This window comes from Janthinobacterium rivuli, assembly GCF_009208735.1.
In the GTDB taxonomy this organism is placed as follows: domain Bacteria; phylum Pseudomonadota; class Gammaproteobacteria; order Burkholderiales; family Burkholderiaceae_D; genus Janthinobacterium.
On the sequence record NZ_WFLJ01000007.1, the window covers coordinates 1 to 115,343 of the forward strand.

The 115,343-nt window shown below is 61.7% G+C and carries 96 protein-coding genes, 1 tRNA gene and 1 rRNA gene (1 of these 98 running past the window's edge); 24 read left to right on the plus strand and 74 right to left on the minus strand.

Annotation, left to right across the window (positions count from 1 at the left end; genetic code table 11):
• Positions 1-109, minus strand: a 16S ribosomal RNA gene (locus tag GCN78_RS10500); the annotation flags it as partial.
• Positions 110-679: 570 nt separating this feature from the next.
• Between GCN78_RS10500 and GCN78_RS10505 the strand changes: the two genes are divergently transcribed.
• The 3 genes from GCN78_RS10505 (at position 680) to GCN78_RS10515 (ending at position 4,151) form a co-directional block, all read left to right on the plus strand.
• A complete protein-coding gene (locus GCN78_RS10505; RefSeq protein ID WP_152251667.1) occupies positions 680-1,972 on the plus strand; it encodes a sensor histidine kinase in 1,293 nt (430 codons plus the stop codon).
• Positions 1,973-2,040: 68 nt separating this feature from the next.
• Positions 2,041-2,799: a LytR/AlgR family response regulator transcription factor gene (locus GCN78_RS10510; protein WP_034782231.1), complete on the plus strand. Its 759-nt coding sequence runs from the start codon at positions 2,041-2,043 to the stop codon at positions 2,797-2,799.
• Positions 2,800-2,960: 161 nt separating this feature from the next.
• Positions 2,961-4,151, plus strand: coding sequence for a PAS domain-containing sensor histidine kinase (locus tag GCN78_RS10515; protein ID WP_152251668.1), 1,191 nt, complete (start codon positions 2,961-2,963; stop codon positions 4,149-4,151).
• Between the two features lie 46 nt (positions 4,152-4,197).
• Here GCN78_RS10515 and GCN78_RS10520 read toward each other — a convergent pair whose 3' ends face one another.
• The 3 genes from GCN78_RS10520 to GCN78_RS10530 form a co-directional block, all read right to left on the minus strand.
• Positions 4,198-5,145, minus strand: coding sequence for a porin (locus tag GCN78_RS10520; protein ID WP_152251669.1), 948 nt, complete (start codon positions 5,143-5,145; stop codon positions 4,198-4,200).
• A 185-nt stretch (positions 5,146-5,330) separates the two neighbouring features.
• Positions 5,331-5,981: a class I SAM-dependent methyltransferase gene (locus GCN78_RS10525; protein WP_152251670.1), complete on the minus strand. Its 651-nt coding sequence runs from the start codon at positions 5,979-5,981 to the stop codon at positions 5,331-5,333.
• Between the two features lie 61 nt (positions 5,982-6,042).
• Positions 6,043-6,984: a CysB family HTH-type transcriptional regulator gene (locus tag GCN78_RS10530; protein ID WP_152251671.1), complete on the minus strand. Its 942-nt coding sequence runs from the start codon at positions 6,982-6,984 to the stop codon at positions 6,043-6,045.
• Positions 6,985-7,145: 161 nt separating this feature from the next.
• Here GCN78_RS10530 and GCN78_RS10535 point away from each other — a divergent pair, with 161 nt between their 5' ends.
• The 8 genes from GCN78_RS10535 (at position 7,146) to GCN78_RS10570 (ending at position 14,910) form a co-directional block, all read left to right on the plus strand.
• Positions 7,146-7,919, plus strand: a complete 774-nt coding sequence (locus GCN78_RS10535) for a sulfite exporter TauE/SafE family protein (RefSeq protein ID WP_152251672.1) — start codon at positions 7,146-7,148, stop codon at positions 7,917-7,919.
• 70 nt (positions 7,920-7,989) lie between these two features.
• Positions 7,990-9,678: a nitrite/sulfite reductase gene (locus tag GCN78_RS10540; protein ID WP_152251673.1), complete on the plus strand. Its 1,689-nt coding sequence runs from the start codon at positions 7,990-7,992 to the stop codon at positions 9,676-9,678.
• The gene (locus GCN78_RS10545) at positions 9,671-10,231 is read left to right on the plus strand and encodes a DUF934 domain-containing protein (protein ID WP_152251674.1); all 561 of its coding nucleotides are present in this window, start codon (positions 9,671-9,673) and stop codon (positions 10,229-10,231) included. The genes GCN78_RS10540 and GCN78_RS10545 overlap by 8 nt, the downstream gene beginning before the upstream one ends.
• Before the next feature lie 9 nt (positions 10,232-10,240).
• Complete coding sequence (locus GCN78_RS10550) at positions 10,241-10,957, plus strand: phosphoadenylyl-sulfate reductase (protein ID WP_152251675.1); 717 nt, start codon at positions 10,241-10,243, stop codon at positions 10,955-10,957.
• 40 nt (positions 10,958-10,997) lie between these two features.
• Positions 10,998-11,909: a sulfate adenylyltransferase subunit CysD gene (gene cysD, locus GCN78_RS10555; protein ID WP_152251676.1), complete on the plus strand. Its 912-nt coding sequence runs from the start codon at positions 10,998-11,000 to the stop codon at positions 11,907-11,909.
• Positions 11,909-13,225: a sulfate adenylyltransferase subunit 1 gene (locus GCN78_RS10560; RefSeq protein ID WP_152251677.1), complete on the plus strand. Its 1,317-nt coding sequence runs from the start codon at positions 11,909-11,911 to the stop codon at positions 13,223-13,225. Before cysD ends, GCN78_RS10560 begins: the two co-directional genes overlap by 1 nt.
• A 28-nt stretch (positions 13,226-13,253) precedes the next feature.
• Positions 13,254-14,018: a uroporphyrinogen-III C-methyltransferase gene (cobA, locus tag GCN78_RS10565; protein ID WP_152251678.1), complete on the plus strand. Its 765-nt coding sequence runs from the start codon at positions 13,254-13,256 to the stop codon at positions 14,016-14,018.
• Between the two features lie 247 nt (positions 14,019-14,265).
• Positions 14,266-14,910 (plus strand): hypothetical protein, encoded by a 645-nt coding sequence (locus GCN78_RS10570; RefSeq protein ID WP_152251679.1) that lies wholly within the window; start codon positions 14,266-14,268, stop codon positions 14,908-14,910.
• On the opposite strand, the gene GCN78_RS10575 is transcribed toward GCN78_RS10570, so the two are convergent.
• From GCN78_RS10575 to lptF, 4 genes are read right to left on the minus strand one after another with little or no spacing between them, the layout of a single operon-like run.
• Positions 14,907-15,881 carry a Stealth CR1 domain-containing protein gene (locus GCN78_RS10575; protein ID WP_226939568.1) on the minus strand — a complete coding sequence of 325 codons (975 nt, stop codon included), beginning with the start codon at positions 15,879-15,881 and terminating at the stop codon, positions 14,907-14,909. The genes GCN78_RS10570 and GCN78_RS10575 overlap by 4 nt on opposite strands.
• Positions 15,878-16,285 (minus strand): sirohydrochlorin chelatase, encoded by a 408-nt coding sequence (locus GCN78_RS10580; RefSeq protein WP_152251891.1) that lies wholly within the window; start codon positions 16,283-16,285, stop codon positions 15,878-15,880. Before GCN78_RS10580 ends, GCN78_RS10575 begins: the two co-directional genes overlap by 4 nt.
• On the minus strand, positions 16,285-17,454 hold the full coding sequence (gene lptG, locus GCN78_RS10585; RefSeq protein ID WP_152251680.1) for an LPS export ABC transporter permease LptG: 1,170 nt from the start codon (positions 17,452-17,454) through the stop codon (positions 16,285-16,287). Before lptG ends, GCN78_RS10580 begins: the two co-directional genes overlap by 1 nt.
• Complete coding sequence (gene lptF, locus GCN78_RS10590) at positions 17,451-18,596, minus strand: LPS export ABC transporter permease LptF (protein WP_152251681.1); 1,146 nt, start codon at positions 18,594-18,596, stop codon at positions 17,451-17,453. The genes lptG and lptF overlap by 4 nt, the downstream gene beginning before the upstream one ends.
• A gap of 67 nt (positions 18,597-18,663) precedes the next feature.
• Here lptF and GCN78_RS10595 point away from each other — a divergent pair, with 67 nt between their 5' ends.
• The gene (locus tag GCN78_RS10595; RefSeq protein ID WP_152251682.1) at positions 18,664-20,157 is read left to right on the plus strand and encodes a leucyl aminopeptidase; all 1,494 of its coding nucleotides are present in this window, start codon (positions 18,664-18,666) and stop codon (positions 20,155-20,157) included.
• A 190-nt stretch (positions 20,158-20,347) separates the two neighbouring features.
• On the opposite strand, the gene GCN78_RS10600 is transcribed toward GCN78_RS10595, so the two are convergent.
• From GCN78_RS10600 to GCN78_RS10615, 4 genes are read right to left on the minus strand one after another with little or no spacing between them, the layout of a single operon-like run.
• Positions 20,348-20,881 (minus strand): hypothetical protein, encoded by a 534-nt coding sequence (locus tag GCN78_RS10600; protein WP_226939569.1) that lies wholly within the window; start codon positions 20,879-20,881, stop codon positions 20,348-20,350.
• Positions 20,882-20,892: 11 nt separating this feature from the next.
• A complete protein-coding gene (locus GCN78_RS10605) occupies positions 20,893-21,363 on the minus strand; it encodes a CreA family protein (RefSeq protein WP_152251683.1) in 471 nt (156 codons plus the stop codon).
• A gap of 32 nt (positions 21,364-21,395) precedes the next feature.
• Positions 21,396-21,584 (minus strand): DUF1653 domain-containing protein, encoded by a 189-nt coding sequence (locus GCN78_RS10610; protein WP_034782199.1) that lies wholly within the window; start codon positions 21,582-21,584, stop codon positions 21,396-21,398.
• 10 nt (positions 21,585-21,594) lie between these two features.
• The gene (locus GCN78_RS10615) at positions 21,595-21,966 is read right to left on the minus strand and encodes a hypothetical protein (protein ID WP_096234395.1); all 372 of its coding nucleotides are present in this window, start codon (positions 21,964-21,966) and stop codon (positions 21,595-21,597) included.
• Between the two features lie 568 nt (positions 21,967-22,534).
• Between GCN78_RS10615 and xth the strand changes: the two genes are divergently transcribed.
• Positions 22,535-23,299 (plus strand): exodeoxyribonuclease III, encoded by a 765-nt coding sequence (gene xth / locus GCN78_RS10620; RefSeq protein WP_152251684.1) that lies wholly within the window; start codon positions 22,535-22,537, stop codon positions 23,297-23,299.
• Here the strand turns inward: xth and GCN78_RS10625 are convergent.
• Positions 23,296-26,955 carry a sensor domain-containing protein gene (locus GCN78_RS10625; RefSeq protein WP_152251685.1) on the minus strand — a complete coding sequence of 1,220 codons (3,660 nt, stop codon included), beginning with the start codon at positions 26,953-26,955 and terminating at the stop codon, positions 23,296-23,298. The genes xth and GCN78_RS10625 overlap by 4 nt on opposite strands.
• 211 nt (positions 26,956-27,166) lie before the next feature.
• Between GCN78_RS10625 and prpR the strand changes: the two genes are divergently transcribed.
• Positions 27,167-28,792, plus strand: coding sequence for a propionate catabolism operon regulatory protein PrpR (prpR, locus tag GCN78_RS10630; protein ID WP_152251686.1), 1,626 nt, complete (start codon positions 27,167-27,169; stop codon positions 28,790-28,792).
• Positions 28,793-28,971: 179 nt separating this feature from the next.
• Here the strand turns inward: prpR and GCN78_RS10635 are convergent, their stop codons facing one another.
• The 3 genes from GCN78_RS10635 to clpS form a co-directional block, all read right to left on the minus strand.
• Positions 28,972-32,328 (minus strand): S41 family peptidase, encoded by a 3,357-nt coding sequence (locus tag GCN78_RS10635; protein WP_226939570.1) that lies wholly within the window; start codon positions 32,326-32,328, stop codon positions 28,972-28,974.
• 160 nt (positions 32,329-32,488) lie between these two features.
• Positions 32,489-34,789 (minus strand): ATP-dependent Clp protease ATP-binding subunit ClpA, encoded by a 2,301-nt coding sequence (gene clpA / locus GCN78_RS10640; protein ID WP_034751575.1) that lies wholly within the window; start codon positions 34,787-34,789, stop codon positions 32,489-32,491.
• Positions 34,786-35,088, minus strand: a complete 303-nt coding sequence (clpS, locus tag GCN78_RS10645; protein WP_070221390.1) for an ATP-dependent Clp protease adapter ClpS — start codon at positions 35,086-35,088, stop codon at positions 34,786-34,788. Before clpS ends, clpA begins: the two co-directional genes overlap by 4 nt.
• Positions 35,089-35,410: 322 nt before the next feature.
• Here clpS and cspE point away from each other — a divergent pair, with 322 nt between their 5' ends.
• Complete coding sequence (gene cspE, locus GCN78_RS10650; RefSeq protein ID WP_010395943.1) at positions 35,411-35,614, plus strand: transcription antiterminator/RNA stability regulator CspE; 204 nt, start codon at positions 35,411-35,413, stop codon at positions 35,612-35,614.
• Positions 35,615-35,706: 92 nt separating this feature from the next.
• Here the strand turns inward: cspE and icd are convergent, their stop codons facing one another.
• On the minus strand, positions 35,707-36,960 hold the full coding sequence (gene icd / locus GCN78_RS10655) for an NADP-dependent isocitrate dehydrogenase (RefSeq protein ID WP_152251688.1): 1,254 nt from the start codon (positions 36,958-36,960) through the stop codon (positions 35,707-35,709).
• A gap of 287 nt (positions 36,961-37,247) precedes the next feature.
• Here icd and GCN78_RS10660 point away from each other — a divergent pair, with 287 nt between their 5' ends.
• The 3 genes from GCN78_RS10660 (at position 37,248) to GCN78_RS10670 (ending at position 38,820) form a co-directional block, all read left to right on the plus strand.
• Positions 37,248-37,811: a pseudouridine synthase gene (locus GCN78_RS10660; RefSeq protein ID WP_152251689.1), complete on the plus strand. Its 564-nt coding sequence runs from the start codon at positions 37,248-37,250 to the stop codon at positions 37,809-37,811.
• Between the two features lie 110 nt (positions 37,812-37,921).
• Positions 37,922-38,245, plus strand: a complete 324-nt coding sequence (locus tag GCN78_RS10665; RefSeq protein ID WP_152251690.1) for a hypothetical protein — start codon at positions 37,922-37,924, stop codon at positions 38,243-38,245.
• Between the two features lie 131 nt (positions 38,246-38,376).
• Positions 38,377-38,820 (plus strand): DUF192 domain-containing protein, encoded by a 444-nt coding sequence (locus GCN78_RS10670; protein WP_152251691.1) that lies wholly within the window; start codon positions 38,377-38,379, stop codon positions 38,818-38,820.
• 155 nt (positions 38,821-38,975) lie between these two features.
• Here the strand turns inward: GCN78_RS10670 and rpsT are convergent, their stop codons facing one another.
• Entirely contained in the window at positions 38,976-39,242 is a 267-nt protein-coding gene (gene rpsT, locus GCN78_RS10675) for a 30S ribosomal protein S20 (RefSeq protein ID WP_010395935.1), read from the minus strand.
• 308 nt (positions 39,243-39,550) lie between these two features.
• On the opposite strand from rpsT, the gene murJ reads away from it, so the two are divergent.
• A complete protein-coding gene (gene murJ, locus GCN78_RS10680; protein WP_152251692.1) occupies positions 39,551-41,098 on the plus strand; it encodes a murein biosynthesis integral membrane protein MurJ in 1,548 nt (515 codons plus the stop codon).
• A gap of 187 nt (positions 41,099-41,285) precedes the next feature.
• On the opposite strand, the gene GCN78_RS10685 is transcribed toward murJ, so the two are convergent.
• The 12 genes from GCN78_RS10685 to gspG all read right to left on the minus strand — a co-directional run bounded on the left by GCN78_RS10685 (position 41,286) and on the right by gspG (position 51,399).
• Positions 41,286-41,783 (minus strand): FxDxF family PEP-CTERM protein, encoded by a 498-nt coding sequence (locus GCN78_RS10685; RefSeq protein WP_152251693.1) that lies wholly within the window; start codon positions 41,781-41,783, stop codon positions 41,286-41,288.
• A 218-nt stretch (positions 41,784-42,001) separates the two neighbouring features.
• Positions 42,002-42,658 (minus strand): type II secretion system protein, encoded by a 657-nt coding sequence (locus GCN78_RS10690; RefSeq protein WP_152251694.1) that lies wholly within the window; start codon positions 42,656-42,658, stop codon positions 42,002-42,004.
• 5 nt (positions 42,659-42,663) lie between these two features.
• On the minus strand, positions 42,664-43,056 hold the full coding sequence (locus tag GCN78_RS10695; protein ID WP_152251695.1) for a type II secretion system protein: 393 nt from the start codon (positions 43,054-43,056) through the stop codon (positions 42,664-42,666).
• Positions 43,057-43,059: 3 nt separating this feature from the next.
• The gene (locus tag GCN78_RS10700) at positions 43,060-43,554 is read right to left on the minus strand and encodes a type II secretion system protein (RefSeq protein ID WP_152251696.1); all 495 of its coding nucleotides are present in this window, start codon (positions 43,552-43,554) and stop codon (positions 43,060-43,062) included.
• Complete coding sequence (locus GCN78_RS10705) at positions 43,551-45,581, minus strand: secretin N-terminal domain-containing protein (RefSeq protein WP_152251697.1); 2,031 nt, start codon at positions 45,579-45,581, stop codon at positions 43,551-43,553. The genes GCN78_RS10700 and GCN78_RS10705 overlap by 4 nt, the downstream gene beginning before the upstream one ends.
• A complete protein-coding gene (locus tag GCN78_RS10710; protein WP_152251698.1) occupies positions 45,581-46,102 on the minus strand; it encodes a hypothetical protein in 522 nt (173 codons plus the stop codon). Before GCN78_RS10710 ends, GCN78_RS10705 begins: the two co-directional genes overlap by 1 nt.
• Entirely contained in the window at positions 46,099-46,662 is a 564-nt protein-coding gene (locus tag GCN78_RS10715; RefSeq protein ID WP_152251699.1) for a hypothetical protein, read from the minus strand. The genes GCN78_RS10710 and GCN78_RS10715 overlap by 4 nt, the downstream gene beginning before the upstream one ends.
• Positions 46,659-47,207, minus strand: coding sequence for a ubiquitin family protein (locus GCN78_RS10720; protein ID WP_152251700.1), 549 nt, complete (start codon positions 47,205-47,207; stop codon positions 46,659-46,661). Before GCN78_RS10720 ends, GCN78_RS10715 begins: the two co-directional genes overlap by 4 nt.
• Complete coding sequence (locus GCN78_RS10725) at positions 47,204-48,022, minus strand: hypothetical protein (protein WP_152251701.1); 819 nt, start codon at positions 48,020-48,022, stop codon at positions 47,204-47,206. Before GCN78_RS10725 ends, GCN78_RS10720 begins: the two co-directional genes overlap by 4 nt.
• Positions 48,015-49,715 carry a GspE/PulE family protein gene (locus GCN78_RS10730; protein WP_413465203.1) on the minus strand — a complete coding sequence of 567 codons (1,701 nt, stop codon included), beginning with the start codon at positions 49,713-49,715 and terminating at the stop codon, positions 48,015-48,017. Before GCN78_RS10730 ends, GCN78_RS10725 begins: the two co-directional genes overlap by 8 nt.
• Positions 49,712-50,917, minus strand: a complete 1,206-nt coding sequence (locus GCN78_RS10735; protein WP_152251702.1) for a type II secretion system F family protein — start codon at positions 50,915-50,917, stop codon at positions 49,712-49,714. The genes GCN78_RS10730 and GCN78_RS10735 overlap by 4 nt, the downstream gene beginning before the upstream one ends.
• 38 nt (positions 50,918-50,955) lie before the next feature.
• On the minus strand, positions 50,956-51,399 hold the full coding sequence (gspG, locus tag GCN78_RS10740) for a type II secretion system major pseudopilin GspG (protein WP_152251703.1): 444 nt from the start codon (positions 51,397-51,399) through the stop codon (positions 50,956-50,958).
• Positions 51,400-51,861: 462 nt separating this feature from the next.
• On the opposite strand from gspG, the gene GCN78_RS10745 reads away from it, so the two are divergent.
• The 3 genes from GCN78_RS10745 (at position 51,862) to GCN78_RS10755 (ending at position 56,340) form a co-directional block, all read left to right on the plus strand.
• Positions 51,862-52,620: an NF038120 family PEP-CTERM protein gene (locus tag GCN78_RS10745; protein WP_152251704.1), complete on the plus strand. Its 759-nt coding sequence runs from the start codon at positions 51,862-51,864 to the stop codon at positions 52,618-52,620.
• A gap of 43 nt (positions 52,621-52,663) precedes the next feature.
• On the plus strand, positions 52,664-55,816 hold the full coding sequence (locus GCN78_RS10750; protein ID WP_152251705.1) for a S8 family peptidase: 3,153 nt from the start codon (positions 52,664-52,666) through the stop codon (positions 55,814-55,816).
• 116 nt (positions 55,817-55,932) lie between these two features.
• Positions 55,933-56,340 (plus strand): protease inhibitor I9 family protein, encoded by a 408-nt coding sequence (locus GCN78_RS10755; RefSeq protein ID WP_152251706.1) that lies wholly within the window; start codon positions 55,933-55,935, stop codon positions 56,338-56,340.
• Here GCN78_RS10755 and GCN78_RS10760 read toward each other — a convergent pair.
• From GCN78_RS10760 to GCN78_RS10775, 4 genes are all read right to left on the minus strand, one after another.
• Positions 56,337-57,005 carry a LuxR C-terminal-related transcriptional regulator gene (locus GCN78_RS10760; RefSeq protein WP_152251894.1) on the minus strand — a complete coding sequence of 223 codons (669 nt, stop codon included), beginning with the start codon at positions 57,003-57,005 and terminating at the stop codon, positions 56,337-56,339. The two genes, GCN78_RS10755 and GCN78_RS10760, sit on opposite strands and share 4 nt — an antisense overlap.
• Positions 57,005-57,727: a winged helix-turn-helix domain-containing protein gene (locus GCN78_RS10765; protein WP_152251707.1), complete on the minus strand. Its 723-nt coding sequence runs from the start codon at positions 57,725-57,727 to the stop codon at positions 57,005-57,007. The genes GCN78_RS10760 and GCN78_RS10765 overlap by 1 nt, the downstream gene beginning before the upstream one ends.
• Before the next feature lie 186 nt (positions 57,728-57,913).
• A complete protein-coding gene (locus GCN78_RS10770) occupies positions 57,914-58,552 on the minus strand; it encodes an NF038129 family PEP-CTERM protein (RefSeq protein WP_152251708.1) in 639 nt (212 codons plus the stop codon).
• 10 nt (positions 58,553-58,562) lie between these two features.
• Positions 58,563-61,556, minus strand: coding sequence for an ExeM/NucH family extracellular endonuclease (locus tag GCN78_RS10775; protein WP_152251709.1), 2,994 nt, complete (start codon positions 61,554-61,556; stop codon positions 58,563-58,565).
• 454 nt (positions 61,557-62,010) lie between these two features.
• On the opposite strand from GCN78_RS10775, the gene GCN78_RS10780 reads away from it, so the two are divergent.
• The gene (locus GCN78_RS10780; protein WP_152251710.1) at positions 62,011-62,754 is read left to right on the plus strand and encodes a PEP-CTERM sorting domain-containing protein; all 744 of its coding nucleotides are present in this window, start codon (positions 62,011-62,013) and stop codon (positions 62,752-62,754) included.
• A 45-nt stretch (positions 62,755-62,799) separates the two neighbouring features.
• On the opposite strand, the gene GCN78_RS10785 is transcribed toward GCN78_RS10780, so the two are convergent.
• From GCN78_RS10785 to GCN78_RS10835, 11 genes are all read right to left on the minus strand, one after another.
• Positions 62,800-63,828: a TIGR03790 family protein gene (locus GCN78_RS10785; protein ID WP_152251711.1), complete on the minus strand. Its 1,029-nt coding sequence runs from the start codon at positions 63,826-63,828 to the stop codon at positions 62,800-62,802.
• 133 nt (positions 63,829-63,961) lie between these two features.
• Complete coding sequence (locus GCN78_RS10790; protein ID WP_152251712.1) at positions 63,962-64,540, minus strand: FxDxF family PEP-CTERM protein; 579 nt, start codon at positions 64,538-64,540, stop codon at positions 63,962-63,964.
• An 84-nt stretch (positions 64,541-64,624) separates the two neighbouring features.
• A complete protein-coding gene (locus GCN78_RS10795; protein ID WP_152251713.1) occupies positions 64,625-65,182 on the minus strand; it encodes an FxDxF family PEP-CTERM protein in 558 nt (185 codons plus the stop codon).
• Between the two features lie 182 nt (positions 65,183-65,364).
• A complete protein-coding gene (locus tag GCN78_RS10800; RefSeq protein WP_152251714.1) occupies positions 65,365-66,819 on the minus strand; it encodes a mannose-1-phosphate guanylyltransferase/mannose-6-phosphate isomerase in 1,455 nt (484 codons plus the stop codon).
• A 21-nt stretch (positions 66,820-66,840) separates the two neighbouring features.
• Positions 66,841-67,995, minus strand: a complete 1,155-nt coding sequence (locus tag GCN78_RS10805) for a sugar phosphate nucleotidyltransferase (protein WP_152251715.1) — start codon at positions 67,993-67,995, stop codon at positions 66,841-66,843.
• Between the two features lie 50 nt (positions 67,996-68,045).
• Complete coding sequence (locus GCN78_RS10810) at positions 68,046-69,308, minus strand: glycosyltransferase family 4 protein (RefSeq protein ID WP_152251716.1); 1,263 nt, start codon at positions 69,306-69,308, stop codon at positions 68,046-68,048.
• Entirely contained in the window at positions 69,289-70,599 is a 1,311-nt protein-coding gene (locus GCN78_RS10815; protein ID WP_152251717.1) for a nucleotide sugar dehydrogenase, read from the minus strand. The genes GCN78_RS10810 and GCN78_RS10815 overlap by 20 nt, the downstream gene beginning before the upstream one ends.
• An 11-nt stretch (positions 70,600-70,610) precedes the next feature.
• Complete coding sequence (locus GCN78_RS10820) at positions 70,611-72,605, minus strand: heparinase II/III family protein (protein WP_226939571.1); 1,995 nt, start codon at positions 72,603-72,605, stop codon at positions 70,611-70,613.
• On the minus strand, positions 72,602-73,681 hold the full coding sequence (locus GCN78_RS10825; protein ID WP_152251718.1) for a glycosyltransferase family 4 protein: 1,080 nt from the start codon (positions 73,679-73,681) through the stop codon (positions 72,602-72,604). The genes GCN78_RS10820 and GCN78_RS10825 overlap by 4 nt, the downstream gene beginning before the upstream one ends.
• A 49-nt stretch (positions 73,682-73,730) precedes the next feature.
• Entirely contained in the window at positions 73,731-74,789 is a 1,059-nt protein-coding gene (locus GCN78_RS10830) for an acyltransferase family protein (RefSeq protein WP_152251719.1), read from the minus strand.
• 72 nt (positions 74,790-74,861) lie between these two features.
• Positions 74,862-75,290 (minus strand): serine O-acetyltransferase, encoded by a 429-nt coding sequence (locus GCN78_RS10835; protein ID WP_193316689.1) that lies wholly within the window; start codon positions 75,288-75,290, stop codon positions 74,862-74,864.
• 256 nt (positions 75,291-75,546) lie between these two features.
• Here GCN78_RS10835 and GCN78_RS10840 point away from each other — a divergent pair, with 256 nt between their 5' ends.
• On the plus strand, positions 75,547-76,773 hold the full coding sequence (locus GCN78_RS10840; protein WP_152251720.1) for a glycosyltransferase: 1,227 nt from the start codon (positions 75,547-75,549) through the stop codon (positions 76,771-76,773).
• Between the two features lie 16 nt (positions 76,774-76,789).
• On the opposite strand, the gene GCN78_RS10845 is transcribed toward GCN78_RS10840, so the two are convergent.
• From GCN78_RS10845 to ggt, 29 genes are all read right to left on the minus strand, one after another.
• Positions 76,790-79,024 carry a heparinase II/III domain-containing protein gene (locus tag GCN78_RS10845; protein ID WP_226939572.1) on the minus strand — a complete coding sequence of 745 codons (2,235 nt, stop codon included), beginning with the start codon at positions 79,022-79,024 and terminating at the stop codon, positions 76,790-76,792.
• A 419-nt stretch (positions 79,025-79,443) separates the two neighbouring features.
• Positions 79,444-80,382 carry a beta-1,6-N-acetylglucosaminyltransferase gene (locus GCN78_RS10850; RefSeq protein WP_152251721.1) on the minus strand — a complete coding sequence of 313 codons (939 nt, stop codon included), beginning with the start codon at positions 80,380-80,382 and terminating at the stop codon, positions 79,444-79,446.
• Positions 80,383-80,432: 50 nt separating this feature from the next.
• Complete coding sequence (locus GCN78_RS10855) at positions 80,433-81,992, minus strand: hypothetical protein (RefSeq protein WP_152251722.1); 1,560 nt, start codon at positions 81,990-81,992, stop codon at positions 80,433-80,435.
• The gene (locus GCN78_RS10860; protein WP_152251723.1) at positions 81,985-83,616 is read right to left on the minus strand and encodes a hypothetical protein; all 1,632 of its coding nucleotides are present in this window, start codon (positions 83,614-83,616) and stop codon (positions 81,985-81,987) included. Before GCN78_RS10860 ends, GCN78_RS10855 begins: the two co-directional genes overlap by 8 nt.
• Before the next feature lie 15 nt (positions 83,617-83,631).
• A complete protein-coding gene (gene epsI / locus GCN78_RS10865) occupies positions 83,632-84,321 on the minus strand; it encodes an exosortase-associated protein EpsI, B-type (protein WP_152251724.1) in 690 nt (229 codons plus the stop codon).
• On the minus strand, positions 84,318-85,226 hold the full coding sequence (gene xrtB / locus GCN78_RS10870; RefSeq protein ID WP_152251725.1) for an exosortase B: 909 nt from the start codon (positions 85,224-85,226) through the stop codon (positions 84,318-84,320). Before xrtB ends, epsI begins: the two co-directional genes overlap by 4 nt.
• Entirely contained in the window at positions 85,226-86,116 is an 891-nt protein-coding gene (gene epsG, locus GCN78_RS10875) for a chain length determinant protein tyrosine kinase EpsG (RefSeq protein ID WP_152251726.1), read from the minus strand. The genes xrtB and epsG overlap by 1 nt, the downstream gene beginning before the upstream one ends.
• An 8-nt stretch (positions 86,117-86,124) precedes the next feature.
• Entirely contained in the window at positions 86,125-87,534 is a 1,410-nt protein-coding gene (epsF, locus tag GCN78_RS10880; RefSeq protein ID WP_152251727.1) for a chain length determinant protein EpsF, read from the minus strand.
• A 64-nt stretch (positions 87,535-87,598) separates the two neighbouring features.
• Positions 87,599-88,387, minus strand: a complete 789-nt coding sequence (gene epsE / locus GCN78_RS10885; RefSeq protein WP_193316690.1) for a polysaccharide export protein EpsE — start codon at positions 88,385-88,387, stop codon at positions 87,599-87,601.
• A gap of 46 nt (positions 88,388-88,433) precedes the next feature.
• A complete protein-coding gene (locus tag GCN78_RS10890) occupies positions 88,434-89,435 on the minus strand; it encodes an EpsD family peptidyl-prolyl cis-trans isomerase (protein ID WP_152251899.1) in 1,002 nt (333 codons plus the stop codon).
• A 656-nt stretch (positions 89,436-90,091) separates the two neighbouring features.
• Positions 90,092-91,474, minus strand: coding sequence for an undecaprenyl-phosphate glucose phosphotransferase (locus tag GCN78_RS10895; RefSeq protein WP_152251728.1), 1,383 nt, complete (start codon positions 91,472-91,474; stop codon positions 90,092-90,094).
• Positions 91,475-91,482: 8 nt separating this feature from the next.
• Positions 91,483-92,739 carry an XrtB/PEP-CTERM-associated polysaccharide biosynthesis outer membrane protein EpsL gene (gene epsL, locus GCN78_RS10900; protein WP_226939573.1) on the minus strand — a complete coding sequence of 419 codons (1,257 nt, stop codon included), beginning with the start codon at positions 92,737-92,739 and terminating at the stop codon, positions 91,483-91,485.
• Between the two features lie 40 nt (positions 92,740-92,779).
• The gene (locus GCN78_RS10905; protein ID WP_226939574.1) at positions 92,780-93,469 is read right to left on the minus strand and encodes a CAAX prenyl protease-related protein; all 690 of its coding nucleotides are present in this window, start codon (positions 93,467-93,469) and stop codon (positions 92,780-92,782) included.
• A 149-nt stretch (positions 93,470-93,618) separates the two neighbouring features.
• Positions 93,619-95,511 (minus strand): ATP-binding cassette domain-containing protein, encoded by a 1,893-nt coding sequence (locus tag GCN78_RS10910; protein ID WP_152251729.1) that lies wholly within the window; start codon positions 95,509-95,511, stop codon positions 93,619-93,621.
• A 172-nt stretch (positions 95,512-95,683) separates the two neighbouring features.
• Positions 95,684-95,758 (minus strand) — tRNA-Arg (locus GCN78_RS10915).
• Positions 95,759-95,834: 76 nt separating this feature from the next.
• The gene (locus tag GCN78_RS10920; protein ID WP_152251730.1) at positions 95,835-96,887 is read right to left on the minus strand and encodes a hypothetical protein; all 1,053 of its coding nucleotides are present in this window, start codon (positions 96,885-96,887) and stop codon (positions 95,835-95,837) included.
• Positions 96,888-96,895: 8 nt separating this feature from the next.
• A complete protein-coding gene (locus GCN78_RS10925; RefSeq protein ID WP_152251731.1) occupies positions 96,896-98,368 on the minus strand; it encodes an MBOAT family O-acyltransferase in 1,473 nt (490 codons plus the stop codon).
• Between the two features lie 248 nt (positions 98,369-98,616).
• Positions 98,617-99,363, minus strand: a complete 747-nt coding sequence (locus tag GCN78_RS10930) for a PEP_CTERM-anchored TLD domain-containing protein (RefSeq protein WP_226939575.1) — start codon at positions 99,361-99,363, stop codon at positions 98,617-98,619.
• A 119-nt stretch (positions 99,364-99,482) separates the two neighbouring features.
• A complete protein-coding gene (locus GCN78_RS10935; protein WP_152251903.1) occupies positions 99,483-99,875 on the minus strand; it encodes a RidA family protein in 393 nt (130 codons plus the stop codon).
• Between the two features lie 23 nt (positions 99,876-99,898).
• Positions 99,899-101,059: an acyl-CoA dehydrogenase family protein gene (locus tag GCN78_RS10940; protein ID WP_152251732.1), complete on the minus strand. Its 1,161-nt coding sequence runs from the start codon at positions 101,057-101,059 to the stop codon at positions 99,899-99,901.
• Positions 101,060-101,063: 4 nt separating this feature from the next.
• Complete coding sequence (locus tag GCN78_RS10945) at positions 101,064-101,918, minus strand: enoyl-CoA hydratase family protein (protein WP_152251733.1); 855 nt, start codon at positions 101,916-101,918, stop codon at positions 101,064-101,066.
• A 2-nt stretch (positions 101,919-101,920) separates the two neighbouring features.
• A complete protein-coding gene (locus GCN78_RS10950) occupies positions 101,921-102,433 on the minus strand; it encodes a MarR family winged helix-turn-helix transcriptional regulator (RefSeq protein WP_152251734.1) in 513 nt (170 codons plus the stop codon).
• A 13-nt stretch (positions 102,434-102,446) separates the two neighbouring features.
• Positions 102,447-103,247 carry an SDR family NAD(P)-dependent oxidoreductase gene (locus tag GCN78_RS10955; protein WP_152251735.1) on the minus strand — a complete coding sequence of 267 codons (801 nt, stop codon included), beginning with the start codon at positions 103,245-103,247 and terminating at the stop codon, positions 102,447-102,449.
• A 1-nt stretch (position 103,248) separates the two neighbouring features.
• Positions 103,249-105,642: a bifunctional salicylyl-CoA 5-hydroxylase/oxidoreductase gene (locus GCN78_RS10960; protein ID WP_152251736.1), complete on the minus strand. Its 2,394-nt coding sequence runs from the start codon at positions 105,640-105,642 to the stop codon at positions 103,249-103,251.
• Positions 105,639-107,258 carry an AMP-binding protein gene (locus GCN78_RS10965; RefSeq protein WP_152251737.1) on the minus strand — a complete coding sequence of 540 codons (1,620 nt, stop codon included), beginning with the start codon at positions 107,256-107,258 and terminating at the stop codon, positions 105,639-105,641. Before GCN78_RS10965 ends, GCN78_RS10960 begins: the two co-directional genes overlap by 4 nt.
• A gap of 93 nt (positions 107,259-107,351) precedes the next feature.
• Positions 107,352-108,062, minus strand: a complete 711-nt coding sequence (locus tag GCN78_RS10970) for a response regulator (protein WP_152251738.1) — start codon at positions 108,060-108,062, stop codon at positions 107,352-107,354.
• A gap of 85 nt (positions 108,063-108,147) precedes the next feature.
• Positions 108,148-112,377, minus strand: a complete 4,230-nt coding sequence (locus tag GCN78_RS10975; RefSeq protein WP_226939576.1) for a hybrid sensor histidine kinase/response regulator — start codon at positions 112,375-112,377, stop codon at positions 108,148-108,150.
• Between the two features lie 54 nt (positions 112,378-112,431).
• Positions 112,432-113,601 carry a patatin-like phospholipase family protein gene (locus GCN78_RS10980; protein ID WP_152251739.1) on the minus strand — a complete coding sequence of 390 codons (1,170 nt, stop codon included), beginning with the start codon at positions 113,599-113,601 and terminating at the stop codon, positions 112,432-112,434.
• A gap of 41 nt (positions 113,602-113,642) precedes the next feature.
• Positions 113,643-115,343, minus strand: the 3' portion of a protein-coding gene (gene ggt / locus GCN78_RS10985) for a gamma-glutamyltransferase (protein ID WP_152251740.1). The gene runs 75 nt beyond the window's last position; only the last 1,701 of its 1,776 coding nucleotides appear in the window; the start codon falls outside the window, past its right edge; the stop codon is at positions 113,643-113,645.

The window sequence follows — 115,343 nt, forward strand, 5'->3', positions numbered from 1 at the left end:
CACCCGTTCGCCACTCGCCACCAGAGCAAGCTCCGTGCTGCCGTTCGACTTGCATGTGTAAGGCATGCCGCCAGCGTTCAATCTGAGCCAGGATCAAACTCTTCAGTTTAATCTCTGTTACTTTGCCATTTTATTGGCACCGTCTTGCGACGGGTCGCTCACTCAAAAAACTGACAGGCCACTACTTTCGTAGCGCCTATTTCATTATTTCTTGTGAACATTTGATATTTTAAGTTTTACACTGCTTACGCAGCGCTGCACCCACATCAAATGCCCACACTTATCGACTGTTAATTGTTAAAGAACTGTATTCGGTTACTGCTTTCGCGCTACCGACAAAGCGTTGTGTTTGTCAGCCGCGAAGAAGGAGGAGTATGAAGCATTTCGCTACGTCCGTCAACTCCTTCTTTTTTCTCACTTCACGCTGCATTTGCATGCGTCGTTCAGCGAGGGGGCGAATTATAGCCCTGCTCCGTTCGCGCCGCAAGCGCTATTTTGCCGCTCCCGCCGCCCAGCAAGCCCTGTCTTCACTTCAAGCGCCTTTTTGTGCAGCCTGTCGCAATCGGCTGGCGTAGTGCGTGGTCTTTAGGCACAGTGGCAACATCAGACTCTGACGCTACTCAACAAGGGTTAAACTTGCCCGCTGCGTCGATTAACTCTTGTACTTGAAAGTGCCCCCATGCTTCCGATTTCCAACCTGCCCCAATTGCTGAAAACCATCCTCGCTTGGTTACAACGGGCATTCGACGCGACGACGACCTGGGTCACCCAACTGTCCTGGTGGAAATTTTTCCTGTTCGCTGCACTGGCCCTGATCGCCGGCTCCATTTTGCAAGATGAACTGTTCTCGTCCAGCCCGGACGAGGAAGTTGTCATCAAGTCGCATAAACGCAGCAGCAAGGGTTCGGGTGAAACCAATATCCTGATCGACGATACGGGTATCCATTTCAATCCCCGCAACAGCAAGAACCGGCGCAGCAGCGCCGCCGACGCGGCCAGCGAGCCGGCCGACGCCGCCGAGGCGGACGCCCAAGCCAGTGCCGTGCCTCCAGCGCCCCCCGAGCCGCCCGCCGCCCCCGCCAAGCCCAGCTATCCGGTGACCACCAATGCGTCAGGGGAAGAAGTCCATATCGAATTGCCGCCGCAAATCGGTGAAGAGCTGTCGAATGCCATCGAGGAAGCGGTCGATGATGCGGCGGAACAGAAAGTGTCGCGCTACCACCAGCAAGCCTCGACCTGGTTCAAGAGCTTCGTCTCCTTGCTGGTATTGGCCCTGTTCGCCATGAAAGCGCTGGTGGGCGGCAAGAAACGCGCGGAAGCGGAAACCGTCACGGCGAATGAGGCAGCCGAACGGGAATCCATGCAGCGCCAGCTCAGCGAAGCGAAGATGCAGATGATGCAGGCGCAAGTCGAGCCGCACTTCCTGTTCAACACGCTGGCCTCCGTCGAACACCTGATCCAGGTCGATCCGCCGCGCGCCGCCAAGATGCAGCGCAGCCTGATCCAGTATCTGCGCGCCGTGCTGCCGCAAATGCGCGACAACGCCCTGATCACCAACCTGGGCCGTGAGGCGGACATGGTGCAAGCGTACTTGAACCTGCTGAAAATGCGCATGGAAGAACGCCTGACCGTCGACTTCCAGATTCCCGACGGCCTGCGCAGCGCCGCCTTCCCGCCCATGATGTTGCAATCGATGGTGGAAAATGCCATCAAGCACGGCCTGGAAGTCAAGCCGGAAGGCGGCACCCTGCGCATCGTTGCCGAAGTGGCGCACAGCAAGCTGCGCGTGATCGTCACCGATGACGGCCTGGGCTTTGGCGTGGTGCCCAGCGATGGCACGGGACTGGGCTTGCCCACCATCCGTGAGCGCCTGAAGCTGCTGCATGGCGACCAGGGCAGCCTGACCATTACGCCAAATCAACCGTCCGGTGTGTGCGCCGTGATCGAAGTGCCATATCAATTGTCCAAATAAGACAGAGTAGTTGATAAAAACGCTAAATCATTGAATAATCAATCTTCACCTGTTCACACTTGAGACCTATGCCTACCGCTATTATTGCCGACGACGAAAGACTGATGCGCGACCAGCTGCGCCTGCGCCTGGGCCAGGCCTGGCCGGAACTGGAAATCATCGGCGAAGCCAAGAATGGCGACGAAGCGATCGAACTGGTGGAACAACTCAAACCGGACTTTGCCTTCCTCGATATCCGCATGCCGGGCAAGACGGGCATGGAAGCGGCGCAAGTGATTGGCGGCAAGACGCATATCGTCTTCGTCACGGCCTATGATACGCACGCCGTCGAAGCCTTCGAACGGGGCGCCGTCGACTACGTGCTCAAACCGCCCGAGCATGAGCGCTTGCTGGTCACGGTGGAGCGCCTGAAAACGCACTTGAACAAGCCGGCCCTCGATGTCAACAGCAGCGTCACTGCCATGCTTTCGCAACTGGCGGAGAAAATCACGGCCAAGCCCACCTACCTGCAATGGATACAGGCCAGCATCGGCCAGGACTTGCGCATGATTCCCGTGGAAGAGATTTTATTTTTTCGCTCCGACGAGAAATACACTTGCGTGCAGACCGCCAAGTATGAGGCGCTGATCCGCAAACCCGTGCGCGACCTGGCAGAAGAGCTCGATCCATCGCTGTTCTGGCAAATCCATCGCGCCACCCTCGTAAATGTGAATGCCATCGAAGGCGTGACGCGCGACATCCGCGGCCGCCACCTGGTACTCATCAAAGGCAAATCCGACAAGCTCGAAGTGAGCCGCAGCTTCCTGCACCTGTTCAAGCAAATGTAAGTCCCCCGCCGCCCGGCCCCGGCCGGCGCGGCGCATGGATCTCTTCCATCCCCTTCCTGCGCCACATCAAGCCATGCCGCGCCAACAGGCATAGGCTATGACAAGTCCTGTCCGCCATTGCTGTCTTGCCTGCCTTCGTCCATGTTCGCAAGGAGAGCCCCATGCCTGACCGAGGCAGTTCGACACTGCTGCGCATCCTGCCGCTGGGCATGGCGGCGGCGCTTTTGCTGTGCTTGTTTCCCCCACTGAAAGCCCGCCGGCAACGACAGGCGCGCGGCCAGGCCATCATCGACAGCGCCAGCGACGCCATCATCAGCATCGACAGCGGGCAAATCATCCTGCATGCGAACGCGGCGGCAGCCAGATTGTTCGACGATACGCCGGCCGGTATGCGTGGCATGCGCCTGGGCCACTACATCCTGCGCGACTTGCGCACCCTGGGCGGCCTGGGTCAACACGATGGCGATCCGCCGTTTGGCGACATCAGCCAGGAGCTGCGCCTGACGGGCCGGCGCGCCACCGATTACACCTTGACGGGACGGCGCAACGATGGCGCCATGTTTCCACTCGAAGGTTCGCTCTCGGCCATGCAGGAAGACGGCCATAGCGTGTTTACCATCATCGTGCGCGACATCAGTGCGCGCCAGCAGATGCATGAGCAGCTGGCCCGCTCCTTCTCGCAACTGCGCGAATTGTCGAGTGCGCTGCAATCCATCCGCGAAGAAGAGCGCAAGCACATCGCGCGCGAACTGCATGATGACTTGGGGCAATTGCTGGCCACCCTGCGCGTCGACCTGACCCTGGTGCGCCAGCACACGGACACCACCGCGCCCCTGCATGCGCTGCTGCACAGCATGGACGGCTTGCTGGTGACGGCCATCACCTCGCTGCGGCGCATCGCCAGCAACCTGCGCCCGCGCGCGCTCGATGAAGGGGGCTTGTATTTTGCCCTACAAAAACTGCGCCATGACTTCCTGCTGCGCCGCGCCATCCATTTCGACTTGCTGGCCGACGAAGCCGACCTCGTGCTCGACGATGCGCGCAGCACGGCCATCTACCGCATCGTGCAGGAAGCGCTGACGAATATCGCGCGCCATGCCGAGGCCAGCCACATCACCATCGCCCTGCACCGCATCGATTCCTCGCTGGCGATCACCATCCAGGATGACGGCCGCGGCATCGCCGAACAGGACCTGGAAAAAGCCACAGCCCTGGGCTTGCTGGGCATGCGCGAGCGGGTCTGGGGCTTGAATGGCAGCATCCATATTGGCGCCGATAGCGAGCTGGGTGGCACGCGCATCGACATTTCGCTGCCCATGCATGCCGAGAAGGCGGCAGCGGCGATGCCATAAAAAAGGCGCCCGCAGGCGCCTTCCACTTCGTCACATCCAATGATGCTTAGAATTTGTGTGCCAGGCCGATCTGATACGAGGTCAGCGACTTGACGCGCTCGCGGCCAGCGTAAGCGTACACATCGGTGCGCTTCGACAGGTGGTAGTCGTAACCGACGCCAAATTCCTTGATGGTGTCCTGATCCTTGAACTTGTTGTTGCTTTGCTCTTGCTTGCCATACGACACTTTGGCATCGCCGCCGCCAACCGTGTAGTTCAGGCCGATCAGGTAGGATTTGTATTCACCGGTGGTTGCCACCTTGGTGTCGCCTTTCGAGTAGGCGGCCGTGATCTTGGCCGGGCCGAATTTATAGCCGCCACCGATGGACCACAGGTCAGGCTTGGCGGCCGTTGCTGTTGCTTGCACGGCTTTTTCGTAGCCGGCGTGCAAGCTGATCGGGCCGTTGTCGTAGGTTGCCAGGCCAATCACGCCCGCATCAGCGCTGTTGACTTCGCTCAGCACGTATTGCAGGCTGCCCACGAAACCTTCAAAGCTTGGGCTGTTGTAGGTCACGGCATTGTTGACGCGCGACGTGCCGACGCCCGAACGCAGCAGGGTTTCATTGTTCTTGCCGACCACGCCGTAGGTGTTGAAAGGATCGACGCGGGCGATGGTGCCATCGACCAGATTCTTGGTGCGACCCAGGATGGCGGTACCAAACGCGCCTTTCAAGCCCACGTAAGCTTGACGGTCGAACAACACGCCTTTTTGCGCACCGGTGTCAGCCAGGAATTCACTTTCCAGGTTGAAAATTGCGGACAGGCCGCCACCCAGATCTTCCGTACCCTTGAAACCGAGGCGCGACGCATTGTTTTCGCGTTGTACCGTCGGCTGGCCAGTGGTCTTGGCGATACCAAGGTCAACCAGGCCATACACGGTGACGTTCGATTGTGCTTGCGCCGTGGCTGCTGCGAAGGTACCGATGATCAATGCTGCCAGAGTAATTTTTTTCACTTGAGATTCTCTACATTAGGTTGGACAAGATGTGGTGCTGCTTAGCTGCTGAACCGAATCATGCCCACCAAATACTTCAACAATATGACATCGACAAGATGTTGTTTTTTAGCACAACATCTTGTCAGATAAAAACAACAGACGAAAAAAAACCGCCCGCAGGCGGTTCTTGCAGCAACAGCCGCTTATTTCAGGCGGCAGCTCAGCAGCCAGTAGTATTCCAGGCGCTTCATGCGGATTTCTCGGGCCGAGTGGGCAAACTTCTTGCGCAGGTGACTATCCGATGGGAAATTTTTCAGCACTTCATAGCGCTCGCCCCCCTCCGTCGTGCGGAATTGGTGGGTATTGCCTTCCAGGTCGGTGCGCGCGATAACCGTGCTGCTGCCATCGACATAGGAATTGTCGATCAGCACCAGCAGGATGTCCTTGCCCAACTTGCTGCGCAATTGCTTCAGGTATTTGTCCTGGTCTTCGCGCTTGACGTGCGACCACCAGAAGCCGGCGAACACGGCCGTGAACTTGCCCAGCAAATCATCGGGCAAATTGAACGCATCGAGCTTGGCGAAGCTGACATTGTCGGGCAAGCCGCGTGCCTGGGCCAGCGCCAGCATTTCATCGTTGATGTCGGTGGCCAGCACGGACTCGGCCGACTCGGCGACCACTTCCGTCCAATAGCCGGTGCCGCAAGCCAGTTCCAGCACGGTATGGCCTTCCAGCACGTCGGCGACCTTGTCGCGCAACACTTCCAGGTCTTCCTGGCGTTCGGGCTTGTCATAGACGCGCTCGTACTGCTGCGCGATGGTGGCGTAATATTTGGCAAGCTGATCGGTAATCATTGTTTCTTCTCTTCTTAAATAATCTTGGCCAGGCACCTCGCCCGGCCGACTTCATGCATTGTTATAGTTCGTAGTGCTCTTTATCACCACTCATCGCCTGCTCGATGAGCTTGCGGTTCAGGGTTGGTGTCAGCAACTCGATAAAGGTATAGATATAGCTGCGCAAATACGCGCCTTGCTTGACGGCCACGCGCGACACATTCATGCCGAACAGATGGCCGACAGGGATGGCGCGCAAGCCTTTGTCGCGCTCGGCATCGAAGGCCATACCCGCTATGATACCAATCCCCATGCCCAACTCGACATAAGTCTTGATGACGTCCGCATCGATGGCTTCCAGCAAGATGTCCGGCTTCAAGCTGCGCAGCACGAAAGCGTGGTCGATCTTGTTGCGTCCGGCGAACGCGCTGTCATAGGTAATCAGGGGGAAAGCGGCGATCTCTTCCAGGGTCACGGACTTCGACTTGAGCAGCGGATGGTCGACCGGCACCACCACCACATGCTCCCATTGATAACATGGCAAGGTGATCAAGCCATCGATGGCGGCGATCGATTCGGTGGCGATGGCCAGATCGGCCTGGTCACGCTGCACCATCTCGGCGATCTGGCGCGGATTACCTTGCAGTAAAGATAAGCGCACCTTCGGGAACTTCAGCATGAACGCCTGCACCACCTTGGGCAAGGTGTAGCGCGCCTGCGTATGTGTGGTGGCAATGGTGAAGCTGCCGCTGTCCTGCGCCGCGAATTCCTTGCCGATGCGCTTCATGCTGTCGATTTCCTGCATGATCAGCTCGACGGACTCCAGCACCAGGCGGCCCGGCTCCGTCAAGCCACGGATGCGCTTGCCGTGGCGTGTAAAAATATCCACGCCCAGCTCTTCCTCCAGCTCGATGATGGCTTTCGATACGCCCGGTTGCGACGTAAACAAGGCCTTGGCGGCGTCCGTCAGGTTGTAATTCTGCCGGACCGCTTCGCGCACGAAGCGCAGTTGATGAAGATTCATTGCTGGTTTGCCCTAGATTGCCGTGATTTGCCGAGTTTCCGCCCCACCCATGATTTTGCGTTCATGCATATACGTATATCGCATATAAGCAAATGCGTACTAAGTAGTTTGGAATAAACACAAAGTTTATTACTATTGCGGGTACTTTGGGGGATGCAAGCATGACTTTGTCTTATATAGTCTCAGGATTTGCCGTAGGATTACTCGTAGGAATGACCGGCGTGGGCGGCGGCTCGCTGATGACGCCGCTGTTAACCTTGCTGTTTGGCGTGCCGCCCTCCGTGGCCGTGGGCACCGACCTGGCCTTCGCCTCGATCACCAAGAGCGCCGGCACCCTGACGCACCGCCTGCGCGGCACCATCCGCTGGGATATCGTCAAGCGCCTGTGCATCGGCGCCCTGCCCGCCGCCGTCATCGCGACCCTGGCGCTCAAATCGTTCGGCACCCTGTCGCCGGAAATCGGCCAGATCATCCGTTACTCGATCGCCGGCTCCGTACTGCTGACCGTCGTGGCACTGATCTTCAAGGGCCGCATGCTGGCTTGGATCAATGCACACCCTGAGAAACAATTACAAGGCAACAAGCTTGCCGCCGCGACCATCATCGCCGGCGCCGTGCTGGGCGTGCTGGTGACGGTGTCGTCGATCGGCGCCGGCGCCATCGGCGCGACCCTGCTGGTGATGCTGTATCCACGCATGAGCTCGGCCGAAGTGGCGGGCACCGATATCGCCTACGCCGTGCCCCTGACGGCCATCGCCGCCCTGGGCCACTGGTGGCTCGGCTCCATCCACTGGGAATTGCTGGCCTCCTTGCTGGTCGGCTCACTGCCCGGCATCACGCTCGGTTCCTGGATTGCCCGCTCCGTGCCGGAAAAGTTTTTAAGAGTACTGCTGGCGATGACCTTGACCGGCGTGGCAGTAAAGCTAATCTATTAAATAACACGAGCAGTATCAAGAACATAATCCCAGGCAATCTTCCAGCACCCCGGCTTTTTTAGGAATTGATATGTACCATTACGATCAGTACGACCACCTCATCATCAAAGAACGCATCGCCCAGTACCGAGACCAGGTTGCGCGCCGTATCGCCAATGAACTGACGGAAGAGGAATTCATTCCGCTGCGCCTGCAAAACGGCCTGTACATGCAACGCCACGCCTACATGCTGCGCATCGCCGTGCCCTACGGCTTGCTGTCGTCCAAGCAGATGCGCATGTTCGCGCACATCGCGCGCAAGTATGACCGCGGCTATGGCCACTTCACGACGCGCCAGAACATCCAGTTCAACTGGATCGAACTGGAGCAGACACCCGACATCCTGACGGACCTGGCTTCCGTGGAAATGCACGCGATCCAGACTTCCGGCAACTGTATCCGTAATACCACATCGGACCCGTACGCCGGCGTCGCGGCAGATGAAATCATCGATCCGCGCCCGTACGCGGAAGTGCTGCGCCAGTGGAGCACCTTCCACCCCGAGTTCATCGCCCTGCCGCGCAAGTTCAAGGTCGCCATCAATGGCGCCGAGGAAGACCGCGCCGCCATCGCCGTGCACGATATCGGCTTGACGGCCGTGCGCAATGCCGCCGGCGAAGTAGGCTTCAAGGTGATGGCCGGTGGCGGCATGGGCCGCACGCCGATCCTGGGCAGCGTTGTGCGCGACTTCCTGCCGTGGCAGCATTTGCTGACCTACATCCAGGCGATCATGCGCGTGTACAACCTGCACGGCCGCCGCGACAACAAATACAAGGCGCGCATCAAGATCTTGCTGAAAGCCATCGGCGTGGAAGAATTCACGCGCCAGGTGGAAGCGGAGTGGGTCGATTTGAAGGATGGCCCGGAAACCTTGACGACCGAGGAAATGCAGCGCGTGGCGGACTTCTTCAATCCGCCCGCCTACCTGGCCCTGCCGGAACTCGACTACAAGGCCGAACACGCGGACAACAAGGCGTATGTGAACTGGCTGGCGCGCAACGTCAAGCCACACCAGCGCCCCGGCTATGTGGCCGTGGTGCTGTCGCTGAAGAAAACGGGCGTGCCGCCGGGCGACGCGACGGCCGAGCAGATCGACTTCGCGGCCGATCTAGCCGACCGCTACAGCTTTGGCGAACTGCGCGTGACGCATGAGCAAAACCTGGTGCTGGCCGACGTGGAACAGTCAAAACTGTTCAAACTGTGGCAGGAAGCCAAGGCGCACGGCCTGGCCACGCCGAACATCGGTTTGCTGACGGACATGATCTGCTGCCCGGGCGGCGATTTCTGCTCGCTGGCCAACGCCAAGTCGCTGCCGATCGCGGCCGCCATCGCGGAACGCTTCGACAGCATCGACTTCCAGCACGACATCGGCGAGATCGAACTGAATATTTCCGGTTGCATCAACGCCTGCGGCCACCATCACGTAGGTAGCATCGGTATCCTCGGCGTCGACAAGGATGGCAGCGAATGGTATCAAGTGTCGATCGGCGGCGCGCAAGGCAACAACGCGGCCATCGGCAAGATCATCGGACCATCGTTCTCTTCCCTGCAAATGCCTGAAGTCATCGGCCGCCTGCTGCACGTCTACGTGCGCGACCGCCATGAAGGCGAGCGCTTCGTCGACACGGCCCAGCGCCTGGGTCTGGCGCCGTTCAAGGAACACGTATATGCAACGCCGATCACGGTCGGCAACCTGGTGGGAGAAGACGAATATGTTTGAAGTACGCGAAGAAATCATCAAGAACGCCGCCGTGGTGCCGAATACCTGGGGCTTGCTGCGCCTCGATGACAACGACACGCCGGAAACGGTGGTCGTGCCCGCCGGCAAGGTCATCGTCCCCCTGCCCGTATGGCAAGCCCAGCGCGAAACGCTGCTGGCGCGCCTGCCCGACATCGGCGTCTGGCTGGCCAGCGACGAGCGCCCGGAAGAACTGGCGGCCGACGTGGCGCAACTGCCCGTCATCGGCGTGGATTTCCCGAAATTCACGGATGGCCGCGGCTATTCCATCGCCTTCAACCTGCGCGCCCGCCTGGGTTTCCAGGGTGAATTGCGCGCCATCGGCGACGTGCTGCGCGACCAGCTGTTTTCCATGCACAGGGTCGGCTTCGACGCGTATGCGACGCGTCCGGACCGCAGCATCCATGACGCCCTGAAAGGCTTGTCCGTCTTTTCGGAAACCTACCAGGCGTCGTGGGATCAGAAGTCGCCGCTGTTCCGCCGCCACCACCGCGAAGGCCAGAATCCCGACCTCGACAACGCGGCCGGCATCTGAGGACCCATCATGAGCGATCTGACTTCTTTGATACACGCCACCGAGCAAACGCTGACACGCATCGCCGCCGATTTTTCGCCGGCCGTGTTCGCGTCCAGCCTGGCAGCCGAAGACATGGTGCTGACCGACATGATTCTCAAGGCGAAGCTGTCCATCGGCATCTTTTCCCTGGAAACAGGCCGGCTGCACCAGGAAACCCTGGCCGTGCTCGACAAGGTCAAGGCCCGCTACGACCACGACATCACCCTGTACCGCCCGCAACCGGAAGCCGTGGCTGCCTACGTGGAACAGAACGGTCTGAACGCGTTCTACAATAGTGTCGAGATGCGCCGCGAATGCTGCCGCATCCGCAAGGTCGAGCCATTGGGCCGCGCCCTGGCCGGCAACAAGGCCTGGGTCACGGGACAACGCCGCGCCCAATCCACCACGCGCGCCGAACTGCACGTGCAGGAAGAGGACGCCGCGCATGGCATGACAAAATTCAATCCGCTGGCCGACTGGTCGGAAGAAGACGTGTGGGCGTACATCCGCGCCAACGACGTGCCCTACAATGCACTGCACGACCAGGGCTACCCGTCGATCGGTTGCGAACCGTGTACGCGGGCCGTCCAGCCGGGCGAAGACGTGCGGGCCGGGCGATGGTGGTGGGAAAATCCCGATTCCAAGGAATGCGGCCTGCACATGGTGGACGGCAAACTCATACGCATCAAATCCGTGGCAGCCTGAACAGAAACAATAGACTCAGCAGAACAAGAAAGCACCCTATATGAGCAATATTTTGAACCAGCGTCACCTCGACAGCCTTGAATCGGAAGCCATCCACATCATGCGCGAAGTGGCGGCCGAATCGGCCAACCCCGCGCTGCTGTTTTCCGGCGGCAAGGATTCCGTCGTCCTGCTGCGTTTGGCCGAGAAAGCCTTCCGTCCAGGCAAGTTCCCCTTTCCCCTCGTGCACATCGACACGGGCCACAACTTCCCGGAAGTCATCACTTTCCGCGACAAGAAAGTGGCCGAACTGGGCGAGCGCCTGATCGTCGGCTCCGTGGAAGATTCCATCAAGCGCGGCACCGTGCGCCTGCGCAACCCGGCCACGGATTCGCGCAATGCGGCGCAAGCCGTGACTTTGCTGGAAACCATCGCCGAACATCAATTTGACGCCTGCATCGGCGGCGCGCGCCGCGATGAAGAAAAAGCCCGCGCCAAGGAACGCATCTTTTCGTTCCGCGACGAATTCGGCGCCTGGGACCCGAAAGCCCAGCGTCCCGAGCTGTGGGACCTGTATAACACGCGCGTGCATCCCGGTGAAAACATGCGCGTCTTCCCCATATCGAACTGGACGGAGCTGGACGTGTGGCAATACATCGCCCGCGAAAAGCTCGAACTGCCGCCGATCTACTTCGCGCATGAGCGCCAGGTGATCCCGCGCAACGGGCTGCTGGTGCCGCTGACGGATCTGACGCCGCCGCGCGAAGGCGAAACGGTGGAAACGCAAGTCGTGCGCTTCCGCACGGTGGGCGATATCTCCTGCACCTGCCCCGTGTCGTCCGATGCGGCGACGGTCGACGCCATCATCGCCGAAACGGCAATCACGCAAATCACGGAACGGGGCGCCACCCGCATGGATGACCAGACTTCCGAAGCCTCGATGGAAAAACGCAAGAAAGCAGGGTATTTCTAATGAACGCAGCAATCCAGAACACCAATCTCACCGACAGCGTCGAACGCGGCATGTTGCGCTTCATCACGGCCGGTTCCGTCGATGACGGCAAGAGCACGCTGATCGGCCGTTTGCTGTTCGACAGCAAGGGCATCTTCGCCGACCAGCTCGACGCCATGTCGCGCTCCAAGCACAAGCGTACGGTGGGTGACACGGTCGACCTGTCCTTGCTGACGGACGGCCTGGAAGCGGAACGCGAGCAAGGCATCACCATCGACGTGGCCTACCGATATTTCGCCACGCCAAAACGCAAATTCATCATCGCCGACACGCCGGGCCACGAGCAATACACGCGCAACATGGTCACCGGCGCGTCCACCGCCGACGCCGTCATCATCCTGATCGACGTGTCGAAAGTCAAACTCGGTGACGATGGCAGCGTGGAATTGCTGATCCAGACCAAGCGCCACTCCACCATCGCGCACTTGCTGCAGATCGAACACGTGGTCGTGGCCGTCAACAAGATGGACCTGGTCGACTACGATGAAACGGTCTACAACCGCATCGTCGCCGCCTACCGCGAATTCGCCCAGTCGCTGGGCTTGAAGGACATCACGCCGATCCCCCTGTCGGCCCTCACCGGCGACAACGTCGTCGAGCGCGGCGACAAGCTGGGCTGGTACACGGGCCCGACCCTGATCGAGCTGCTCGAATCGCTGTCCGTCTACGATGAATCGCACGACACGCCCTTCCGCTTCCCGGTGCAGCTGGTGGCGCGCCACAACGGCCACGAAGCAAACGACTTCCGCGGCTACATGGGCCGCATCGAGGCGGGCAAGGTCAGCATCGGCGACACCCTCGTGGTGCAGCCGTCGGGCCAGACGGCCACCGTCAAGGACATCGTCACCCTGGACGGTTCGCTGCCGACGGCCGTGGTGGGCCAGTCCGTCACCTTGCTGCTCAATGAATACCTCGACATTTCGCGCGGCGACTTGCTGGCCAGTGCCGAACGCCCGGCCACCCTGCTGAAACAGGTGGTGGCGGACGTGTGCTGGCTGTCGGAAGACGCGCTGGACCTGCGCCGCAAGTACTGGATCAAGCATGGCACCAAGCAGACGGCGGCCAAGGTGACGGCGATCGACTCCATCCTCGACATCAATACGCAGCAGCGCCATCCGGCAGAAGGCTTGAAGCTGAACGACATCGCCCGCATCAGCCTGAACGTGCAGCAGGCGCTGGCGGCCGACGCGTATGCCGATATCCGCGCCACGGGGGCGTTTATCCTGATCGATGAAGTGACCCACCAGACCGTCGCGGCGGGCATGGTTCGGCTCTAACCCCGTCTCGCCCAGGAAAGGCAGCCCTATGAACAACTCCGCATCCCTCCCCGGCAAGGTCTACCTGATCGGCGCCGGCCCCGGCGCGCAAGACCTGATGACCTTGCGCGGCGCGCGCCTGCTGGCGCAAGCGGACGTCGTGCTGCACGACGCGCTGGTGACAAGCGAGATGCTGGAGCTGTGCCCCCAGGCGCACAAGATTCTGGTCGGCAAGCGCTGCGGCCAGTTGTCGACGGCGCAGGCCTTCATCAACAAGCAACTGGTCGACAACGCCCGCAAGCACGCCGTCGTCGTGCGCCTGAAAGGGGGCGATCCCATGCTGTTTGGCCGCGCCGACGAGGAATTGCGGGCGCTGGAAGAGGCCGGCATCGCCGTCGAAGTGGTGCCCGGCATTACCACGGCCCTGGCGGCGGCCGCCGCCACGCAGCAGCCGCTGACCAAGCGGGGCGTGTCGCGCAGCGTGGCCTTTTTCACGTCCAGCACGGCGCCGGGTGAACCGGATCAGACGCGCATTCCCGACTGCGACACCCTGGTGCAATACATGGGTGGGCGCGAAGCCATCGTCACGGCCCAGCGCCTGCTGGCGCAAGGCCGCCGTGCCGACACGCCCGTGGTGGTGATTGAGAACTGCAGCCGCCCGGATCAGCGCATCGTGCGCCTGCCGCTGAGCGCCCTGGCGCATGGTCTGGGCGACACCCACGGCCCCGTGCTGGTGATGCTGGGCGACGCCATGGCCGTGCGCGCGCACCAGGCCAGCGAAGCAGCGGCCACCGTTCTGGCGCGCCATGCTTGAATAAACACACCGTATTTTACCGACTTTAAAGTCAGTAACCGACGTCTTCCGAGGAAACATGATACGATGCACCCGCATCTTTTCTCGAGAAGTTATTGTGTGATAGCAATGAAATTGACGCTAGGCCCCGCCATCGAGCGTGCTGTGCGGCCTCCCTGCTGACGGACACCGCGCACAACATCCCCGAAAAAAGCTGCGCCGCAGGCTGCAATACCGCGCCGCGCAACTTGATCCGCTACACCCATACATGAATTTCACTTCCATGCGCGAAGCCCTGACTTCGCTCAGCCGCAGCAATGCCGGCATCGCCAGTGCCGTGCTCCTGAGCATGCTCGCCTCCATCGCCCTGTGGACGGTCTTCCCGAATATCGACGATGAAAACCATTTGCTCGAATGGCTGCAGGCGCTGTTCCTGGCCCTGGCGTGCAGCGTGCACGGCGTGCGCGCCTGGCAAGAGACGGACCGCCAGTCCTTGCGCTTCCTGATGCATGCCGGCTTGTCGGCCCTGCTGTTCGGCTTCCTGCTGCGCGAACTCGATATAGACCAGTTCGGCACGGCGCCCGCCTGGGCGCAGCTGGAAAAAGCCCTGCGCGTGGTGGAATTGCTGATCCTGATACGTGTGCTGATCTTTTTCGCGCCGCGTTCCCGCAAGGTGTTTGCCCATGCGCCGCAGATTTTCAGCATGCGCATCACCATCCTGACGGCCATCGGCGGCTTGCTGATGGTCGCTGGCTGGCCGTTCGACAAGAAGGTATTTCACGGCATGCCGGACGCCTACGCGCTGCTGGGCGAGGAAGTCTTCGAACTGGGTGCCTATCTGCTGCTGTTCCTCGCGTCGCTGTCCGACAGTTCGGCCGCCGCGCGCATCAGCCTGGCGCCGAAGAAGGCCTAGGCATCTTCAAATGAAGACGGCAACGGCAGCAGCCGCTGCAAGGTAGCGGCCACGCGCAGCAGGCGCAGGTCGTCGTCCTCGGCCTCGTCGCAGGTATCGTTGATACAGAAAAACGGCAAGCTGCCGAAACGCGCCGCCAGCTCCTCGAGCTGCCGCGGCGCCTGCGCATCGCCGCTGGCGATATGCAGCGGATCGAGTACCTGCGAACGCGCCAGTCCCTGGTACACCATCCAGCGCGGCACCAGGTCGGGCAGCAATGCCGGTACCTGCCAGGAACGGAACACCGTCGCGCGCACCTCGGCAAACAAGGCCGGCGCCAGCGTCTCGAGCGCATGCAGTGCGCTTTTCAGCATGGGCCGCGGCGCATGCGCATACAGGCGCGGTTCATGCCGGTAATCGGCGTACTGCGCCGTCAGCCATTGCCGCGACAACGTCGCGCAATTGACGGGCGCCGCCACGTCGGCGCGCAACTCCCGCACCTCGTCGTGCAGCGCGCTCTCCGTAAACACGCTCAAACGCCGGTCGCCCTCCCCGCCAAACCAGAATGCGGGCTCGAACGGCGCGCCAAAAAATACGTCGTCGTTCAGATACAGGAAGCGCTCGGACAAGCCCGGAATATGGTGCAGATACGATTCGATATGGCCGGAGTCGAACACCGGCAGCGATGCATCGGGGATCAGGCTCGCATGGTCGATCACCGTCAGACGCGGTGAGGCGCGCAGCCAGCGCGGCACTTGCCGGTCCGTCAGCAGGTAGACGTGGCCGTGGCCAGGGAAGAAGCGCTCCAATGCGCGCAGGTTGTAGCGCAGTTCGCCGTTGTCGCGATAACGCCCCGCCACGTTGCCGTGCAAGGCCAGCTGGCCAGGATGCGCCTGCGCCCAGGCGGCATACGCCTGCTGCCGGCGCGTGCGCCAAACAGGATCGGCGCCGTCAACCCACAGGTAGACGATGTCGATGTCGCTACCGCTCAAGGGAGAGTGCTGGCACCTGGCGCCGCCACGCAGTAATCGGCGATGGCGGCGAGCACGCTGGCATTCTCGCCCACCGCCTCGACCACCTTCAGGCGCAGTGCCGGATGCTGCTGGCGCAGTTCTTCCAGCAACAGCGGCAAGTCGCGCAGCACATGTCCGCCCTGCCCCAGGAACACGGGCACCACGGTGACATCCAGCGTCGCGCCGGCGGGCAGCTCGGCCAGCAGCGTCGCCACCAGTTCGGGCAGGCGTGGCGTCATCAGTTCCAGGAAGGCCAGGTACACGCTGGCGCCGGGCATGCGCGCCTGGGTCAGGTCGCGCAGGCGTTCGAAGGGCGCGGCCCACGATGCGGCGCGCGCGCCATGGGCAAACAAGATCAGTGCCTGTTTCACGTTCGTCTCCATCAGTGCCGCTCCACCCACCACAGGGCGCCCAGCGCCAGCAGCAGATACAGGGCGCTCGGCGCCACCGCCGTCAGGAAGGCCGGCCAGGTGCTGAGCAGTCCAAGATGCGAGAACAGGGTATTGACCAGCATGAAGCTCACGCCGATCATGATGCCGATGAAGATCTTCAGGCTGATGCCGCCGCTGCGCGTATGCATGTAGGCGAACGGCAGCGCCAGCGCCATCAGCACGAAAATGGCCAGCGGGTCGATCAGCTTTTTCCAGAAGGCGATGCGGAAACGCTCGGTCTCCTGCTTGTTCTCGGCCAGGTGGCGCGTGTACACGGCCAGTTCGCTGGCCGACATGCGCTCGGGATCGGACGCCGACACCGTCAGGATCTTCGGCGTCACTTCCGACATCATGTCCTTGCTGGCGCTTTGCACCGTGCGCACCAGGCTCGTTTCCTGCCCATAGTAGTTCGCCAGCTTCGGCTCGAAGCCGGGTGAAGTCGCCGCGCTGTTCGAAAACGAGGTTTCCGTCACATCGGTCAGGCGCCAGATATTGTTGCCCTGGTAGGTCGCGCCCTTGGCCACGGTCAGGGTGCGCAAACGCATATCGGTGTCGAATTCATACAGCTTGACGTTTTTCAGCTGGCCATCCGGACGCGCTTCGCCAACGTTGAAAAAGCGCGAGCCGGTGACGGTGCCCGTCAGGCCGTCGCTCTTGACCATGTCCTTGGTCCACAGGCCCGAGCGAAACTCGCTCGACACGGCCGCGCCGCGCGAAGTCAGCTTGAGGCGTTCGGCCAGCGGCTCCGTGCGCGGCGTGATCAACTCGCCAAAGATGAAGGTGATGACGACGAAGACGATACCGATGCGGAACAGGAAACCGGCCGCCATCGCCGTCGACATGCTCGACGCGCGCATGATGGTAAATTCGGAGCTGGCGGCAAACTGCGCCATCGTGTAGATGGTGCCGATCAGCGCCGCGATCGGCATCACTTCGTACACGTGTCCCGGCACCAGCACCAGCACGTACAGGAAGGCATACTGGATGGTGTAGCCGTTGCGGCCCACCTTGGGCAGCTCGCCCGTCAGGTCGATGAAGGCTTGCAGTGCCAGGAAGGCCAGCAGCACGAACAGCACCGCCTGGAAAATCGAGACCGCAAAATAGCGCTGTAAAATCTTCATTTCGATGCCGCTTTACTTGGTTTGCCGGCGCGGCGCGCGCGCTTGAAGGCCGCCAGCAGGACCAGCGGATGGTAGCGGTGGTTCACATTCAGGCGCCACGCAAACAGCGCCACCACGGCCAGCGCCGCCAGCAGGTGCAGCGGCCACCAGGCCAGCCCGAAGGTCAGGCGGCCCTGTTTCACGCTCGCCTCGATGACCTTGATCAGATTGCTGTACGTAAAGAAAATCAGCAAGGCGATGATCAGGTTGGTCGAACTGCCGGCACGCGGGTTGACGAAGCCCAGCGGAATGGCCAGCAGGATCAGCATCAGGCCGATCAGGGGCGCGCTGACCCGCCACAGCAATTCGGCCATGGTGTAGGGATTCGGTTCGGCGATGAGCGCCATGGTGCTCATCGCGCGCACGCCCAGTTCCGCGCCCAGTTCCTGCTGCTTGCTCTCGATGCGCATGATGTACTGTTCGAATTCCATGGTCTGGAAGTCCGCTTGCGTCGGCACGCCCTGGTAGCGGCGGCCGCTCTTGAGCACCAGGAAGCGTTCGCCCTTGGCGTCGGTATTGATCACGCCTTCCTTGGCGACGACGACGACGGCGCTGCCTTTTTCATCGACGGTATTGACGAAGACGTTCTGCACCACGGTCTTCTCGCCGCTGACGCCCTCGACGAAGAAGATGCGATTGCTGCCGGCCGATTCGCGGAACTGGCCAGGCGTGACTTTCTGCAGGTCTTCGCGCTTCTCGAAGCGCGCCACGTATTCATCGCTCTTCTTTTGCGCCCACGGCGTGGCGTACAGGCTCAGGATGCCGGTGGCCAGCACCAGCGGCAGGCCGAAGCTGAGCACGGGCCAGATCCAGCGCGACAGGCTCAGGCCGGAGGCGAACCACACCACCATCTCCGATTCCTTGTAGCTGCGGGTGACGACCATCAGCACCGAGATGAAACCGGTGAGGATGAGAATGGTGGGCAGCTGCATCAGGGCGGAAAAAACCATCAGCGACATGACGTCGGACGACGCGATCTTGCCGCCCGCCGCCTTGCCGAGAATACCGATCAGCATCCAGGTGAGCAGGATGCTGAACAAAACAGTGAAGGTGGCCCCGGCGGCACTAGCCAATTCACGTCGAAGGGCGCGTTGAAAGATCATTCGGAGTTTATAATTCGGGTCAGTTAGTTGAGTAACACGTTACTAGTAAATGAAAACGGAGAACCAAATGGACTTTAGCATAAAAGCATTCGATACCAAGAGCACCCTCGGCACGGCCAAAAGCGGATGCATCGCGGTTGCGGTATTCGAAAACAAAAAACTGTCGCCAGCGGCAAAATCGCTGGACAGCAAGGGTGCGATTTCGGCTGCGCTGAAGTCCGGCGACATCAGCGGCAAGCCTGGCAGCACTTTGCTGCTGCGCGCAGTCGATGGCGTCGCCGCCGAACGTGTTCTGCTGGTAGGCATGGGCAGCGATGACATTGTCAGCGAAAAAAGCTTCACGACCGGCGTACAAGCCGCACTGAAGGCCTTCGGCTCGCTGGGCGCTGCGGACGCCATTATCGCATTACCGCTGGCCGAAGTGAAAGAGCGCGACGTAAATTGGGCAATCCGTTGCGTGGTGCAAGCCGCCCACGACAGCGAATACCGCTGCGACTCGCAAAAAAGCAAAAAGGATCCGGCACCGGCAGGCGTGCGCAAGATCGTCCTGGCGGCACCTGCAACGGCAGCCACGCGCGGCGCGCTGGCGCAAGCCATCGCCATCGCCAACGGTTCCGACCTGACGCGCAAGCTGGGCGACCTGCCGGCGAACATCGCCAATCCGACCTACCTGGCCAACACCGCCAAGCAGCTGGCCAAGGATTACAAGTTTGAAGTCGAAGTACTGGACCGCAAACAGCTCGAAGCGCTGAAAATGGGCAGCTTCCTGTCCGTCACCAACGGCAGCGAGCAGCCACCGAAGTTCATCGTCCTGAAACACATGGGCGGCAAGGCCAAGGATGCGCCGGTGGTCCTGGTCGGCAAGGGCATCACCTTCGACACGGGCGGCATTTCGATCAAGGCCGGTCCTGGCATGGATGAAATGAAGTACGACATGTGCGGCGCCGCCTCGGTCCTGGGTACCTTCCGCGCCATCGGCGAAATGAACCTGAAGCTGAACGTCATCGGCGTCATCGCCGCGTGCGAAAACATGCCGTCGGGCCGCGCCACCAAACCGGGCGACATCGTCACCTCCATGAACGGCCTGACCATCGAAGTGCTGAACACGGACGCCGAGGGCCGTCTGGTGCTGTGCGACGCGCTGACCTACGCCGAACGCTTCAAGCCGGCAGCCGTGGTCGATATCGCCACCCTGACGGGCGCTTGCGTCGTGGCCCTGGGCCACCACAACAGTGGCCTGTTTACGCGCAGCGATGCGGCGCATGACCAGCTGGCCAATGAGCTGCTGGCAGCGGGCAAGCAATCGAGCGACACGGCATGGCGCATGCCGATCGAAGAGGCGTACAACGAGCAGCTGAAGTCGAACTTCGCCGACCTGGCCAACATCGGCACGCCAGGCGGCGGTTCGGTGACGGCAGCGGCCTTCCTGGAAAACTTCACCAAGAAGTACACCTGGGCGCATCTGGACATCGCCGGCACGGCATGGAAATCGGGTGGCGCAAAAGGCGCGACCGGTCGTCCAGTGCCTCTGCTGACGACGTTCCTGATCAACCGCGTGTAAGAGAACGCCAGACCAAACCTACTGCGCGGGGCTATTGGCGGCCGGCGATGCTCGCTGTACATAAAGTACAGCTGCGCTTCTCGGCCACCACTAGCTCCCGCTCGCGACGGTTTTGTCAGGCGTCGTGACACCGTAAAAAAAACCGCCAGGTCTAGCGACCATGGCGGTTTTTTCATGCGTGGCGTATTAATCAGTAGACGACGGGATCGGGAATCGGCAGCGGTGCCACCTTCGGCTGCACCACCGTTTCCGGCACGACGGCCGCCGGCGGCGGCGCGGGCCTGGGCGCAGGCGGCGCCAGGCGCGCGGGGTCTTGCATGACGATGGTCAGGATCGACGGGTAGTCGAAGCCGGCGCCCGTGTTGCGGTCGACGAAATAGCCGACGCCCAGGGTCAGGATGACGTTGCCCCAAACGCTGCCATTGAGCTTGGGGTCGATATGATCGTCCGTTACGACAGCGGGCGAGCCGTGCTTGCGGCAGTCGACTTTCAGCGGTTCCTGGCTCTTGCGGATGGTGATGCGCCCGGGCGTGGTGACGAACCACTTGCCCACGTCGTTACTGAGGATGCAGCCAGCGCCCGTCAATTCGCGGTTGTCCTGGATGGTTTGCACCAGCACCATCTGCTCGGTGTTGCCCGTCAGGGTGGCGCAGCCGCCCAGGCCAAACAGCAGCAGCGTCCTGGCGGCAAAGGCGGCACGGGGAGCAGACAGCGGCAGGCGCATGGGAAGCTCGCTTAGCGGACGGGAATCGGCTGGTCGCCTGGCACGGCGACGGCGGTGACGCTGTTTTTCGGACTGCCTTCGATCAGGCGGTCGGAGTACACGAGGTAGACCAGCGCATTGCGCTTGCTGTCGACCATGCGCACGACGCGCACATGCTTGAAGAAGATCGAGGCACGCTCGGTAAACACTTCTTCTTGGCGCGGCAGCTTGCCCTTGAATTGCAGCGGCCCCACCTGGCGGCAAGCGACGGCCGCATCGGCTTTGTCTTCGGCCAGGCCGACGGCGCCCTTGATGCCGCCCGTCTTGGCGCGCGACAGATAACAGCTGACGCCAGCGACGCGCGGGTCGTCATACGCTTCGACGACGATCTTGTGGTCAGGGCCGATCAGTTTGAACACCGTGTCGACCGAACCGATGGTTTCGGCATGCGCCGTGGCGCAGGCAAAGCCCAGCACCAAAGCGGCAGGCAGCAATTTACGCATGAAAGAATCCCGGGCACGCACGCAGGCGGCCATCAGTTGATGGGAGCGAATCGCTGGACCATGACGCCTTCGACTTCGATCAGTTGAAAGAACACGTCTTTCGGACGGGTCCAGATGGAACCGTCGGCGGCGCGATACACGATCATCGGCGTCAGATCTGCTTCCAGCGTGGCTTCGCACACCAGTTCATAAATGCCGCCCTTGTAGTGCCGATAACGCATCGCCGTCCCCTCAAGCCGTTGAATCTTCGCTCTTGTCGTCGGCCAGTGCCTTCTGCTTCATCTTCAGGCCCTGGATCACTTTGAGTATGCCTTCCATGCCGGCCGCGCCATCGGCGCCGCTGAAGGCGTCGAGCACCTCATTGAGCACCTTGTTGCGCACGGTCGCTTCATCGGAGGACATTTCCAGCGCGCGCTGGGCTTTCGCCGCCTTTTCGGCCGCGCTCACGCGCGGCTTGGCAGCCGTCTTGCCATGCGTCAGAGCAGCCTGCCAGATAACCCAGCGGCGCTGGGTCTCGAAAATCAGGTACTCGTCCGGTTTGTCTTCTCTTCGCCGCACAATGTGGCCGTCACGCTGCGCCCACGCTTCAAATGCAGTTCGCATTTTCTTCCTTTGCAAATGCTACGCGCAAGTCTCACTATTAAAACTGCAACATTTCAAAATAGTACCATCTATTGATGTCGCAAAACAGTCTCATAGATATAGTACTGCAATTTATATAACAAGTCTGGCGGCGCCAGGGACGGAATTGACGCTCCGTCCCCGGCACAGTGGTCATGTAATCGGAATAGCAATTACAACTAATTACAACTGCTTCCTGTTCGGTTCTAACTTGGCTGTAACAAAGCCGTATGACACAGATGTTACACGGTGCCATTTTAGTAGTTTTTATCGCGTTTTAGCGAGAAACTTTACACCTTTGTCGCGTTAAACAGTGGGACGCAGCCTGCCGCGCCAGCCACTTATGCCAAATCAAACATAGGGATTGATCAATCATACACAAAAACATAATATTCATGCGCCACGATTGGTTAAATGCAAATACTTTATTGCCACCCCTTTTGCCCGCCAGTAAATAAAGCACCTGCCTGGCAAGCGGCGCGGGACGCCATCGACACGCATGCGGTAAGATTCGCGCCTATCGATACCTATTCAAGCAAGGATTTTTCCCATGAAACTCGCCACCTGGAACGTCAACTCGCTCAAAGTGCGCCTGCCGCAAGTACTGCAGTGGCTGACAGACAACCCGGTCGACATACTCTGCCTGCAAGAGACCAAGCTCACGGATGACAAGTTCCCCGTCGCCGAGATCGAGGCGGCCGGCTACCAGGTGGTCTTCAGCGGCCAGAAAACCTACAACGGCGTGGCCATTCTGTCGAAGCTGCCGATCACCGACGTGGTGAAGAACAACCCGCGCTATGAAGATGCGCAGCAGCGCATCCTGGCCGCCACCATCGGTGGCGTGCGCGTCGTCTGCGCCTACGTGCCGAACGGCCAGAGCGTCGACTCGGACAAGTACGAATACAAACTGGGCTGGCTGGCCTCCCTGCACGACTGGCTGGCCGACGAAGCGCGGCAGCATCCGCAACTGGCCGTCGTCGGCGACTACAATATCGCGCCCGACGACCGCGACGTGCACGACCCCGTCGCCTGGGCCGGCCAGGTACTGGTCTCGGACAAGGAACGCGCCGCTCTGCAGCGCCTGTTCGACATCGGCCTGACGGACGCCTTCCGCCTGTTCGAGCAGGCGGAAAAATCGTTCAGCTGGTGGGATTACCGCCAGCTGGGCTTCCGCCTGAACAAGGGCCTGCGCATCGACCATATCCTGCTCTCGCCCGCCCTGAGCGCCCGCTGCACGGCCTGCGTGATCGACCGCGTGCCCCGCAAGTGGGAACAGCCGTCCGACCACGCGCCCGTCGTCGCCACCATCGATTAAACGCCGCGTCGCTCCAATAATACTTGCGCATTCGCCGCAGGCACGGGAGCGGAAAACAGATAGCCCTGCGCATAGCGGCAGCCGTTCGCCTGCAGCAGGGCGAACTGTTCTTCCGTTTCCACTCCCTCGGCCACGGCCGACAATTGCAGGCTGTCGGCGAGCGCGATGATGGCCGACACGATGGCGCGGTCTTCCGCGCTGTGCTCGAGGTCCTTGATGAAGGCGCGGTCGATCTTGACCTTCTTCACGGGGAAGCGCTTCAGGTAGGCAAGGCTCGAATAGCCGGTGCCGAAATCGTCGATCGACAGGCGCAAACCCATGCCATTGATCTGCCGTAAAATCTCCAGCGTATGCTCGCCGTGCTGCATCAGCGCCGTCTCGGTGATCTCGAATTCCAGCAGCGCCGGATCGATGCCCGTTTCCCGCACCACGGCGCCGATGGCCGCCACCAGGCCCTTGTGCATGAACTGGCGCGGCGACAAATTCACCGCCAGCGGCACCGGCTGCAAGCCCTGGCGCTGCCAGGCCATGCTTTGCTCGCACGCCTGGCGCATCACCCATTCGCCCACCGGCACAATCAAGCCGTTTTCCTCCATGATGGGAATGAAGCGGTCCGGCAGCACCAGGCCGTGGCCCGGGCGGCGCCAGCGCAGCAGCACTTCCATGCCATGCAGGCGGCGCGTGGCGATATCGATGACGGGCTGGTAAAACAGTTCGAACTGCTGCAGCGCCAGCGCCGTGCGCAAGCTGCTTTCCAGGTCGAAGTGCAGGGCCGCCGCCTGGTTCATCGTCTGCGTGAAGAACTGGTAGTTGTTGCGGCCATTGCCCTTGGCGTGGTACATGGCCGCATCCGCATGGCGCATCAGGGCGTCGACGTCGCCGCCATCGTCCGGATACAGGCAGATGCCGATCGACGGCGTCACATGCAGCACATGGCCGTCCAGCGGAAAGGCGGGCGTGAGCGCTTCGATGATCTTCTCGGCCACGCGGGCCGCTTCCTCGCTGCCGCGGATGCCCGGCACCAGCACGACGAATTCGTCGCCACCCAGGCGCGCCACCGTATCGCTGGCGCGCACGGCGCCACACAGCCGCGCGGCCACTTCCTTGAGCAGCACGTCGCCCGTCATGTGACCCAGCGAATCGTTGATGGTCTTGAATCGATCCAGGTCGATGAACATCACGGCCAGCTTGCGCCCGGAGCGTTGCGCGGCCAGCATGGCCCGTTCCAGCCGGTCCGACAGCAGCGCGCGGTTCGGCAAGCCCGTCAGGTTGTCGTGGTATGCCATGTGGTGCACGCGCGCCTCGGCCTGGCGCCGCTCGACGATCTCGCCCTGCAGCAGCAGGTTGGCGCCGGCCAGTTCGGCCGTGCGTTCCTGCACGCGCAATTCCAGCTCGTCGCGCGCGCGGCGCACCGCCTCGGCCGCCTCGCGGCGCGCCGTCACGTCGTCGACCAGCCACACGGAACGGCCATGCGCATGCGCCAGGTCGAACGGCCGGCCGGACAGGCGCGCCCAGAAGCGGCTGCCGTCCTTGCGCACCAGCTGGTATTCCGACATGTGCACCCTGCCCGCTTCGAAGTCGCGCGCCGTCTCGCCGCGCGCAGCCTTCCACGCGGCCACGTCCGGATACAGGGCTTGCACCGACAGGCCGTTGATCTCGCCGGGCCCATAACCGAACAGCTCTTCCATCTTGCTGTTGGCACGCAAATTGTGGCCGCCCTCCACCACCGAGATGCCCAGCACGGCGCTGTCGAGGATGGCCTGGTTTTCCAGCAGCGCGTTGCGCAAGGATTCTTCGGCGCGCTTGGCTTCCGTGCGGTCCTCGATGATCCAGATGGTGCCGGCGGCCGGATCGTCGGGATTGACGACATAGGCGATCAGCTGCGCCCACAAGGTCGTGCCGTCGCGGCGCATCATTTCCACTTCCGTCTGGAAGGGCTTGGCCACCGAGAGGAAGGGGAAGGCCGCCGCGCCCAGCAAGTCGTACGATTGCTGCGACACGTACAGCGCGCGACCGGGCAAGCCCAGCGCCTCGTCGCCGCTGTAGCCGAACATCGCGGCAAAGCCCAGGTTGTAGCGCGTGATCTGGCGGTTCTTGGTGTACAGGATACTCACCGAGGCATTCGTCATGATGGCCGCCACTTCCATCTGCGCCTGGCGGCTGGCGGTGACGTCTTCGAGGATCCAGATGGCGCCCTGCTCGCTGTGCGCCTGATCGACGGCCTTGGCGCGGATGCGGCACCAGAACAGGCTGCCGTCGCGGCGGCGGAACAGCGATTCGTCCTGCTCGTACGGCAAGCCCTGTCCCAGCAGCGGCGTGGCTTGCACGCCAAACGCCTCGTAGGCGGCCGGCGACGGAAACAGCTCGGCGGCGGGCAAACCCGTCATCTCCTCCTGCGCGTAACCGAACATTTCGGCGAAGCGGGGATTGCAGCGCAGGATCAGGCGCGAACGGGAAAACAGGATGCCGACGGAGGCATTGTCCAGGATGGCCTGCTGCTCGAGCATCAGCTGGCGCGTCGCCTCCTCGGCCGCCTTCTGCGCGCTGCGGTCGTCGAACAGCCAGATCGTGTCGCGCAAGCCGCGGTCAGTCTGGCTCTCCGGGTTCAGGACATAGCCGTACGCCAGTGCCCAGAACGTGGAACCGTCGCGGCGGCGCATCTCCATCTCGCCCTGGAACGGCAGGCCGCGCCGCAGCAGGGGCGCGGCCTGCCGCACGACGTTCTCGTAGGCCGCGCGCGACGGGTACAGGTCGGCGACGGCCAGGCCCACGCCGCTGTCACCATCGAAGCCGAAGCATTCGGCAAAGCGCCGGTTGTAGCGCAGCACGCCCTTGTCGCGCTGAAAACCGATGGCCAAGGGCGCGTTGTCCATCACGGCCTGCATTTCCAGCATGGCGCGGCGCAGCTGGTCCTCATCGCGCCGGTGGTCGCTGATATCTTCGATGATCCAGACCGTGCCGTCATGCGTGTTGAGAGGATCGACGGCGCGCCCGTGCAGGCGGCTCCAGAACAGGGTGCCATCCTGGCGCCGCAATTCCAGTTCGGTGCGGTACGGCTTGCCCTTCGAAAGCAGCGGCGCCGCTTCCAGTCCCAGGGCGCGGCAATGCTCGGCGGAGCGGTACAGCACCGCGCCCGGCATGCCCGTCAACTGGTGGCGCGCATAGCCGAGCATCTCGGCGGCGCGGATATTGCACTCCTCGATGAAGCCGCCCTTGGAAAAGACGATGCCGACGGCCGCGCTTTCCAAAATAGCCTGCTGCTCGAGCAAGGTCTTGCGCAAGGCTTGCTGGTCGCGCTGCTGCACGCGGATGTCGGCAAACACCAGGGTCGCACCGGGCAAGCCATCGACCACCAGCAAGGGCTTGGACCAGACCTGCACGGCGATGGCGCCCGCGTCCCCTTCCAGGCTGCTGTCCCAGTGCCGCTCGCGCCCGGCCGCACCGAGCGCGCCACGCAGCATGCTGGTGCTCGACGCGCGGTAGGCGTCCGTAAAGCAATCGGCCAGCAGCCGGCCCGATATATCCCGGCCCAGCAGGGCCTGCAAGGCGCCATTCGCCGCCACCACCATGCCGCAGGCATCGCAGGCGCAGGCCGGCAAGGCGATCAGCTGCAAGGCATCGGCGATGAAATCGGGACTGGTCGGTACGCGGTTCATGGACACCATGGGATGGTTAAGGGCAAGATAAACATGCGCCTGGGAAAAAATTCTTACAAGCATCATGGTGCTGCTAGATCATAAACCAGTTTCCGGCGGTTTTTTCATATTCCTTATTGGCAATATCTGAAACGCCACAGACCAGCTGCAACACGCCCGTTGCACAGCCGTTGCATGGCTGAAAAATGAAACAAATCGTTTAGAATAAAGCATGCGCCGCCCTCCCCAACCTCCGCTCGACCACCGCGACAAACCCGTCATCTGGACCGTCTCCGTCTCGAGGCTGTTCGACCTGTTCCGCGACATCACGCTCGAATACGACGACCTGGCGACGATCGAACCGATCAACCTGGGGTTCGACGACGCCGTGCGCCACATCCGCGAACGCATGGCCACCGAACGCTGCGACGCCGTCATCGCGGCCGGCTCGAACGGCGCCTACCTGAAGGGACGCCTGTCGGTGCCCGTCATCATCGCCAAGGCCAGCGGCTACGACGTGATGCAGGCGCTGGCGCGCGCGCGGCGCATCTCGCCGCACATCGGCGTCGTCACCTACCAGGACCCGATGCCGGAACTGGCTGAATTTGCCGCCACCTTCGGCTTCCAGATCGCGCAGCGCACCTATGCCACGGAAGAAGACGCGCGCGCGCAGATCAATGAACTGAAGGCGGCCGGCGTCAAGGCCGTCGTCGGCGCGGGGCTCGTCACCGACCTGGCCGAGGAAGCGGGACTGGCCGCCGTCTTCGTGTATTCGGCCACGGCCATCCGGCGCGCCTTCGACGACGCGCTGGAACTGGCGCGCCTGACCCAGCTTGAATCAGGCAAGGGACGGCGCGCGGTGGTGGCCGACACCCTGCGCGCGCGCCACGGTCTGCACGACCTGCGTGGCGAATCGGAGGCGATGGAAGCGCTGCGCCAGTCGGTGGTGCTGTTCGCCCGTTCGCCGGCGACGGTGCTGATCCAGGGCGAGACGGGCAGCGGCAAGGAACTGGTGGCGCAGGCCATCCACCGCGAAAGCCCGCGCAGCCTGGGCGCGAACCGGCCCTTCATCGCCATCAATTGCGGCGCCATCGCCGAATCCTTGCTGGAATCGGAACTGTTCGGCCACGAGGATGGCGCCTTCACGGGCGCGCGCCGCGGCGGCCATGCGGGCCTGTTCGAGGCGGCCAACCACGGCACCCTGTTCCTCGACGAAATCGGCGAAATGCCGCTGGCACTGCAAACGCGATTGCTGCGCGTGCTGGAAGAACGCGAAGTGGTGCGCGTGGGCGGCACGCGGCCCATCGCCATCAATGTGCGCATCATCAGCGCCACCCACTGCGACCTGGAACAGCGCATCCGCGAAGGACGCTTCCGCGCCGACCTGTTCTACCGCCTGGCGGTGCTGCGCCTGCATTTGCCCGCCTTGCGCGAACGCGCCAGCGACATCCCCGGCCTGGCCGAATGGTCGCTGAAAAACGCGCTGGCCGCGCTGGGCGCCCGCCCGCACCCCAACCTGCACGCCGAGATCCAGGCTTGCGCGCCGCTGCTGCGCCGCTACGACTGGCCCGGCAACGTGCGCGAGCTGCGCAACCTGGCCGAGCGCCTGGCCCTGTTCCTGGCCGCCGAGCCGCTGCAGGCGCTCACTCCCGCCTTCGTGCTGGGCGTGGCGCCGGAACTGGCCAACGCTGCCGGCACGGCGGCGCTGCCGCCTGCGCCGGCCGCCGCCGTGCCGCCGCGCCTGGAAGACGAAAGCGCCAGCGCCGTGCTGGCGCGCTTCGGCGGACGCCGCGACGCCGCAGCCCAGTACCTTGGCATCAGCCGCACCACCTTGTGGCGCCGCCTGCGCGCCGGCTGATCTTTTCAACCCCACCCAGAACCCCATGGACGACGGGCCTTACCCGCACGATTCATGGCAACGCTGCACGGGACATGGCGGCGCCAGCGGCAGCGGCGCACCGGCGCACCGGCGCACGTGGTCGAGGTGTCGCGCCGCCGCGCGCAACAGTTCAAGGCCGCCTGCGGCCTGTAGCGCGACTATTTCAGCGCGGGGATAGGCTGTGCCCGGAAGGCGGGGCGCGGCTGCTCCTTGAGCTTTTTCGCCAGCATGTCGAGCGCCACTTCCAGCTGGCGGTCGGCGCCCTGGAAGGTGGCGTGCGGCGGGTTCTCCACCTCCACGTCCGGCACCACGCCCACGCCTTCGATCAGCCACTGGCCGTCGATGCCGAACTGGCCGTTCTCCGCCACGCGCGCCATGCCGTTGTCGGCCAGGCGCGTATTGTCGCTGAGCCAGACGCCGGCGCCGGCCGTGCGCTTGCCCACGAGCGGCGCCAGGCCCAGGGCCTTGATGCCGGCGGCGAAGGTCTCGCCATCCGAATACGTGAGTTCATCGACCAGCACGACCAGGTGGCCGCGGAAGGTGTTCTGCATGTTCGACGACGGCTGCACGCCGGGTGGCGCCCAGTAGGCCCAGGCCTTGCGTAGCAGTTTTTCGATGATCCAGCTGTCGATATTGCCGCCGTTATTGCGCCGTACGTCGATGATCAGGCCTTCGCGGTTGATGTTGGCGTAAAAATCGCGCGCGAACGAGGCGATGTCGTTGGGCCCCATGGCGCGCAGGTGCAGGTAGCCGATACGCCCCTGCGAGGCGGCGGCCACCTGCTCGGCGCGGCTCAATTCCCAGTCGCCATAGCGCAGCGCCGTCTGTTTCGCCATGTTGACGGGGGTGACGATGACGGCGCGCGACGTACCACCCTTGCCTCGTTTCACTTGCAACAGCACCTGCTTGTCGGCCTGGTTCAGCAGCAAGTCGCCGATGTCGCGCGCGCCCAAGACGTCCTTGCCGTTGACGGCCGTGATCACGTCGCCCGCCTTCACGTCCACGTCGGGCCGCGACAGCGGTGCGCGCGCCGAGGGCAGCTCCGCTTCGCTGCGATAGATATGCTCGACCAGGTAGCCCTCGTTTGTCCGCGCCAGCACGGCGCCCAGGCCCGCCGGCGTGCCTTCCTGTTCCGTGCGGCGCAATTCGCCGGGACGGATCTGCGAATGCAGGGCGCCCACTTCGGCCACCATCATGCCGAGTAAATCATTGAGTTCGGCGCGGTCCGTGACCCGCTCGACCAGCGGCGCATATTTGTCGCGCGCCGCCTTCCAGTCCACGCCGCGCATCTTCGCGTCGTACAGGAAATCGCGGTGCAAACGCCAGGCGTCGTTGAACATCTGCTTCCATTCCAGGCGCGGATTCGACACGAACGTCCAGTCGTCGACCTTGACCTTGGCCTTCGACAGGTCGGACGGCAGCTTGGCGCCCGCCTCGATCACCAGCATCTCGCCCGGGCCGGTGGCCGCCGCCGTGCGGTAATACAGGTGCTTCTTGTCCTGCGCCAGGTCGAATTCGCGCACATTGGCCACCAGCAGTTCCGGCTTGGAGCCGGCATTGCCGATGGCAAGCGTCTTCAGGCTGGACTTGTTCTCGCCGCTGTCGCGCTCGAGGAAATACAGGCGCTTGTCATCCATGGCCAGCGCGCTGTAATTACCCGCCGCCAGCGGCACTTCATACAGGCGCTCGGCCAGGCCCTGACTGACGATGGCCGGCAAGGCGGCAGGCGCCTTTTTCACGGCCGACTTGCCGCCCGCCTTCTCCAGCGCTTTTTCCGCCGCCAGTTCGGCCGCCTTTTCATCGTCCGTCTCGGCCGGCTTCACGCCCGGACGGCTCAGTTCATCGTCGGGTTGGAACGGAAAACGGTTGCCCGGCTGCAGCGCCAGCGCATACACGCCGATGCGCTTGTCGAACACCGGGCCCATGTTGCGGTCGCCCCACGGCGAACCGTTGGCCAGCTGGAAATTGCGCGCCGACAGGAAATACAGCCAGCGCCCGTCCGGCGAAAATACGGGGGAACCGGAGGTATAACGGTCGCTGGTGACGAATTGCAGCTGCTTCGAGGCCAGCGTGTACAGGCCAATCTGCTCGCGCTGCTCGTTGCTGGCCACGCGCACGATGGCCAGGTTGCGGCTGTCGGGAGACCATTGCACTTCGTCGTGCTTGTCCACGCCCGCCTTGCCCGCGTCGTCGATCAATTGATTGCCCTTGGTCGCCAGGTCCAGCAGCCAGAAGCGGCCCTTTTTATCCGTGTGCGCCAGCCAGCGCCCGTCCGGCGACGGATACAGCTTCCAGCGGTGATTGTCGCCCTGCGTCGTCAGTTGCTCGCCCTTGCCCGAGCCATCGGCCGCGTACTTCCAGATTTCGTTCTCTCCGCTCGTGTCGACGATGGCAAACACGGATTTCTCGTCGCTGGAAAAGACGGCGTCGCGCGCCCGCGCCCCTTCGGGAATGGCGATGTCGACGCGGCGCAGGCTGCCCGTGCCGGCGATACTGACCCGGCCCCGCGCCGTCAGGATGATGCGCTCATCCTTGCCCGACAGCTGCACATTGGAGAGGGTATCGAGCGGCGAGCGGATCTGGCGCGCGCGCTGCTGGTCGAAATCGGACACGAGGCTGATGGCCAGCGCCTGCGACTCGCTGGCGCCGGGCGCGTTCAGGTCGAGCACGTGCAGATCGGCGCCCAGCTGGTAGACGATCTTGCCATCGCCCAGGGAGGCGTTGCGCACGTCCCACTGCGTGTGGAATGTCAGCGCGCGGCGATCGGCGCCGTCGGGCAACATGCTCCACAGATTGTCGCTGCCGCCCGCGTCGCTGATGTAATAGACGCGGCCTTGCCACCACATGGGGCGCTTGTTATTGCCAGCCAGCACGGCAGGCTCCGCGTGCATGCGCACGGCCTCGCCCTTGCCGTCGAGGTCATAGCGCCACAGGGTGGCATGGGCGCCGCCCCGGTAGTTGCGCACATTGTCGTTGGTCATGGCCAGGCCGAAACGCGTGAAGAACAATGTCTTGCCCGCGTCGTCGAGCACGGCGTCGTTGGCGTCGGCCACGGGAAACACGCGGCGCGTCTGTTTCACTGGATCGATGGCGGCAACGATGCGGCGCGAGGCGGGACCGTCCGTGTTTTGCGTGCTGACCAGCACCTCGCCCTGCGCCGTCCAGCCCAGCACCAGCACGCCGCCATTGTCATACGAAATGCGACGCGGCAAGCCGCCCGCCAGCGGCATCACATACGCCTCCTGCGCCCCTTCATAGGCGGCGGAAAAGGCCAGCCACTGGCCATCGCGCGAAATCGCCGCATTCGTTTCATAGCCGGGATGCGTGGTCAGCCGCTGCGCCGCGCCACCGCGCACGCTGCTTTTCCACAGGTCGCCCTCGGCCGTGAAGACGACGGTATCGCCGCGCACGGCGGGAAAGCGGAAATAGCTGCCGGCAGGCGCGGGGGCGGCGGCGGCGCTACCCAGCAAGCCGGCGGACAACAGGAGGAAGGCGAGAGTACGGGAAATTTTCATGTGGGCATCCAGATAGCGGTCAGGTGGCATGGACACGATGTCGATACCGGCCAGCAATTCTGGCATACCTGCGGCCAAAGAAAACCTTCTTTATTGCCCACAAAAACGTAAAAAAACCCGCGCCACTTGCGTGGGCGGGTTTTCGTTGACGGCAGGAAGCTTATTCCACTTCCACCGTTTCCGGTGCAGCCGTCGGCGCCGCGTCTGGCGGTTCCGGGAATTCCAGCAAGACCTGGTCCTTGTCGTCGAGGTCGACCGTGACCCGTCCGCCCGTCACCAGGCGGCCGAACAGCAGTTCGTCGGCCAGGGCCTTGCGGATCATGTCCTGGATCAGGCGCGCCATCGGCCGCGCGCCCATCAGCGGATCGAAGCCCTTCTTGCCGAGGAAAGCACGCAGCTTCTCGGTAAACACGGCTTCGACCTTTTTCTCGTGCAGCTGCTCTTCCAGCTGCATCAGGAACTTGTCGACCACGCGCAGGATGATTTCCTGGTCCAGCGCGCGGAAGCTGATGGTCGCGTCGATGCGGTTGCGGAACTCCGGCGTGAACATGCGCTTGATGTCGGCCATCTCGTCGCCCGCCTGCTTCGAGTTGGTGAAGCCGATCGACGTCTTTTGCAAGCTTTCCGCGCCCGCATTGGTCGTCATGATGATGATGACGTTGCGGAAATCGGCTTTGCGGCCATTGTTGTCCGTCAAGGTACCGTGATCCATCACTTGCAGCAGGATATTGAAAATGTCCGGATGGGCTTTTTCAATTTCATCGAGCAGCAAGACCGCATGCGGCTTCTTGGTGATCGCTTCCGTCAGCAAACCGCCCTGGTCGAAACCGACGTAGCCCGGCGGCGCGCCGATCAAGCGGCTGACGGCGTGGCGTTCCATGTATTCCGACATGTCGAAACGGATCAGCTCGATACCGAGGATGAACGCCAGCTGCTTGGCCACCTCGGTCTTGCCGACACCGGTCGGACCGGAGAACAGGAAGGAGCCGATCGGCTTGTCCGTCTTGCCCAGGCCGGCACGCGCCATCTTGATGGCCGAAGCCAGCGCGTCGATGGCGGGATCTTGCCCGAACACGACATTGCGCAAGTCGCGGTCGATCGTCTGCAGCTTGCTGCGGTCGTCCTGGTTGACCGTTTGCGGCGGAATGCGCGCGATCTTGGCGATGATGTCCTCGATCTCGGCCTTGCCGATGGTTTTCTTTTGCTTCGACTTCGGCAGGATGCGCTGCGCCGCGCCCGCTTCATCGATGACGTCGATCGCCTTGTCGGGCAAGTGGCGGTCGTTGATGAAGCGCGCCGCCAGTTCGGCCGCCGTCGACAGGGCCGACGCCGAGTATTTCACGCCATGGTGCTCTTCAAAGCGCGACTTCAAGCCGCGCAGGATTTGCACGGTTTGCTCGACGGTTGGCTCGTTGACGTCCACTTTCTGGAAGCGGCGGCTCAAGGCATGGTCTTTTTCGAACACGCCGCGGAATTCCGTGTACGTGGTCGCGCCGATGCATTTGAGCTGGCCATTCGCCAGTGCCGGTTTCAGCAGGTTCGACGCGTCCAGCGTGCCGCCCGAGGCCGAGCCGGCACCGATGATGGTGTGGATCTCGTCGATGAACAGGATGCCGTTCGGATTGTCCTTCAATTGTTTCAGCACGGCTTTCAGGCGCTGTTCGAAGTCGCCGCGGTATTTGGTACCGGCCAGCAAGGCGCCCATGTCCAGCGAATACACGACGGCATTCTGCAGGATTTCCGGCACGTCGCTTTGCGTGATGCGGTAGGCCAGGCCTTCGGCGATGGCCGTCTTGCCCACGCCCGCCTCGCCGACCAGCAGCGGATTGTTCTTGCGGCGGCGGCACAGGATCTGGATCACGCGGTCGACTTCTTCCTCGCGCCCGATCAGCGGGTCGATCTTGCCTTCGGCGGCGGCCTTGTTCAGGTTTTGCGTGAACTGGTCGAGCGGGCTTTCCTTCGGCTGGCCGTCGACGGGCGCTTCTTCCACGCCTTCGGAGGCTTTCGCGCTTTCCGTCGACTGGTCCTTGCGCACGCCGTGCGAGATGAAATTGACCACGTCCAGGCGCGTCACGCCCTGCTGGTGCAGGTAGTAGACCGCATGCGAATCCTTTTCGCCGAAGATGGCCACCAGCACATTGGCGCCCGTGACTTCCTTCTTGCCGTTCGAGGCGGACTGGACGTGCATGATGGCGCGCTGGATCACGCGCTGGAAACCAAGCGTCGGCTGGGTGTCGACTTCGCCCGTGCCAGGCACGGTCGGCGTGTTATCGCCAATGAAATTGGTGAGGGTCTTGCGCAGGTCTTCAATATTGACCGCGCAGGCACGCAACACCTCGGCAGCGGAGGGGTTGTCCAGCAGTGCCAGCAGTAAATGCTCAACCGTGATGAATTCGTGCCGTGCCTGCCGAGCTTCGACAAACGCCATGTGCAAACTTACTTCTAATTCCTGCGCAATCATACTTCCTCCATCACGCACTGCAGGGGGTGCCCCGCCTTGCGCGCATGCGTTAAAACGAACTCCACTTTGGTACACGCTATATCTTTAGAGAACACGCCGCACACTCCTTTGCCGTAGCGATGAACACTGAGCATGATTTGCGTCGCCGTTTCACGGTCCTTGTTGAAATACTCCTGAATGATGGCCACCACAAATTCCATCGGGGTGTAGTCGTCATTGAGCAAGGCTACCTGATAGAGCGGCGGCGGCTTCAGCACTTGCCGCTCCAGCAGGGTTTCTGAGTCGTGCTTGGTTGCCATACGCTTATTCTAATGCTTTCACAGTGGTTGTCATGCGCAATATCTACGCCTTTCCAATTGTTTTCAATCTTACGCGTTTTCTTAATAGTGCGCAGATGGCGACCTTGCTGTCAAAATCAAGAGTTGCTTTTTTGGTCGCCGTGAAGAATTTGGCAATATCGATGGAAAAGCGCTTGACTTCATTATTTATTCCGCCAACAATGGCTGTATCGACTGTTGCAGTAATGTACAGCTTGATAAGAAGTGAGACGTCGAGGAGGGGGCAAGAAGCTTCTTGCTTTTATGGCTCGTGTGATTTGTTTTAATTTTGAAAGTTCTTTTTATGGCAACAGGTACAGTTAAGTGGTTCAATGATTCCAAAGGTTTTGGCTTCATCACCCCAGATGATGGCGGCGAAGATTTGTTTGCTCACTTCTCCGCAATCAACATGAACGGTTTCAAGACCCTCAAAGAAGGTCAAAAAGTTCAATTCGAAGTCACGCAAGGCCCTAAAGGCAAGCAAGCTTCCAACATCCAGGCAGCCTAAGCATCTCCGGCCCTCAGATGTGAAAAACCCCGTCTCCTGACGGGGTTTTTTTTCGTCCGCAGGGTGCGCAGCACCCCGCCCCGCCCCTCGTGTTACATGTGTTCGATCATCACCTGGCCGAAACCGGAGCACGACACTTGCGTCGCGCCTTCCATCAGGCGGGCGAAATCATAGGTGACGCGCTTCGAGGCGATCGATTTTTGCATCGAAGAAATCACCAGGTCGGCCGCTTCCAGCCAGCCCATGTGGCGCAGCATCATTTCCGCCGACAAAATCAGCGAACCGGGATTCACGTAATCCTTGCCCGCGTACTTCGGCGCCGTGCCGTGCGTCGCTTCGAACATGGCGACGGAATCGGACAGGTTGGCGCCCGGCGCGATGCCGATGCCGCCCACTTGCGCCGCCAGCGCGTCGGAAATATAGTCGCCATTCAAATTCAGGGTGGCGATGACGCTGTATTCGGCCGGACGCAGCAAAATCTGTTGCAGGAACGCGTCAGCGATGGAATCCTTGACGATGATGTCGCGGCCCGTCTTCGGATTCTTGAACTTGCACCACGGACCGCCATCGATCAGCTCGGCGCCGAATTCCTTTTGCGCCAGCGCATACGCCCAGTCGCGGAAGCCGCCTTCCGTGTACTTCATGATGTTGCCTTTGTGCACGATCGTCACGGATGGCTTGTCATTGTCGATCGCATACTGGATGGCCTTGCGCACGAGGCGCTCGGTGCCTTCGATGGAAACGGGCTTGATGCCCAGGCCGGACGTGGCCGGGAAGCGGATCTTGGTCACGCCCATTTCATTGATGAGGAAATCCATCAGTTTCTTCGCGTCGGCCGAGCCTTGCTGGTATTCGATGCCGGCGTAGATGTCTTCCGAGTTTTCGCGGAAAATCACCATGTCGGTCTTTTCCGGCTCTTTCACGGGCGATGGCACGCCCGTGAAATAGCGCACGGGACGCAGGCAGACATACAGATCGAGCTGCTGGCGCAGGGCCACGTTCAGCGAGCGGATGCCGCCGCCGACGGGCGTGGTCAGCGGCCCCTTGATGGAGACCACGTAATCTTTCAGCACTTGCAAGGTTTCTTCCGGCAGCCACACGTCGGGGCCATACACATTCGTCGATTTTTCGCCCGCATAGATTTCCATCCAGCTGATCTTGCGCGCGCCGCCGTAGGCCTTGGCCACGGCGGCGTCGATCACCTTGATCATGACCGGGCTGATATCGATGCCCGTGCCATCGCCTTCAATGAAGGGAACGATGGGATTATCTGGTACATTCAGCGAAAAATCGGCGTTGACGGTGATTTTTTGGCCGTCAGCAGGTACAGTGATATGTTGATACATCGTGATCTCCGAAGTGGGACACACCGCTGGCGGAAACACTGGCCGGCGACGCGCTCTGCGGTTGCAGAGTTTACAAAAACAAGTCCGAACAGGGCGGCAACAAGGTACTTTAGCAGGGAAAGAACAGCGGGGCCATCCACGGGGCCAAAGAACATTCGCCATACCGCCAAGTCTTCTATAAGACATAAGACTATAATTTCACATTATGCACCAGTATCTTACAGGGCGCCACGCTTTTGCGGCGCCGACCAGCAGCCACCATCGTTTGCATCAATTCCATTACCAGCATGCCACTCATCCTCTTCAATAAACCATTCCAGGTCCTGTGCCAGTTTTCACCGCAGGAAGGCCGCGCCACGCTGGCCGACCACCTCACCATCCCCGGCATCTACCCGGCCGGCCGGCTCGACGCCGACAGCGAAGGCTTGCTGCTGCTGACGGACGACGGCCGCCTGCAGCACGAGATCAGCCACCCGGACCGCAAGGAAGCGAAAACCTACCTGGTGCAGGTCGACGGCGTGCCCGATGCGGCCAGCCTGGCGCGCCTGCAGGCGCCGCTGGACCTGGGCGACTTCGTCACCAAGCCGTGCAAGGCCGTGCGCATTGCCGAGCCGGACTGGCTGTGGCCCCGTAATCCGCCCATCCGCGCGCGCGCCGACAAACCGACCGCATGGCTGGCCATCACTTTAAAAGAAGGAAAGAATCGGCAAGTGCGGCGCATGACGGCGGCCGTCGGCCTGCCCACCCTGCGCCTGGTGCGCAGCGCCATCGGCCCGTTCTCGCTGGCCAGCCACCCCTTGCTGCCAGGAGAATGGTGCGAAGTGCCGGCGGAAAACATTGGAAAAGCGTGAACGGGGCAAGAAAAACCCGCCTCGGCGCCGAATTTTTCCAAGAAGCACTATTTATTTTTAGATAATGCATTAAAATCATCTGACCTTAACATGACTGAAAAGGAAAGATGATGACAAAAGCAATACTGGCCCTGGCCGCCTCCCTGCTTGCCGGCGCCGCCTTGGCGCAATCGGGCGCCACGGTGCACGCTTCCGCCGCTACCGATGCCATCAAACCGCCACCTGCTTCGGCGGCCAGCCATGCCTCGGCCGCCACCGACGCCGTCAAGCCCGTGCCGCCGGCGTCGGCCACCGTCAACGCGTCGGCCGCGACGGATGCGGCCCGGTCCGGTGCATCGTCCAAGGCGTCGGCCGCCACCGATGCGCCGCGCCTGATTCCCCAGGCGCGCAAGAGCAAGCAGCCGGCCGCCGAGGCAGGCAAGCCCATGAAATAAGTGTCGTTCCCGGGGTGACGGCGGCAAGCATGTTGCTGTCACCCCACGCTTTCGGCGCGGCCGGGCGGCGCGCTTGACCAGGCAGGCGCCAGCATGGCTTAATCGCCGCTTCGCAGCCACCGTCCCACCTCATGAAAAATTCCCTACGCTGTCTCAGCCTGTCCATCGCCGTGCTGGCGTGCGCCAGCATTGCCCAAGCGCAAACCAAGAGCTTGCAACTGTCGGCTGGCATGCATTTGATCCAGGCGGAACTGGCCGCCACGGAAGAGCAGCGCGAACAGGGTTTGATGTACCGTGACAAGATGCCGCCCAATGCGGGCATGCTGTTCGTCTTTGGCAACCCATCGACGCAATGCATGTGGATGAAGAACACGCCGCTGCCCCTGTCGGTGGCTTTTATCGATGCCAGCGGCAAGATCGTCAACATCGAAGACATGCAGCCGCACACGCTCGACAGCCATTGCTCGACGAAGACCGTGCCCGTGCGCTATGCGCTGGAAATGCACCTGGGCTGGTTCAAGCAAAGGAACATCAAGCCGGGCATGAGCATCGGCAACCTGCCTGCGGCACGCTAGGCCCTGGCCGCTGTCCGCTGCGGACACGGCCACAAAAAACGCAAAAAGAACGCGAAAAAACCCGCCAGAATGACTCTGCGGGTTTTTGCTTTTCAACCAGTGCCAGCGTACCGGCACAGGCAAGGCCACCGTGGTGGCTTGCCTGCTGGCGAATATTAAGCGGACAGTGCTTTCAAAGCAGCTGCCAGACGGCTCTTGTGGCGAGCTGCCTTGTTTTTGTGGATGATCTTCTTGTCAGCGATACGGTCGATGGTCGACACGGATGCTTGGAAGATTGCAGCAGCAGCTGCCTTGTCGCCGCCCTGGATCGCTTTGCGAGCAGCTTTGATAGCCGTGCGCAAGGTCGAACGTTGGGACGAATTGTGTGCGTTTTGCTTAACTGCTTGACGAGCGCGTTTGCGCGCTTGTGCGGTATTTGCCATGGAATTTCCTAAAACAGGGTCAAAGTGCGTTTGCAAACATTAGTGTTTGCCAACCGGTGCGTTCTGTGCGTCTGCCGAACCATGTGTGCCAAACCAGTGCCTGTCAAACATTAGTGTCTGCGTAACAGAATTCTGTACAGCCTTCGATTATAGCGATATTTTCAAGCGGGGGCAAATCAAAAAACCGTGTGTGATGCCAAAAACACCTGAAAATGGGCCTGGCAAGGGTGAATCGGCCGCGATTGTTACCCGCTTGTTACCATATTTTAACCGTTCGCCGGTACCGCGCCCGGCTATAATCTGCCCCCATGAACTTGCTTAAAACCCTCGCCGCCATTTCCAGCATGACCATGCTGTCCCGTGTAACCGGATTATTGCGCGAAAGCCTGTTCGCGCGCGCCTTTGGCGCCGGCGCCTACACGGACGCCTTCATTGTTGCCTTCCGCATCCCCAACCTGCTGCGCCGATTGTTTGCCGAAGGCGCGTTCTCGCAAGCCTTCGTGCCGATCTTGTCTGAATACAAGAACCAGCATGGACAGGAAGCGAGCAAGCAATTGGCCGACCATGTGGCCACGACCCTCGTCTGGGCCACTTTGCTCGTGTCCGCCATCGGCATCCTCGGCGCGCCCTGGTTCGTGTATGTGATCGCCACGGGCCTGTCCAAGGACCCGGGCGCTTTTGACGCGGCCGTGTGGATGACGCGCTTGATGTTCCCTTATATTACCTGCATGTCCTTCGTGGCCCTGGCAGGCGGCATACTGAATACCTGGCGCGAATTCAAGATTCCCGCGTTCACGCCAGTGCTGCTGAACCTGTCGTTCATCGCCGCCTCGCTGTTCCTCGCGCCCTACTTGAAGCAGCCGATCTACGCCATGGCCATCGCCGTGTTCGCCGGCGGCCTGCTGCAGGTGGCCATCCAGATTCCCGCGCTGATCAAGATCGGCATGCTGCCGCGCCTGTCGATCAATCCCGCCATCGGCCTGTCCGACGGCGGCGTGCGCCGCGTGCTGAAGAAGATGGGCCCGGCCGTGTTCGCCGTCTCGGCCGCCCAGATCAGCTTGATGATCAATACCAGCATCGCCTCGCGCCTGGCCGAAGGCAGCATTTCCTGGCTGTCGTATGCGGACCGACTGATGGAGTTCCCCACCGCCATGCTGGGCGTGGCCCTGGGCACCATCTTGCTGCCCAGCCTGTCGAAGGCGAACGTGGATGGCGACAAGACGGAATACTCGGCCTTGCTTGACTGGGGTTTGCGCCTGACTTTCCTGCTGGCCTTGCCCGCCGCCGTCGGCATGGCGACTCTGGCCACGCCGCTGATCGCCACGCTCTTTCATTACGGCAAGTTCACGGCCGAATCCGTCACCATGTCGACGCAGCCGCTGGTGGCCTACAGCCTGGGCCTGATCGGCATCATTCTCGTGAAAACCCTGGCGCCCGCGTTTTATGCGCGCCAGGACATCCGCACGCCCGTGAAAATCGCCATCGGCGTGCTGATCGCCACGCAGCTGATGAATTTGCTGTTCGTGCCGTACATCGCCGTGGCCGGCCTGGCCCTGTCGATCGGCCTGGGCGCCTGCCTGAACGCCAGCTTCCTGTACTGGGGCTTGCGCAAGCGCGGCATCTACCAGCCGAAACCGGGCTGGGCCAAGTTCTTCCTGCGCCTCCTGCCGGCGCTCATCGTGATGGGCGGCGTGGCCTATCTTGGCGCCATGCGCATCGACTGGATCGCTATGCAAGCCCATCCGTTGCTGCGGGCCGGCGCGCTGGCCCTGGTGGTGGCCGTGTGCGGCGTGGCGTATTTTGCGACCTTATTTGCGGTGGGCTTCCGCTTCCGCGACTTCAAGCGCCACGCGTGACAAGCTGTGCAGGACGTTGTTGCCGGCGTCTCGCCGTACTGGCGTACTGTCTTCGACTTGGCGCCTAGTCCTGCGCAGCTTGTCCGGATTGTGCAGGACTTTGTTGCCGGCGTCTCGCCGTACCGAGGAAAGACGAAAGACGAAAAAAAACCCGCCGAAGCGGGTTTTTTTTCGTTGCGGCGCAAGCTTAGGCAGCTTTTTGCGCGCGACGACGGGCGGCGAAACCGACCAGCGCCAGGCCGCCGAGCAGCATGCCATAGGTTTCTGGCTCAGGCACTGGCAGTGCCGAGACGGAACCCAGGTAAGCGGCGTTTTTCAGACCCGTCAGGCCCGTGACGTGCACGGTGTACGAACCGGCGGCCAGTTGACCATCCCAGCTCAGGCTCTGGATGCCGGTAGCGGCGGTGTAGGTCAGGTTGCCGTAACCCAGCAAGGTGGCCGAGAAATCCTTGATCGCGCCTTCGACCACGGAAAACGTTTGCAGCGCGCCAAACGAGGTCGACGATGGCGTGACCAGTTTGAAGGTCCAGAAGTCATCAACCACGCTGTTTGCGGCAAACTTGGTGGTGATGGCCGACAGGGTGTCGGAACCCGTTGGATCCAGGATACCCAGGTCGTACGTCGCTGCCGATGCGCTGAACGATGCTGCTGCCAGAATGCCTGCAGCGATAAATTTCAATTTCATAGTTTATCCTCAAAAGTAATTTATGGCTGCAATGCGCAGGCCACCAATAGTTTTAGTACCGGAAGTACTGATGAGGATGGTAGCATAATTACATTGATTTAATTATAAATATTTTATCTTAGTTTCACCTGTGATAACTATTTTTCAGGTGCAATAGTTACCTGAGCCGATTACTTTCCAGGCAAAAACAGTTCACATGGTATCGATGGCTTTTTAGCTTACTTTTCAGGTGAAACTGCCTGTTCCGGGGCTGGCGCGGGCAATTCGACCTCTTCCAGCGCAGGCGCAGGCTCGGTTTCTTGCGTAGGGGAAATAGGACGAGAAAACAACGCCGGCGCCCGCACGTCCGGCGCGGCGGGCGCGTCATCGCTGCCAGGCGCCTGCGCCGCACCGGGTGGCGGTGCTGGCTGGGCAGGCAACATGAACTGCCACTCCGACAGGTGCGTCTTGCCTTCAAAACCGGCGTAACGGGTCTCGAAGTTGCCAACCTTCAATGGTGCCGCCTGCGACAGGCTGTGCACGCCGATGATGCCCTGGCTACCCGGCTGGTACAGCAAACCCCACTCGGCACGCCCCGTGACGGGGTCGACAAACAGCTTGCGCAAATGGCGGCGCATTTGCGGAAAGCGGGGATCGCGCAGCAAGGAGGCCAGGGTCGGCGGCTGTTGCGGCTGGCCGGGCGGCGTGGCGGCCGCATAGCTGTACAAGGCGTCGGAAAACTGCGCGCCGATGTCGAGCAATTCCTGCTCGGCCGCCTGGCGCTGCAGCAGCGAGCCCATCTTCAGCCCGGCCGCCCCCACCAGGCCCAGGATGGCCACCAGGATGATCAGGCCCAGATACGTAAAACCGCGCTGGCGGCGCGCAGGACGGTGCATGGTCGCTACCAGTCGGCGAACGGCGTGCCGCTGCGGTCCTTGCCGGGCGCACCGCTTTTCACGTCATACACCTGGCCCGGCGTGTCGTCGGGCGGCGGCACGGTGACCCAGCTGGCGTCGCTGTCGGTGATGGGATCGATGGGCATGGCGCGCAGGTATTTCTTTTCCACCAGTTGCTCCAGAGAGTCGGGATAGCGTCCCGTATCGCCGTGGAACTGGTCGATGGTCGTGCGCAGATTGCGCAAGTTATCCGCCAACACGGTTTCCTTTGCCTTGTCGAGACTGGGAAAGTAGCGGGGCACGGCCAGGGTCAGCAGCAGCGCCACGATGCCGAGCACCACCAGCAATTCGATCAGGGTGAAGCCGCGCCTGCGGGCGGGAAGGATGTCAGCAGCCATGGTTCACCATAGACGGTAAGGCACGTTGTTCAAGCCGGTCTTGCTGGAAGTCGAGTACACGTCGTACACGTCGTCGCCTTCGCGCGGCTCGGTCGCTTCGCTGGCATAGCTGCGCTTGCCCCACGTCTGCGCATCGCTCAATCCCGCGTCCGCATTGAACGGGTCGCGCGGCACGCGGCGCAGGAAAAACAGCTTGCTGCGCTTCGGGTTGCGCTGGTCCGGCACGCCCTCGACCAGCAGTTCCAGACTTTTCGGGTAGCCGCTGGCGTCGGGCGCGCGCAGGATGCGGCCCTCGTCGCCGGCCCGTTTATAGGCGTCGAGCCCCTGGCGGATCTCGCGCAGCGCGCGCCGCAATTCCTGCTCCTGGCGCCGCTGCACCGTCACCTGCGTGACGGGGATCACCAGGGTGGCCAGCACGCCCAGGATGGCCAGGGTCACCAGCAGCTCGATCAGGGTGAAGCCGCCCTGCTCCCCCTGCGCAAGATGCGCCGGTCTCATTTGGCGGGCGGCGGCGCCACCGGCACCGGTTGGCTCGACGACAGCGGCAACGGCGCCGCCTGCAGCGGCACGGGCTGGCCGGCCGATATCGGCAAGGGCGAGGCGGCCGGTTCGGGCGACGGCGCGACGGCAGGCGCGGGCACGCTTTGCGGCAAGGCCGATGGCATTTGGACGGGTTCCATCAGCGGCTGCGCCGGCGCCGGCTGCATGCCGACGGCGGACGGACCGGAACGCACGATCACCGTACCGGGCATCTGCGTGGGCGCCTTGGCTGCCATGTCGGGACGGCGGCGGAAGCTGCCTTCCGTGCCGGCCGAGAATTCCGATTCCTTCGCTTCCGGGCGCTGCACCGTGCGCACCAGGTGCGGCGTGATCGACAGCACGATCTCCGTCTTCTGGCTGTCATCCTTGCTGCTGCCGAACAGGCGTCCCAGCACGGGGATGTCGCCCAGGCCAGGCACCTTGTTGCCCGAGCTGCGCTCTTCATTGTTGATCAAGCCCGCCAGCACCTGGTTTTCGCCATCCTTCAGCTGCAGCATGGTCGACGCCTGGCGCGTGCCGATCTGGTACAGGGTCGAGCCGCTCCGGGTGGTGGTGGCCGCGCCCAGGTTGCTCACTTCGAGCGAGATGCGGATGCCCACTTCATTGTTCAAATAGATGGTCGGCTCGGCGTTCACCGTCAAGCCCACGTCCAGGTAGCTGATCGACTCGGAAGCGAAGCCGCCCGTGCCCGGCGAAATGGTGGTGGTCACCACGGGCACCCTGTCGCCGATGACGAATTTCGCCTTTTCCCGGTTGCGCACGCGGATGCGCGGATTGGCCAGGATGTTCGCGTCGCCGTCCGTCTTGTTGGCGTTCGCCGTCACGGCCAGGTTGCTCACGCCGATAGTACGCTGGTTCAGATTATTCAGGTCGTTGACGGTCAGCCCGATCCCGCCCGAGGTGGAAAGCGGCGTCAGGGTCAGGCTCGATGGCCAGGCCACGCCCAGTTCCATCAGGCGGCTGCGCTTGACTTCGAGGATTTCCAGCTCCAACACCACTTCCGCCTCGGGCACGTCCTGCAGCGCGATCAGGCGCTCGGCCAGGCGGATCGCCTCGGGCGTGTCGCGCACGATGACGAGGTTGAGCTTTTCATCGGCCACCACGTCGCGCGTCTTCAAGATGGTCTTGAGCGTATTGGCCACCTGCTTGGCGTCCGCGTTCGCCAGGAAGAAGGTTTTCACCAGCACTTCCTGGTATTCCTTCAGCTTGGCCGCCACGTTCGGATAAATCAGGATCGTGTTCGCGTCCATCACCTGCTGCTCCAGCTGGTTCGTCACCAGCAGGAAGTACACGGCCGATTCCACCGTGCTGTTTTTCAGGAAGATCGATGTTTTCGCGTCGGCCTTGACGTCCTTGTCGAAGACGAAATTGAGGCCGGAGCGGCGCGCGATCAGCTCGAACACCTGTTTTAACGGCGCGTCGCGAAACTCGATCGTGATCGGCTGCTTGTACGACTTGGCCAGGCCCGATTCGACGAGGGGTGGCGCCGTCTTGTCATCGACTTCGCGCAGCAGCGCGCGCGCGCCGGCGTGACCTGGTTGCTCCGTCAGGATGGCGTTCAGGCGCTGGCGCGCCGGGTCGTATTGTTTGGCATCGAACGCCGTGCGCGCATCGGCCAGCAATTTCACCTGGCGCTGCTCGCGTTCGAGCGCGCGCAAGCCGCTGTTGGCGCGCTCGTTCTGCGCATCGATTTCCAGCACGCTCAGAAAGCCCGCGCGCGCCTGCTCGCCCTGCCCCGCCTGCGCCTGGCGCTCGGCCTGCTGCAGACGGCTGCCGGTGGCCCGTTCGCGCGCCTGCAGATAGGCGCTGCGGTATTGCGCGTTGCCGGGGTCTTGCCGCAGCGCTTCCTGCAGCTTTTGCAGGCCGGCCGGCACCTGGTCTTGCGCAATCAGCTCGCGCCCGTCGCGGTAGGCTTGCTGTCCTGCGCAGCCGGACAGCAGCACCAGCAGCGCCAGCAACGGCGCCGGTGAATAGGAACGAGACATCAGTCGAGTACTCCAATGTTAAGCTGCTGAACCTGGTTCAACGGCAGATAAGTGAGCGTCATGACGGGCGGCGCGATCGTCACGACCTTGTAGGCGCCATCGATGACGGTATTGGCGCGCACGATATAGGTCTTGTCGGCGCGCGACAGGAACACTTCCCACGCGCCGTCGGCGGCCGCCTTGCCCAGATAGACGAAGGGCAGTGGCGGCGCCATTGGCGCAGGTGGCGGCGGCGCGGCCGCGACCACCGTTTTCGGCGGCGGCGGGGTCCAGTCCTGGCTCCGGAAGACGCCATCGGCGCCGCCAAAGGTCTCGCCTTCCTCGCCCGCCACCTCGCTGCGCGGCAGCAGAACCAGGATGGCCGGCTGCGCCGCCTCCGCCTTGCCGGCCGGCTTGCGCGCGGGCGCGACGGCCCGCTCGACGGCTTCGGCCACGTCGGTCACGGGCTGGCGTTCGCCGAACAACAGCAAGGCGCCCGCGCCCAGCACGCCGGCCAGCAGCAGATAGTGACGCGGCGTCATGGCAACGCTCCCGCGCTGTCAGTTAAATAAAACGTCAGGCGCAGGCGCGCTTCGAGTTGCGTGTCGGCGATCTGCTCGCGGCGAAAACTCAGTTCGTCGAGCGAGGCGAAGGGCATGGCGCGCAGGGCCTGCAGCGCGAACTGCCACACGGCCGCGTAACTGCCCTTCAGCGGCAAGGTCACCTGATACGTGGCGACCCCGCTGGCCTTGTCGTAACCGCTCTTGTATTCGCCTTGCGCCAGCAGCAAACCGTTTTTCGCGGCCAGATCGAACAGTTGCTTGACTTGCTGCTCCGCGTGGCGCTGCTGCCCCAGGGCGGCATAAAAGCGCGCCAGGTTCTCGCTGGCCGTCGCCGGCGGCGCCAAGGCAGCCACGGCCAGCGACGGCTGCGGCAAGGGCCGCGCTTCCAGCCGCGCCGCCACGCTCCGCTGCTGCCAGGCCCAGATCCAGGCGGCCGCGCCCAGCGCGAGCAGGGCCACGGCCAGGCAGGCGGGCGCGCCCAGGCGGCGCAACAGCAGTTGCGCGCGCAGGCGCAAGAGCGCGAGGTCGATGGCCATCATGGCGTGCCCCAGCGCGCTTCAAGCTGGAAGCGCAAGGGTTTGTTCGGATCGAGCGCGTTGATTTCATGACGCAGCAGCTGTACACGGGTGCCGAACAGTTCCTGCTGCTTCAATTGCGCGATGTAGGCAACCATGGCGTCGCTGCCGGTCGTTTCGGCCGTGATCTTCAGCACGCGCTTGCGCGCATCCGGTTCCAGCGCCAGCAGCGCGATGGCGGGCGGCGTGGCGCTGGCCAGCGCATCCTGCAGGTCGCGCCACGGCAGGTTCAATTGCAGGATGGCCGCATTCACGGCCGCCGCCTGCGCCGGCGCGATCAGCACTTGCGGTGCCGGCGCCGGTCCCCGCATGGCGGCCATCACGCGCTGCTGCGCCAGATGCCAGCGTGCCTCGCTTGCCTGCTGGCGCTGCAGCGCGGCGCAGCCAGCCCACGCCGCCGTGACGCTCAGTGCCACGCCCAGCGCGCCGGTGCACCACGCCCACGCGGGCACGCGGTGCAGGCTGCGGCGCCAGTTTGGCGGCGCGAAATCGATATCGAGGCGCGTCATGCCACGCCTCCGCTGCGGGCCAGCCGACCGGCTGGCGAGCAGGCGCCTTCCCCGTCTGGCGTGGCAAAGAGCTGGCAGTGGAAAGCTTGCGCCGGCGCCAGCCAGAGCGCTGGCGGCGCGCCGCACAGCTGCAGCAGCGCCGGTGCGGGCACGCCTTGCAGCAGCGCTTCGCGCATCAGCGTCTGTTCCAGCCAGCCATGGCCGGCGCCCGCGGGGACGGGCAGCGCGCGCACGGCGCGCAGGCGTCCATCGTGCCGCACGCCCAGGGTCAAGGTGTTCTCCTGCAGCTGGCCAAACCAGGCGCCCGGTTTCAGCGCCCCATGCCAGCGGTTCCAGTGGCGCGCAAATTGCGGCGTAATGAAGATCAGGGCCAGCTTGCGTGCGACCGCCACGCGCGTCAGCTGCGCCAGCAGCGCACGCGGCACGGCGCAGAAAAACGGCGCGCGCGCATCCCAGGCGCTGCTGCTGTGCCACACGCCGGGAGGATCGCCATACAGCGACTGAAAGCGCAGCGCGGCGGCCGCCTCGATGTCGGCCAGGCGCGCGGCGCCTTGCGGCATGTCCACGTGCCACAGGCGCGCCAAGCCATCGTCGAGCACCACGGACAGGGGCCAGCCCGCGTATTGGCCCTCTGGCAGCAACTGCGCCAGCGTCTGGCCCAGCGCGGCAAAATCGCCATGCAAGGAATCATCGGGCACATACGCCGCCTCGCCCAGCAAGGTCCAGGCGGGCGCGCGCCAGCGACTGCTGCGCCACAGGCTCACCTTGCCCGCCGCCACGCCCAGGCGCAGTCCTAGTCCGTAAGCTCTACGCATGCAGGGTGACCCTCTTGATTTCCGTGATGGTGGTGGCGCCCCGCTTGACCAGTTCCAGGGCCGCCAGGCGCAGGCTGCGCGTGCCGTTCGCATACGCGGCCGCCTTGATCTGGCGGATCGGCTTCTTGTCGACGATCAGTTCGCGGATTTCATCGGTTAGCACGAGAATCTCGGCGATCGAGCGGCGCCCCTTGTAGCCGGTGCCGCGGCAGTCGCCGCAACCCTTGCCCTGCTTGAATTCATAGCCTGCCACGTCGGCGCGCGCCAGGCCCACGCTGGCCAGCTCACTGTCGTCGGGCGTGTAGTCGGTGGCGCAATGGGGGCAGTTGGTGCGGATCAGCCGCTGCGCCCAGATGCCGTTCAGGGCCGAGACGAACGCATACGGATCGATGCCCATGTGGGTAAAACGGCCGAACACATCGAAGACATTATTCGCGTGCACGGTGGTGAGCACCAGGTGGCCCGTGAGGGCCGACTGCACGGCGATTTCCGCCGTCTCGCGGTCGCGGATCTCGCCCACCATGATCTTGTCGGGGTCGTGGCGCAGGATCGAGCGCAAGCCCTTGGCGAAGGTCAGCCCCTTCTTTTCATTGACGGGGATTTGCAAAATGCCGGGCAGCTGGTATTCGACGGGGTCTTCGATGGTGATGATCTTTTCGCGTCCGTTATGGATTTCCGTCAGCGCCGCATACAGCGTCGTCGTCTTGCCCGACCCCGTGGGCCCCGTCACGAGCAGCATGCCGTAGGCTTCCTGCGCCAGCGCGCGCAAGGCTTCCAGCGAGGGCGCGTCAAAGCCCAGCGCTTCGAGCGTCAGGGCGCCGTACGCCTCGATCATGGCACGCTTGTCGAGAATGCGGATGACGGCGTCCTCGCCATGGATGCTGGGCATGATGGAGACGCGCAAATCGATTTCGCGCCCGCCCGATTCGACGCGGAAGCTGCCGTCCTGCGGCACGCGGCGCTCGGCGATATCGAGTTCGGCCAGCACTTTCAGGCGCGAGATGATGTGCTCGGCCACTTCGATGCCATTGACGGCCGTGGCGTGATCGAGCACGCCGTCAACGCGGTATTTGACGGCCAGGCCGCCGGCCGTGCTTTCCAGGTGGATGTCCGAGGCGCCCGCCTTCAGCGCGTCGTACAGGGTCGAGTTGACCAGCTTGACGGCGGGGCTGGCCGCTTCCGACACGCTGGCGAACGACAGCACGGCGGCCGTCTTGCCGTCGCGCCGCGCGTCGGTGGCGGCGCCGGGCAGCAGGCTGTCGACGGCGCGCGCCGACTCTTCCTGCTTCGACAGGTAGGCGCCGATGTCGGCCTGCAGCGCCAGGCGTATGCTCAATGCCCCCTGTCCCGCGCGCGCACTGAGCCAGGTTTGCAGATCGAGGTCGAAGGGGTCGGCGATCACGCCCAGCAGTTGGCCATCGGCGGCGCGCAGCAGCACGCTTTGGCGCGCCAGCGCCTGCGACAGGGGCAGCACGTCGAAGGCGGGAGCATACGCCAGCATGTCGGCCGTTTCCAGCACGTCCAGGCCGAATGGGCGCGCCAGGTCGCGCACCACGGCGCGCGCCTCGATGCCGCTCAGCTGCTGCAATTCCTCGACCAGGCTGCGCTTCGATTGCCGGCTCAGGATGCGCGCGCGCTGCAGCAGCGCAGGGTCGATGGCCACGCCGGCCACGCTGGATTCGGTTTGCATCATGAAATGTCGCCGGCAAGGTCAAAGATGGGCATGTACAGCAGGATCACGATGGCGCCCACGACCAGGCCGATGGCGGCCATCAGCAAGGGTTCGAAGGTGCGCGTGAAACGGTCGATCCAGCGGCTGATCTCGCCGTCATAAAAGGCGGCCGACTGCGTCAGCATGGGGCCCATGTCGCCCGTGCGCTCGCCCACGCGCAGCATGCGCAGGGAAATGGGCGTCGTCAGTTGATGCTGTTCAAACGCCGACGAAAGGGGCTGGCCCGCCTCGATGGCGCCGCGCGCCTGTTGCAACGACGCCTGCATGCCTGGGGACACCATCGCCTGCACCGTGGCGATCGCCTGCACGATGGTGATGCCGCCCTCGGCCAGCATGCCCAGGGTCAGGTACAGGCGCGACAGTTCATAGATGCGCACGCGCTCGCCGATGCCGGGCAACTTCGCCAGCAGGCGCGCCACGCCGCCGTGGCGCAGCACGCGCCGCACGGCGGTGACGATCGCGCCGCCGCCGATCAGCAGCCCGAGCAACAGCAGCACGCCATGTTCGGTGACGAACTGGCCCCAGCTGAGCATGACCTGCGACATCCACGGCAGGTTGCGTCCGGCGCCTTGGTAGACCTCGGCGAAGCGCGGCACGACATAGCTGATCAGGAAACCGCTGACGCCGCCGCCCACGGCCAGCAAAATAGTGGGATAGATGGCGGCGCTGACGATCTTGCCGCGCACCGTATCGATGCGCTGCTGGTAGTCGATGTAGCGCGACAAGGCGCGTGGCAAGTCGCTCGTGCCTTCGGCCGCCTTGACGATGCCGATATACAAGGGGGGAAACAGTTCGGCCTGCTCCGCCAGGGCGGCGGAAAAGCGCTTGCCTTCGCGCAAGCCTTCCAGCAAGCGCGTGAGCACGCTGCGCGTGGCCGGCGACGCTTCCTTTTCCAGCAAGGCTTCCAGCGCTTCGACGATGCCCAGGCCCGCTTGCAACAGCGCCAGCAATTCCTGGCTAAACAGCAGCAAGGGCAAGGCCCGCGCACGCTGGCGCCCGGCCGCACTGAACGGCGTGGCCCGCAGCGGACGGATGGCGCTGACGAACAGGCCGCGCGCCTCGGCCTGGCGGCGCGCGTCGGCTTCGTCGCGTCCGTCGATCACGCAGGTGTGCAAGGTAGCGACGGCCTGGTCCGTGGAAAGCGCGCGTACTTCAAACTGCATGATGGCTTGTCCGTGGCGAAAGAGTGGGCGCGCTGGCCTTATTGCGAGCTGATGTCGGCATTCTCGCCGCTGCCGCCCGGCTGGCCATCCTTGCCCGTCGAGACGATGTCATATTCGCCCTTGCTGCCCGGTGCGCGGTATTGATAGGCGTGGCCCCACGGGTCGAGCGGCACGGCCTTTTTCAGGTAGGGGCCATTCCAGCGCGTGCCGGCGGCGGGCGGCGCGACCAGCAGCGCGGCCAGGCCTTCTTCCGTGGTGGGATAGCGCCCCACATCGAGGCGGTAGGTGTCGAGCGATTTTTCGAACGCCTCGATCTGCGCCTTGGCCACCGTCACTTCGGATTTGCCCAGCTGGGCGAAATACTTGGGGCCGACATACGCCGCCAGCAAGCCGATGATCACGATCACGACCAACAGCTCGAGCAAGGTAAAGCCGCGCGCATGGCGCGTTGCCGCAAGGTTCTGCCTGTGTGCTGCATGCATCCGGTCACTCCTTATTGCCTACCTTCAATACATTGCGTCGCCGCGCGCAACGGATGGCCACGCACGGGCGACACGCGCTTGCCTGATGCTTACCAGCCTACCATGCCGATTATGGTTAATACAATCTTTTCTTTGTACTGTGAACAACAAATCACCGAGGAAACGATCTGGCGCAATAAAGGGACGGTAGGCGCTTGCACTCTCCGCGCATGTGTCAGGAATCAACTATTTTCGCGTAGGAAACCTGTAACTATCGGTATTCAAATCATAGTATTACATGAACTTTATTCATTCATTATTTGTAACTTTCAAATTAAATTTGAAAGAATATCGAACAATCAAATTGCCTATTTTGCTATAGTAAAAATCAATTTTCTGCGCATTGGTCTTATCCGGCCGCGCGGAAAAGAGCCTCCAAGACGCAAAACATATTGCATCCGACATAACATCAAGGGAAAATTCATGACTCGTATCGTGCATTCGAAGGCAGCTTCCGCAGCAAGTCCCTTCTCCGCCAAACGCTTGACCGGCGCCGCCATCCTGGCCCTGTCCGCCGCCTGCGCCCCCGCCGCCATGGCGGACGTGATCAACTTCGATAATCTCGATAGCCAGTTCGTCGGCCACGGCGACGCCCTGGAAATCGGCAAGTTCCTGTTGACGGGCGCCTCGAATGTGCCGGGCGCCAATTATGGCGACCTGGTCGGCGCCGTGTTCGACGGCACGGACCCGGCCGCCTGCGGCATGGCGTGCCCGACCAACAATACGAGCAATTACTATGCATCGCTCAACGATGGCATCGTCTACCTCGATCCGCTGAACCCGGGCGGCAGCGTCAGCCTGCAAGGCTTCGACGCCAGCTTCATCGGCTACGCCCAGGGCGTCACCTATCCGGCGGTGGCCGGCCTGCTGCGCGTGCAAGGCTTCTACGCCAACGGCTCGTCCATCTATGAAACCTACCAGTTGGGCGGCCCCATCGGTGGCAACTTCCAGTTTCAGCGCTACAACACCAGCGCCAGCTTCGGCAGCCAGCAATTCGCCTCGCTGGCCTTCTTCGGCTTCACGTGCAACACGGCCGGCAGTTGCAGCGCCTTCAGCACGAACAAGGGCCAGTTTGCGCTCGACAATATCGTCGCCTCGGTACCGGAGCCATCGACCTACGCCATGATGCTGCTGGGCCTGGCAGGCATCGGTTTCGCGGCGCGCCGCCGCCAGCAAGCCTGATCTCCCCTCTTCGATTCCCGCTACCGTCACCAGGAAACCCGACATGACATTCCGTCCCACCTTGCGTCCCATTTCGCTCGCCGTGCTGAGCCTGTTTGCCAGCCTCAGCTTCCAGGCCCACGCCGACGACCTGCGCCGTCCCTACATCGTGCAACTGACCGACAAACCGATCGCCTCCTACACCGGCTCGGTGGAAGGCCTGGGCGCCACCCAGCCTGCCGCCGGCGGCCGCCTCGACCTGGCCAGCGCGCAAGTGCAGCTGTACGGCGACTACCTCGAACAGAAACAGGCCCGCGTGCAGGCGCTCGTCGCCGCCGCGCCCGTGCAATACCAGTACAAGATCGTCCTCAACGGTTTCTCCGCCCTGCTGACGGACGCCGAGGTGCGCCAGCTGCAAGCGAGCGGCGAAGTGGCCAGCATCGCCCCCGACGAGCCGCGCGCCCTGCAAACGAACTACACGCCCACCTTCCTGGGCCTGGACCAGCCGGGCGGCCTGTGGAGCCAGCTGGGCGGCAAGCAGCATGCGGGCGAAGACATCATCATCGGCATCGTCGATGGCGGCGTGTGGCCGGAAAACCTGTCGTATGCGGACAAGGTCGACGCCAACGGCGCCCCGACCTTCGACCCGAACGCCACCCTGGCATACGGCGCCGCGCCGGCCGCCTGGAAGGGCAGCTGCCAGACGGGCGAAGGCTTTACGCAAGACCACTGCAACAATAAACTGCTCGGCGCGCAATACTTCAACGCCGTGCGCCTGACCGAGACGGACAAGATCCAGCACTGGAGCGAATTCACCTCGCCGCGCGATTCCATCGGCGACCCGAATGGCGAAGGCGGCCACGGCACGCACACCTCGTCCACCGCGGGCGGCAATGCGGGCGTGCCCGTCACCACGAACGGCACGCCGCTGGGCGCGATTTCCGGCGTGGCGCCGCGCGCCCGCCTGTCCGTCTACAAGGTGTGCTGGTCCTACAACCTGGCCACCCAACCGACCGGCGCGAAGAACGGCTGCTACGGCGGCGACAGCGTGGCGGCGATCGAAAAAGCCGTGCAGGATGGCGTGCACGTGATCAATTACTCGATCAGCGGTGGCGGCAGCGTCAACGACCCCGTCGAGCAAGCCTTCCTGCACGCGTCGAACGCGGGCGTCTTTGTCGCCGCGTCCGCCGGCAATGCGGGACCGGCCAATACCGTGGCCCACGTCAGCCCGTGGATCACCACGGTGGCTGCCTCGACGCACAACCGTGCCAACCAGGCCACCGTGACCTTGGGCAATGGCGCCAAGTACACGGGCGCCTCGCTCAACTACAACCCGCTGCCGGCCACCACCCTGATCCGCGCCCAGGATGCGGGCCTGCCCGGCGCCGATGCGCAAAAACTGGCGCTGTGCTACCGCGCCGGCGACAACGGCGGCGTGGCCCTGCTGGACCCGGCCAAGGTGGCCGGCAAGGTCGTCAGCTGCCTGCGCGGCACCACGGCGCGCACCGACAAGGGCGTCGCCGTGCTGGAAGCCGGTGGCGCCGGCATGGTGCTGGTCGACACGGGCATCGGCCTGGTGTCTGATCCGCACGTGCTGCCGGCCGTGCACGTGAGCGCCGCCGATGGCGCGCTGATCAACGCCCAGGCGCAAACGGGCACGGCCACGGCCGCCATCTCGCGCTTCGTCACCAATGGCAACGGCCCTGCCGCGCCCGTGGTGGCCGACTTCTCGTCGCGCGGCCCGAACCTGTACGACGCCAACCTGCTCAAGCCCGACGTCACGGCGCCTGGCGTGGACATCCTGGCCGGCGGCACGCCTGCCCTGTCGCGCGCCCAGCGCGACGCCGTGCAGGATGGCAACCTGGTACCGCCGCCAGCCTACATCTTCCTGCAAGGCACCTCGATGGCCAGCCCGCACGTGGCCGGCCTGGCCGCCCTGCTGCGCCAGCAGCATCCGAACTGGAGCCCGGCCGCCATCAAGTCGGCCCTGATGACGACCGGCAGCACCACCTTGCCTGACATCCAAGCGGGCGACGCGCGCGGCATCCTGCCATGGGGCCAGGGCGCCGGCCACGTGACGCCGAACAAGGCGACCGATCCCGGCCTCGTGTATGACGCCAGCCTGGCCGACTACAAGAAATACATGTGCGGCGTCGGCATGACGGCCGAATGCGCGGGCGGCACCCTGGCAGGCTACAACCTGAACATGCCGTCGATCACCATCGGCAACGTGCTGGGCACGCAAACGGTGACGCGCCGCGTCACCAACGTGGGCAGCAGCAGCGCCACCTACACGGCCAGCGCCTCGGTCAGCGGCTACAGCGTGGCGGTGGCGCCGACCACCCTGACGCTCGCGCCCGGCGAAACCAAGTCCTTCACCGTGACCTTGACGCGCACCACGGCGCCGGACAACGCCTGGCAATATGGCGCCCTCGTGTGGAGCGACGGCGTGCACACGGTGCGCAGCCCCGTCACGGCCCGCTCGGGCCGCGCGGTGCAGTCGCCGGCATTGCTGCAGGCCGACAAGGTCAGCGGCCTGCGTTCGCTGACCCTGTCCACCGGCTTTGCCGGCAAGGTGGGTGCCGCGACGGGCGGCCTGAAGGAAGTGACGCGCAGCGAGCACACCATCAGCCAAGCCGCGACGGGCAGCGTCGACACGCTGGCGCAGATGGCCGACGCGTGCAAGGCGGGCGGCAGCGGCGTGCGCGTGGTCAATGTCAGCATCCCCGCCAGCACGGTCGTGGCGCGCTTCGAAATCTTCGACCGCGACACCAGCGAAGGCGCCGGCAATGACCTAGACTTGCTGCTGCTCAACAGCGCCGGCGCGACGGTCGCCACCTCGGCCACGACCGGCTCGAACGAGGCGATCACCATGACCACCCCGGCGGCGGGCAGCTACAAGGTGTGCGTGATCGGCTACGAAGTGGCAAATGGCGCGTCGACCGGCTTCGGCCTGTCGTCGGCCGTCGTCACGACAGCCGACAAGGGCGGCAACCTGAAAGCCACCCTGCCGAGCAAGGTGTACGTGGGCGGCAGCGCCACGGCCGGCGTCAGCTGGTCGGGGCTGGAAACGGGCAAGCGCTACCTGGGCGGCGTAGTCTTCCTTGATGGCAACAACGCGGCGGCGTCCACCACCGTGCTGTCGGTGGAGACCAACAACCCGTTGCCGCTGGCCGTCCCCAGCCAGCGCAACGTGAGAGCGGACGCCAAGCTGTAAGGCTCTCGCTCCAGGCGGTCACACGGCGCGCCCTGCGGGGCGCGTTTTTTATGCGCGACGCGCGTACAATCGGCGCATGAAAGGCTGGTCGTCCGCCACGCGCCAAGGGAGCTTGCATGTCCGTATTTCGTCTCAGCATGGCCATCCTCGCCGGCATCGCCGGCATCCATGCGCTGCCTGTCGCGGCGCAGGCCGCCGCGCCGCGCCTACCCTATCTGGTGCAATTGCGCGCCCCGCCGCTCGCCTCGCTGGCGGACGGCGTGCATGGGCTCGATACCAACAGCGACGCCGCGCGGCGCCACACGGCCCGGCTGGAAGCGCAGCAACGCGCCGTGCTGGCGCTCGTGCCCGATGCCCCCGTGCAATACCGCTACACGGTGACCTTCAACGGCTTCGCCGCCATGCTGACGCGCGCCGAAGTGGCGCGCCTGCAAGCGAGCCAGGACGTGGTCAAGGTGTCGCCCGGCACCGTCGAACACACGCAAGAGGGGGGCGGCAGCGCCAGGGAGCAGGACCAGCGCTAATGGCTGAGCAAGCGCAGCGCGATGCCGCGCGACACGGCCTGCATGCGGTTGCTCACGCCAAGTAATTTGTAGATGCGCTGCAAATGGCTTTTCACGGTGGCGCCGCTGATGCCGAGGATTTGTCCCACCTCGTCATTGCTCTTCCCCTCGCGCACCCAATGCAGCACTTCCAGTTCGCGCGCACTGGCCGCGCGCGTGGCGCCCGGACCGGCCAGCGGCGCACGCTCGCTGCCCTGCAGCGCCAGCCAGTGCAGGTGCAGATACGGCAGCAGCAATTCCAGCGCGTAGGCCTGGCGCGCCGCGTCCACGCTCCCCTTGGCGAACAGGGCAAAAAAGCTGCCGCCGGCCTCCCCCGCGCTGCCATGCACCAGCACGCCGTCGATGACGCCCGCCCTTTGGCCGCCCGCGCGCCAGGCCAGCGCCAGGCGCGCCAGCTGGCCGTGGCGCTCGCGCAGCTGCGCGTGATCGGGCACGATGGTGTGCCAGGCTTGGCTGCGCAGCACGGCCCCGTCGGCGCCCAGCTGCGCGCACATCAAGATGTCATGCGGCAGCAGCGTTTGCAGCGGCCCCTGGCTCCACAGGAAGAAGTCGCCTGGCACGGCGATGCCATGCGCGCCGAGGATGGCGTGCAGCAAGTATTCCTGTTCCCGTCCCGTCAGCAGCATCAGGCGCACACGGCCGCGCTGGCGGCATCGGCGGCCAGATAACGGTAGCCGCTGCCGCGCACGGTCTCGATGCGGTGACCGCAACCGCCTGGCAGCAAAGCCTGCCGCAAGCGTCCCACGTGGGCGTCCACCGTGCGCTCGTCCAGATACACGGCATGGCCCCACACCTGGTCCAGCAGTTGCGCACGGCTATGCACCGTGCCCGGGTGATCCATGAGGAAATGCAGCAGCTTGAATTCCACGCGGCCCAGGTTGACGGGCACGCTGCCGGCCGTCACGCGCAAGGTGCGCGGATCGAGGCGCAGTGCGGTGGCGTCGGCCGCGCTTGAGCCTGCGCGCAAGAGCGCCGGTGTGCGCCGGCGCAGCAGCGCGTGCACGCGGGCCAGCATTTCACGGGGACCGACAGGCTTGCACAGGTAATCGTCGGCGCCGCTTTCCAGCGCCAGCACCTTGTCCTGTTCGCCGTCGCGCGCGCTGACCATGATGATGGGCAAGTCGCACAGCGCGCCATCCTGGCGCACCTGGCGCAGCAGCGCGATGCCGGAGGCGTCCGGCAATTCCCATTCCAGCAGCAGCACGTCGGGAGGATCGGCCGCCAGCAGCACCAGCGCGCCGCGCGCATCCAGGGCGCAGCTGACCCGGTAGCCGGCGCCCGTCAGGTTATGCGCCAGCAGCGCTTGCATGGCGGGCGCAGGGTCCAGCACCAGGATATGGCCAGGCATCGATGCATCCTTCCAAAAAAGTGGCGGCCGTCCATGAAAATACTAGACTGCCCGACAAGTTTTTTACTATGCATCAAGCGTAAAACGGTGACCAATACAATTTAGTTTCCTGATTTATAGCTATTTCAAATAAATAAACAAAAAAACACAGCGGCCCGCAGGCGCGCTGTGTTCTGCTTGGCAAGACTATGCGCGTACGACAGGCTGGCGGCGGCGCAAGGCAAAACCGATCAACGCCAGGCCGCCCGTCAGCATCATCCATTCCGACGCTTCCGGCACGGCCGAGATCGACGCGATGCTGGCATACGTGCTGCCGGCAATGCTGGCGGGCAAGCCGCCGTTGAGCGGGGTCAGTTCGAATTGCAGCAGGTTGCCATTCGCATTGCCCAGGTAAGCCATGCCGGTGTAGTCGAGCAAGCCCACGCCAAAGGTCGTGCCCGCGTTGCCGGCCGTGTTCAGGAAGTCGCCGCCAAAGACGATATTGAAACCGAACTTGCCGCCCAGGGTCACGTTGTGAAACCAGTCGTTGTAGGCGCCGCCATTGCCGAAAGTCAAGGTACCGGGCACGCTGCCGCTGACGTTGCCTTCCTGCGACGCCAACGCGCCAAACGCGCCCGAGAAATTGCTGAGCACGGCGCTGGCGCCCGGCGCCGGGCTGTTACCGGCGATAAAGGCGAAATCGAGGAAACCGGCGCCCGAGAATTGGCTCGTGTCGATTTCCACGCGGTAAGCGAGCGGATCGGCCAGCGCCAGGCCGGAACTGCCAGCGAGCAAGGCGGCCAGCACGGCGCGGCGCAGGGTGAGGTTGAATGTCGGTGCAAACATGGTCATGTCCTTAGAAGTTGCCGGCAAAAATGCTGGCCGAATAGGTGATCGTCACTTTCGACGGATTGGTGAAACTGACGGCGAACGAGGCCGTCGCGCCTGGCGCCAGGCTGGCCGCGTTGACGGTGACGAAAGCCGCCCCCGCATGGCTGCCCGTGGCGTTCGCCAGGGTCACGCCGGCCGGCAAGCCGCCGAACGCCACCTGGAACGGGCCGTTCAAGGCGCTGCTACCCGTGTTGGTGAACGAGAACGTCCCCGTGTATTTCTGCGTCGCGCGGTTGAAGGCCAGGCCCGAGCTGGCCTGCGCCACTGCGGCCGTGATGTCGCGGTAGGCGGGCTGCAAGTCCAGGCTGACGACGACCGGATCGTGGTCCGAGGCGCGGTAGGGCAAGGCGTTGTACAAGTCTTGCGGCTTGGCCGAGTCAATGTTGTAGTCGATCACTTCCGGCTCGTCCGCATTCACATGCCATTCGGCCACGCCAGCCACTTGCGGACTCAGGCTGGCGCTCGCCAGCGCATGGTCGAGGTAGCCGCTCTGGCCGCCAAACACGTATGAATACGGCATGCCGGACGGCCGCACGAAGCGCTCGAGCTCATTGACGAAGCCGGCGCCCGTGATGACCTGGATCGGGTCTTCCGCCCCATAGGAATTGAGGTCGCCGATGACCAGCACGTCCGCGTCGCCGGCGGCGGCCGCCACCTGCGGCACGAAGCTGCCCACCAGGCGCCGGGCTTGCTGCACGCGGGTGGCGTTCCAGCAGCTTTGGCTATCGTTCTGGTCAGCGTCCAGCCCGCTCGACGGGCAGCTGCCCTTCGACTTCAGGTGGTTGACGACCAGCGAGAATTTCTCGCCATTGGCAGCCTTGAACGTTTGCGCCATCGGCGGACGGTTGTTGATGGCGTTGGCGTCCGACAAGGCGCCGCCCACCAGGCCCAGCTTGGCTGGCTTGTAGATCATGGCCACGCGGATGGCGTCCGTGCCCGTGGCGGCCGGCTTCGGCACCACGGCATACGTGACGCCGCCGATGGCCGCGTTCAACTGCTCGACCAGGTAGGTGACGGCTATTTCGCCATTGTTCTGGATTTCCATCAGGCCCACCACGTCCGCATCGATGGCTTTCAGCTCGGCCACGATCTTGTCGCGCTGGCGCACGAATTCGGCCAGGTTGTCGGCGCCGCGGCAATTGCTCTTGCTGTTGCCGCTGCCCAAGGTGCAGCCCTGCCCCGTCTGGCCAAAGACGTTGCTGCCATTCGTAAAGGTCGTAAAGAAATTGAGCACATTCGCGCTGGCCACCTTGACGTTGCCGGATGGCAGTTCCGGGCTGCCCATGCGCGGGTTGTCGCGCGAGAATTGCGGCGTCTGCGTCGGCTGCAATTTGTAGGCGGCGCCGCCACCGCCGATGGCGCCGAAATCCACCACGCCCGTCAGGTCGGCCAGCGTGTCGCCGCTGCGCACGGTGTTGTCCTGGCCGATATAGGGAATGGTGGGCGGCGTGACGAAAATGCCATCATCGAGCACGATCAGGTTGTTCGCATTGGTCGCGATCAAGGCTTGCGCCTCGGCGGAGCCGGCCGGATAACGGTTGGTCGGCACTTCGCGCCGTCCGGCCGACAGGGTCAGCTCGCCGCGCGCGCCCAGGTAGGCGTTCTGCGACACGGTCAAGGGCTGCGTGAAGCGCACCAGCATGCCTTCGACGGCGGCCAGGTTGTCGTTCGGCAGGGTCACGTTGGTCGGCACGATGGCATGGCCCGCGCTTTGCGTGAGGATGGCCGTCACATCCTTGAATTCCGTGTAGGAATTCTTCGCGCCCGACGGCGTGTATTCGACCACCGTGCCCGTCACGCGCACCAGTTCGCCCGGCTGCACGGTGGTGGCCGTCGCGCCCGTGTACACGAAGATGCCGTCCGAGGTCGATGGGTCGCCATCGCCGGCCGCGTCCTGGATGAAGAAGCCGGTGCCCACTTTCAAGGTCACCACGCCTTCGGTCGTCTGCACGGAATTGGCGTACGGGCTGGCCGCGCCGCTGCCCTGGATTTGCGGGATCGTGTGGCTGATGGCGGCCAGGCCTTGCACGGCCACGTCGATCTTGCAGCTGGCGCTTTGCTGCTGGTCGTTGCTGAAGCTGACGATGACAGGGTAATTGCCCACCGGCACGCCGGCGGCCACCAACAGGCTCACGCTGGCGCTCTCGCCCGCCACGCCGGCGGCGCTGAAGTTGGCCAGGCTGATGCCGGCCACGGCCGGCGAGCTCAAGATCGCGGCGTTCACGACGCCATCCACGTCGGACGCGCGCAGCACGGCGTTGCCGCCATTGCCCACGGCCAAGGCCAGGCTGGCGGGGCAGCTGGTCATAATCTGGTGCACGACGGGGCCGCCGCAAGCATGCAAAGGCGAAGCCGTATTGCGCGGCGTCACGCTGCCGGCGGCGAAGTCCACGCTGTTGTCGTCCGTGTCGCCGCAGCCGCCATTCGCGCGCGCAATCGACAGGGTATTCGAGGGCGCGGGCGCGACGGCGCCTTCGAAGCCGTTGGCCGTGCCGAAACCGACCAGGTCGATGACGGCGGCGCCCGTGGGGCTGGTGCCCGTTTGCGCCGTCTTGCTATTGCTCAGCAATACCTTGCCCGCCGTGCCCGACATGGCCAGGCTGCCCGAGGCGTCCGGCGCGGGCAAGTCCTGCGTGCCGCCCGTGCCCTTGGCTTGCTGGACCAACAAATACTGGCCAGGTTGCAAATCGATAGCCGGCAAGGCCGTCACGGCCCAGTTCGAACCGGCGGCGGACGCGTATTGCACGCTCCAGTTGCCCAGGTTGACGGGGCTGGCGCCGCGGTTGAACAGCTCGATGAAATCGTTGCGGTACAGCGCGCCCGTATTGCCGCCACCGCCATACACCTGGCTGATGACGATATCGGAAGCGGCCAGGGCCGGCGCGGACAAGCTGGCCAGCAAGGTGGCCATGACGGTCAGGCGCAGCGGCGTGCGCAAGGGGGAAAACGAGGTGTGCATGAGGGTCCCGGTCGGTAAATAAAGGACGCCGGTCCCGCATGATGGGCCGGCGCGCCACAATTAACAAAAGTATTTCAGACTTGTTATTTGCATATTAAAGGCCGGGGATGACGACTTGATGACATTTGATTAAGCCGAACGGAGTAAATACGCCATCGGCAGCATCTAAAGAAGTAGCTTATCAGCAACAAATAATTCATCTCATTCACTCAAGAAAAGCATTTAGAGCAAAAATGTGATATATTTCAGGCAAATAAGTTTTTATCCTGACAATGGATTGGCGCTTTAAAGTAAAATGCAGTAAGGACCGCAGGAGCAGGCTCCACCCACGCCCGCACCTTGAGTTGCCGATTCGGCGATGCCCACAAAAGCGGCATCGCGGGAACCGGCAGAAATCCCATCCTGAACAGCACGCGCACTGGCGCGCGCGGGATGCACTCTTAAGAGATCAGCTATGTTAAAACCCATCACCCGACTCCCCATACGTGCCCTGGTTCTTGCTGCGGCGCTAGCGCTTTGCGGCGGTTCAGCCCATGCACAAAGTACCCAACAACAGTCAAACACAGACGACAAAGGCTGCCAGGCAAACACATCCGGCGCCAGCGGCAAGGTCAATGAGGCCGACTTCGACGGCACTTACAGTGCTTGCAGCCTAGTCAATGGATTCATCGGCTTTGGCGCGCGCACCAACGATGGCACGAACCAGACGCCCGAGTTCGGCCTGGGCGAGTCAGACCAGGTGCTGCGCCACCCGCAATCCCCCAACAAGGACCATCGCCTGGCGAACCTGCTGGCGCAAGAGGGCGGCAGCGGCAGCGAAGGTGGCTTGCGTACCGGTCGTGCCGGCGGCGAATACCGCTTCGGCACGCGTGACTTCGTCTCTGTGCAAGAAAGTCAACCAATAGATGCTGCGGACGGCTATCACGGCGCGCCACGCGCATATGCTGGCGCACGCAGCGAGTATGCTCCATTTGTGATCTCATCCAGTCGCGAGACCGGCTCACCCGCCGGTGGCGGTGGCGGTGGCGGCGTGGGCGGTGGCGGCGTGGGCGGCGGTATTGACGGCGGCAGCAACGGCGGCAGCCTCGTGCCACCAGTCACTCCGGCCGTACCTGAACCAGAAACCTGGGCCATGCTGATGGCAGGGCTCGGCTTGCTGGCATTTGCCGGACGCCGCAAGGCAGGTCGCCAAGCATAGAAAAAGGCTCGCAAGAGCCTTTTTCTTTATCTGTGGATGTCGACTTCAGCGCCGGTAAACGGCGTATGGTGCGGCCAGCGGGTCACCGATGAACAATCCCTGCGCCGGCCACGCCACACTCCCCCAGTACGCTTCCAGTGCCGTCATGCCTGTCAAGTAGCGACGTAGCAGCACTGTCGGATTGGGAAATTTCTGCCAGTGATTGCACGGCTCACTGACAGTACCGTAGCTAGCCGTCGCGCCCGCCTCTAGCCAGCGCTGGCTGCTCATTTGCGCCGTTCCCTGCAAATCCCCGCCAAACGACGTCAGGTGATCGGCCAAGGCGCCTGGCAGGAAGTGCAAGGTGTCGAGCTTGGCGACCTTTGCCACGCCAGTCTGGTACACCATGATGTCTTGCGCGCCATCGAGTACATCGGCCTTCAGGTTCTTGACCGTCAGCTTGCGCAGGCGCACGACCCCGGCAGGCGGGAAAAAGGCGGCACGGCTGTTGCGCGCACTTTCGCTGGTGGTCAGATAGTACGCGCTGGCGGCGGGCACAGAGAAACCGCTGACCGTCCCGCGATCCACCACAGCCTTGGCCTCTTCCACAAAATCAATGGGCAGCAGCATCGACAGGCGCATGCCCATCTGCGTAAATGGTTGCTGCACATTGCTGTTGAAATACATGCTGGGCTTGCCGGCGTCACACGTCTTCGCGCATTGCCCCGCATCATAGCCCAGGGTATAGGCGGACGTGATGGAATTGCACTCGACCGCGTACGGCGCGCTCCACACCATCAGCACGGCCTGGATATGGGGCTTCAACTGGGCGTCGATACGCTCCTTCAATTGCGCGAACTGAGCCACGCTGAGCTTGCGCGGGCGATTCGGAATATTCACATGCACCACGTTTGCAGGAGGAATGCCATGCGCCTGGCGGTAATATTCGCCCACCGCGATGCTATTCGGCTCGGCGTCATTGATCACGACCGCCAATTGCAGCGCAGTCAATCCTGGCGGCATGGACGGCGCATCGGCACGTGCGATGCCGGCGGCCAGCGCCAGCGAAAGGAAGAGAGATTTATGCAAGGTCAATATCGCCGTTAAGAAAGATCAAAGCAGCCATGCCGCAGCCGCCCACTGTGCGTGACGATTATAGCTCTACGGAGGCCGGCGGCAAAAAAAACGGAGGCCGCAGCCTCCGTTTCATGTCCAGAATTTTTTATCTTCAGGCTTGCAGCTTGCGGCGGCGTGCCATGAAACCGACCAAACCCAGGCCCACCAACAGCATGCCGTAGGTTTCCGGCTCCGGCACCGGCGTGACGGCCAGGATGCCGCTATAGCTGCCGCCAGTTGGCGAGGCCACATAACCGTCAACTTGCAGGAAGTAATTACCAGCAGCCAACGGCGAGGAGCCGGACTGCAGCGACCACGCCTGGTCTTGCGCCGTGAAATTGATCAGATCCAGGGCGCCATGAAACAGAATGCCGCTGGCGTTGCCCAGGCTGAAACCAGTCAGCGTCAGGCCGGAGTTGGCGCTCGGCTTGAGCGACGTCGCCAGCGCGCTCAGGTCGTTCAAACCGGTCACGCTGAACGTGAATTTGTCGCTGAAAAAGTTATTGCCCGCGCCGGCCAGCTGGCCGGATGCCAGCGAAAACGAGCCCAGCAGATCACTGCTGGAATAATCGAGCAAGTCTTGCGTCAGATCCACCGTGGCGTGGCTGATGTCAACCGGCGCCGCATGGGCGGCCAGGCTGCTGCCGGCAAACATGGCGGCCACAAACAGGGATGTCAGGAATTTTTTCATACTTTTCACCAAGATGACTGCAACCGGCTCAGGCCAGTTGCGGGATGGAAACGCAAACGAGGATGCCAATCAGCCAGGCAGGGCTCAAGCCGCCTTCTGGCGACGGCGTGCCATGAAGCCCAGCAGACCCAAGCCCGCCAGCAACATCGCATACGTACCAGGCTCAGGCACAGCCGATACCAGGCTGCCGTTCGCACTGAAAGCCGCGCCCGTGTTCGAGACCACGTTGCCGCTGACTTTCAAGTAATAGGAACCGGCAGCCAGATTGGCATACGACAGGGTCCACTTGTCATTAATGCCAGTCAACAACTGATCGCCGCCCAGCAGCAAGGTATTGCCAACACTGCTGTACAAGCCGAAACCCGTCAGGTTCAGGCCATTCGCGGCGCTGCTGCTGCGCGAGTTCAGTACCACGCTCAGGTCGCTGGCCTGCGCCACGTTGAACGTGAACAAGTCATTGAAAAAATTGCTCTTTTGATTGTTTTTGAACTTATCGCCAAAGGTCAGCGAACCGCCCGCTGCCAGATTGACGGCGCCAGGCGTGGAGCTGATGTCGACGGGCGCGGCAAAGGCTGCCGGAGCGAACAAAGCTGAACCGGAAAAGGCCAGCGCGGCCAGCACCGAATACGTATTTTTCTTCATGCGATTCCACTGAACGTGAATGCGGACGCGCCAGCGCGTCCGCAAGAGTTATTTGATCAAACCAGGCAGAATCATAGCATAAAGCAATTTTTTATGTTAACTATTGTTTAATGATAAGTTACTTTATAGTATCATTCTTAAGGGCAATAGTTTCGCGATGCGGATATCGTCAATAAACCGCATCAGGCGCGCTGGTAGACATCCTCTAGGCGCACGATGTCGTCTTCGCCCAGATAGCTGCCCGACTGCACTTCGATCAGGTGCAAGGGCAGCTTGCCCGGGTTTTCCAGACGGTGCGTCATGCCGATGGGAATATACGTCGATTCGTTTTCCGTCAGCAAGGTCACTTTCTCGCCGCACGTGACTTGCGCCGTGCCGCTGACCACCACCCAGTGTTCGGCCCGGTGATGGTGCATCTGCAGCGACAGCTTGCCGCCCGGATTGACCGTGATGCGCTTGACCTGGAAGCGCTCGCCGATATCGATGCCTTCATAACTGCCCCACGGGCGGTACACCTTGCGATGCTGCACATGTTCGCTGCGCCCCGCCTGCTTCAAGTGATCGACCACCTGCTTCACGCGCTGTACCTGGTCCTTGTGCGCGATCAGCACCGCATCGTCCGTTTCCACCACGATCAGGTCCTGCACGCCCAGCACGGCCACCATGCGGCGCTCGGCGCGCACCAGGCAATTGCTCACGCCATCGAGATACACGTCGCCGCGCACCACGTTGCCGTTGGCATCGCCCTGCTGCACTTCCCATAGCGCCGACCAGGAACCGACATCGCTCCAGCCGATGGCGGCCGGCAGCACCACCGCATGCGCCGTATGTTCCATGACGGCATAATCGATCGAATCGGACGGGCAGGCGGCGAAGGCCTGCTCTTCCAGGCGGCAGAAATCGAGGTCGCGGTAGCCGTCGCGCACGGCCGCTTCGCAGGCGGCCAGCATGGCAGGCTGGAATTGCCCCAGCTCGCCCAGATAGCGTTCGGCGCGGAACATGAACATGCCGCTGTTCCAGAAATAGTTGCCGGCGGCCAGGAACGACTGGGCCGTGGCCAGGTCCGGCTTTTCCACGAAACGCTCGACCTTGCAGCCGATGGCGCCCGTACGCACGGGCGCGCCGCTGCGGATGTAGCCATAGCCCGTTTCCGGCGCCGTCGGCATGATGCCGAAGGTGGCCAGGGCGCCATCGGCCGCAAGCAGCGCCGCCTCGGCGATGGCCTGGTGAAACGCGGCCACGTCGGTGATGACATGGTCGGCCGGCAAGACCAGCATCAGCGCCTGCGGGTCGATGGCCAGCAAATATTGCGCAGCCACAGCCACGGCTGGCGCCGTGTTGCGCCCCACCGGTTCGAGCAAAATACCCAGCGGCGGCAAGCCGATTTCGCGCAATTGCTCGGCCACCATGAAGCGGTGCTCATTGCCGCACACCACCAGCGGCGGCATGACGTCAAAACCGGCCAGCCCAATATCGCCGGCACGGCGGTTGGGCAGGCTGGTCACGCGCAGCGCCGTTTCCTGCAACATGGTCTTGTCCGTTACCAGCGGCAACAGTTGCTTGGGCAATACGGCGCGCGACAGCGGCCATAAACGGGTGCCCGAACCGCCGGACAGGATGACTGGGTAAATTTTCATGGTTTCACTTCGCAAACAGTTTTAAAGGGCAGCGTACAGGGCCGGCGGCGTTTCCGCGCGGCGCCGGCTGCGCCGGTCGCGCGCGTTACCCCAGGCATCGGTGGCATACTCGGAGGCGTGGCGCATCTGGCCGGAACGGTCGACACTATAATCCTTGAAAACGATCATTTCATCGAGCACCACGTCCGGCAGTACGCGCGTATACTCGAACAGCACGCTGCGCACCACTTCCGCGCCGCTACACACATGGCTGCCGTGGCCGATCCAGGTGGGGCCGATGATGGTCGCGCCCGCTTCGATACGGCAGCCTGAGCCGATGTAGACGGGGCCTTCGATACGCGTGCCGCCGCTCCAATCAATGCTGGTATTCAGGCCAGCCCATACGCCATCGGCAATCTGGGTGCCCGGCACCTGCAACTGGGCAACCTCTCCCATCAGCACGCTTTGCAGCACTTCCCAGTAATCCTTGACGCTGCCGATGTCGATCCAGTTGTACTGGCGCTTCTGCGCATAGAAGGGCAAGCCCTTCTCGACCAACAGAGGAAACAGTTCCGAACCGATATCGAAGGGACGGTCGCAGGGTATCAGGTCCAGCACTTCCGGCTCGAACAGATAGATGCCGGTGCTGACGCAATTGGACAACGCGTCGGCCTGCGCCGGCTTTTCCTGGAAGGCAAGTATGCGCCCATCATCGTCGCTGACCACCACGCCATAGCTCGACACCTTGTTCCATGGCACTTCCAGGGTGATGACGGACGCCAGCGCGCCCTTGCTGCGGTGTTCGCGCAGGGCCGCCTCCAGGTCGAGATCGATCAAGGCATCACCGCACAGCACGATCGTCGTGCTATCAAAAAAGCCACCAAACTCCTGAATCTTCTTCATGCCGCCGGCGGAACCCAGCGGTTGCGGCACGACCTCGCCCGCATCGTTCGTGTAGCCTTCGAAGGAATAGCCGATCTGTACGCCGAACTGGTGGCCTTCGCCGAAATACTCCTCGATCTTTTCATGCAGGTAGCTGACGTTGACCATGATGTCGGTCACGCCATGCTGCGCCAGGTGTTCCACCAGGTAAGCCATCACGGGCTTGCCCAGGATGGGGATCATCGGCTTGGGCAAATCATAGGTCAGGGGCCGCACGCGCGTGCCCTTGCCTGCCGCTAAAATCATTGCTTTCATCGTCGGAGATGCTCCATCAGGGTTGGGGATGGCTGGCCAGGCCGCGCATTTCAGCGGCCATCCTTGCTCAGGGTCACGGCAACGGCGGGCGCGGCGGCGGGAAACAGGCGCGCATACGCGGCCAGCAGCTTGGGCGCTTCATATTCCCATTCCAGTTCATTGATCACGCGATGGCGGCCAAACGCGCCCATCTGCTCGCGGCGGGCCGGGTCGTCCAACAATTCGACGATCTTGCGCGCCATGTCGACGGGGTCGTTCTTCAAGGCGTACAGCGACGCCTGCTGCGCCGACACCTTGCCTTCGACCAGGTCGAACTGCACGATCGGTTTTCCCAGGGCCATGTATTCCATGATCTTGTTCATGGTCGACTTGTCGTTCATGTCGTTGGCCACGTCCGGGTTCACGCATACATCGGACGTGTTGAGCATTTCCAGCAGTTGCTGGTCCGGCACGCGTCCCGTGAAGGTCACGTAGTCGGCGATGCCCAGGTCCCGCGCCATCTGCTGCATCTGTTCCAGCGAGGTGCCGCCGCCCACCAGGCCGAAGTGCACATCCTCGCGCTTCAGGGTTTGCACGATGTATTGCGCCGCCTGCAGCAGCAGATCGATGCCTTCCTGCGCGCCCATCACGCCCACGTAACCGACCAAGTAAGTGCGGCCTTTTTTCAGTTCCGGCACGGGCGGCAGCACGCGCAGGCGGTCCAGCTTGGGTCCGCTGCGCACCACGTAGACATCCTCGGGTTTCATGCCGCCCCGCTCGATGGCGATCTTCTTGTACGACTCGTTGGTGGCGATCGACACGTCGGCGCTCTGGAACGACCAGCGCTCGAACAGCACCATCAGCTTGTAAAAGAAATCGCGCCGGCCGAACTTGGCTTCATACAGCTCCGGATTGATGTCGTGGTGGTCGAACAGGAAGCGTTTGCCCATCGTCAGCTTGAAGAAGCCGCCGATGAGGAACAGCAAATCGGGCGGATTGCAGGCGTGAATCACGTCGAAGCCACGCGCGAAATGCACTTTCCACGCCAGGCGGAAAGTGTGGAACAGCGCCAGCGAATATTCCACGAGGTAACCCTTCGCGCCTTCCGCTTCCAGAGGCAGGTTGTAGCGGTAGATATGGATGCCATCGATGGCTTCGTAGCGCGACTCGTAGCCCTTGCCAGTAGGACAGATGATCGACACTTCATAGCCATTCGCATGCAGGGTGGTCGCTTCCTGCCATACGCGCCGGTCGAACGGCGACGGCAGATTTTCCACCAGGATCAGCACCCGACGCGGCTGCCCCGCCACGGTCTTACCAGCAGATGCCGTCATATTGTTCTCCACTTTGTTCCTTGCTGATGCGCACCAAATCGACGATGTGCTGGTGCGGCTTCAAACTGGCGGGCACGGTCTTGAATTCGGCCGCGCCATTGCCGATGACGATGGTGTCGGCGAAATCGAGCACGTCCTGCATATTCGTCACCATCAGCTTGGAAATGTGCGGGATGTGATTGAGGATGTAATCCTGGTTGGCGCCCGTCAAGGCGGCCAGGTTGACGTTCTTGTCGTACAGCTTCAGTTCGTAGCCCTTGCCCAGCAAATACTCGATGACGTCGACCAGCGGCGACTCGCGCAAGTCGTCCGTGCCCGCCTTGAAGGAAAAGCCCAGGATGCCCACCTTGCGCGCGCCCTTGTCGACGATCATCTTGATGCCCTTTTCCACTTGCCGCTGGTTCGACGGCAGGATGGAATTGAGCAAGGGCAGATCGAGGTCCAGGCTGCGCGCCTTGTAGGTCAGCGCGCGCACGTCTTTCGGCAGGCAGGAGCCGCCGAAGGCAAAGCCCGGCTTCATGTAGTACGGCGATAAATTCAGCTTGGTGTCCTGGCAAAAGATTTCCATCACCTTGTGGCCGTCGATGCCGACAGCCTTGCAGATGTTGCCGATTTCATTCGCGAACGCCACTTTGACGGCATGCCAGGTATTGTCCGTGTACTTGACCATCTCGGCCGTTTCCACGTCCGTGCGCACCAGCGGCGCATCCATCTTTTCATACAGCTGCACCAGCAGCGCGCCAGCCTTTTCGTCGGACTCGCCGATGACGGTCTTCGGCGGATGGTAGTAATCGTAGACGGCCGTGCCTTCGCGCAGGAATTCCGGGTTGTTGCACACGCCGAAATCGACGCCGGCCATCTTGCCCGATGCCGCTTCCAGGGTCGGAATGACGAGCGAACGCATGGAGCCGGGCAACATGGTCGAGCGCGCGACGACGACGTGGAAGCTGTCCTTTTCACGGATGGCGGCGCCGATTTCCTGGCACACCTTGCGCACGTGACTCAGATCCAGGTTGCCATTGAGTTGCGAGGGCGTACCCACGCAGATGAGCGACATGTCCGAGCCGAAGACGGCGTCGCGCACGTCGAAGGTGGCGCGCAAATGGCCGCTTTTCACGGTGGCGGCAATCATCTCGCCGATGTCTTTTTCGATGATGGGCGTGGTGCCCTGGTTGATCAGGTCGACCTTGGTCTTGTTCGGATCGACGCCGATGACTTCGTGTCCATCCGTTGCCAGGCAACCGGCAGAGACCGCACCCACGTAGCCAAGGCCAAAAATACTTATTTTCAAAATATGCTCCCTTAATAATTAGCCGGCGACGCCTGCGGCATCAGCTCGATGTGCGTCACGATTTCAGTTGTTCCCTGCACCCTCACGCGCCAGGCGGCGCTGGCGATCGGTGCTTTCTCGTCGAAGCGGCGCGATATCCAGCCGCCAGGCGGTGTATCGCTGCCGCGCAAGAGGTCCAGCGCTCCATGCGAACAACGCATGCGCAATCCGGATCGCAGTCCCTGCGCCTGCAATTGCCCCTCGTTAACAGTGACCACGCAGTGGTCGCCGAACTGCCAATGCACGGAAATATCATGTACATTTGTACATTGTAATATGTCTTTTACAACTATGCATTTATTATTAAAGTTGAACTCGATACGACGCCGGTGCAGCACAGGATCGGCCAGGCGGCCGTAGCCATCGTGTTCGCCCTCAAAAACTTGCACATCGGAATTCGTTTCATGAGCAATCATGCGCGCATTGGCTTTTTTCAGCCACATGAAATTGCCGCCGATTTCAGACTGGTCCAGGCCATCGACGGCTACCGTGTTATGCGCGGGCGTGCTGCGGAAGTAGTCGCGCCATTTTTTTTGCGTGTGATAGGCGTAGGTGCCGGGATCGGTGAGCAACTCTTCGCCGGCGACGGAGAGGGTAAAGGCCAGCGCATCGGCATGGCCATGCGCGGCAATGGAGAGATAGCCGAGCGGCGCGCAATCGATGACCATGCGCACTTCATCGGGCGTGCCAAAGTCGCTGCCGAGCAGGAAGTAGCCGCCGTCGGGAAACGCCAGTACGGGCGCCTCGGGAGCGCTAGCATCGAGAGCCAGCCATTGTTGCAATCCAGCCGGCCCAAACAGCCAGCGGTTCTTGTCGTCGAAGTACCCAGCCTTGCGTTTGAAGTCGCCGCGATTGAAAAGCAGGGCGCAGCTGGCCAGCAGCGAACGGTAGGGACTCCAGTGTTTCTCATAGGCTAGGCGTACCATTTGCGCATCGTCAGCGTCACCCGTCATGGGCACGTTGCCATCCATGTCCATCATCGAGCAGATGAATTCGGCCATCCGTTCCAGGCGCTGCAGGTAGCCATCGGAAAAAGTATCACCCTGTGCATGGGCGGCCCGCTGGCACAGGAGCAGCATGTCCATCACCTCGTGCTGGTAGTACACCGCCTGTTCCTTGTTCACGCCGTCCGCGAAGTTCTGCTTGAGCGCTTCTTTTTCCATGCCGGCCTTGGCCTCGCGAAGCCAGCGCTTGCTTTCCGACCAGCAAGGCCATGTCACGCTGGCGATATACAAGCCCATATATTCGCCCAGCAAATGGTTATTCGCCGAAGAATGGCGCGAGAAGTAGCCGGCAATGAAATGACAATGTTGATATATGGCATCAAGCCAGCGGCGCTGGAAAGCCAGGCCTTCAGGGCCATGGAACAAAGACGAGTCTGCGCCGCCAAGCAGTTGCCAGGCAACACTCCAGTTCACCAGGCGCACCGCCAGCTCCAGTGAACTGGTCCAATGCACGCCCAAGGGATAGGGACACTGTGCCAGCCACGATTCCAACAGTGCGCGAGCTGCCTGGGCATAGCGCGCCTCTCCGCTGCTGCGTGCCGCCAGAGCCAGCGTGACCAGTTCCAGATGACGACTGGGCTCCCACAGGTATTTGATGTCCCCCACTAGCGCTTCGCTGCGATAGTCAATTGCCTTGCCTAATATCATGGGTGCCAAAGTACCCGTCTTCGGGTCGCGGTTCCATTCAGGAGGAAAACCCAGCGGCGCGTCATGCATGGAAAAAACACGCCAGCGTCCATTCAGGATACGCTCGGCCGCGGCCAGTAGCGCCGTGTCATCCGGCAACTGGCCCATTTCAATAAAGGGCTGTGCGGTGGCATGCCAGCGAGAAGCGGGTGCCTGTGGCACCAGTCCCCATCCCCACTTGGCCGCCTTCTTTTGCGCAATTTGCCTGAAGCGCCAGACAATTTCGGCGCCTCCCATCAACTTGATACGATTCAGTTTCCAGGCAAGCGTAGTCATGGCGCGACACTCCCCGCCTTCGCCCCCAACGCGCGATACAGGGCTTCGATATGCGGCACGATCGCCGCTGCGGAAAACTGGCGTTCGATCTTGTCACGCCCCGCCATGCCCATGCGGCGTGCCAGAGAGGCATCGGCCAGCAGTTGGCGCAAACGTTGCGTCAGCAGTACCACGTCGCCCGGCGGCACCAGGAAACCTTCCACGCCATCGCTGATGGCCTCGGGAATGCCCCCGACTGGCGTCGAAATGACGGGCAGACCTGCAGCCATCGCTTCAAGTACACTCATAGGCAAACCTTCATTGTAGGACGGCAACGCATAAATGCTCGCAGTACGCAACGCATGTTCCTTGTCATTGCCGGTGACCCACCCCAGCAGATGTACCTGCCCGGCGAGATCCATTTGTGCGGCAGCAGCCTTCACTTTGTCATGCTCGCCATCACCACCCAGCGCCAATTGGATGGAGGGAAATTCATCGCGCACGCCGCGGGCTGCCTCAAGCAAATCGTAAGTTCCTTTCGGCTTGCCCAGACGCCCCAGCATCAATACCGTGCTGCTCTGCTCCGCGTGGCGCAGGGGATCGGGCGGAGGCAGCATCACCGGATTGTAGATGGCGACGACATGCTCGTTGCAGCTAATGCTCTGCACCCAGCCCTTCCACATTTCCGACAGCACCACCACGCGCGAAGCGCGATCAAACACATGGCGGATGAGCGCTTTTCCCGCGCTGCCGCACTGCTCGTAAAACAGGTGAAATGCACCACTGTGCACGTGTACGATAGTCGGCCGGCGGCACAAGGTTGCAAGCAGAAAAAATGGCGCCTTGCGCCAGAAACTGGCGCGTGACGACACGTGCATATGCAGGAGGCCAACCCTTCCACTGCACAGCAGTACCAAAAACCGTCCCAGGGCCGAGATAGCCATACGCAGCTTGGCTAGCCGGCTGCCATCGCAGTGCGTGGCGATATACTCGACCGGGTAGCGCTCAAACAGACCTGCTGAACGATATACGTTGACGACTGCGGAAATGCCGCCCATGGTGTCGAAGGACGTACCTATCATGATAATTTTTTTCATTCGCCTGCCAGAAAAATCGTAGAAAACCAGATGCCTTCAACCGTAAGGTTCATTGGTGCAACTTACGCCGCAAGCGCGCGAACGGCAGCTCCACCACATGGTGTGCGGCATAGGAAAAAATGATTGTGAGCATCAAGCCGCACAAGCCGGCGGCAAGCTGGCTCGCGCCAAAGATCAGGTGGCCGCAGTACATCCAGAACAGGTGCGACAAATAAAATACATACGAAATCACGCCAAGAGTACGCACGGGCCGCCAGTTCAGCACGCGAAAAACAGGCCAGTCCGGATGCCTGACAGCCAGCCAGAAGATAGGAAACAGGGCCAGCCCCTGCACCGTATAACGCGCTGTCTCGCGAAATGCCTCGTCACGGTACACGAAAGCGAAGATCAGCAAGCCCACGGCACCGGTCAACAGTAAAACGTTGGCCCAGAGCGAATTAAAAAATACCTGTGCATCGAGCGCCGGATTGCGCCATACCCCCATAATGCAGCCAAATAACAGGCTATCCATACGGGTATCGCTGGCAAGATAGGTACGTGCGGGCTCCGCGTCGAGCAGGAAGACCAGCACGCAGCGCCAGACAAGCACCAATATGCAAAGGGCGAGAAAGATACCCGCCACGCTATGCCGCCCCCAGCGTCGCATGCAAAAAATGAATAGAAGGGGAAATAACAGATAAAAATGTTCCTCGACCGCCAAAGACCAGAAAATGCCCGTGAAAGGCACCAGCCCGGACGCGTCCGCGTACAACATATAATAATTACTGACCTGCAGGATTTGCGCCGCCAGGCCGCCGCCCGTCACATTGTGCGCGATCACGCCGGACAGGCATAGGATCAGGAGGGAAAACAGCACCAGATACATGGGAGGCAGGATCCGGTATGCGCGGCGCAGATAGAAGTGGCGGAAATTGATGCCGCCGCGTTGCTCCAGTTCGCGCCGCAGCAAGGTGGTAATCAGATAGCCGCTGAGGAAGAAAAATACAGTAACGCCAAAACCGCCTGGCACCACATGGCCCAGGCCCGCATGACTGACAAATACCGTCAGTGCAGCAAAGGCACGAAAACCGTCAAGCGATGGCAAATGAAATTCTTTGGTGGCGGTCATCAGATACTCATACGGGAATGGAAGGTGCGCGCGCAAGCGGCCACATAGGTAACGGCGACGTGCCAGACAGCATCACGCATCGGGAGATGCCCTGTGCGGTTTGGCGCGGGCCGGCACGCCGACCGCGATCGCGCCTGCGGGGACGTGCTCCAACACCACGGCATTGGCCCCGATGCGCGCACCACGACCGATTACGACGGGGCCGAGTATGCAGGCGCCAGCACCGATCTCGACATCGTCCTCGATCACCGGCACCGCATAATGTCCGGCCCGTCCGCCAATGGTGACATTTTGCGCCACCTTGACGCGGTCACCGATGCGCGCGCGCGCATGCACCACAGTACCCAGGCCACTGTAGGCGAAACGCACATCCTTTCCCACTACAGCACCAGGTGGCAACACCACGGAAAATAGCAGGCGGTTAAGTATGTACAGGCAACGTGGAATCAGGGGAAGACCCAGACGATGCAGCCAAGCGGCGATGCGGAATACTTTAATCATGCTTTCGCCTGTCAATTCGAAGCAGCCGCACAAAGGATCAACCCGGCGACACGACGATGTTTTTAAGGAACTATTTACCGCACAACAAAGTGCAAATAAAACAATATTGATGCATATTATACACAACATCAAGAAAAACATTTATAGTACACTTGAATTTTTTATATGTTGCATCGAGTGCAAGCTTGCATCGATTTTGGACATGATGCTCGGCAACATCAGCGTATACGCAAGCACCACTTCATGAAAGTAAAAATTGACTTCCTCACTACCGCTGCACATCTTACAACTGGTTCCGGAACCGCTCCCTTCCTACCGGGCTGATGTCTCCACGCTGTTTGGCAAGTATCTGCCACGGCATCAAGTGTATTGCGATATCGTGGGCAAACCAGGGTCCGGCAGCGCTGATGCGAACGGCTTCACCTCATGCAGCACGCCGGCCAGGCATACTGGCCGCTGGCGCCAGGAACTGGCGTTCTTTATCTTGTGCCTGCGCAAGGTATGGTTTGCCACACCTGCACGGTGTGATGTCATCCAGGTCCGGGACATGGTGTCCATCGGACTGTTCAGTATGCTGATTGCTCGCATCAAGGGCATACCGTTTACCTATTGGGTGTCGTTTCTCATGTGCGACGGGCGTATCGAGCGCTCACGCGCCGAACTGGCGCGGCGGCCGGGCAGCCTGCATTATCGACTTGCCCTGTGCAAGGGCTTGTTGGAAAAAGTCTTGTTTTACAAAGTCGTACTGGCACGCGCCGACCATGTCTTCGTGCAAAGCGAAACCATGAAACGGGGGATGATCGAACGCGGAATCGCCTCCGATAAAATGACGGTCGTGCCGATGGGAGTGGATACGGAAATCTTGAAGGCCGGGGTCATCGTGCCGCGCCGCCTGCCGCAATGGGATACCTTGCCGGTAATTGCCTATCTCGGTACGCTGGACCGCTCGCGCCAAATAGAAATATTGTTCGACGCTCTCGTCATCGTGCGCCGCAACCATCCAACAGCGCGCCTGTTGTTAATTGGCAGTTCACCGACGCCATCCGACCTCGACCTGCTGCATAACCATGCGCAAAGCTTGGGCATGGATGACGCCATACACATAACAGGTTGGCTCAGCAGCGCCGAAGCCCTGCCCTTGCTGCTCGGCGCCGATGTCGGCGTATCGTACCTGCCGCGCGGGTCTTTGCTTGATGTCAACTCCCCCACGAAGCTGCTGGAATACCTGGCCCTTGGCATGCCCGCTGTCGGCAATGACAATCCGGACCAAGCTCAGGTGCTGGGCGACAGCGCGGCCGGTTGGCTCAGTGCCAGCACGCCGGAAGCCCTGGCAGAGACACTGAGCACGGTCCTCGACAACAACAACGCGGCACGTGCAAAGGCTGCCGCAGGCGTAGCCTACATTGAACAGCACCGCAGCTACCGCGTACTCTCGGCGGTACTGGCCCAACGTTATCACAGCCTGCTCGGGCGTCTGGCCTAGTGCCGCGTCAATCGGCTTAGTTCGGCACGATCATGGTCTGCGTGCCAACTTTCAGGGTCCGTCCGGTAGTACCGCTGGTTAGAGACACGGCAGGATTCTTGCAGCCCACATCGATCAGGATCAGGAACTCGCCATTGAGCGACTTGGCGTTGGAGACAAATACCGCCTGATCTTCCACGCGGCCCGGCATGAGCGGCACGCCGGTACGCTTCTCGAAGTGCACCCCATTGGTGATTAAGGGGCGGATGCACGCGGTGCGTCCCTTGTTGCTGATCGAGATGTTGCCTGTGGCGTCCGTTACGATCGGCGCCATAGCGTGCATGTTCCACTCCCATGTACGCGCTATGGCAGATATCGCCTTGTCATACACCACCACCGAATCGGTTTCTCGCACATACCACAACTTGCGGATGGCCGACTTCAGCTGCCCCCCATAGGAAGGCGTCGCATCGCCCTCGATGTAATCAAGGTTCTTGGTGGTGGCAAAGGCGGTAATCCTGCCGTTATCCCTGATCGTGGATACCGCAGTGCCGCCGCTGGTTTGTCCGATGCCGCCATCGAAGGTCAAGGCATTGTGCGCCTTGGTCTGGCGGTACCAGGAACTCCACAGGGGCGAACCATAATAGTCGTACCAGCCGCCCTCCGCCAACAGGGGCACGCCGGCGCTCATGATGACAAAGCTGTTCTGGTCGCCATGGCTATGATTATAGGAACCATATGGGCTGGATTTGAAATACACGGAAGTACGGTTCATATCGGCCATGCTGCTATGCATGGCGCCCCAGCCTATGCTGGGCAGCATGATCGCATTCGCCGTCGGCGCCTGCGGCACCACCGTCAACGCGGGCAAGGGGTAATCCGACTTAAGCAGAGTCAACACATCTTCCTTGACCGACATTTTATCCACATACCAGGCGGCAGCGGGCGAGGAGAAATTCAATGCATAGGCCTTCATGATCTGCGCCGACGGCACCGCTTCGTGCCCATCACCGAAGACATGCGTCTGCGCCCCGGGCGGCACGAAATACATGAAGAAGTTCAGAAAACCCTGCGACCACGGTTTCGCATACAGATTGACATTCATCGCCTGTGCCGTCGGTTGCCACACCTGCATATACAGATCGACAGCGTATTCGCCATAGGCTGTGCCATTGGCAAAACCACCTTCAGGGCCACTCCACACGCTCAGCGAACTGACGTACGAGCGGAACGAAAAATCGAACCAGGCATCAGCGGCAGGTATATCGCCAAGGGCAAGAATCGAAATCAGCGCCAAACCGGCAGTGTTGCTGATTGCGTGCGAATCGTATGGATATTGGTCATTACGGCCATTGTCCCTCGCTAAGTCGGCATAAATCTGATTGCCATACGCCGTCACCGACCGCAGCCATTTGGCCCGGCGCGTGGTATCGAGGCTGCTGCCCAGAGTATCAAAGGCACGGATAAGCGAAGAGGCGATGGCAAATGGCGCCTGGTCCTGCTTGCTATAATTGGTCGGTCCCAGGGGATCAAAACCAGCCAGCTCGTCGCCACGCTTGAGCGCTTCAGTCAGAAAACGACTTTCTCCGGTCAAGCGGTACAACAAAACCGATGACTCAAGTTGCCGCGTGCGCATACCAAGCTGCTTGCGGATATCGGCCACCTGCACGGCGCCCGCGGCGGTCAGCACACCGCTCGTATTGAGCGGCCAGATGGCATCTGTGATGAACGGCAATGCGGTCATGTTCCAGACGACATCTTTTGTCAGCTGGGTGACGGCAGCCCCTCTTTGACTGAGCAAGGTAGCATCCCAGTTTTTTACCAGAGGCAAGCCGCCCTGCAATCCACGCGGACGCGTCTTTTGCAGCGCGCGCGCGCGCAGGTCGGCGTTTTCCGGCACCTCATATACCATCGAGGCAGTACTGATGACAAACTTGCGTTCGGAAGACCACTCGGTGGTGGTCGATGGGCGCACGCGCCAGGTGTACTCGCCCAACGGCAGCGCTTTCGACGGCAGATACCAACTGCGGGTACTGGTGAAGGTACGCACAACAGTACCGTTCATTTTCAGTTCAAGCACGTATGAAGCCGGTTCCTGCGGATGGCGGGACCAGGAAAACGTGGGGGGATTCTGCGGCTGGATGAGATTATTCTCTGGCACCGTTCTGATCTCAAGGGGCGTAACCGCCTGCGCCCAATCTGCATGCACTTGACCGCAAGCAGGTATCAATCCCAACAATGCGCAATGCAATATGATTTTAGCGGGTTTCATTTCATAACCTCCGGAACAACAAAAATAGGATGGACCTGGACCACGGCTGCTGGCCGGACCACGTCTCAATAGCTCGATTGCCTCATCGGAGTAAGAAACGTTGATCCACGATTATGTTAATTTGAGATATAGCAATAGTGCTTCTTGGCTAGATGTTTTTTATTTGGAACAACCATCCTAGTGCAACCATGTACAAACAATAATGACAAGCCGGAGATACGTTTTTACCCTCTGAAACAGCTTACAAGCTACCTCAAATCATGCCATTCGACAAGGTCGAAAAGCCTGCAAATGACACCGACTCAAAGGCTCCAAGGGCACCGTTGCAGAAACGAAACAAAATGGATAGAGTGAGTCGGAATGCGGGCTACAGGCACATATGGCGAGCTTGGCAATGTTACTGCGGTGGCCGCAGCGACTCAATTCCTGCCGTTATCCGCGTGACGCGCGGCATCCAGCATGTCGAGCACGGCGGCGGATTTGACGGTATCGAATTTACGCGCGAAAAATTTCCCGGATCCGATCAATGCCAGAAAATCGCCGGTATCGAAGATCGCGGGATCCTCACGCACCGGATTCCAATCTATGTAGTGCAAAGAGACCTTATTCTCATTTTTCATTTCGCCGATCGCCCGCTGCAATACATCCTGTTCGTAATTCTGCAAGGTGGAAGCGAGGGGTGAATTGAGCACAATGGTTTGAAAAAAAATCTCGTCCGCGCAATTAACCGAATGGAAGAATTTTAGATAAATATAATTAGCCGGATCGGCAACAAATGCCAGAAGATAGGCGACGACGGGTTGCGACAGGCACCACGACGTGGATCCCCGATACGGCTGCATGCCAAGGATAAACGTTCTTGCGGGCAGCATATTACTGACTTCGCGCACCAAGCGATTGGCCACACGTCGCAGCCATCGACCAGGCAAGCGGGCATAGAGATCGTAGTAGCAGTGGCGGCGCACCTTGGCGACGAAATCGACACCTTCCGTCAAGGGGTAAAAGTTCATATAACTTGTGCCGCCTCCAGCTTCGAGATGAGCGCTGATCGCCCGCTGGCTGCGCAAGGGGTAATCCCGCCCGCTGAGGAAGACGTAGTAGTCATGGGGACCGTGCTGCGCGGCCAGTTGCAACAGGCTCAACATTGCGGAGACTTGGGAATATCCCCCCCAGTTCACCCTAACCGGTGCGGCAACGAAATGCACCGGGGTCGAGGACACTGCCTCGCGAAACGGCGCCGCGTCGGACTTTGCATCGATGTGAGCATAAAAGTGCACATCCGGTCCGGCCAGCGCACCGATCAGGCGCGCGAACAAAGTCGGCTGGTCGTGTGCCATGACCAGATAAGCAATTTTCATTCATTCTCCAGTTCAACAACAAGCGCCCAGGTTAATATGCCTGCTGGCGATTATCTGGCTGACATCAACATGAACATGCGCGCCAGCCGTGGCGAGATGGCAGAGATGCTCGCCACCTCATCGCGACGAAACAAGATCACTTTGCGCAATAACAGATAATAGGCCAGTACGCCGCCCACAACAGCTGCCAGCAAGCCCAATGCCATCCAGTCGGCGAGCAGCCACAAGGCCAGGCGCGCCACCATGACGGCGCCGGCAACCGGCACACCCAGGCGCGATATGGCGCGCATACCCAAGCCTCCGAGCAGCAAGGGCTCGCGTTGAATCCAGCGCAAGATAGCAAATACCAGCAAATAAGGGACTGCGCTGACCATTATCAGCAGCGGAATATTACGCAGCCAAGCGGCCAGTCCGATCGCTGCATAGCAAATGAGCGACACCCAGATCCAGACCCGATTGTGCGGCCCGATACGGCCGATCGGATTGAGGCCGAGCCACAACGCTTCACCGAGAGTCATGGCGCCTAGCTGGAATAACAGCAGGATGGCGACCCACGTTTCCGAGCCATATCGGTTATGCGTCAGCCAGTCGATCAGCGGCACGCCACAGCCCAGCAGGACGCCGATGCCGAGGCCGAGAATGACGAAGTTCAGCCGGATCAGCAGTGAAATCATCAGGCGGATGCGGCCAAAATCGCCGCGCGCGGCGAAATCGCTGGCCAACGCCGGCTCTATCATGCCCTTCATCATAAAAATCGGCATGAACTGATATGCGCGATCGGCTATGGTCTGAAAGAAACCGAAGGACGCTGTCGCCATAGGCGTAGCAAAGGCACCGACGATAACTTTCATCAACCCGCCGCGAAAAGGCAAACTCAGCATATAAGTCATCTGCGTGCCGAGGCTGTCAGCGACCAGCGTCTTCCAAGTAAAGGCGAAGACCAGCGGCCCGGCCACAGGCGCCTTGCGGCGCAAGGCGAGAAATTCACGCGCCAGCACGACCAGCATGGCGGCGGCAAACAGGCTTTCCGTGACGATCATCACATCAGCCACCATGAAGGCATCGAGCGCGCCGCTGCAGGCCAGCCAGCCGATGATGACAGCAATGCGCAGGAAGGTCATACTGGTCTGTAAGATTGCCTGCCGCCCCTGTTGGCCCAGGCTGTTGCAAAAAACCGCAAAGGTATCCGTGAAGGCCATGGCAACGGCGAACAGCGCATATTGCACCGACAGCAAGCGCACTTCCCTCAAGATAGCTGCAGGCAAGATCAAGTGACCGGCAAGCCAGAATAACAATAACAACAACAGGATGGCCAGCTGCCGCACGGCGATCAAGCCTGTCATCAATACCAGCATTTCGCGCCAGCGCATGTCCTCTCGCAGCGGCGGCATGAAGCGATACACGACCCGATCCATACCGAACATGGTGGCGAACACCAGCAAGCCATTAGCCGCAGTGAAAATCGTAAAGGATACATAGTCGGCCACGCTCAGGTTGCGCACCAGGACAAACTGAAACCATAGTGCGGCCAAGGCCACGCCGATCTTTGCTACCGCGAACCACTTTGCCTGCAATATCACCCGCGCAGCGTGATATGGACTATCAGCCATGCGGCGCACTCGCCGGGGCGACTTGCGGCGGCTTGGCCCAAGCCCGGACGTGTCTGACGGCTTGCTGGCCACGCACCGGCTGCCGCACGTCGGTCCGCGCGCCAAAACGCGCGATCTGCACGACACACGACAGGCAGAAGACGAACAGCAGCTGACTACCCGTATCGTCCATCAGGGTGCGGTTATAGATCAACAGGGAAGCGAACATCACCAACACGCCAGTAGAAGTTTCCATGATGGCCATCTGCATGGGGCTGCCACGGGCCTCTTTCATGTAGCGCCAGCCGGCCATGATGCCGAACAATATCATCGCCACATAGGCCAGGCATCCCACCAACCCTACATCCCACAGCAACACGGACATGGCCATTGAATCGACATGCAGAGGAGCAAAGCGCTGGTATAGGGGGCCCTCACCCAGCCCTGGTCCGGACTTGATGGCGCCAGGGCCATAGCCGATCAAGCGCGTCGGCGTAGTGGCCAGATGATCGCGTGCCCAGATAGCCAGCGCCGCGCCACGCCCCACCTCGCCCGTTTCATAGCTGAAGCTATTCGGATCGAAGAAGTAGCCGCCGCCGGCTTTCAACTTGCCGCTAAGCGTATGCTGGCTGTCGAGCTGCTTGCCCCAGTAAAGGGCGTTATAAGTCAAATAAATCGTACCGCCCAATATTACGGCAAGCACCGTATACCATATCACGGACAGGATGTTCTTCATGATGCGCTTACGCAGCACAATCGCCAGCGCGATAGGCAGCCAGATGAAGGCGGCCTTGACCTCACCCAGCAAAATTATCGCCAGGCACACGGCACAAATGATAGAGGCGCGCCTCCCTGTCATGAGACCGCGGTTCCACAGCGCCAGGCTATAGCTTATGACCGCGATCACGAACATTACCAGCAAGGCACTATTGCCGCCGCCGAGGGGATTGCCGCCAAACGTACCCACCACCGAGTCATGGCCAGTAAACACACGCTTGCTGGAAATAAAGAAATGCTGATAAAACACCACAGGCAACTGTAGCATCGCCACGACGATGAGTATCCACCACAGACGCTTCAATTGTTCGGGGCTCCAGCGGCCCCATGCAAAGGCCAGCAGCACGCCGAACATGGGCCAGGATGACTTGATGGCGACGACGAGCTGTGCCGTCGCCGAACGGTTCAATACCGCGCTGGCGCAGAAACACGTCGCATACACCAGCAGCGACACCATCACGCCAGCATCGGCCGTGCCCATATCCGGCTTGACCCTGGCGCCACGGGAAAACATCAGCTCTATCAAGGCGCGCAAGGTAAATAATACTGCCAGGCCAACCACGACCCAGGGCGCTTGCCGGTTGCCAAGAAAGTACACGGCGGACCCCTGCACCACAAATGTCAGCACGAACACCGCCAGCAAGAGCTGGTAGGCATTCAGTATGAAAAAAATCAGGGCTACAAAAATGGCTCCGCCAAACAGCGTGACAATCACGGGCGAACCCAGACCGACGATGGCGCCCATGAAGAGCGCCAGGATCACGACGACAAAAAACAGCAGTACCGGCATGGCGCGCGATGCTGAAGGGCGGGCGCGTTTGCGCGCACCTAACGGAGCCGACCCCTTGATTCCAAACGCAAACTTCATGATGGTTTCCCTTGTCTATACACCGGGTGCGCCGATCAGTCTGGTACGCGTTTCCTGGCTCACTGCATTCAACAAATCATTCACAAACTTATCTTGCAAGCGATAACCGGCAGCCGTGTCGGCACCGATCGACGACACACGCACCAACATTCCGTCGGGTACGGTGCCTGTCAGGCCCAGACGAATCTGGGTCAGCTTCTGCCCTATGCCAGGTTTGATGAGCTCATTACCGATCGTAATCCAGTAACTGATTGGTTCGCGGCGCTCGCCACTTACCGCCATCAAGCGCTTGACAGGCAGGCGGCCAAAAGCAGTTCCCATATCCTCGACCTTGTCCGACTCCACCGAGAAGCCCTGCGCCGCGTAACACACCTCAGGGCGATGCAAGCCCAGTCCTTCGCTCTGGTCACCGCCATAGGCAATCGACAACATTACCCGACTACCATCGCGATTGATGTAGGTGCGAGTGACCGTCTGGTTATACAATTTGTCGAGTTTCGCCTGCACCTCGGGGTCAAGCTTGAGCGGCACGATGCTGGTATCAACCTGCCATTCGGCAAAGCTCGACGGTATCATCGCGTCCAGATTGAAGCGAGGCTGTGAATCGGCCTGCCTGGCCGTTGGCGTCAACGCTTTCGTCATACCGGCCGAGGCCAGCATCAACGCGCACAGGATTAGGCTGATGGAAAGGGGTTTCGTGATCATGGCTCGCTCCCGACGATGCTGCCAGCCTTGGCCGCACGCTTTTTGACAATCCATTGTAAGAAGGAATCCATGCTGAGTATCAAGGTCAGTGCGGTCAGGAAGAGCACCATGCCGGCAAAACCGTGCAAGAATCCCTGCCCTGCGGCATCGCCAAAATAATAGGTGATCAGACACAGCACGATGACACGAATCACGTTCGCAAGAAACGAGATCGGAATGATTAACAGGGCCAGCATGACGTTGCGGAATGCAGAAGTATGACGCACCAAATTCAGATAGAACAGACCCAGCGCCTCCAGAGTCAGCAAGGTTTGCAAGCCGGCACAAGCATCGGCCACCAGTAACTGGTATTGACCGATTTGCAGGATAACGCCACTACGGGCGATCGGATAACCTGCCATGAACAGCAGGTGTTCGGTCACATACGACACTGCCATTTTCATCGGCATTGTCAGCATGCTCACCAAGGGACCAGGCAACGGCACCATGAACAACATGAAAAAGAAGGGGAACCATAGCAGCACCAGTGCGCGTGCGCCGCGCTTGATCAGCAAGACAGCAACCAGCGCCAGGATGAACGACAGAATTTCGAAGGCCGTGATCAGCTGCGATCTACCGACGATATACAGCAGCATCGCCAGCACGGCCAGAGGCCAGCCAGCGGCCGCCGGCTTAACTGGGGCGGCCAGTACGGCCGGCCAGGTGCGATACGCCAGCCACAGCGACAGAAACAGAATGATCGGGCCATGCGCCTGCTCTTCCGTAGTCCACATACCATTAAATAGCGTGTAGAAAGTCGGGACGAACAGGCAGGCAAGCCCCAATAGCACAGGCCACCATTCCGGCATTGCCATGCGCAAGCCCGTGAGCGGTGCCACCGGCCATGGCTGGATATCGCGTGCCATCAGAAATCTACCAGGACAGAGCCGACCAGCTCCGCGCCAGAATTAGCCAATTGCTCGGAGACTGCAGCTACGTCATCAAGCAAAGTCTTGTTCTTGCGCACCACCAACAATACGCCGTGTGCGCGTCCGGCGATCGCCAGCGCATCGGCTCCGGAGGTAAACGCCGATGTGTCGTACAACACGATATCGTGCTGCGCCTCAAGCTGATTAACCAGTCCACCAAAGGATGAGCGGCTCAGCAACTCCTGTGGATTCGGCGGCAAGGTACCCGCCCCCAATACGGACAGCGACACGAATGATTCAACCTTGGCCACTGCATGCAGGTCGGCACGGCCGGCGAGCACATCGGACAAGCCCTGCTTGCCCTTCAAATCAAAGATCTCGTGCTGGCTAGGCTGACGCAGGTTGGCATCGACCAGCAGGGTGTTTTCACCTAGCTGGGAAAATACCACGGCCAGGTTAGCGGCAAACAGGCTGGCGCCATCACCGGGTTCGATGCTGGCAATGATGAGCGACTTATTGCCACGCGAGAACCAGCGTAACATCAACTGGCTGCGCACCGCGCGCAAGGTTTCCACTTGGCGGCTGAATGGCTCATAAGCTGCCACCAGCTTGCTGGAGAACTTCGCCTCACCCGGTTGCAGATACGGGTAGTCGAATTGCTGCGCCAGTATTTGCTGGATGTCAGCTTCAGTAATCAGCCCCAGACGCAATGCTGCTTCGCCGAAGCGGATGCCCAGCTCCTTCTGCATGCGCAGCACGCGCTCCGCATGTTCAGGTGTGATCTTGCCAGCTTCCAGCAACAGCCGGCCCATGCTCGAATCACCGCGCCCTGGCGCGGTGGCAGGTGCGGGGGCAGCCACCGCCGTATGTTTCAACGTTGTATCCATAAAAAATCCTAATTTAAGCGAAGGCGACGTGGAGCGATCGATTTGAACAAGCCGAAACGCTTGCGTGGCTTGCCAGTCCAGTCAATGACGCCCAGCACGGGCACTTGTGCATGCTCGGACAAGTCGCTGTCGGAGCGCACACGGCGGTCCAACATCTCTGCGAGAATTGCCAAGCCCAGGCCCAGCATGGTTCCCAGGAAAAACGACAACACGGTATTGAGCAACACTTTCGGTCCCGAAGGTTCGATCGGTGGCGCGGCGGGATTAAGTACGGCCACATCGGATTGGTCAGACTGTCCCTCGATGCGGGTTTGCGAGAAGCGCTGCGATGCGATGTCAAAGGCGCGCTGCGCATTCTCAACATCCTTACTCAGCACATTCATTTCATCGCGGGTGCGGTTCAGTTCCAGCACGCGCGTCTTTTGAGCCTGCAGGGCCGAGCGGATGGCGCCTTCGCGTTGCTGGAAAATCTGTGCGTTATTGCCAACGCTACGCGAAGCGACCGCCATTTGCTCTCGCAAATCGGCACGCAGCTTTTCCACCTCAGCCTTAGCGCTCTGGTACTGCGGGTGATTGCTGCTCAAACGCTGCGATACCTCGGCGAATTTCGACTCTGCATTGCCCAGGCCTATTTTCAAATTTTGAATCAAGGGATTCGATGCGACGTCTGGCGAATCGGCAGAACGGCTGCCTGCTGCCATGCTCTGGCGCGACATCGCTTCCATCGACTGTCCCTGGGCGACTACGAGCTGCGCGGATAAGTCATTGAGGCGGTTCGACTCCACGTCCAGGCGGTTGTCGAGACTGACAATGCCATTATCCTGCTGGTACTTGGACAATTTACTTTGTGCCACTTCAACATTGTCACGCAGGAGCTTGATCTGCGAGTCGAAATACAAAGCAGCCTTTTTCATCGGATCAACTTTGAGCTGAATATTGATTTTCTGATATTCATCCGAAAAAGCGTTAGCAATGGCGGCAACAAATTGCGGATCGGCTCCCTTGAAGCTGATATCGACTACACTACTTTCGCGCGACGGCACCACTTCCAGCTTTTTCAGCAACAAATCGGCCAGCCAGTCGCGTACCGTCCCCTTACCGTCGGTTGCCTCGCGGAATTGTTCGATGACGGCGGGACTCTGCGCCAAGCCTAGGCTGTCAACGACACGCAAAGCGACATTCTTGCTGCTGATTATGTCGATTTGCGTCGCCATATAACCAGGCAACAGTTGACCAGGCATGGTCAGGCCAGTCAGTGGATCGACGCCCTTGTAATTAAGCACCAGCGAACTGGTTGCCTGATATGTCTTGGGCAACAACAAGCTGACTAATAGCGTCGTCGCCACAGTGATCAGCAACGTGATCACCACGATCCGCATACGGGCTCGCAGAATCAGTAAAATTTGGGAAAAATTCATAATCTAACTCTCAACTCTCTAAAATACCAGCCGTATCGCGGTAAGAATCCAGCTCTGGTCTTGATCAGAACAGACTTTCTTGTACATAGACAACATCATCCACTTGCAGCAAGTCGTCATGTTTGGCCGTGATGACCTGCATCACGCCATTCGCGTCGCGGCGCTTGATGCGCATGTTGCGCTCGGTGCCGCGTACCGTAAGGCCGCCACCGACCGACAAGGCTTGCAGGACCGTCATGCTGCGTTCCAGACGAAAGGCGCCAGGACGCTGCACTTCGCCATAAATGTAGAAGCGTGGCGCACGTTCAACATAAATCACGTCATTACCAGCCAGGTCGAAATCCCGGTTCAGGTCCGCGTTGCGCACCATATCGATAACGTCGATGCTTTCCTTGCTCGGCTTCCCACCGCGTTTGCGGATCAGGCTAACCGTATCGCCGCCTTCAACGCCAATGCCGCCGGCCATTGCCAGCAAATCCATCACGCTGCGCTTGCCTTCAATCGGATAGCGGCCTGGACGGTTGACCTGCCCCAACACGGATACCTGCTGGCTTTGCAGAGACGTGACGATGATATTGACCTGAGCCTTTCGCAGGAAATTGCCGCTTTCAAGCAATCCGCCAATTTTCTTTTCCGCCGCTGAGACAGACAGTCCGCCCAACGCCACATTGCCTACCAATGGAAAAGTGATTTCGCCCGCCTCGCTCACTCGCGTCTCCAGCGCCAGATCGGGATTGCCATACACGGAAATTTTTAACACATCTCCAGCTCCCAGCTGCACGTCTGCCGCGCCAGCAAACCCGGCGCTCAGGGCCAGCAAGCACGCCATACACCACATCGAAAATCGTTTCATGATACGCTCACTTCATAGTCAATTAACAAGCAAAAAAAGCTGCGGCTCACTTCAAGCCTGCAACGCCACGATCATTGGCTTCCTTGGAAACCGGCGCCGCCGGCGCTGGCACGGCAGGCCCTGGAGTCGCGCCTAGCGCAGGGGTGCTGGCCGCAGGGGTGCTGGCCGCAGGGGTGCTGGCCACAGGCTTGCCAGTGGCCTCCTTGTTCAGATACTCGATCTTGGCTACGGCACGCAGGCGCTTCAACTCCGCATCGGCGATATCTTTATTTTTTTTATTAAAAAGGAATTGCTCGATCTGCGGTGCTGCCTGTGCCAGGCTGGCAGGATTCTCGCGTATATCAGCAAGCGAGATCAGCAATGTACGATCCCCTTCGCGAATGATGAACAGCTGTCCTTTCGGCATTGCCAGCAGTTTCGAGCTCAATTCCGGCGCCAGATCAGCGCTGGTACGCGACAACTGCGTGCGCGCATACTTGACTTTATTCGCATCCAGCCAAGTGGCGACGTCTTCCAGCGATTTGGCGCTGTCCATAGCAGCCTTGAGCTGGTCATTCATGTCAGCGCTGGCGATGATCAGCTCTTTCATGTCGAACTGCCTGCGTTGGCTGAAAAACTGTGGATTCTTGTTGAAGTAATCTTCCACCTCTTCCTTTGTCGGTCGCGCAAGGTTCCCAATACGCTTTTGCATGTAAGCTTGCGCAACAATGAGCGCCTTGGCTCGTTCGACGGCCTGTACCACCTTCGGATCGCGGTCGACTTTTTCCTTCACAGCCTCATTCTGAAGCAATTGACGGTCAATCAGGGACTCTAGCAACTGCTTGCTGGCGACGTCCTGCTGCGACGCCTGAACATTGGCACGCTGCATTTCTTCATTAAGCTGCAAAACGGTAATTTCCTCACCATTCACACTGGCCAGCGCCTGGCCAGGCTTCTTCTCCTTGTCACCGCAAGCTGACAGGCCAGCCACAGTCAACAAGACCAAGGCTGCACACAGCAAACGGGGGGGTAACACTGGCTTGCGCACGATCAAACGTGCATTGTGCATATGGTTCAAAATTACTCCTTCGGTTTAGGTAAGGAAATCACGCGTTGCTAACTATAGACTTCTACACAATGCTTGCGCAAAAAAAACATTGTTAAAAAAACATAGATTTCCGAGAGAATTATGCCGCCTCAGCAGATAATTGTCAATATTATAAATATGATACACATTATACAATGTCGCCAGAAGAGTATTTGCTTAAAAATCTATTAAGAAGGTTTAAAAACAACTGTTTCCGCAGAAAACTTAACATGGAGAAACATTATTCCCCCGCGTATAGTTTTAACAGAATAGCACTTCTTGTGAGTGATAAACGACGTTGGCTTGCATGCTGTACGCAGGAAGCAAATTTGTACACGAGGTGTGCAGGAAGGAATGAGCCTGACTTTAACAAGCTGCGCCGAAGCAAAAAAACGAGCCAGTGGCCAAGTGCGGCAGAGCGCCCCCCTGGCCAATGCCCAGCATAACGGCCTGGCAAGCAAGGCGCCGCCGAGTGCCGTCGCACGATGTTGTGGTGCCTGCCTCATATCGGTCATTGCATCACCGCCTGATTTATCCAGTGTGAGCCAGACTCACACTTCGTATGCTTTATTTATTCTAACTCGTATTGATCTTACGCAAAAAATATTCCCACAGCATATTGCTCATCAAAACTCAAATCAATGAGCATTGTCCCGTTTGAGCACAACCTTTATAGTGCGCATGATTATCCACAAGTCGAGCCATAACGACCAGTTGCGCAAATAGTCGAGATCAAAATGGATGCGCGCCTCCATCTTGTCCAAGGTCTCCGTCTCACCGCGCAAACCATTCACTTGCGCCCACCCCGTAATCCCAGGCTTAACCTTATGGCGCAGCATGTAGCCCTTGATCAACTTACGATACTGCTCGTTATGAGCCACCGCGTGCGGGCGCGGACCGACGATGCTCATGCGCCCTTGCAGTACATTAATAAATTGTGGCAATTCGTCAAGCGAGCTCCTACGTAAAAAGCCCCCGATGCGGGTCACGCGCTGGTCGTTCTTGGTAGCCTGGATCACTGTCGCCCCATCCTCGCTGACAGTCATCGAGCGGAATTTATAGACGATAATTTCCTCGCCATACAGGCCGTAACGCCGTTGGCGGAAGATCACCGGCCCCTTCGACGTTACCTTGACGGCAATGGCGATGACCAACATCACTGGCAACAGCATAATCTGGATCAACAAGCCCAGCACGATGTCACTGCCCCGCTTGACCATGCTGTTAAAACCCGTAAACGGCGACTCGCGGATGGCGATCACCGGCATGCCGCCCACATTGTCGAAACGTGCCTGCATCAAATCGAAGATATAAATATCCGGCAAAAAATACACTGACGCCGTCGTATCCTGCAATTCATCGAGCATCTTGCGGATGCGAGGCTGGGCCGAAATAGGCTGGCTGATGAATATCATCTTGATATTGTGTTCGCGCACATAAGTAGCGATATCGGCCATCTTGCCCAGCATGGGCTCGCGCATTTTCTCGGGCCAGCGGTCATCGGTGCGGTCGTCAAAAAAGCCGCGCACGCTCATGAACAGGTTCGGATTACGCTCGACGGTGGCGGCAAATTTCAGGCTGGCATCGTTGGCGCCGATGATGACGACCGAGCGCACTTCACTGTCGCGTCCGGGATCGGCCACCATGCGCCGAGCGGCCAGATGACTGAGCAGCAATACAAACGGCGTCAACAGGAACCAGGCCAGCACCAGATTGTGGTCATAATGATACGCCAGCCCTGTCGCCGAGCCCAGAAATACCAGGATCAGGGCCGTGATGCCCCAGCTGACAAAAATATCGCGGGCATAGGCCAGCATGCGACCGCTGCGCCATGTGCGATAGGGATCGACATACTGGAATACGGATGATGAAATAAAAAACGCAAGGATCATCAATACCAGCGAGTAACCGGTAAAGGGCGCGCCGGATAGGGCGGACAGCATATACAGCGTCCCCATTATGATCAATGGGTCAAGTATGCGCTGGAAAAACGAAATCAGGGGTATATCGTTAACCGTCATGATGCTATTTAAAACTGGGCACTGGCATTGAACGAAATGCCTTTGGCATGATAACTGCCAGTATTTATGATAGGAGCTCCGCTACGTGCATCCCGGAAGGCGCTGATCCCAAGCTGGATATTCGGCCGCGGGGCATATGTCACTCCCAGCGAGGCCGTGCGCGTAGAATCGCTGATATCTCCCGGCAACACCAAGCCGCTTGCGGCCGAAAAATCGCGCTTCTCACGCCGCACTTGGGCATCCATGCGCACCTTGGCAGAAATATCCCACGCTGCAGCCAGGCTGGCGCCATTATTCAAACTACTGGTAATCAAGGAGTTTTCCACCGCAGCAAATTCATGCCACAAGCTGCCCGTGAAACGAACTTTTCCCAGCGGCGCCCAATACATGATCGCCCTGCCATTCGCACCGCTGGAATCACGCCCCGAAAATACCTGGTTCTTGCGCTTGACCCACCCCCCTAACAATTGAAGCTGGGTAACCCCGCTAAAGCGCCAATAGATATTGGCCTTGATCTCATCCTGCTCGTAACCCTGCTCAATGCCAGCGAAATTCAAATTGGTACGATTTGGAAAGCTGCCCTTCAAGTGACGCAGTTGCAGGCCAATTCGGCTATCGCTGGGTGCCAGGTAATCCATGCCCAATTCCGTCGCGTTTTCGCTACGGTCAGCGTAGCGTTGCGCGATGGAGTCATAGGTATAGCGCTCGCGCGTGAAACCGCCACGTACCCGCCAGCGCGGGTGAAAACGCCAGGTGCCATTGGCATATTCGCGCCGCACCACTCGCAAATTTCGATCGGTAGTACGCAAGTCATTAAATGGTGTCAATGTCTGCGCATAGCTCGCCCCCAAGTGACCTTCCAGGTGATTAGCGATATGCCATTCCAGATCACCGAGGTAATCTTTGCCGTTGTAATCCAGCTGATTAAAATGATCGAACGATACGCGTGACCACTTCATCTGCCCAGTCAGCAATTGACGCCCGATCGGGCGATTGACCAGGAAGCCAGCTTGTACTTGCCGCGAGGTGTCCGAGCGAGCGCCATCAAAACCCGGAGAATTATCGGGCAAGCGAAAAAGGTTATCGTCATACGAATACGAAGTGGCGACAAATGGTGCGATGGTGTCACTGAATGCCGCAGCGACCGGTAGGCTGAACGCAGCACCGCTAAGCATTAGCACAGCGGTGGAGAGGCGACTCAAACATGGATGCGCCGAGTCGGAAGTGCCTGGAAGACGCTTATTTTTACTCAAGGAATTCAACATGGGTATTGTCTTTGAAAGAGCAAACAGTTGGTTGGCAATATTACCAGTAAGTCCAGTGTCCACCGGAAACAATCCAGAGACCCAGCACGCCATTCGTCACGCCATGGGCGAGGATGGGCGACCACAGCGATTGGCTGCGCATGTACAGCAAGCTATACGCGGCGCCGGCAACGATGCCAGCCAGCCACAAATTATGTTCGAACCCAAACAGTACCACGCTGACAACAAACGCCTTGGCGCTGGCCAGCCGTGGCTGATATTTCAGGAAATCAGGGGCGTCGATCCAGCGCAGCAGGAAGGAGCGCCAGAACAGCTCTTCCATCACGGGCACCACGAGAGCGGCGCCGGCGATGCGCAAGACCACCAGGCTCCACTCGATCTGGCCATCATTGCGCGGATCAAAGCCGTCGGCACTGCCGATCACCATCCAGCCTGCATTCAAATGAATCCACAGCAGAAAAACAACAAACCCGGCGGCGATGGCCACGGCAGTGGCGCGCGCACCGAGTCTCGTCCAGGCCAGTTCCGTATAACTGCGGCGCCAGTACAACAACATGCCCAGCACGACGCCGATCTTGACGGCGTACAGCCAGCGCAAGTCCTGCGCGGCAAAGCCCGCCCGGCCCAGCATGTCGGCGATGAAGATGAAGGAGAGGTAGGCCAGGAATGGCGCTACGCGGGGCAAGGCGGCGCGGTCAAACATGCTGATGCGCACCGGAGGTGAAGCCACGCGCCGGACGCCGTGGTCCGGATCGCGTGTTTTTCATGACAAACATGCATCCTCCGATGTAATAAATATAATTATATAATTATATCAAGCTGAACCGTTGCCGTGGCAAGTAATCCTAACTTAATTACAACAAAAGAGGCAGAAAACAATCAACCGTTGGCGCGCGCCTCGATCTGCTCCCACTTTTCCAGCGCTTCCAGCAGTTCGCCTTCGATCTCGGCCACGCGCGCGTTCAGGCGCTTGCCTTCGGCCGGCGTCTTCTTGTAGAAGTCAGGGTGCGACAGCTCGGCGGCCAGTACCGATTGCTCGTCTTCCAGCTTGGCGATCAGCTTCGGCAACTCTTCCAGCTCGCGCTGTTCCTTGTAGCTGAGCTTTTTCTGCTTGGCGGCAGGTGCGGCAGCCTCGACCTTGACGGCCGGCTTGCTGGCCGGCGCCGTGGCGATCGGCAAGGTGCGCACGCGCTCCCAGTCCGTGTAGCCGCCGACGAATTCGCGCCACTTGCCCTCGCCTTCGGCGACGATCACCTGGGTGACGACGTTGTCGAGGAAGGTGCGGTCATGGCTGACGAGGAAGACGGTGCCGGTGTATTCTTCCAGCAACTCTTCCAGCAATTCCAGGGTATCGATATCCAAGTCATTGGTCGGCTCATCGAGCACCAGCACGTTGGCCGGCTTGGCGAACAGACGCGCCAGCAGCAAACGGTTGCGCTCGCCACCGGACAGCGACTTGACGGGCGAACGGGCGCGTTCCGGTGCGAACAGGAAGTCGTTCAAATACGTCATCACGTGACGGCGCTGACCGTTGATCTCGACCCAATCACTGCCCGGCGCGATGGTTTCCATCAGGTTCGCCTCTTCGTTCAGCTGCGTACGCATCTGGTCGAAATACGCCACTTGCAGCTTGGTGCCCAGGCGGATGGTGCCCGTGTCCGACTCTTCCTGGCCGAGGATCATCTTCAGCAAGGTGGTCTTGCCGGCGCCGTTGGCGCCAATCAGGCCGACCTTGTCGCCGCGCAAGATGGTGGCGCTGAAATCCTTGACGATGACCTTGTCGCCATAAATCTTCGAGACGTTTTCCAGATCCGCCACGATCTTGCCCGAGCGTTCGCCGGCCGACACGTCCAGCTTGACTTGTCCCTGCTGTTCGCGGCGCGCATTGCGCGTCAGGCGCAGCGCTTCCAGGCGGCGCACGCGGCCTTCGTCGCGCACGCGGCGGGCCTTGACGCCCTTGCGTATCCACACTTCTTCCTGCGCCAGGAACTTGTCGAACTTGGCGTTTTCCACTTCCTCGATTTCCAGCTGCTCCGCCTTGCGGGTCTGGTACGCCGTGAAGTTGCCCGGATACGACAGCAAGCGGCCGCGGTCGAGCTCGATGATGCGCGTGGCGACGTTGTCGAGGAAGGAGCGGTCATGGGTAATGAACAGCACGCTGCCCTTGAAGTCGCGCAACAAGCCTTCCAGCCACAGGATGGAGCTGAAGTCCAGATGGTTGGTCGGCTCATCGAGCAGCAGCACGTCGGGCGCCGACACCAGCGCGCGCGCCAGCGCCACGCGCTTTTGCATCCCGCCGGACAGGGTTTTCATCAGCATGTCGCCCGTCAGGTTCAAGCGATCGAGCACGGTTTCCACCTTGTTCGGCAAGCTCCACGCATCGGCCGCATCGAGTTTGACCTGGATGTCGTGCATGCGTTCCATCAGTTCGTCGTCATTGCCCTGGCCAAACTGGCCCGTCAGCGCATCGTATTCCTTCAGCCACGCCTGCGATTCGCCCATGCCGGAAGCGACGGCGTCGAACACGGACATCTCCGGGTCGAAGTGCGGTTCCTGCTCCACATAGGCGATCTTGATGCCTTGCTGCATCACCAACAAACCGTCGTCGAGCTTGAACTTGCCCGAAATGACCTTCAACAGCGAGGATTTGCCCGTGCCGTTGCGGCCGATCAAGCCGACCCGTTCCGAGGTTTCCAGTGAGAATTCCGCGTGATCGAGCAGCGCGACGTGACCGAACGCAAGTTGCGCCGATGAAAGAGAAATGACAGCCATAATGAGTAAGAGTGCTCGGGCGCCGTCTCGCGCACACCGCGTGGTGTGCCAAACAGCCGCCGATTAGATGAATGAAGCACGCATTGTACCGATAACCTGGACTTCAATCGCCATCGACCAGTAACTACCGCCTGGATGATCACAGGCTGCCGACGCGCGTTGCGTGGAAACGTGGTGTCGCCAGCAGGAATCGAACCTGCATTTAAGTCTTAGGAGGACCTTGTACTATCCATTGTACGATGGCGACACGCGCAGCGGCATTATACAGTCTAGTCTTGCCTATTAATAGTCCGGCTAGCCAAGGCCGGCAATATCGGACGGCATCAGTTCACGAGAGGCTGCCGCCCCGCTGGCAACGGAGGGGACGTATTCAGCAAAGGTAATATCTGTTGCGCTGCCAGACGATGCGCCACCTTGTTCCAGTGGCCATCCATAGGCAGGAAGTCCATGCGCTCGCGCCGCAACGCCCAATGCTGAGCGAACACAGGCTGCATGTCGATCACCGCGTAACCATGCTTTCTGACGTGCGCCATAAAAAACTCGCGGTCATCGCCTCGCCACATGGAGTTGACCGGGCCAGGGCCATACAATGCCTTGCGATCACCGTCAACCAGAAAAATAAACCGTGTTGCCGCCCCCCCACCCACTTCGCGCAATTGGGTCAGGTAATAATCCATCGCCGCTACGCGCGCGGTATCCGGATCCGTCGCCGCGGCAGCAGTCGTCGCGCTGCGCCGCACCTTGGACATGATCCAATCTGACAGCTTCAGGTTGTAATATACATAGCGCGCCAGCGCCGAATGCGACACCAGGCGCTTGACCTTCGATTCAACATAGGGATTATGGGCGACCGTCACCCCGTTCGCGGTAACCACAAAATTATTGTGCCCGCGCTGGGCCGGCGCCAGCATGTCGCTCAGATCTCCTGAATCGACAAACAGCACCACATTGTGCGGGTGCAGGCGCGGCTGGTGGTAGCGCACCATCTCCAGGGCGTCGGCCAGACCGTTGCCTGAACTGGCAGCGGCATAGACCTTGCCGCCCAATGCCTTCTCCAGATTGCCTTGCACAGTATCTTCATAGTTCAGCATAAGGCTTTCAATGAAGCTGTCACCGACAACCAGTACGGCGGCACCATCCTGGAACTCGGCGGAATTGGCATATCCCTGCAAGTTCGTCACACCACGCTGGGCATTTGCCATGGCCCAGCCATGTGAGTAGACGTAATGCTGCCGCGGCAGATAGCGGTTGAAAGGCACAGCTAGGCTGCTGTCCTCCATGCGCAAGCCCGATACAACTGGCATACATTGCAGGAAGACTTCTAGTACCAATGCCGTGGCCATGACACCGAGGCCGATCACGAATAGGGAGCGCATAGGATTAGTTAGAAATTAAAGTACAAGAATTCGGATACACCACGCGTCTCGCTGATCGCCAACAAGAATAAGCACAGCATCAACATGCCGCCAAGTAGGAGCTCGCCACGACCGCCGCTCAGCCACAACTCTTGTTCACGCCGCAAACCGCGTCCCAGTAACTGATAGGCATTCGGCGGGAAAAAGGCTATCGTCGCGCAGGCCACCAGCCACCACAGGCAGTTTCCCAGTTCCATGATCCGATTCACTCCCAACGCTCCGTCACGCATCTGCGGCGTCAGCGTGCCGCCCAGCATGCCGTGCAACACGTCAACCGCCACAGTCACCGAACTGGCTCGAAAAAAGACCCAGGCCAGCACAACCGCACAGAAAGTGATGACGGTACCGCTAACACGAATTAACAAATTGCTGCGCCCTGCCAGAATATGTCGTAGAGCATGGTTGATAATCAAGTAAAAACCATGCAGCCCCCCCCACACCAGAAACGTCCAGTTGGCGCCATGCCACAGCCCGCCCAACAACATCGTCAACAACAGGTTGCGATAGCGGTGGAAAGCGCCCAAACGGTTGCCACCCAAGGGAATATATAGATAATCGCGCAAAAAATTGGACAAGGTAATATGCCATCGACGCCAGAAATCGATGATGGAAGCAGCCTTGTACGGTGAGTTGAAGTTGATCGGCAAGATAATTCCAAACATATACGACAGACCGTATGCCATGTCGGAATAAGCTGAAAAATCAAAATACAGCTGGAAGGTGTACGCTAACGCGCCAGCCCAGGCCTCCAACATGCTCAAATGTTCGTGGTGCAAATCAAACACAGGCCCCACATAGCGCGCCACGCCATCCGCAAGAATCACCTTCTTGAATAATCCTATTGTAAAAAACGACAATCCCACGACCAACCGCCCGCGGCTGAAAACATGCGATTCGGGTGCCACGAATTGCGGCATCATTTCCTTGTGATGCAAGATGGGACCGGCAATCAGGTGCGGAAAATAAGTGACGAACAAGCCATAGCTTTCAGGCTGATAATCCTTTACCTTGCCTGCGTGACAATCAACCAGATAGGCAATTTGTGTAAAGGTAAAAAAGGATATTCCGATTGGTAAGGTAATGCCGATCGGCTCGATCTGCGCCCCCGTCAGCGCTGCAATATTGCCAAGTAAGAAATCAAAATACTTGAAGAATATCAGCAAGGACATATTGAAAACCAATCCTGCGATCAACCAAGCCTTGGCACTGCGCGCCCTGCCTTGTTCCTGGCGCTGCGAAATACCCCGGCCAATCGAGAAGTTGCTACAGATAGACAATGCCAACAGGGGGAGGAATGAAATATCCCAGTAGCAATAGAATGCAATCGAGGCGAACAGCAGAAAGATGATGGATAGACGAAGTGAGTATTTTGACAACAAAAAATACCCAAGCAATGCCAGGGGCAGAAAGATCAAAAAAAAAGGAAAAGAGTTAAATAACACAACGCTATCCCAGAAAAGGAAGTTGACTCACGCAAGAATTTCTAAAGAAATATAATGAAATTATAGCAATTTCATCATGCTGGTGGGATATAAACCATTGAGAATTAGCCATTGCAGCAGCACCGTTTATTGAGCTCTTGGCGCACACAACCGCTCCTCCCTGGACTGGGCAAGGCATGGCGACAGACACGCCGATGCCGCATCCGACTGTCCGCAAGAGTGCAACAACGGCGATGAGCAATACGGAATCAGGCCACGCCGCGGCGCCGATGGCGCTTGCGTACCTGCATGCCACCGATCAGAGCAAGGCCTAGCAGCGTCATGGCGTAGCTTGCCGGCTCGGGTATGGCACTGATGGAAAAGACCTGGATCGCGCCAAAGGTCACGTTCGGGTGCGTGGAATATGGTTTGCCATCGAGCAGGCTGATGCCAAAAACGCCGGCAACCGGATCAAGGTAGGAATAGCGATATGAAACGCCCCTCGACGTCAAGTCCGCAGAAACCCCAAGATCGGCACCGATACCAAACGTGGGGCCAGCATTGATATCATTGAAAGTCTGGTAGGCGCCAATCGAATCGAGCGCATAGCCTTTCGGTGTCTGCACGTGACGTTGTCCAGTGCTCAAGTTGAAGATAAACCCCGTGCGCTGACTGTCTTCCGGGGTCATGTTATAAGTGCCCGAAGAATTCCAGCTTTGAGGATTGTAACCGCCAACAAGCCAGGTTTGCCCGGACTCATTACGTGCTTCCATGACCGAAAAGGTGCGCCCCTTTCCATCCGATGCCTTATGGAAGTTCACAGAGGTATCGCCCGTCGCCTTGGTATAAATATTCGTCAACGCCAGACGGCCTTCACCGAGCCAGGTTTCCAGCTGCGCCTGATAGCCGGGGGCGAGTAGCGACGTACCGGATCCCGCCTGCGCGCCCAGGCAAAAACCCATACCGGCCACGGCCAACACCATACTTCTTGCCACTCTAAAATTATTGCGCATCATCAACCTCGACTGTCAGTATTTAAAACCGGTGTATTTTCCGGTTGCCAAATATAACACGACAGATAATGTTTTTATATTTATTCTTTAGATGCCAATACGCAATATTTCATCGTAGAAATTCAGCCCGGCAACACGGCCGTCACTTCGATCTCCACCCTCGCTCTGTCCTCGATCAGTCCCGCCACCTGCACCGCCGTCATGGCCGGAAAATGCTTGCCGATCAGCTCGCGGTAGGCGACGCCGATTTGTGGATATGCCGCCACATATTCCTTCTTGTCCAGCACATACCAGTTCATGCGCACGATGTGCTCGGGCAAGGCGCCCGCCTCGGCCAGCACGGCGACGACGTTCTGCAGCGCCTGGCGCACCTGTCCCGCGAAGTCGTCCGTATGAAACTGGCCCTGCGCATCCCAGCCTATCATGCCGCTGACGTACACCGTGCGTCCGCTGGCGGCCACGCCGTTCGCATAGCCGCGCGGCCTGGCCCATCCCGCTGGTTGCAGCACTTGCATCGTGTTCTCCTTGTTGTTGCCGTTCATGCGTGTCCCGCCTCGCGCAGCAGTTCGCGCGCGATGATCAATTGCTGTACTTCGCTGGCGCCCTCGTAGATACGCAAGGCGCGAATTTCGCGGTACAGGCGCTCGACCGGATGGTCGCTCACCACGCCCATGCCGCCGAACAGCTGCACGGCCGCGTCGATCACCTGCTGCGCCGTTTCCGTGGCCGTCAGCTTGGCCATGGCCGCTTCCTTCGTCACCTTGCGGCCCTGGTCGCGCTGCCAGGCGGCGCGGTAAGTCAGCAGGGCAGCCGCGTCGATGCCGGTGGCCATCTGCGCCAGCTTCGCTTGCGTCAGCTGGAAGTCGGCCAGGGTCTGGCCGAACATCTGCCGCTTGGTCGCGTGGCGCAGCGCTTCGTCAAACGCGCGCCGCGCAAAGCCCAGCGCGGCGGCGGCCACCGAGGTGCGGAACACGTCGAGTGTCGCCATCGCCACCTTGAAACCCTGCCCCGCCTCGCCCAGGCGCTGCGACGCGGGCACGCGGCACTGGCTGAAGCGCAGGCGCGCCAGCGGATGCGGCGCGATCACGGCGATGCGCTCGGCGATTTCCAGCCCGGGATTGTCGGCGTCGACGATGAAGGCGCTGATGCCGCGCGCGCCGGGCGCTTCGCCAGTGCGGGCGAACACCACGTAAAAGTCGGCGATGCCGCCGTTCGATATCCACGTCTTTTCGCCGTCGAGCACATACTCGTCGCCGTCGCGCCGCGCCGCGCACGCCATGGCCGCCACGTCGGAGCCAGCCTGCGGCTCGGACAGGGCAAAGGCGGCGATGCGCTTGCCGCTGGCCACGTCGGGCAGATAGCGCGCCTTGTTCTGCGCACTGCCGAACAGGCCGATGGCGCCGGAGCCAAGACCCTGCATGGCGAAGGCGAAATCGGCCAGGCCGTTGTGGCGCGCCAGGGTTTCGCGCATCAGGCAAATGGCGCGCGTGTCGATCTTGCCATCGGTGCCGGTGGCGTATGTCAGCCAGCCGCCTTGCCCCAGTTGCGCCACCAGCGCGCGGCAGGCCGCATCGACGTCGGCGCCATGGCCGTCGTCCAGGTGCAGCGTCGCCCAGGCATCGAGCTGCCGTTCAAGTTCGGCATGGCGCGCGTCGAAAAACGGCCAGTCCAGATAAGTCGTGTCGCGTGTATTGTTCATCTTCTTAGTCGCCCTCGAACCGGGGTTTTTCCTTCGCCACGAAGGCGTGATAGGCGCGGTGGAAATCGTTGGTGGCCATGCAGATGGCCTGCGCCTGCGCTTCCGCCTCGATGGCTTCATCGACGCCCATGTTCCACTCCTGCTGCAGCATTTTTTTCGTCATGCCGTGCGCGAAGGTGGGGCCGCTGGCCAGGCCGGCGGCGAACAGCCGCGCCGCCTCGGCCAGTTCTTCCGGCTCGACCAGGCGGTTGAGCCAGCCCCAGCGTTCGGCCTCGGCTCCGGCCAGGGAGCGCCCCGTGTACAGCAGTTCGGCGGCGCGGCCCTGGCCGATCACGCGCGGCAGCAAGGCGCAGGCGCCCATGTCGCAGCCGGCCAGGCCCACGCGGGTAAACAGGAAGGCCGTCTTGCTGCGCGCCGTGCCGATGCGGATGTCGGAAGCCAGCGCCAGCATGGCGCCGGCGCCCGCGCAAATGCCGTCGATGGCGGCGATGACGGGTTGCGGACAGGCGCGCATGGCTTTCACCACGTCGCCCGTCATGCGGGTAAACGCCAGCAGGCCGGGCATGTCGAGCTGCGTCAGCGGGCCGATGATGTCGTGCACGTCGCCGCCCGAGCAGAAATTGCCGCCGCTGCCAGTGATCACCACGGCCTTGACGTCGTCCGCATGCGCCAGCGCGCGGAACAGCTCGCGCAATTCCGCATACGAATCGAAGGTGAGCGGATTCTTGCGCTCGGGCCGGTGCAAGGTCAATGTGGCGACGCCGCCTTCGACGGAAAACAGGAAATGCCGCGCGGCGTAGCCGGCCAGGCTGGCGCGGTTGCCTGGCAGGTCTTGCGGCTGGCCGGGTAGATGGCGCATGCTCAGTCCTTGAGGGTAGTGTTATTCAATTGCTGCTTCATGTGCGACAGCAGGTCGATCAATTGCGTCTTGTCGTCCGGCGTCACGCCGTGCAGCAGTTCGGCGATCCAGCCTTCGTGCACGCGCGCCATCTCGTCGAACGCGCGCCGGCCGGCCGGCGTCAGCTTGACGCTGTAGGAGCGGCGGTCCTTCGGGTCGACCACGCGCGCCACCAGCTTCTCCTGCTCCAGCTGGTCCGTGATGCCCGTGATATTGCCGCCCGTGACCATCATGCGCTTGGACAGTTCACCCATGCGCAAACCTTCGGGGAAGCGCTCGAGCTGCGCCATCAAGTCAAAACGGGGCAAGGTGATGCCAAAGGTGGCGCGCAGGCGCGTGCGCACCTCGTTTTCGATCTTCACGGTGCACGAGAGCATGCGCAGCCACAGCTTGAGCGACTGGTGGTGGTCCTGCGTCAGCCGGCTCGCCAGGTCCAGCACGGGTTCGTATTGCACGTTATCGGTTTCTTTATCCATGGTCTTCATTCGGTTACATGACTTCGCCGCCGGCGACGGCGATCGATTGTCCATTCATGGCGGCCGACGCGGGCAGGCAGAGCCAGGCCACCGCATCGGCCACTTCCTGCGGCTGCACCAGCCGCTGCTGCGGATTGCTGGCCGCCAGTTCCGCGCGCGCCGCGTCTTCGCCGCGCCCCGTCTTGCGCACGATGTTCTGCACGGCCTGCGCCACCATCTCCGTTTCCGTGTAGCCGGGGCAGACGGCGTTGACGGTGACGCCGTGCGGCGCCACTTCCAGCGCCAGCGCGCGCGTCAGGCCGATCACGCCGTGCTTGGCGGCGACATAGGCGCTGACGTAACGATAGCCCTTCAGGCCCGCCGTCGACGCCACGTTGACGATGCGCCCCCAGCCCGCTTCCAGCATGGCCGGCATGGCCGCCTGGCAGCAGTGGAACACACCCGTCAGGTTCACGGCCAGCATCCGCTGCCAGATGGCGGCGTCCGTCTTGGCGAACGACGCCGCATGCGCCTGGCCCGCGTTATTGATCAATATATCGATGCGGCCGAAATGCGCGGCGGCCTGCGCGAAGCCCGCCTGCACCGCCGCTTCCACGGCCACGTCGAGCACGCAGATGGCCACCCTGCCCGCATGGCCCGCCTCTTCCAGCTGCATGCGCGCGCGCGCCAGCCGCGCGCCGTCGCGCCCGGCCAGGGTGACGCGGGCGCCCGCGTCCAGCAAGGCACTCGCGCAGGCGAAGCCGATGCCGCTGCCGGCGCCCGTCACCAACGCGTGTTTGCCGGCCAATGCGCCGTCCATTCGTTCCTTGTTCATGTCATCCTTCCAGCAGCCGCGCGGCCACCTGTTGCGGGGTGAGGCCCGTGCTGGCGGCGGCCAGCTGGCGCTCGCGCTGCAGATTGCGCTCCAGCTGCTGCTGGCCCGGCCGGTACTGTTTCGGCCAAATCGCGCCAGCGCCTGCGCCGCTGTAGCCGATGCGCGCCATTTCCGTCAGGGTCCAGGCCGGGTTGGCCAGGTGCGGGCGGCCCACGGCGCACAGGTCGGCGCGCCCGGCGGCGATGATGCTGTTGGCGTGGTCGGCTTCAAAGATCGAGCCGACGGCCATGCTGGCGATGCCGGCCTCATTGCGCACGCGGTCGGCGAACGGCGCCTGGAACATGCGTCCGTACACGGGTTGTTCGAGTTTGCTGACCTGGCCCGAGGAACAGTCGATCAGGTCCGCGCCCGCCTGCTTGAACAGGCGCGCGATGACGACCGCATCGTCGGGTGTGATGCCGCCTTCGACCCAGTCGTGGGCCGAGATGCGCACGCTCATCGGTTTATCCTGCGGCCAGGCGGCGCGCATGGCGCGGAACACGCGCAGCGGATAGCGGCAGCGGTTTTCCAGGCTGCCGCCATATTCGTCCGTGCGGCGGTTGGTCAGCGGCGAGATAAAACTCGACAGCAAATAGCCGTGCGCGCAATGCAGTTCCAGCCAGTCGAACCCGGCGACGGCCGCGGCCAGCGTGGCACGCACGAAGTCCTGCTCGATGCGCGCCAGGTCGTCTTCCCGCGCCGCGCGCGCCACCTGCGACACGCCGGCCAGGTATTGCTGTTCCGAGGCCGAGATCAGCGGCCAGTTGCCTTCCCTGAGCGGCTGGTCGATGCCGTCCCACATGGGCCGCGTCGAGCCTTTCGCCCCCGCGTGGCCCAGTTGCAGGGCGATCTTCGCGTCGCTGTTGGCATGCACGAAATCGACGATGCGGCGCCAGGCCTGCGTGTGCGCTTCGCTGTACATGCCGGGACAGGCGGGCGTGATGCGCGCATCGGCCGATACGCACGTCATCTCGGCAAACACGAGGCCCGCGCCGCCCATGGCGCGCGCGCCCAGGTGCATCAAATGGTAGTCGCCGGCCACGCCATCGACGGCGCTGTACTGCGCCATCGGCGAGACGGCGATGCGGTTTTTCAGCAGCACGCCGCGCAGCCGGAAGGGCGTGAGCATGGGCGGCACCGGGCTGTCCGGCACCTCCACGCCCGCCTGTTCACCCGCGCGGCGCGCCAGCCACTGCTCGTAATCGGCCACGTAGGCGGGGTCGCGCAGGCGCAGGTTCTCATGCGAGATGCGCTGGCTGCGCGTGAGCATGGAATAGGCGAACTGCGGCGCTTCCATGGCGCTGTAGCGCTCGACGTTTTCAAACCACTCCATGGAATTGCGCGCCGCGCTCTGGATTTTCAGCACTTCGATGGCGCGCAGCTGCTGGTAGGCGGCCAGCGCCGCATCCGTACCAGCAGCGGCGTCGGCATGCTGGCCGAAGCAGCGCGCCAGCTCGATGGCGTCTTCCAGCGCCAGCTTGGTGCCCGAGCCGATCGAATAATGCGCCGTGTGGGCGGCGTCGCCCATCAGCACGACGGGCACGCCATCTTGCCGGTGCACCCATTGCCGGCAGACGATGCGCGGAAAGGTGATCCACTGGGCCGAGCCGCGCAGATGCGGCGAATTGCTCAGCAATTCATGGCCATCGAGTTCCTCGGCGAACAGGGCTGCGCAAAAGGCGATGCCCTGTTCCTGGCTCATGGCATCCAGGCCCGCCGCGCGCCACACGTGGTCGGGCGTTTCGACGATGAAGGTCGACGTGTCGCCGTCATATTGATAGATATGCGCCTGGAACCAGCCGTGCGGGGTCTGGCGGAAGGCAAACGTGAAGGCGTCGAATTTCTTGCGCGTGCCCAGCCAGACGAAGCGGCAATGGCGCTGCTCGATCCCGGGCTGGTAGCTGGCCGCATAGCGCGTGCGGATGCGGCTGTTCAAGCCGTCGCTGGCGATCACCAGATCGGCGCCGTACTGGCGCGCGATGGCCTGGTCGTCCTGCACTTCCGTCTCGAAGACGAGTTCCACGCCGAGTTCCTCGCAGCGCGCCTGCAGGATGTTGAGCAGGCGCTTGCGGCCGATGCCGCAAAAGCCATGGCCGCCCGAGCGCACGGTCTCGCCCTTGAAGTGGATCTCGATATCGTCCCAGTGGTTGAACGCCTGCAGGATGGCGCGCGCCGTCGGCTCGTCCGCATTGGCCAGGTTGCCCAGGGTCTGGTCGGAAAACACCACGCCCCAGCCAAACGTGTCGTACGGGCGGTTGCGCTCGATGACGGTGATGCGGTGCGCGGGGTCCTGCTTTTTCATGAGCAGGCTGAAATACAGGCCGGCGGGACCGCCGCCGATGCAGACAATATTCATGCGGTATCCGTGCGAAGTTTGAAGCGCTGCAGCTTGCCCGTTTCCGTGCGCGGCAGCGAAGGCAGGAAGCGGATGGCGCGCGGGTATTTATACGGCGCGATCTGCTGGCGCACGAAATCCTGCAGTTCGGCCGCCAGCAGGTCGCCAGACTGGAAACCGTCCTTCAGCACCACGTGCGCTTCAACGATCTGGCCACGTTCGGCATCGGCGCGCCCGACCACGCCGCATTCGGCCACGGCCGGATGGCGCAGCAGCGCCTCCTCCACTTCCGGGCCGGCGATGTTGTAGCCGGCCGAGACGATCATGTCGTCGCTGCGCGAGCGGTAATAGAAATAGCCATCGGCATCCATCTCGAAGGTGTCGCCCGTCAGGTTCCAGCCGTTCTGCACGTACTCGCGCTGGCGCGGGTCGGACAGGTAGCGACAACCGGTGGGGCCTTTCACCGCCAGGCGGCCCGTCACGCCGGGCGGCTGCGGCACGCCCGCGTCGTCGACGATGCACGCCTGATAGCCGGGAATGGCCTTGCCGATGGCGCCGCGGCGGATGCCCTCGCCCGTGGCGGAAATGAAGATGTGCAGCATCTCGGTGGCGCCGATGCCGTCCGTCATGGCCAGGCCCGTCGCCGCCTGCCAGGCGTCGCGCGTGGCCAGCGGCAGCGCTTCGCCGGCCGAGACGGACAGGCGCAGGCTGCGCAAATCGTGCTGCGCGGCCAGCGGCGCCATCTGGCGGTAAAAGGTGGGCGCCGTGAAGCAGATGGTGGCGCCGTAGGCCGCAATGGCGCGCAGCAGGGCGTCGGGCGTGAGTTTTTCCAGCAGCACGGCGCAAGCGCCGAAGCGCAGGGGGAACAGCAGCAAGCCGCCGAGGCCGAAGGTGAACGCCAGCGGCGGCGTGCCGATGAAGATATCCTCGGCGCGCACCTGCAGCATGGAGCGGGGAAAGCAGTCGCAGATGGCCAGCAGGTCGCGGTGCATGTGCATGGTGCCTTTGGGGACGCCCGTCGTGCCCGAGGTAAAGCTGATCAGGCAGACGTCGTCGGCCGCCGTGTCGCATGCGGCAAAGGGCGCATCGTGGGCGGCCATGCGCTGTTCCAGTTCCGCGCCGTCGGCGCCAAAGCACAGCATGGCCGGCAAGCAGGGCACGCCATTGAGCTCTTCGCGCAAGCCCTGCGCGCACAGCACGGCGTTCACCTCCGCCTTGGCGAGGATGGTGGACAGTTCGCGCGCGCGCAGCAGCGGCATGGTGGGCACGGCGATGCAGCCCGCTTTCAGCACGGCCAGCAGGCAAGCGGCCATCATCGGGGTATTCGCGCCGCGCAGCAGCACGCGGTTGCCGGGGATCAGGCGCAGGTCGCCGCGCAGCACGTGGGCGATGCGGTCAACTTGCCGCGCCAGTTCGTCGTAAGTCCAGCGCTGGCCGTCGGCCAGGATGGCGGTGCGTGCACCGTCGCCGCTGGCCACGGCCGCATCGAGCAGCGCGGCGACGCAATTGAGGCGCGCCGGATACCGCAGCTCGGGCAAATCAAGGCACAGCTGCGGCCAGAGCGCGCGTGGCGGCAAATGCGTGCGCGCAAAGTCGTCCTGGGGAGATGCGTTGGTAGGCGAAGGGTCGCTGCTCATGCTCATCCTGGCGGGTAGCGGGCGCGTGCACATGGCCCGGAAGCAGATACTTTAAACCTAAAGTATTTTCCCGGCAAGCGAAAAACAGCAGATTCAGTCGATCCCGTCCTGCTGACGCAGCAGTCGCGCCTGCTGCGCCACGCTGCGCGCCAGCGCGGCCAGGGCCGCCTGTATCTGGTCGCCATCGAGTACCGATGCCTGCAGCAGGGCCATCATGCCAGTTTCCGCGCCATGCAAGCCGAGGGTGCGGCAACCGAGGTGCAGCCGTTCGAGCTGCTGGCGCGCCTGGGCCGGTTCGCCGCGCGCCAGCAAGGCGTCGACCTGTGCGCCGGCGGCGACTATCTGTCCCTGGAAGCCCGTCAGATAGGCCAGCAGGCGTTCGCTGTCGATGCCCAGCCGCTGCAGGGTGTCGCGCGGCGCCTCGGCCGGCAAGGCCGAGACGTCGAAGCAGGCGTCGATATGCTGACGCACCTGCTCCGGCTGGAAGGGTTTGACGATGTAGCCGGCGGCGCCGGCCTGCACGGCGTCGCGCACCGTGTCCTGGTCATTGGCCGACGAGACCAGCACCAGCGGCATGGCGTCGAGCGCGCTGTCGGAGCGGATTTTCTGCAGCAGCTCCATGCCGGACAGGCGCGGCATGCGCAAGTCGCAAAAGCACAGCGCGGGCCGCAAGCCGCCTTCGAGCTGCTCCCACGCCGCCGCGCCATCTTCGGCTTCCACGATATCGTGCACGCCGCAACTGTCGATCAGATGCATCAATACCATGCGCGACACGACATCATCGTCAACCACCAGTACTTTCATTGCGTTCTCCATTGGCGGCAGCGTCAGGGTGCCTGCCGTATTCTACCCAGTTTCGCCGCGCGTTCGATGGCCGGCATTGCCTATTTTACATTTCCTTGCCCGAAACGGCTATGTGCGCCAACAGTGCGCGCAATTGCGGCAAATGCAAGGCCACCTGCGTCCAGCGTCCGCCGTCCGCCGCCTCTTCCATCTCCGTGCACAGCATGTGCAGCTGCGTTTCATCGAGATAGGCGGCGCTGCCCTTCAAACCATGCAGCAGGCGCCCGGCATTGTCCCTGTCCTGCGCCGCCAGGGCGGTGTCGAGTTCGCGCAGGCGTCCCTCCAGATCGGCGACGAAGGCGACGCGGATGCGGCGTTGCAGTTCGCCGCTGCGGATGGATGGCGCAGGCGCCGCGACGGGAAGCGCCGGCGCGATGCCGAACAAGGCATCGAGTTCGGCCTGCCCCCGCGCCACGCCGCGCGGCGCGTTCGACGGCATGCGCGGCAACATGAAACCGCGCTGCAGCTGGCGCTCGATGGCGCGCGCCAGCAAGCCATGCAGCGCCGCCTCGTCCACCGGCTTGCTGAGGAAATCATCCATGCCGACGCCCAGATAGCGGCTGCGGTCCTCTTCGCTGGCATTCGCCGTCAGGGCCACGATCATCAGTTCCTGGTCGCGCACGGGCTGGTCGGGCCAGCCGCCCACGCGGATCAGGCGCGTCGCCGTGGCGCCATCCATCTCCGGCATGCGCCCGTCCATCAGGATCAGGTCATAGCGCGTATGTACACAGGCCGCCACGGCCAGCACGCCGTTGGCGACCACGTCGACCCGGTGCCCCAGCTCTTCGAGCATGACGCGGATGATGATCTGGTTGGTGGGGAAGTCTTCCGCGCACAGCACGCGCAGCTGGTGGCTGTGCGGCGCCAGCGCCACCTGCGGCACCAGCGGCGGCGCCACGCCATCGGCCAGCGGCAGGGTGAAGGCAAAGGTACTGCCCTGCCCCGGCGTACTGGCCACCTCGATCTCGCCTTCCATCAGTTCGACCAGCTGGCGGCAGATGGCCAGGCCCAGTCCCGTGCCGCCGTAGCGGCGCGTGGTGCTGGCGTCGGCCTGCTCGAACTTCTGGAACAGGCGCGCCATCGCATCGGCGTCGATGCCGATGCCGCTGTCGCTGACCGTAAAGCGGATCAGGTTGACCTTGCGTCCGCCGCTGCCGCTGGCCACGCCGGCCCGCTCGACGCTCACGCTGACGCCGCCGCGCTGGGTGAACTTGAAGGCATTGCCGACCAGGTTGACCAGCACCTGGCGCAAGCGGGTCGGGTCGCCCACCACGAACGGTGGCAGGTCGGGCGCGAAATCGATGGCGAAACCGATGCTGCGCGCGGCCGCCTGCTCCTCGAACAGGCTGACGACGGCCTCGATCGCCGCGCCGAGCGCGAAGTCGATGTTTTCGATACTCAGCTTGCCCGCCTCGATCTTGGAAAAATCGAGCAAGTCATTGATGATCACCAGCAGCGACTGGGCATTGGCCTGGCCGCGCAGGATTTGCTCGCGCGTGGCGTCGTGCAGTTGCTCGTCGCGCAGGGCAAAGCCCAGCATGCCGATCACGCCGGCCAGCGGCGTGCGCATCTCGTGGCTCATATTGGCCAGGAATTCCGACTTCTGGCGCGTCGCATCCTCGGCCTTGCGCTTGGCCTGGCGCAGGCTTTCCTCGTTCTTCGTCAGGCTGTTGTTCACTTGCGCCAGCTTCTCCGACTGGGCCAGCACTTCGATTTCCTTGCTCTGCAACTCGGCCGTGCGTTCGCCAACCAGTTTTTCCAGCTCGTTCTGCTGATGCCGCAGCGCGCGCACACGCTGGCGGTACGCGCCATACACTACGCCCAGCAGCAGCGCCGCCATCAGGGTGCGGAACCACCAGGTTTTCCAGAACGGCGGCAGGATCGTGATGGCCAGGATGGCGCCGCTCTCGTTCCACACGCCGTCCTTGTTGGCCGCCTTGACGCGAAACACGTAGTTGCCCGCATCGAGGTTGGTGTAGGTGGCAAAGCGCCGGCCCGCATCCGTCATGACCCAGTCCTGGTCGAAGCCCTCGAGCCGGTAGGCGAACATATTGCGCTGGGGCGCGGCGAAATGCAGGGCCGCGAATTCCAGCGAAAAGACGCTGTCGCGGCTGGTCAGCACCAGCTTGCGCGTATGGTCGATCGCCGCCTTGAGCACGTGCGCGAACTCGCCGCGGCCGATGGCCACCGGCTTGTTGAAGATCTGCAGCTCGGTGATGGCCACCAGCGGCGGCACGCGGTTGTCGTGGATATCCTGCGGCACGAACGCCGTCATGCCGTTGAAGCCGCCGAAATACATGGTGCCATCGGATGCGCGCAGGGCCGCGCCGTCGAAGTACGAGCCTTCCACCGTGCCATCGGCGCTGTCGTAGTTGCGAAACAGGCCGCTGCGCATGTCGAGCCGCGTGATGCCGCTGTTGGTGCTCAGCCACAGTTGCTCGTTGTCGTCGCCGAGGATGCTGGCGACGGCGTCGTCGGCCATGCCGTCCTTGCGCAGGAAGCGCCGGAAGCGGATCTCGCCCTTGGCGTCGACGTCCATGCGGTTCAAGCCATTGGCCGTGCCCACCCACAGCACGCCGCGCTTGTCTTCGTGCAGGAAATGCACCTCGTCGTGGCTCAGGCTATGCGGGTTTTGCGGATCGTGGCGGAAATGGCGGAACTGGCCGCTGGCGCGGTCAAGCAAGTCCAGGCCGTGGAAGGAGCCTATCCACAGCCGTCCCTTGCCGTCTTCCAGCACGGGCCGCACCATGTTGTCGGACAGGCTGTTCGGATCGGCCGGGTCGTGGCGGTAGGTGGTGAAACGGCGGCTGGCGGGATCGAAGCGGTGCACGCCGCCGCGCGTCGAGACCCACAGCATGCCGCTGCGGTCGCTCACGACGTTGCGGATGGTGTCGCTGTTCGGGTCGCCGGCGGCAAAGCGCATGGTGAAGAAGCGCCTCAGCGCGGGATCGAAACGGTGCAAGCCCGTCGAGCCGCCCACCCACAGGGTGCCGTCCGGCGCCTTGTACAGGGTGGTGACCTGCTCGTCGCGCGACATGCCGGGCGAGCTGCGCAGGTCGAACAGCCGCGAGCTGCCGTCGCGCGTGTCGTACAGTTTCAAGCCGCCCTTGGTGGCCAGCCACAGCTTGCCATTGCCCGCGTCGGCCACGGCGCGCACCTTCTTGTCCGCCAGCGCGCCCACGTCGGCGGGGGCGCGCGCCATGCGCGAAAAGCCGCCGCTGCCCAGGTCGACCCGGCTCACGCCGTTGTACCAGGAGCCGACCCAGAAGGTGCCGGCGCGGTCGCGGTACAGCGACGACAGCTGATTGTCGGCGACGCTGAATTTGTCGCCCGTCTGGTGGCGGTACTGCAGAAAGGTGTCGCTCGCGGGCTGCCAGCGGAACAGGCCATCGGCATTGCTGCCCAGCCAGACGGTGGCGTCGACATCCTGGTACAGGCTGGCGACGCGGATGGCGGAAAAGCCATGCTTCTCGCCGAAGCGCACGCGCGCCTGCGGCGGCTGGCCGGCGCCGCCCAGGCGCCAGCGCTCTGCGCCGGCCATGGTGCCGATCCACAGGTTCTGCTGGCGGTCGATCAGCAGCGACTGGATGACGTTGTACTTCGAGCCCGGTTGCGTGTCGACGGTGAAATGCTCGAAGCGCTCGCTGCCCGGCGCCAGCATGTCCAGGCCCGTGACGGTACCGATCCACAGGCGCTGTTGCGCGTCCAGCGCCAGCGCCTTGATTTCATTGTCGCCCAGGCTGTGCGGATTGCCCTCTTCATGGTGCCAGGTGCGGAAGTGGCCCGTGGCGGGGTCGAAATGCTGCAAGCCGTCCGAGGTGGCGATCCAGAAACCGCGCGCGCCATCGTCGAGAATGGCGTGGATATGCCGGTTGCCGTTGCCGCGCTTGCTCTTTTCGGCCGGGACGTAATGGATGAAGGTCTGGCTGGCGGCGTCGAAACGGTCCAGGCCATTGTCGGTGCCGACCCATAGCTGGCCCTGGCTATCGACATGCAGCTCGCCGACCCAGTTGTCGGCCAGGCTGGTCTTGTCGCCCTCGATATTCTTGTAGACGACCATGCGGTAGCCATCGTAGCGGCTCAGGCCAGACTGGCTGCCGAACCACATATAGCCCTGCCGGTCCTGGGCAATGGCCAGCACCGATTCCTGCGCCAGGCCCTGGTCGACGCTGAGCTGGTCGAAGCGCAGGGTGGGCGCAGGCGCCGCTGCGGCCGGGCCGCCCAGCAGAATAATTAATAGTAAGGCAACATCGCAAACACGTCGAAATACCAGCACAATCGTCCTGTCAAAAAAAACGCGAAAATCCCGCACGCCGCTCCAGGGGCCGTCTCAGGAACCAAAGAACGCCAGGACATCATCCTTGCGGGCTTGCGTATCGCGCTGTCCAAGACGGATCAACTCGTTAGTATACGTCGATTCGAACAATAAATACGATGCCAGCGCCGCGCCGCGCGCTTCGGCCGCGCCGATACCCGACAGCATGGTGCGGATGGGACGCGGCAAACTGCCGATATGCCGGCTGGCGATGGCGTCGAGCCGCTCGGACGGCGCGATGACCAGCAATTCCACCGGCCGCAAGGCCGTCTTGCCCAGCAACTCGGGCGGCAGCATCGACAGGGTCAGGTTGATGCGGTTCAGGCGTTCGATGTCGACCGCCAGGCCATCGAGGAAGATCGACGACAGCGCGTGGCCGGCGATCTGCGCCAGGCTCGGGTAGCGCGCCGCTTCGGTGGCGGCGGGCGCCGGTTCCGTCATGCGTCCCGCGCCCACCACCAGCACCTTGTTCGCGCCCAGGTGGATGGCCGGCGAGATCGGCGCCAGCTGGCGCATGGAACCGTCGCCGCAGTATTCGCGCTGGCCGCCCACGTACAGCGGCACGGCGGGGAAGATGAAGGGAATGGCGGCCGAGGCAAGCAAGTGCTCCACGCCGATCTGGTCCGGCAGGGCCAGGCGCTGCGTGCGCACCCACGGCGCGATATCGCCGGCCGTCTGGTAAAACGTCATGTGGCGGCTGCCCGAATACGACGACGCCGTCACGGCCAGCGCATGCAGCAGGCCATCGGCCAGGGCCGCGTCCAGGCGCGGCAGGTCGAGCATGCGGTGCAGCAGGCTGACCAGCGGCGTATTGTCGAGCAGGGAATTGGGCGGCGACGCATGCCACTGGCGCAGCAGCCAGCCAAACGACAGCAGCGACAGCCAGCGCGCGCCCGAGCGGATCACGCCCAGCGAGTCGGCCCGGTAGACCTGCTCGACCTGAATGTGCTGCCACACGTCGAGCAGCTTTTGCACGCCTTCGCCAAAGTTGTCGGCGCGGCAGGCCAGCGCCGTGGCGTTGATGGCGCCGGCCGAGGTGCCGCAGATGATGTCGAACGGGTTGCGCGCCGGCGCCCAGCCCGCTTCCCACAGAATCGCCGAAATCGCCTGCAGCACGCCCACTTGGTAGGCGGCACGGGCACCTCCTCCCGTGAGTATCAAGCCTGTTTTATTTTGCATTCCCATGCCGGCAGATTAGCAGGGTCTTGATACTTTGTGGAAAAGTTTCAATCTCCCTTGACCATGCCTTCACGGCGCGGATCGGCGCCGCCAAACCAGAAATCCTTGCCGTGCGCATTCAGGCGCATGATGCCCTGCAAACCGGAATTCTGTTCGATCACGCGCACCTCGTGGCCCATCGCCTGCAGCGCCTCGACCTGGGCCGCCGGCGCGCGGCCTTTCTCCAGCTCCGTCGGGCCGTTGCGGCTGCCGAAGTTCGGCAGGCTGATCGCCTGCTGCACGTTCAAGCCCCAGTCCATGGTGCCGACCAGCACCTTGGCCACGTAATTGATGATGGACGAACCGCCCGGGGACCCCGTCGCCAGCACCAGCTTGTGCGTGCCCTTCTCGAACACCAGGGTGGGCGACATGGCGCTGCGCGGACGCTTGCCCGCTTCGACCCGGTTGGCGATCGGGCCATCCGCATCGCGCGAATCGAACGAGAAATCCGTCAGCTGGTTATTGAGCAAAAAGCCGTCGACCATCTGGCGCGAGCCGAAGGCGTCTTCCACGCTGGTGGTCATCGACAGGCCGCCCCCAAAAGCATCGACGGCCACCAGGTGCGAGGTCGACGGGCGCTGCAAGGCGTTGTCCATGCCCCACGCCACCTGCATGCCCGGCGGCGTGCCGGGCAAGGCGCGGCCCATGGATTTCTCGCCGATCAGCGACGCGCGCTGCGCCAGGTAGGTTTTATCGAGCATCGAGGCGACGCCCTTGCCCGGCAGCGGCACGAAGTCCGTGTCGGCCACGTAGCGGTTGCGGTCCGCGTAGGCCAGGCGCCCCGCCTCCGAGAACAGGTGGATGGCCTGCGCATCGAGCACGCCGTCGACGGGCGCATACGGCCGGATATCCTTCACTTCCAGCATGCCCAGCATCTGCGCGATGGCGATGCCGCCCGACGATGGCGGCGGCATGCCGCACACGGTCCAGGCCTTGTAATCGCTGCAGACGGGTTCACGCACCTTGGCCCGGTAGCCGGCGATATCCGCCGCCGTCAGCTTGCCCGGATTGGTCGGGTGCGCCGCCACCTTGGCGGCGATGTCGCGCGCGATGCGGCCCTTGTAAAACGCGTCGGCGCCGCCACGCGCGATCTCGCGCAGGGTGCGCGCCAGCTGCGGGTTCTTCAGCACGTGGCCGACGGGCCAGGCCTTGCCGTCCTGGTCATAGAAATACGCGGCGGCGACGGGGTCGCGCTTCAGGGCCTGGTCCCAGCTCAGCAAACCGTTGAGGCGCTGGCTGACGGGAAAGCCGCCGTGCGCCAACTTGATGGCGGGGCCGAACAGGGTGGCCCATGGCAGCTTGCCGTGTTCCTTGTGCGCCAGTTCCAGCATGCGCAGCACGCCCGGCGCGCCCACGGAACGCCCGCCCACCACGCCCGTGGCGCGCGAGACGGGACTGCCGTCGGCATTCTGGAACAGGTGTTCATCGGCGCTGGCAGGCGCCGTTTCGCGCCCGTCGAACGCCTGCACGCCCTTGGCCGTGGAGTACAGCAAAAAGGCGCCGCCGCCGATGCCCGACGACTGCGGCTCGACCAGGGTCAGCACCAGCTGCGTGGCGATCGCCGCGTCGATGGCGCTGCCGCCCTTTTTCAGCATCTGGTAGCCGGCATCGGCGGCCAGCGGATTGGCGGCGGCGACCATGAATTTCTGCGCCGCCCAGCCGTTTTTTTCCGCGTACGCGGTGGCGATTTCCGGCGCCTTTTGCGGCAC

Bases quoted from the DNA above. Each gene is read 5' to 3' on its own strand.
- GCN78_RS10505 (WP_152251667.1), top strand. From the start codon at position 680: ATGCTTCCGATTTCCAACCTGCCCCAATTGCTGAAAACCATCCTCGCT.
- GCN78_RS10510 (WP_034782231.1), top strand. From the start codon at position 2,041: ATGCCTACCGCTATTATTGCCGACGACGAAAGACTGATGCGCGACCAG.
- GCN78_RS10515 (WP_152251668.1), top strand. From the start codon at position 2,961: ATGCCTGACCGAGGCAGTTCGACACTGCTGCGCATCCTGCCGCTGGGC.
- GCN78_RS10525 (WP_152251670.1), bottom strand. From the start codon at position 5,981: ATGATTACCGATCAGCTTGCCAAATATTACGCCACCATCGCGCAGCAG.
- GCN78_RS10530 (WP_152251671.1), bottom strand. From the start codon at position 6,984: ATGAATCTTCATCAACTGCGCTTCGTGCGCGAAGCGGTCCGGCAGAAT.
- GCN78_RS10535 (WP_152251672.1), top strand. From the start codon at position 7,146: ATGACTTTGTCTTATATAGTCTCAGGATTTGCCGTAGGATTACTCGTA.
- GCN78_RS10540 (WP_152251673.1), top strand. From the start codon at position 7,990: ATGTACCATTACGATCAGTACGACCACCTCATCATCAAAGAACGCATC.
- GCN78_RS10545 (WP_152251674.1), top strand. From the start codon at position 9,671: ATGTTTGAAGTACGCGAAGAAATCATCAAGAACGCCGCCGTGGTGCCG.
- GCN78_RS10550 (WP_152251675.1), top strand. From the start codon at position 10,241: ATGAGCGATCTGACTTCTTTGATACACGCCACCGAGCAAACGCTGACA.
- cysD (WP_152251676.1), top strand. From the start codon at position 10,998: ATGAGCAATATTTTGAACCAGCGTCACCTCGACAGCCTTGAATCGGAA.
- GCN78_RS10560 (WP_152251677.1), top strand. From the start codon at position 11,909: ATGAACGCAGCAATCCAGAACACCAATCTCACCGACAGCGTCGAACGC.
- cobA (WP_152251678.1), top strand. From the start codon at position 13,254: ATGAACAACTCCGCATCCCTCCCCGGCAAGGTCTACCTGATCGGCGCC.
- GCN78_RS10570 (WP_152251679.1), top strand. From the start codon at position 14,266: ATGAATTTCACTTCCATGCGCGAAGCCCTGACTTCGCTCAGCCGCAGC.
- GCN78_RS10580 (WP_152251891.1), bottom strand. From the start codon at position 16,285: ATGGAGACGAACGTGAAACAGGCACTGATCTTGTTTGCCCATGGCGCG.
- lptG (WP_152251680.1), bottom strand. From the start codon at position 17,454: ATGAAGATTTTACAGCGCTATTTTGCGGTCTCGATTTTCCAGGCGGTG.
- lptF (WP_152251681.1), bottom strand. From the start codon at position 18,596: ATGATCTTTCAACGCGCCCTTCGACGTGAATTGGCTAGTGCCGCCGGG.
- GCN78_RS10595 (WP_152251682.1), top strand. From the start codon at position 18,664: ATGGACTTTAGCATAAAAGCATTCGATACCAAGAGCACCCTCGGCACG.
- GCN78_RS10600 (WP_226939569.1), bottom strand. From the start codon at position 20,881: ATGCGCCTGCCGCTGTCTGCTCCCCGTGCCGCCTTTGCCGCCAGGACG.
- GCN78_RS10605 (WP_152251683.1), bottom strand. From the start codon at position 21,363: ATGCGTAAATTGCTGCCTGCCGCTTTGGTGCTGGGCTTTGCCTGCGCC.
- GCN78_RS10610 (WP_034782199.1), bottom strand. From the start codon at position 21,584: ATGCGTTATCGGCACTACAAGGGCGGCATTTATGAACTGGTGTGCGAA.
- GCN78_RS10615 (WP_096234395.1), bottom strand. From the start codon at position 21,966: ATGCGAACTGCATTTGAAGCGTGGGCGCAGCGTGACGGCCACATTGTG.
- xth (WP_152251684.1), top strand. From the start codon at position 22,535: ATGAAACTCGCCACCTGGAACGTCAACTCGCTCAAAGTGCGCCTGCCG.
- GCN78_RS10625 (WP_152251685.1), bottom strand. From the start codon at position 26,955: ATGAACCGCGTACCGACCAGTCCCGATTTCATCGCCGATGCCTTGCAG.
- prpR (WP_152251686.1), top strand. From the start codon at position 27,167: ATGCGCCGCCCTCCCCAACCTCCGCTCGACCACCGCGACAAACCCGTC.
- GCN78_RS10635 (WP_226939570.1), bottom strand. From the start codon at position 32,328: ATGAAAATTTCCCGTACTCTCGCCTTCCTCCTGTTGTCCGCCGGCTTG.
- clpA (WP_034751575.1), bottom strand. From the start codon at position 34,789: ATGATTGCGCAGGAATTAGAAGTAAGTTTGCACATGGCGTTTGTCGAA.
- clpS (WP_070221390.1), bottom strand. From the start codon at position 35,088: ATGGCAACCAAGCACGACTCAGAAACCCTGCTGGAGCGGCAAGTGCTG.
- cspE (WP_010395943.1), top strand. From the start codon at position 35,411: ATGGCAACAGGTACAGTTAAGTGGTTCAATGATTCCAAAGGTTTTGGC.
- icd (WP_152251688.1), bottom strand. From the start codon at position 36,960: ATGTATCAACATATCACTGTACCTGCTGACGGCCAAAAAATCACCGTC.
- GCN78_RS10660 (WP_152251689.1), top strand. From the start codon at position 37,248: ATGCCACTCATCCTCTTCAATAAACCATTCCAGGTCCTGTGCCAGTTT.
- GCN78_RS10665 (WP_152251690.1), top strand. From the start codon at position 37,922: ATGACAAAAGCAATACTGGCCCTGGCCGCCTCCCTGCTTGCCGGCGCC.
- GCN78_RS10670 (WP_152251691.1), top strand. From the start codon at position 38,377: ATGAAAAATTCCCTACGCTGTCTCAGCCTGTCCATCGCCGTGCTGGCG.
- rpsT (WP_010395935.1), bottom strand. From the start codon at position 39,242: ATGGCAAATACCGCACAAGCGCGCAAACGCGCTCGTCAAGCAGTTAAG.
- murJ (WP_152251692.1), top strand. From the start codon at position 39,551: ATGAACTTGCTTAAAACCCTCGCCGCCATTTCCAGCATGACCATGCTG.
- GCN78_RS10685 (WP_152251693.1), bottom strand. From the start codon at position 41,783: ATGAAATTGAAATTTATCGCTGCAGGCATTCTGGCAGCAGCATCGTTC.
- GCN78_RS10690 (WP_152251694.1), bottom strand. From the start codon at position 42,658: ATGCACCGTCCTGCGCGCCGCCAGCGCGGTTTTACGTATCTGGGCCTG.
- GCN78_RS10695 (WP_152251695.1), bottom strand. From the start codon at position 43,056: ATGGCTGCTGACATCCTTCCCGCCCGCAGGCGCGGCTTCACCCTGATC.
- GCN78_RS10700 (WP_152251696.1), bottom strand. From the start codon at position 43,554: ATGAGACCGGCGCATCTTGCGCAGGGGGAGCAGGGCGGCTTCACCCTG.
- GCN78_RS10705 (WP_152251697.1), bottom strand. From the start codon at position 45,581: ATGTCTCGTTCCTATTCACCGGCGCCGTTGCTGGCGCTGCTGGTGCTG.
- GCN78_RS10710 (WP_152251698.1), bottom strand. From the start codon at position 46,102: ATGACGCCGCGTCACTATCTGCTGCTGGCCGGCGTGCTGGGCGCGGGC.
- GCN78_RS10715 (WP_152251699.1), bottom strand. From the start codon at position 46,662: ATGATGGCCATCGACCTCGCGCTCTTGCGCCTGCGCGCGCAACTGCTG.
- GCN78_RS10720 (WP_152251700.1), bottom strand. From the start codon at position 47,207: ATGACGCGCCTCGATATCGATTTCGCGCCGCCAAACTGGCGCCGCAGC.
- GCN78_RS10725 (WP_152251701.1), bottom strand. From the start codon at position 48,022: ATGCGTAGAGCTTACGGACTAGGACTGCGCCTGGGCGTGGCGGCGGGC.
- GCN78_RS10730 (WP_413465203.1), bottom strand. From the start codon at position 49,715: ATGATGCAAACCGAATCCAGCGTGGCCGGCGTGGCCATCGACCCTGCG.
- GCN78_RS10735 (WP_152251702.1), bottom strand. From the start codon at position 50,917: ATGCAGTTTGAAGTACGCGCGCTTTCCACGGACCAGGCCGTCGCTACC.
- gspG (WP_152251703.1), bottom strand. From the start codon at position 51,399: ATGCATGCAGCACACAGGCAGAACCTTGCGGCAACGCGCCATGCGCGC.
- GCN78_RS10745 (WP_152251704.1), top strand. From the start codon at position 51,862: ATGACTCGTATCGTGCATTCGAAGGCAGCTTCCGCAGCAAGTCCCTTC.
- GCN78_RS10750 (WP_152251705.1), top strand. From the start codon at position 52,664: ATGACATTCCGTCCCACCTTGCGTCCCATTTCGCTCGCCGTGCTGAGC.
- GCN78_RS10755 (WP_152251706.1), top strand. From the start codon at position 55,933: ATGTCCGTATTTCGTCTCAGCATGGCCATCCTCGCCGGCATCGCCGGC.
- GCN78_RS10760 (WP_152251894.1), bottom strand. From the start codon at position 57,005: ATGCTGCTGACGGGACGGGAACAGGAATACTTGCTGCACGCCATCCTC.
- GCN78_RS10765 (WP_152251707.1), bottom strand. From the start codon at position 57,727: ATGCCTGGCCATATCCTGGTGCTGGACCCTGCGCCCGCCATGCAAGCG.
- GCN78_RS10770 (WP_152251708.1), bottom strand. From the start codon at position 58,552: ATGTTTGCACCGACATTCAACCTCACCCTGCGCCGCGCCGTGCTGGCC.
- GCN78_RS10775 (WP_152251709.1), bottom strand. From the start codon at position 61,556: ATGCACACCTCGTTTTCCCCCTTGCGCACGCCGCTGCGCCTGACCGTC.
- GCN78_RS10780 (WP_152251710.1), top strand. From the start codon at position 62,011: ATGTTAAAACCCATCACCCGACTCCCCATACGTGCCCTGGTTCTTGCT.
- GCN78_RS10790 (WP_152251712.1), bottom strand. From the start codon at position 64,540: ATGAAAAAATTCCTGACATCCCTGTTTGTGGCCGCCATGTTTGCCGGC.
- GCN78_RS10795 (WP_152251713.1), bottom strand. From the start codon at position 65,182: ATGAAGAAAAATACGTATTCGGTGCTGGCCGCGCTGGCCTTTTCCGGT.
- GCN78_RS10800 (WP_152251714.1), bottom strand. From the start codon at position 66,819: ATGAAAATTTACCCAGTCATCCTGTCCGGCGGTTCGGGCACCCGTTTA.
- GCN78_RS10805 (WP_152251715.1), bottom strand. From the start codon at position 67,995: ATGAAAGCAATGATTTTAGCGGCAGGCAAGGGCACGCGCGTGCGGCCC.
- GCN78_RS10810 (WP_152251716.1), bottom strand. From the start codon at position 69,308: ATGACGGCATCTGCTGGTAAGACCGTGGCGGGGCAGCCGCGTCGGGTG.
- GCN78_RS10820 (WP_226939571.1), bottom strand. From the start codon at position 72,605: ATGACTACGCTTGCCTGGAAACTGAATCGTATCAAGTTGATGGGAGGC.
- GCN78_RS10825 (WP_152251718.1), bottom strand. From the start codon at position 73,681: ATGAAAAAAATTATCATGATAGGTACGTCCTTCGACACCATGGGCGGC.
- GCN78_RS10830 (WP_152251719.1), bottom strand. From the start codon at position 74,789: ATGACCGCCACCAAAGAATTTCATTTGCCATCGCTTGACGGTTTTCGT.
- GCN78_RS10835 (WP_193316689.1), bottom strand. From the start codon at position 75,290: ATGATTAAAGTATTCCGCATCGCCGCTTGGCTGCATCGTCTGGGTCTT.
- GCN78_RS10845 (WP_226939572.1), bottom strand. From the start codon at position 79,024: ATGAAACCCGCTAAAATCATATTGCATTGCGCATTGTTGGGATTGATA.
- GCN78_RS10850 (WP_152251721.1), bottom strand. From the start codon at position 80,382: ATGAAAATTGCTTATCTGGTCATGGCACACGACCAGCCGACTTTGTTC.
- GCN78_RS10855 (WP_152251722.1), bottom strand. From the start codon at position 81,992: ATGGCTGATAGTCCATATCACGCTGCGCGGGTGATATTGCAGGCAAAG.
- GCN78_RS10860 (WP_152251723.1), bottom strand. From the start codon at position 83,616: ATGAAGTTTGCGTTTGGAATCAAGGGGTCGGCTCCGTTAGGTGCGCGC.
- epsI (WP_152251724.1), bottom strand. From the start codon at position 84,321: ATGATCACGAAACCCCTTTCCATCAGCCTAATCCTGTGCGCGTTGATG.
- xrtB (WP_152251725.1), bottom strand. From the start codon at position 85,226: ATGGCACGCGATATCCAGCCATGGCCGGTGGCACCGCTCACGGGCTTG.
- epsG (WP_152251726.1), bottom strand. From the start codon at position 86,116: ATGGATACAACGTTGAAACATACGGCGGTGGCTGCCCCCGCACCTGCC.
- epsF (WP_152251727.1), bottom strand. From the start codon at position 87,534: ATGAATTTTTCCCAAATTTTACTGATTCTGCGAGCCCGTATGCGGATC.
- epsE (WP_193316690.1), bottom strand. From the start codon at position 88,387: ATGAAACGATTTTCGATGTGGTGTATGGCGTGCTTGCTGGCCCTGAGC.
- GCN78_RS10890 (WP_152251899.1), bottom strand. From the start codon at position 89,435: ATGCACAATGCACGTTTGATCGTGCGCAAGCCAGTGTTACCCCCCCGT.
- GCN78_RS10895 (WP_152251728.1), bottom strand. From the start codon at position 91,474: ATGACGGTTAACGATATACCCCTGATTTCGTTTTTCCAGCGCATACTT.
- epsL (WP_226939573.1), bottom strand. From the start codon at position 92,739: ATGTTGAATTCCTTGAGTAAAAATAAGCGTCTTCCAGGCACTTCCGAC.
- GCN78_RS10910 (WP_152251729.1), bottom strand. From the start codon at position 95,511: ATGGCTGTCATTTCTCTTTCATCGGCGCAACTTGCGTTCGGTCACGTC.
- GCN78_RS10920 (WP_152251730.1), bottom strand. From the start codon at position 96,887: ATGCGCTCCCTATTCGTGATCGGCCTCGGTGTCATGGCCACGGCATTG.
- GCN78_RS10930 (WP_226939575.1), bottom strand. From the start codon at position 99,363: ATGATGCGCAATAATTTTAGAGTGGCAAGAAGTATGGTGTTGGCCGTG.
- GCN78_RS10935 (WP_152251903.1), bottom strand. From the start codon at position 99,875: ATGCAAGTGCTGCAACCAGCGGGATGGGCCAGGCCGCGCGGCTATGCG.
- GCN78_RS10940 (WP_152251732.1), bottom strand. From the start codon at position 101,059: ATGAACAATACACGCGACACGACTTATCTGGACTGGCCGTTTTTCGAC.
- GCN78_RS10945 (WP_152251733.1), bottom strand. From the start codon at position 101,918: ATGCGCCATCTACCCGGCCAGCCGCAAGACCTGCCAGGCAACCGCGCC.
- GCN78_RS10950 (WP_152251734.1), bottom strand. From the start codon at position 102,433: ATGGATAAAGAAACCGATAACGTGCAATACGAACCCGTGCTGGACCTG.
- GCN78_RS10955 (WP_152251735.1), bottom strand. From the start codon at position 103,247: ATGAACAAGGAACGAATGGACGGCGCATTGGCCGGCAAACACGCGTTG.
- GCN78_RS10960 (WP_152251736.1), bottom strand. From the start codon at position 105,642: ATGAATATTGTCTGCATCGGCGGCGGTCCCGCCGGCCTGTATTTCAGC.
- GCN78_RS10965 (WP_152251737.1), bottom strand. From the start codon at position 107,258: ATGAGCAGCGACCCTTCGCCTACCAACGCATCTCCCCAGGACGACTTT.
- GCN78_RS10970 (WP_152251738.1), bottom strand. From the start codon at position 108,062: ATGAAAGTACTGGTGGTTGACGATGATGTCGTGTCGCGCATGGTATTG.
- GCN78_RS10980 (WP_152251739.1), bottom strand. From the start codon at position 113,601: ATGGGAATGCAAAATAAAACAGGCTTGATACTCACGGGAGGAGGTGCC.